General features: G+C 62.8%; 97 protein-coding genes and 1 riboswitch (2 of these 98 only partly in view). Of the genes, 56 read left to right on the top strand and 41 right to left on the bottom strand.

What is annotated here, in order from left to right; all coding sequences use genetic code 11:
* Nucleotides 1-22, top strand: the final stretch of a protein-coding gene (trxA, locus tag S4A8_RS04170; RefSeq protein ID WP_348766524.1) for a thioredoxin TrxA. It extends 305 nt beyond the left edge of the window; only the last 22 of its 327 coding nucleotides appear in the window; its start codon lies beyond the left edge, outside the window; the stop codon is at nt 20-22.
* 376 nt (nt 23-398) lie between these two features.
* The gene (gene rho, locus S4A8_RS04165; protein ID WP_353179560.1) at nt 399-1,655 is read left to right on the top strand and encodes a transcription termination factor Rho; all 1,257 of its coding nucleotides are present in this window, start codon (nt 399-401) and stop codon (nt 1,653-1,655) included.
* A 290-nt stretch (nt 1,656-1,945) separates the two neighbouring features.
* Here rho and S4A8_RS04160 read toward each other — a convergent pair whose 3' ends face one another.
* The 9 genes from S4A8_RS04160 to rph form a co-directional block, all read right to left on the bottom strand.
* A complete protein-coding gene (locus tag S4A8_RS04160; protein WP_353219154.1) occupies nt 1,946-2,542 on the bottom strand; it encodes a PqiC family protein in 597 nt (198 codons plus the stop codon).
* Nucleotides 2,539-4,185 (bottom strand): intermembrane transport protein PqiB, encoded by a 1,647-nt coding sequence (gene pqiB, locus S4A8_RS04155; RefSeq protein WP_353219153.1) that lies wholly within the window; start codon nt 4,183-4,185, stop codon nt 2,539-2,541. The genes S4A8_RS04160 and pqiB overlap by 4 nt, the downstream gene beginning before the upstream one ends.
* On the bottom strand, nt 4,182-5,441 hold the full coding sequence (locus S4A8_RS04150; RefSeq protein ID WP_353219152.1) for a PqiA/YebS family transporter subunit: 1,260 nt from the start codon (nt 5,439-5,441) through the stop codon (nt 4,182-4,184). The genes pqiB and S4A8_RS04150 overlap by 4 nt, the downstream gene beginning before the upstream one ends.
* 550 nt (nt 5,442-5,991) lie before the next feature.
* Complete coding sequence (locus tag S4A8_RS04145; protein ID WP_353176646.1) at nt 5,992-7,284, bottom strand: citrate synthase; 1,293 nt, start codon at nt 7,282-7,284, stop codon at nt 5,992-5,994.
* Nucleotides 7,285-7,321: 37 nt separating this feature from the next.
* On the bottom strand, nt 7,322-8,593 hold the full coding sequence (locus S4A8_RS04140; RefSeq protein WP_353176647.1) for a malic enzyme-like NAD(P)-binding protein: 1,272 nt from the start codon (nt 8,591-8,593) through the stop codon (nt 7,322-7,324).
* 279 nt (nt 8,594-8,872) lie between these two features.
* Nucleotides 8,873-9,061, bottom strand: a complete 189-nt coding sequence (locus S4A8_RS04135; protein ID WP_353219151.1) for a CPXCG motif-containing cysteine-rich protein — start codon at nt 9,059-9,061, stop codon at nt 8,873-8,875.
* A gap of 14 nt (nt 9,062-9,075) precedes the next feature.
* Nucleotides 9,076-10,257: a radical SAM family heme chaperone HemW gene (hemW, locus tag S4A8_RS04130; protein ID WP_353219150.1), complete on the bottom strand. Its 1,182-nt coding sequence runs from the start codon at nt 10,255-10,257 to the stop codon at nt 9,076-9,078.
* Nucleotides 10,241-10,858: an RdgB/HAM1 family non-canonical purine NTP pyrophosphatase gene (rdgB, locus tag S4A8_RS04125; protein WP_353219149.1), complete on the bottom strand. Its 618-nt coding sequence runs from the start codon at nt 10,856-10,858 to the stop codon at nt 10,241-10,243. The genes hemW and rdgB overlap by 17 nt, the downstream gene beginning before the upstream one ends.
* A 6-nt stretch (nt 10,859-10,864) precedes the next feature.
* Nucleotides 10,865-11,587: a ribonuclease PH gene (gene rph, locus S4A8_RS04120; RefSeq protein WP_353176654.1), complete on the bottom strand. Its 723-nt coding sequence runs from the start codon at nt 11,585-11,587 to the stop codon at nt 10,865-10,867.
* Nucleotides 11,588-11,721: 134 nt separating this feature from the next.
* On the opposite strand from rph, the gene S4A8_RS04115 reads away from it, so the two are divergent.
* From S4A8_RS04115 to S4A8_RS04085, 7 genes are all read left to right on the top strand, one after another.
* Nucleotides 11,722-12,585: a YicC/YloC family endoribonuclease gene (locus S4A8_RS04115; RefSeq protein ID WP_353219148.1), complete on the top strand. Its 864-nt coding sequence runs from the start codon at nt 11,722-11,724 to the stop codon at nt 12,583-12,585.
* A 7-nt stretch (nt 12,586-12,592) separates the two neighbouring features.
* Nucleotides 12,593-13,198, top strand: coding sequence for a guanylate kinase (gmk, locus tag S4A8_RS04110; protein WP_353176658.1), 606 nt, complete (start codon nt 12,593-12,595; stop codon nt 13,196-13,198).
* 77 nt (nt 13,199-13,275) lie between these two features.
* Nucleotides 13,276-13,593, top strand: coding sequence for a DNA-directed RNA polymerase subunit omega (gene rpoZ / locus S4A8_RS04105; protein ID WP_353176659.1), 318 nt, complete (start codon nt 13,276-13,278; stop codon nt 13,591-13,593).
* Nucleotides 13,594-14,718: 1,125 nt separating this feature from the next.
* The gene (locus tag S4A8_RS04100; RefSeq protein ID WP_353176661.1) at nt 14,719-16,881 is read left to right on the top strand and encodes a RelA/SpoT family protein; all 2,163 of its coding nucleotides are present in this window, start codon (nt 14,719-14,721) and stop codon (nt 16,879-16,881) included.
* A gap of 86 nt (nt 16,882-16,967) precedes the next feature.
* Nucleotides 16,968-17,363 carry a RidA family protein gene (locus S4A8_RS04095; RefSeq protein ID WP_353219147.1) on the top strand — a complete coding sequence of 132 codons (396 nt, stop codon included), beginning with the start codon at nt 16,968-16,970 and terminating at the stop codon, nt 17,361-17,363.
* Nucleotides 17,356-19,473 (top strand): ATP-dependent DNA helicase RecG, encoded by a 2,118-nt coding sequence (gene recG / locus S4A8_RS04090; protein ID WP_353219146.1) that lies wholly within the window; start codon nt 17,356-17,358, stop codon nt 19,471-19,473. Before S4A8_RS04095 ends, recG begins: the two co-directional genes overlap by 8 nt.
* A 604-nt stretch (nt 19,474-20,077) precedes the next feature.
* Complete coding sequence (locus S4A8_RS04085) at nt 20,078-22,042, top strand: CASTOR/POLLUX-related putative ion channel (RefSeq protein ID WP_353219145.1); 1,965 nt, start codon at nt 20,078-20,080, stop codon at nt 22,040-22,042.
* Between the two features lie 9 nt (nt 22,043-22,051).
* On the opposite strand, the gene corA is transcribed toward S4A8_RS04085, so the two are convergent.
* Nucleotides 22,052-23,170, bottom strand: a complete 1,119-nt coding sequence (corA, locus tag S4A8_RS04080; RefSeq protein ID WP_353176667.1) for a magnesium/cobalt transporter CorA — start codon at nt 23,168-23,170, stop codon at nt 22,052-22,054.
* Between the two features lie 72 nt (nt 23,171-23,242).
* Nucleotides 23,243-23,947, bottom strand: a complete 705-nt coding sequence (locus S4A8_RS04075) for a double zinc ribbon domain-containing protein (protein WP_353219144.1) — start codon at nt 23,945-23,947, stop codon at nt 23,243-23,245.
* Nucleotides 23,948-24,015: 68 nt separating this feature from the next.
* Between S4A8_RS04075 and bioB the strand changes: the two genes are divergently transcribed.
* The 8 genes from bioB (at nt 24,016) to S4A8_RS04035 (ending at nt 32,516) form a co-directional block, all read left to right on the top strand.
* Nucleotides 24,016-25,077 (top strand): biotin synthase BioB, encoded by a 1,062-nt coding sequence (gene bioB, locus S4A8_RS04070; protein ID WP_353219143.1) that lies wholly within the window; start codon nt 24,016-24,018, stop codon nt 25,075-25,077.
* A complete protein-coding gene (gene bioF / locus S4A8_RS04065) occupies nt 25,074-26,264 on the top strand; it encodes an 8-amino-7-oxononanoate synthase (RefSeq protein WP_353219142.1) in 1,191 nt (396 codons plus the stop codon). Before bioB ends, bioF begins: the two co-directional genes overlap by 4 nt.
* A complete protein-coding gene (gene bioH / locus S4A8_RS04060; RefSeq protein ID WP_353219141.1) occupies nt 26,261-27,046 on the top strand; it encodes a pimeloyl-ACP methyl ester esterase BioH in 786 nt (261 codons plus the stop codon). Before bioF ends, bioH begins: the two co-directional genes overlap by 4 nt.
* Nucleotides 27,043-27,726 carry a dethiobiotin synthase gene (bioD, locus tag S4A8_RS04055; protein WP_353219140.1) on the top strand — a complete coding sequence of 228 codons (684 nt, stop codon included), beginning with the start codon at nt 27,043-27,045 and terminating at the stop codon, nt 27,724-27,726. Before bioH ends, bioD begins: the two co-directional genes overlap by 4 nt.
* Nucleotides 27,727-27,790: 64 nt before the next feature.
* Complete coding sequence (locus S4A8_RS04050; RefSeq protein ID WP_353176677.1) at nt 27,791-28,309, top strand: DUF2244 domain-containing protein; 519 nt, start codon at nt 27,791-27,793, stop codon at nt 28,307-28,309.
* A 9-nt stretch (nt 28,310-28,318) separates the two neighbouring features.
* Nucleotides 28,319-29,749, top strand: coding sequence for a cytochrome c oxidase subunit II (gene coxB, locus S4A8_RS04045; protein ID WP_353219139.1), 1,431 nt, complete (start codon nt 28,319-28,321; stop codon nt 29,747-29,749).
* A 34-nt stretch (nt 29,750-29,783) separates the two neighbouring features.
* Nucleotides 29,784-31,415, top strand: a complete 1,632-nt coding sequence (gene ctaD / locus S4A8_RS04040) for a cytochrome c oxidase subunit I (protein WP_353176680.1) — start codon at nt 29,784-29,786, stop codon at nt 31,413-31,415.
* A gap of 222 nt (nt 31,416-31,637) precedes the next feature.
* Complete coding sequence (locus S4A8_RS04035; protein ID WP_353219138.1) at nt 31,638-32,516, top strand: cytochrome c oxidase subunit 3; 879 nt, start codon at nt 31,638-31,640, stop codon at nt 32,514-32,516.
* Between the two features lie 282 nt (nt 32,517-32,798).
* On the opposite strand, the gene S4A8_RS04030 is transcribed toward S4A8_RS04035, so the two are convergent.
* Nucleotides 32,799-33,005, bottom strand: a complete 207-nt coding sequence (locus S4A8_RS04030; RefSeq protein ID WP_353176683.1) for a twin transmembrane helix small protein — start codon at nt 33,003-33,005, stop codon at nt 32,799-32,801.
* Between S4A8_RS04030 and S4A8_RS04025 the strand changes: the two genes are divergently transcribed.
* From S4A8_RS04025 to cyoE, 4 genes are read left to right on the top strand one after another with little or no spacing between them, the layout of a single operon-like run.
* Complete coding sequence (locus tag S4A8_RS04025; protein ID WP_353219137.1) at nt 33,006-33,746, top strand: SURF1 family protein; 741 nt, start codon at nt 33,006-33,008, stop codon at nt 33,744-33,746. It begins immediately after the preceding gene.
* Nucleotides 33,743-34,315, top strand: coding sequence for a redox-active disulfide-containing membrane protein (locus S4A8_RS04020; protein ID WP_353219136.1), 573 nt, complete (start codon nt 33,743-33,745; stop codon nt 34,313-34,315). Before S4A8_RS04025 ends, S4A8_RS04020 begins: the two co-directional genes overlap by 4 nt.
* Nucleotides 34,316-34,330: 15 nt before the next feature.
* Complete coding sequence (locus tag S4A8_RS04015) at nt 34,331-35,335, top strand: COX15/CtaA family protein (RefSeq protein ID WP_353219135.1); 1,005 nt, start codon at nt 34,331-34,333, stop codon at nt 35,333-35,335.
* Entirely contained in the window at nt 35,328-36,251 is a 924-nt protein-coding gene (gene cyoE / locus S4A8_RS04010; protein ID WP_353176691.1) for a heme o synthase, read from the top strand. Before S4A8_RS04015 ends, cyoE begins: the two co-directional genes overlap by 8 nt.
* Before the next feature lie 6 nt (nt 36,252-36,257).
* Here the strand turns inward: cyoE and S4A8_RS04005 are convergent, their stop codons facing one another.
* Both S4A8_RS04005 and S4A8_RS04000 read right to left on the bottom strand, forming a co-directional pair.
* Nucleotides 36,258-36,590, bottom strand: a complete 333-nt coding sequence (locus S4A8_RS04005; RefSeq protein WP_353176692.1) for a YqcC family protein — start codon at nt 36,588-36,590, stop codon at nt 36,258-36,260.
* A 27-nt stretch (nt 36,591-36,617) separates the two neighbouring features.
* Nucleotides 36,618-37,223, bottom strand: a complete 606-nt coding sequence (locus tag S4A8_RS04000; RefSeq protein WP_353219134.1) for a transglycosylase SLT domain-containing protein — start codon at nt 37,221-37,223, stop codon at nt 36,618-36,620.
* A gap of 344 nt (nt 37,224-37,567) precedes the next feature.
* Between S4A8_RS04000 and S4A8_RS03995 the strand changes: the two genes are divergently transcribed.
* Genes S4A8_RS03995 through S4A8_RS03985 form a run of 3 tightly spaced genes read left to right on the top strand, consistent with a single transcriptional unit; the run spans nt 37,568 to nt 41,759 of the window.
* Nucleotides 37,568-39,403 (top strand): assimilatory sulfite reductase (NADPH) flavoprotein subunit, encoded by a 1,836-nt coding sequence (locus S4A8_RS03995; RefSeq protein WP_353219133.1) that lies wholly within the window; start codon nt 37,568-37,570, stop codon nt 39,401-39,403.
* A gap of 60 nt (nt 39,404-39,463) precedes the next feature.
* Nucleotides 39,464-41,212: an assimilatory sulfite reductase (NADPH) hemoprotein subunit gene (cysI, locus tag S4A8_RS03990; RefSeq protein ID WP_353219132.1), complete on the top strand. Its 1,749-nt coding sequence runs from the start codon at nt 39,464-39,466 to the stop codon at nt 41,210-41,212.
* Nucleotides 41,181-41,759 (top strand): DUF2059 domain-containing protein, encoded by a 579-nt coding sequence (locus tag S4A8_RS03985; RefSeq protein WP_353219131.1) that lies wholly within the window; start codon nt 41,181-41,183, stop codon nt 41,757-41,759. Before cysI ends, S4A8_RS03985 begins: the two co-directional genes overlap by 32 nt.
* 19 nt (nt 41,760-41,778) lie before the next feature.
* Here the strand turns inward: S4A8_RS03985 and S4A8_RS03980 are convergent, their stop codons facing one another.
* Together S4A8_RS03980 and S4A8_RS03975 are read right to left on the bottom strand one after the other, a co-directional pair.
* On the bottom strand, nt 41,779-42,723 hold the full coding sequence (locus S4A8_RS03980) for a dihydrodipicolinate synthase family protein (RefSeq protein ID WP_353219130.1): 945 nt from the start codon (nt 42,721-42,723) through the stop codon (nt 41,779-41,781).
* 4 nt (nt 42,724-42,727) lie between these two features.
* On the bottom strand, nt 42,728-43,396 hold the full coding sequence (locus tag S4A8_RS03975; protein ID WP_353219129.1) for a TetR family transcriptional regulator: 669 nt from the start codon (nt 43,394-43,396) through the stop codon (nt 42,728-42,730).
* Between the two features lie 189 nt (nt 43,397-43,585).
* On the opposite strand from S4A8_RS03975, the gene S4A8_RS03970 reads away from it, so the two are divergent.
* The 4 genes from S4A8_RS03970 (at nt 43,586) to S4A8_RS03955 (ending at nt 49,752) form a co-directional block, all read left to right on the top strand.
* Nucleotides 43,586-44,647, top strand: a complete 1,062-nt coding sequence (locus S4A8_RS03970) for a ferredoxin reductase (protein ID WP_353219128.1) — start codon at nt 43,586-43,588, stop codon at nt 44,645-44,647.
* Nucleotides 44,648-44,713: 66 nt separating this feature from the next.
* Nucleotides 44,714-45,832 (top strand): fatty acid desaturase family protein, encoded by a 1,119-nt coding sequence (locus S4A8_RS03965; RefSeq protein WP_353219127.1) that lies wholly within the window; start codon nt 44,714-44,716, stop codon nt 45,830-45,832.
* The gene (locus S4A8_RS03960) at nt 45,816-46,160 is read left to right on the top strand and encodes a hypothetical protein (protein WP_353219126.1); all 345 of its coding nucleotides are present in this window, start codon (nt 45,816-45,818) and stop codon (nt 46,158-46,160) included. Before S4A8_RS03965 ends, S4A8_RS03960 begins: the two co-directional genes overlap by 17 nt.
* Before the next feature lie 142 nt (nt 46,161-46,302).
* Nucleotides 46,303-49,752 carry a mechanosensitive ion channel domain-containing protein gene (locus S4A8_RS03955; RefSeq protein WP_353219125.1) on the top strand — a complete coding sequence of 1,150 codons (3,450 nt, stop codon included), beginning with the start codon at nt 46,303-46,305 and terminating at the stop codon, nt 49,750-49,752.
* Between the two features lie 83 nt (nt 49,753-49,835).
* Here the strand turns inward: S4A8_RS03955 and S4A8_RS03950 are convergent, their stop codons facing one another.
* The 10 genes from S4A8_RS03950 to S4A8_RS03905 form a co-directional block, all read right to left on the bottom strand.
* Nucleotides 49,836-51,452, bottom strand: a complete 1,617-nt coding sequence (locus S4A8_RS03950) for an OpgD/OpgG family glucan biosynthesis protein (RefSeq protein ID WP_353219124.1) — start codon at nt 51,450-51,452, stop codon at nt 49,836-49,838.
* 54 nt (nt 51,453-51,506) lie between these two features.
* Nucleotides 51,507-52,385 (bottom strand): RNA polymerase sigma factor RpoH, encoded by an 879-nt coding sequence (rpoH, locus tag S4A8_RS03945; protein WP_353176711.1) that lies wholly within the window; start codon nt 52,383-52,385, stop codon nt 51,507-51,509.
* A 117-nt stretch (nt 52,386-52,502) separates the two neighbouring features.
* Nucleotides 52,503-53,498, bottom strand: a complete 996-nt coding sequence (gene ftsX, locus S4A8_RS03940) for a permease-like cell division protein FtsX (RefSeq protein ID WP_353219123.1) — start codon at nt 53,496-53,498, stop codon at nt 52,503-52,505.
* 4 nt (nt 53,499-53,502) lie between these two features.
* Nucleotides 53,503-54,168 (bottom strand): cell division ATP-binding protein FtsE, encoded by a 666-nt coding sequence (gene ftsE / locus S4A8_RS03935; protein ID WP_006914967.1) that lies wholly within the window; start codon nt 54,166-54,168, stop codon nt 53,503-53,505.
* Between the two features lie 18 nt (nt 54,169-54,186).
* Nucleotides 54,187-55,155, bottom strand: coding sequence for a signal recognition particle-docking protein FtsY (ftsY, locus tag S4A8_RS03930; RefSeq protein WP_353176714.1), 969 nt, complete (start codon nt 55,153-55,155; stop codon nt 54,187-54,189).
* A gap of 78 nt (nt 55,156-55,233) precedes the next feature.
* Nucleotides 55,234-57,285: a VTT domain-containing protein gene (locus S4A8_RS03925; protein ID WP_353219122.1), complete on the bottom strand. Its 2,052-nt coding sequence runs from the start codon at nt 57,283-57,285 to the stop codon at nt 55,234-55,236.
* Between the two features lie 33 nt (nt 57,286-57,318).
* On the bottom strand, nt 57,319-58,644 hold the full coding sequence (gene hemL / locus S4A8_RS03920; RefSeq protein ID WP_353219121.1) for a glutamate-1-semialdehyde 2,1-aminomutase: 1,326 nt from the start codon (nt 58,642-58,644) through the stop codon (nt 57,319-57,321).
* A gap of 49 nt (nt 58,645-58,693) precedes the next feature.
* A complete protein-coding gene (gene thiE / locus S4A8_RS03915) occupies nt 58,694-59,311 on the bottom strand; it encodes a thiamine phosphate synthase (protein ID WP_353176719.1) in 618 nt (205 codons plus the stop codon).
* The gene (thiD, locus tag S4A8_RS03910) at nt 59,308-60,087 is read right to left on the bottom strand and encodes a bifunctional hydroxymethylpyrimidine kinase/phosphomethylpyrimidine kinase (protein ID WP_353219120.1); all 780 of its coding nucleotides are present in this window, start codon (nt 60,085-60,087) and stop codon (nt 59,308-59,310) included. Before thiD ends, thiE begins: the two co-directional genes overlap by 4 nt.
* Nucleotides 60,088-60,595: 508 nt before the next feature.
* Nucleotides 60,596-61,366, bottom strand: coding sequence for a metallophosphoesterase (locus S4A8_RS03905; protein WP_353219119.1), 771 nt, complete (start codon nt 61,364-61,366; stop codon nt 60,596-60,598).
* A 66-nt stretch (nt 61,367-61,432) separates the two neighbouring features.
* Here S4A8_RS03905 and S4A8_RS03900 point away from each other — a divergent pair, with 66 nt between their 5' ends.
* On the top strand, nt 61,433-62,089 hold the full coding sequence (locus tag S4A8_RS03900) for an O-methyltransferase (protein ID WP_353219118.1): 657 nt from the start codon (nt 61,433-61,435) through the stop codon (nt 62,087-62,089).
* Nucleotides 62,086-62,688, top strand: a complete 603-nt coding sequence (locus S4A8_RS03895; protein ID WP_353219117.1) for a DUF938 domain-containing protein — start codon at nt 62,086-62,088, stop codon at nt 62,686-62,688. The genes S4A8_RS03900 and S4A8_RS03895 overlap by 4 nt, the downstream gene beginning before the upstream one ends.
* 121 nt (nt 62,689-62,809) lie before the next feature.
* Here the strand turns inward: S4A8_RS03895 and S4A8_RS03890 are convergent, their stop codons facing one another.
* A complete protein-coding gene (locus tag S4A8_RS03890; RefSeq protein WP_353219116.1) occupies nt 62,810-63,763 on the bottom strand; it encodes a 2-hydroxyacid dehydrogenase in 954 nt (317 codons plus the stop codon).
* Between the two features lie 203 nt (nt 63,764-63,966).
* Here S4A8_RS03890 and S4A8_RS03885 point away from each other — a divergent pair, with 203 nt between their 5' ends.
* Nucleotides 63,967-64,455, top strand: coding sequence for a MarR family winged helix-turn-helix transcriptional regulator (locus tag S4A8_RS03885; RefSeq protein WP_353219115.1), 489 nt, complete (start codon nt 63,967-63,969; stop codon nt 64,453-64,455).
* Between the two features lie 62 nt (nt 64,456-64,517).
* Here the strand turns inward: S4A8_RS03885 and metF are convergent, their stop codons facing one another.
* From metF to metK, 3 genes are all read right to left on the bottom strand, one after another.
* Complete coding sequence (gene metF, locus S4A8_RS03880) at nt 64,518-65,393, bottom strand: methylenetetrahydrofolate reductase [NAD(P)H] (protein WP_353219114.1); 876 nt, start codon at nt 65,391-65,393, stop codon at nt 64,518-64,520.
* Nucleotides 65,394-65,523: 130 nt separating this feature from the next.
* Nucleotides 65,524-66,945 (bottom strand): adenosylhomocysteinase, encoded by a 1,422-nt coding sequence (gene ahcY / locus S4A8_RS03875; protein ID WP_353219113.1) that lies wholly within the window; start codon nt 66,943-66,945, stop codon nt 65,524-65,526.
* 83 nt (nt 66,946-67,028) lie between these two features.
* The gene (gene metK, locus S4A8_RS03870; protein WP_353219112.1) at nt 67,029-68,204 is read right to left on the bottom strand and encodes a methionine adenosyltransferase; all 1,176 of its coding nucleotides are present in this window, start codon (nt 68,202-68,204) and stop codon (nt 67,029-67,031) included.
* Nucleotides 68,205-68,536: 332 nt separating this feature from the next.
* Between metK and S4A8_RS03865 the strand changes: the two genes are divergently transcribed.
* The 4 genes from S4A8_RS03865 to S4A8_RS03850 all read left to right on the top strand — a co-directional run bounded on the left by S4A8_RS03865 (nt 68,537) and on the right by S4A8_RS03850 (nt 74,019).
* Entirely contained in the window at nt 68,537-69,424 is an 888-nt protein-coding gene (locus tag S4A8_RS03865; protein WP_353219111.1) for an SDR family NAD(P)-dependent oxidoreductase, read from the top strand.
* Nucleotides 69,424-70,347, top strand: a complete 924-nt coding sequence (locus S4A8_RS03860; protein WP_353219110.1) for a ferritin-like domain-containing protein — start codon at nt 69,424-69,426, stop codon at nt 70,345-70,347. Before S4A8_RS03865 ends, S4A8_RS03860 begins: the two co-directional genes overlap by 1 nt.
* Complete coding sequence (locus S4A8_RS03855) at nt 70,344-71,903, top strand: flavin-containing monooxygenase (RefSeq protein WP_353219109.1); 1,560 nt, start codon at nt 70,344-70,346, stop codon at nt 71,901-71,903. The genes S4A8_RS03860 and S4A8_RS03855 overlap by 4 nt, the downstream gene beginning before the upstream one ends.
* A 556-nt stretch (nt 71,904-72,459) precedes the next feature.
* Entirely contained in the window at nt 72,460-74,019 is a 1,560-nt protein-coding gene (locus S4A8_RS03850) for a TIR domain-containing protein (protein WP_353219108.1), read from the top strand.
* A gap of 323 nt (nt 74,020-74,342) precedes the next feature.
* Here the strand turns inward: S4A8_RS03850 and S4A8_RS03845 are convergent, their stop codons facing one another.
* Entirely contained in the window at nt 74,343-74,957 is a 615-nt protein-coding gene (locus tag S4A8_RS03845) for a TetR/AcrR family transcriptional regulator (RefSeq protein ID WP_353219107.1), read from the bottom strand.
* Between the two features lie 179 nt (nt 74,958-75,136).
* Here S4A8_RS03845 and fadI point away from each other — a divergent pair, with 179 nt between their 5' ends.
* The 6 genes from fadI (at nt 75,137) to S4A8_RS03815 (ending at nt 85,372) form a co-directional block, all read left to right on the top strand.
* Nucleotides 75,137-76,498 (top strand): acetyl-CoA C-acyltransferase FadI, encoded by a 1,362-nt coding sequence (fadI, locus tag S4A8_RS03840; RefSeq protein WP_353219106.1) that lies wholly within the window; start codon nt 75,137-75,139, stop codon nt 76,496-76,498.
* 47 nt (nt 76,499-76,545) lie between these two features.
* Nucleotides 76,546-78,786 (top strand): fatty acid oxidation complex subunit alpha FadJ, encoded by a 2,241-nt coding sequence (gene fadJ, locus S4A8_RS03835; RefSeq protein WP_353219105.1) that lies wholly within the window; start codon nt 76,546-76,548, stop codon nt 78,784-78,786.
* Nucleotides 78,787-79,205: 419 nt separating this feature from the next.
* Nucleotides 79,206-81,452 carry an acyl-CoA dehydrogenase gene (locus S4A8_RS03830; RefSeq protein ID WP_353219104.1) on the top strand — a complete coding sequence of 749 codons (2,247 nt, stop codon included), beginning with the start codon at nt 79,206-79,208 and terminating at the stop codon, nt 81,450-81,452.
* A 463-nt stretch (nt 81,453-81,915) separates the two neighbouring features.
* Complete coding sequence (locus S4A8_RS03825) at nt 81,916-83,097, top strand: CaiB/BaiF CoA transferase family protein (RefSeq protein ID WP_353219103.1); 1,182 nt, start codon at nt 81,916-81,918, stop codon at nt 83,095-83,097.
* An 82-nt stretch (nt 83,098-83,179) separates the two neighbouring features.
* Nucleotides 83,180-83,743: a thioredoxin family protein gene (locus S4A8_RS03820; RefSeq protein WP_353219102.1), complete on the top strand. Its 564-nt coding sequence runs from the start codon at nt 83,180-83,182 to the stop codon at nt 83,741-83,743.
* 177 nt (nt 83,744-83,920) lie between these two features.
* Nucleotides 83,921-85,372: an NAD-dependent succinate-semialdehyde dehydrogenase gene (locus tag S4A8_RS03815; RefSeq protein ID WP_353219101.1), complete on the top strand. Its 1,452-nt coding sequence runs from the start codon at nt 83,921-83,923 to the stop codon at nt 85,370-85,372.
* A gap of 71 nt (nt 85,373-85,443) precedes the next feature.
* Here S4A8_RS03815 and S4A8_RS03810 read toward each other — a convergent pair whose 3' ends face one another.
* Complete coding sequence (locus S4A8_RS03810) at nt 85,444-86,256, bottom strand: SDR family NAD(P)-dependent oxidoreductase (RefSeq protein ID WP_353219100.1); 813 nt, start codon at nt 86,254-86,256, stop codon at nt 85,444-85,446.
* Between the two features lie 152 nt (nt 86,257-86,408).
* Between S4A8_RS03810 and S4A8_RS03805 the strand changes: the two genes are divergently transcribed.
* A complete protein-coding gene (locus S4A8_RS03805; protein WP_353219099.1) occupies nt 86,409-87,080 on the top strand; it encodes a TetR/AcrR family transcriptional regulator in 672 nt (223 codons plus the stop codon).
* A 66-nt stretch (nt 87,081-87,146) separates the two neighbouring features.
* Here the strand turns inward: S4A8_RS03805 and S4A8_RS03800 are convergent, their stop codons facing one another.
* The 5 genes from S4A8_RS03800 to ribB form a co-directional block, all read right to left on the bottom strand.
* Entirely contained in the window at nt 87,147-88,067 is a 921-nt protein-coding gene (locus S4A8_RS03800) for a metal-dependent hydrolase (RefSeq protein ID WP_353219098.1), read from the bottom strand.
* Between the two features lie 79 nt (nt 88,068-88,146).
* Nucleotides 88,147-89,043, bottom strand: a complete 897-nt coding sequence (locus S4A8_RS03795) for a metal-dependent hydrolase (protein ID WP_353219097.1) — start codon at nt 89,041-89,043, stop codon at nt 88,147-88,149.
* 10 nt (nt 89,044-89,053) lie between these two features.
* Nucleotides 89,054-90,010 (bottom strand): alpha/beta fold hydrolase, encoded by a 957-nt coding sequence (locus tag S4A8_RS03790; protein WP_353219096.1) that lies wholly within the window; start codon nt 90,008-90,010, stop codon nt 89,054-89,056.
* A 261-nt stretch (nt 90,011-90,271) separates the two neighbouring features.
* Nucleotides 90,272-91,063 (bottom strand): MerR family transcriptional regulator, encoded by a 792-nt coding sequence (locus tag S4A8_RS03785; protein WP_353219095.1) that lies wholly within the window; start codon nt 91,061-91,063, stop codon nt 90,272-90,274.
* Nucleotides 91,064-91,131: 68 nt separating this feature from the next.
* The gene (ribB, locus tag S4A8_RS03780) at nt 91,132-91,773 is read right to left on the bottom strand and encodes a 3,4-dihydroxy-2-butanone-4-phosphate synthase (RefSeq protein WP_353219094.1); all 642 of its coding nucleotides are present in this window, start codon (nt 91,771-91,773) and stop codon (nt 91,132-91,134) included.
* 74 nt (nt 91,774-91,847) lie between these two features.
* Nucleotides 91,848-91,993, bottom strand: a riboswitch (FMN riboswitch).
* A 98-nt stretch (nt 91,994-92,091) separates the two neighbouring features.
* Here ribB and S4A8_RS03775 point away from each other — a divergent pair.
* A complete protein-coding gene (locus tag S4A8_RS03775; RefSeq protein WP_353219302.1) occupies nt 92,092-93,249 on the top strand; it encodes a methionine aminotransferase in 1,158 nt (385 codons plus the stop codon).
* A gap of 78 nt (nt 93,250-93,327) precedes the next feature.
* Here S4A8_RS03775 and S4A8_RS03770 read toward each other — a convergent pair whose 3' ends face one another.
* Complete coding sequence (locus S4A8_RS03770) at nt 93,328-94,386, bottom strand: potassium channel family protein (protein WP_353219093.1); 1,059 nt, start codon at nt 94,384-94,386, stop codon at nt 93,328-93,330.
* A 183-nt stretch (nt 94,387-94,569) separates the two neighbouring features.
* Complete coding sequence (locus tag S4A8_RS03765; RefSeq protein WP_502950705.1) at nt 94,570-95,526, bottom strand: ferritin-like domain-containing protein; 957 nt, start codon at nt 95,524-95,526, stop codon at nt 94,570-94,572.
* A gap of 575 nt (nt 95,527-96,101) precedes the next feature.
* Here S4A8_RS03765 and tkt point away from each other — a divergent pair.
* The 6 genes from tkt to S4A8_RS03735 all read left to right on the top strand — a co-directional run bounded on the left by tkt (nt 96,102) and on the right by S4A8_RS03735 (nt 103,988).
* Nucleotides 96,102-98,102 (top strand): transketolase, encoded by a 2,001-nt coding sequence (tkt, locus tag S4A8_RS03760; protein WP_353219091.1) that lies wholly within the window; start codon nt 96,102-96,104, stop codon nt 98,100-98,102.
* Between the two features lie 72 nt (nt 98,103-98,174).
* Entirely contained in the window at nt 98,175-99,182 is a 1,008-nt protein-coding gene (gene gap, locus S4A8_RS03755) for a type I glyceraldehyde-3-phosphate dehydrogenase (protein ID WP_353219090.1), read from the top strand.
* 26 nt (nt 99,183-99,208) lie between these two features.
* The gene (locus tag S4A8_RS03750) at nt 99,209-100,390 is read left to right on the top strand and encodes a phosphoglycerate kinase (protein ID WP_353219089.1); all 1,182 of its coding nucleotides are present in this window, start codon (nt 99,209-99,211) and stop codon (nt 100,388-100,390) included.
* Between the two features lie 143 nt (nt 100,391-100,533).
* Nucleotides 100,534-101,376: an AAA family ATPase gene (locus S4A8_RS03745; RefSeq protein ID WP_353219088.1), complete on the top strand. Its 843-nt coding sequence runs from the start codon at nt 100,534-100,536 to the stop codon at nt 101,374-101,376.
* 431 nt (nt 101,377-101,807) lie between these two features.
* On the top strand, nt 101,808-102,986 hold the full coding sequence (locus S4A8_RS03740) for a vWA domain-containing protein (protein ID WP_353219087.1): 1,179 nt from the start codon (nt 101,808-101,810) through the stop codon (nt 102,984-102,986).
* A gap of 177 nt (nt 102,987-103,163) precedes the next feature.
* The gene (locus tag S4A8_RS03735) at nt 103,164-103,988 is read left to right on the top strand and encodes a SanA/YdcF family protein (RefSeq protein WP_353219086.1); all 825 of its coding nucleotides are present in this window, start codon (nt 103,164-103,166) and stop codon (nt 103,986-103,988) included.
* Between the two features lie 52 nt (nt 103,989-104,040).
* On the opposite strand, the gene S4A8_RS03730 is transcribed toward S4A8_RS03735, so the two are convergent.
* A complete protein-coding gene (locus S4A8_RS03730) occupies nt 104,041-104,736 on the bottom strand; it encodes a TetR family transcriptional regulator (RefSeq protein WP_353219085.1) in 696 nt (231 codons plus the stop codon).
* A gap of 127 nt (nt 104,737-104,863) precedes the next feature.
* Between S4A8_RS03730 and S4A8_RS03725 the strand changes: the two genes are divergently transcribed.
* Genes S4A8_RS03725 through S4A8_RS03695 form a run of 7 tightly spaced genes read left to right on the top strand, consistent with a single transcriptional unit; the run spans nt 104,864 to nt 114,516 of the window.
* On the top strand, nt 104,864-106,279 hold the full coding sequence (locus S4A8_RS03725; RefSeq protein ID WP_353219084.1) for an efflux RND transporter periplasmic adaptor subunit: 1,416 nt from the start codon (nt 104,864-104,866) through the stop codon (nt 106,277-106,279).
* A gap of 2 nt (nt 106,280-106,281) precedes the next feature.
* Nucleotides 106,282-109,437 (top strand): efflux RND transporter permease subunit, encoded by a 3,156-nt coding sequence (locus tag S4A8_RS03720; RefSeq protein ID WP_353219083.1) that lies wholly within the window; start codon nt 106,282-106,284, stop codon nt 109,435-109,437.
* Nucleotides 109,430-110,986 carry an efflux transporter outer membrane subunit gene (locus tag S4A8_RS03715; protein ID WP_353219082.1) on the top strand — a complete coding sequence of 519 codons (1,557 nt, stop codon included), beginning with the start codon at nt 109,430-109,432 and terminating at the stop codon, nt 110,984-110,986. The genes S4A8_RS03720 and S4A8_RS03715 overlap by 8 nt, the downstream gene beginning before the upstream one ends.
* Before the next feature lie 29 nt (nt 110,987-111,015).
* Nucleotides 111,016-112,158, top strand: coding sequence for an MlaE family ABC transporter permease (locus tag S4A8_RS03710; RefSeq protein ID WP_353219081.1), 1,143 nt, complete (start codon nt 111,016-111,018; stop codon nt 112,156-112,158).
* 3 nt (nt 112,159-112,161) lie between these two features.
* Nucleotides 112,162-112,959: an ABC transporter ATP-binding protein gene (locus tag S4A8_RS03705; protein ID WP_353219080.1), complete on the top strand. Its 798-nt coding sequence runs from the start codon at nt 112,162-112,164 to the stop codon at nt 112,957-112,959.
* 25 nt (nt 112,960-112,984) lie between these two features.
* The gene (locus S4A8_RS03700) at nt 112,985-113,968 is read left to right on the top strand and encodes an MlaD family protein (RefSeq protein WP_353219079.1); all 984 of its coding nucleotides are present in this window, start codon (nt 112,985-112,987) and stop codon (nt 113,966-113,968) included.
* Nucleotides 113,965-114,516 carry a PqiC family protein gene (locus tag S4A8_RS03695; protein ID WP_353219078.1) on the top strand — a complete coding sequence of 184 codons (552 nt, stop codon included), beginning with the start codon at nt 113,965-113,967 and terminating at the stop codon, nt 114,514-114,516. The genes S4A8_RS03700 and S4A8_RS03695 overlap by 4 nt, the downstream gene beginning before the upstream one ends.
* A 350-nt stretch (nt 114,517-114,866) precedes the next feature.
* Here S4A8_RS03695 and S4A8_RS03690 read toward each other — a convergent pair whose 3' ends face one another.
* Nucleotides 114,867-115,343, bottom strand: partial view of an OmpW/AlkL family protein gene (locus S4A8_RS03690; protein ID WP_353219077.1) — the 3' portion only. 456 nt of this gene lie beyond the right edge of the window; only the last 477 of its 933 coding nucleotides appear in the window; the start codon falls outside the window, past its right edge; its stop codon occupies nt 114,867-114,869.

Below are 115,343 nucleotides of genomic sequence, written 5' to 3'. Positions count from 1 at the left end.
ATTCGTCGATCAACACATTTGATCCGCTTTCGGCCGCCGACGGTCCTGTCGGCGGCCTTCGTTTGACTTGCAAGGAGTCGAACGCCTTCCCACCGCGAATAGGCGCGCACCGCGCACCGTTTTTTCGCTGCAACTCATAGATAGCCGTGTCTGAAGAAACAGTCGACGAACGCCAGTCCAAGGATTCGAACAACAGCAATAATGGCAATGGCGGCAACAACAACCGCCGTGGCCGTCGTCGCAAGAATCCGAATGGGCCCAACAAGCCTCGCAACAACAACGGCAACAACCGCGGCAAGGGCGGTGGGCCGAACAAGGGCGGCAACAACCCGCCCAACGAGGATATCGACGAGGCCGAGTTCGAAGCCTATGCCGGGGTCGCCGGCGACGGGCCGATCCTGAACCTGTCCGAGCTCAAGCAGAAGACCGCCTCCGAGCTCATGGACATGGCGCAGGAGATGCAGCTCGAAAACATCTCGCGCATGCGCAAGCAGGATCTGATCTTCGCCATGCTCAAGGGGCATGCGAAATCGGGCGAGCGTATCTACGGCGACGGTGTGCTGGAGATTCTCTCCGACGGTTTCGGCTTTCTGCGCTCGAACGAGTCGTCCTACATGGCCGGGCCGGACGATATCTATGTCTCGCCCAGTCAGATCCGGCGTTTTTCGTTGCGCACCGGCGATAACATCTCTGGCCGCATTCGCCCGCCGAAAGAGTCCGAGCGCTATTTCGCCCTGCTCAAGGTCGACGAGATCAACGGCGATCCGCCGGAGAAGTCGAAGGGCAAGGTCCTGTTTGAGAACCTCACCCCGCTGTTTCCGACCGAACGGCTGGTGATGGAACTGGGCAATGGTTCCACCGAGGACATCACCGCCCGCACCATCGATCTGGTCGCCCCGTTCGGCAAGGGTCAGCGCGGGCTGATCGTTTCGCCGCCCAAGGCCGGCAAGACGATGATGATGCAGAACATCGCCCAGTCGATCGCGCATAACTATCCCGAGTGTCATCTGATCGTGCTGCTCATCGACGAGCGGCCCGAGGAAGTCACCGAGATGGAACGCAGCGTGCGCGGTGAAGTCGTCTCCTCGACGTTCGACGAACCCGCCTCGCGCCATGTGCAGGTCGCCGACATGGTGATCGAAAAGGCCAAGCGCCTGGTCGAGCACAAGAAAGACGTGGTGATTCTGCTCGACTCGCTCACCCGTCTGGCCCGTGCCTACAACACCACCGCGCCGTCGTCGGGCAAGGTGCTTACCGGTGGTGTGGATGCCAATGCGCTGCAAAAGCCCAAGCGCTTCTTCGGTGCCGCGCGCAACGTCGAAGAGGGGGGCAGCCTGACCATTCTGGCGACCGCGCTCATCGAGACCGGCTCCAAGATGGACGAGGTCATCTACGAAGAGTTCAAGGGCACCGGCAATATGGAAGTCCATATGGACCGCCGCATTGCCGAGAAGCGTATTTACCCGGCCATCCACGTCAATCGCTCCGGTACACGCCGCGAAGAGAAACTGGTACCGCAGGACGAGCTCCAGCGGATGTGGGTACTGCGTAAGCTTCTCCACGGTATGGACGATCTGGCGGCCATGGAGCTGCTCATCGACCGCATGAAGCAGACCAAGACCAACGCCCAGTTCTTCGAATCCATGAAGCGCTAGCCTTCAGATTCGACTCGCATGTTAAAAAGCGGGCTGCGGCCCGCTTTTTATTTGCCCCGGTTGGTTGACGACGGCATCGGCGCATAAAGATAACGAGAGCCTCGGTCAGCAGGAATCAATCGTCCCGCCACCGTTTTGTTTTTTTGTTTTATGGGCGCGTCTTCGCGTTCACCTGCACAAGCAAGATGGCTAGTTAGGCGCCGGCGCCTGAGTCGCATGTATAACCGGCCGCGTGACTGACAACAGACGAGATGTCAGCCCGTACGCGTTGCGCGACGGGTTGCTGTCGTTCAGGGCGATGGCCTCACGGTATGCGCGATATCGTCAGCCAGCGCCTCGGCGCTGTCCTGCCAACCTGCGGCCAGGCTGTCGACCAGCGCGTCGTAGCCGTCTTCTTCCAGCGCAACGTCCCGGTTGAAGCGCCGCTCGATGAGTGTTTCGTCGTTAGCGCCGGCCAATCGCCAGGTGCCGGCAATACGGGCCTGCCCGTCGTAATGGCCCATGAAGCGGTCCACGCGGGTATGCAATGTCATCGTCGACGCCTGACCGGCCTGGGCGCGGCGCACAACCGTCACGCCCGGCAACGCCGCGCCGAGGTTGGCGATCAGCGCATCGCGCAGCTGGCTGTCGAGCGGCGCGGCCCAGCGATTGTGGTTGGCGATCACCACCCGATGCGGGGCTGTTTGATAGACGATGCCGCGCTCGTCGAGGATCGGCGCGATCTCGACCGGGGCGACGACCAGCTGCGCCTGCGAGGCTGCAGGCGATACCGGCAGTCGCGCTGCGGGCGCGCTGTCGAGCACGTACAGGGAGGGCGCCGAGGCGCTGCCGGCACAGCCGGCGAGCAGGGCAGTCGCGACAAGCCAGGTGAGATAGCGCATGGTCATCGGGCGGCCTTTGGCATGGGATCGCCGTCGTCGGGACGGCCGAAAATGAGGGCGTTGGGTCGGTCGTGCAGGGTGCGCGCCAGCGGCGCGACATCATCGAGTACGCGGTTGAGCCGGTCGAGCGAGCGGCTGAACTCGCCGTAGGCGGGCGCGCCCTGCTGGAAACCGTCGAGCGTCTGCTGCAGTTCGCCGAGGGTGACACGCAGCGTACGCGGCAGTTCACGCGTGTCTTTCGACTCCAGCAACCGGTTGATATTGCGGGTCGCGCGATGCAGTTCGTCGAGCGTGGCGTTGGAGGTTTCCAGCGTGTGTCGGAGATCGTTGGCGATCGGACGGATATCGATCGCGTTGAGCTTGTCCATCAGGTCGGAAAGTTGGCTCTGGATACTGGTAATGCTGCTGGGCACGCTCGGAAAGACGTCATAGGCGCCGATGGTGGTGGGCGTATAGTCGCTCGTCTTGTCCTCGAAGTGGACGTCGATGAAGGTCGAGCCGGTGAGCAGATTGCCCGACTTGATTGTCGCGCGCAGGCCATTGGCGAAGAAGCGACGGGTTTTCTCGCGCCACTGGGCATCGCTCCACTGGGTCCAGCTGTTGGCAGGGCGCTGGGGCTCGATTGCGATGAGCACCGGGATCTTGAAATCGGAGAGCTGGTCGTAATTGAAGTCATCTCGGAAGAAGGGCACTTCCACGACCGTGCCGATACGCAGGCCCCGATACTCCACCGGCGCGCCGGGGTTGAGTCCGCGCACCGAGTCGTCGAGCAGGATCACGTAGCGGATCTTGCGATCGAAACGATCCTGGTTGGCCGCGCTGCGCGTGGCATAGAGCTTGAACGCCTGGCCATCGCTGGCTTTTTCGCCGGCATCGACGCCATTGGCGCGGCCGAAGGTCACGCCGCCGGCCAGGATGCTCTGCAGGGAGCCGGTCTGTACGTCCACGCCGTCCGAGCCGAGATGAAAATCGATGCCCGACCGCAGCCAGAACTGGGTGGTATCGGTAATCAACTCGGCATAGGGGTCGCGTACGAAGACGCGGTATTCCATCCGCTTTTTCTCGAGTGAGAACTCACTGGCCTCGATCTGGCCCACCGTCTGGCCCTGATAGATGATCGGATCGCCCACCGCCAGCGAGTTGTCGCCATCGTTGGTCAGGCGTACGGAAACCCCGGGTTCGTCAGAGGACGTCGCCGGCGGCGTATCCTGGACCTTGAAGCGGCGTTGCGAGGTGTCTGCATTACCCGGTTGCAGCTGGATATAAGCACCGGAAAGAATCGTGCCCAGCCCGCTGATGCCCTGACGGCCCACCCTGGGTTTGACCACCCAGAAGCGGCTGTCGGCCACCAGCAGATCGGCGGTATCCGGGTTCATCTGTACGGTGGCGACCGCGCCTTCGTAATCGTCGGCCAGGCGCACCGATTCCAGATGCCCGACCTCGACGCTACGGACCTTGACCAGCGTCTTGCCGGCTTCGAGACCCTCGGCGGTATCCAGGGCCAGGGTGATTTCCGGGCCGCGCGACATGACGTTCTGGTAGATCAGCCACAGGCCGATGAGCGCCGCGCCCACGGGGATCAGCCAGACCGGCGAGATACGCCGGCGCCGTGCGTCGTGCGTCACGGCGGTGTTCGGATCATCGGTCATGGTGTTTCCGTTTCGAAAGTCTCGCCCCACAGCCGGCGCGTGTCGAAGGTCAGCGCTGCGACCATGGTAATGATCACGACCGCCGCGAAACATAGCGCCGCCGGGCCGGGTTCGATTGCCATCAGCGCGCCCGCGCGCACCAGCGCGACCAGCACGGCGACCACGAACACATCGATCATCGACCAGCGGCCGATTTTTTCGGTGATGCGATACAGGCGCATCTGCGCGCGCGAATCGTGGTGGTATCCATGACGGGCAGCCAGGCACAGCCAGGCCAGTGCGATGATCTTGCTGATCGGCACCACGATGCTCGCGATGAAGATCACGGCCGCGATCGGCCAGGAGCCGGTATGCACCAGATGCAGTACGCCGCCGATAATCGTCTGTGGATCGGTCGAACCCAGACTGGTCGTCGACATGATCGGATAGATATTGGCCGGAATATACAGGATCACGGCCGTAACCAGCAGCGCCCAGGTCAGCTGCAACCGGTCGGCGGCGTGGGCCACGCTACGCCGCCCACAACGAGGGCAGCGTTCGCCTTCGCGCGGGCGAAACATCATGTCGCAGCCGCGACACACGACCGCGCCCTGACTGGCGCCGGTTCGCCCGGGTTGCAGGCTGGGGGGCTCGACAGCATCCGGGGCCAGATCCCGCCATAGCGAGGGCCAATCGACGAGCGTGAAGCAGCGCAGCAGCAATACCGCATACACGCAGAACACCGCGAACGACGGGCCGATGGCGATATCGGCGAGCGTGACGATCTTGATCAGGCTGACCAGTACACCGACGATAAATACGTCGGCCATCATCCAGGGTTCGAGCGGGCGCAACTGGCGGGCGAGCAGGCGGGTGGCATTACCCGCGCTACCTCTGATGGCCTGGAGGCAAAGAAACACGACCGCGAGCAGATAGAGCCCCGGCAGGGCGACGGTGGTACACAGCAGCAACAGGCCCAGGCTTGGATAGTCATGGCCGGCCATCGCCCCTGCGGCATCCAGAAAGCTCATCGTGTGGGTCACGCCGCGGGTGGAAAAACTCAGAAAGTCGAAGGCGAAGACCAGCGCGAGCATGATCAGCGCGGCCAGTGCCCAGGCCAACGGGCGTTGATGGTCGGCCTGGGCCGGTGGTGCGACGTGATGGCCGCACCGCACACATTGCGCGGCTTCGCCCGGCGCGCGCGGCGGTACGCGCATTACCCAGTCGCATTCGCTGCATACGGCGATTGTTTGCGGTAGCGCGCGGCGCGAATTCATGCGGTCAAGATAGGGTTTTTATCCATGGTTGGATGCGCCGGTCGGGGTTGGACAGTCGTGCGGGTGTGCTACCCAGGCAGCTCCGCGAGTCAGGGCAAATATACGCGAACAAGTCCGGCTCGCGGGCAGGGCATCGACAGCCGAGCACGAGTCGAGACAGACGGCTATGCGGCAGTCGCCGGCACTTATGGCCGGTTCAGGTCCGCGAATGAACGCCAATACGCGCGAATATCGAAGGCGAGCAAACGCCTCGAGCCTTGTGGCGTGGGTGTAGAAAGTCGCAGTGTGCGGGCGACTGTGCGTATGAAAGCATGCATTATCTTGCGTAGGTACAAAGTTCAGCAAAAGGTATGAAGCGCCGATCGCCCGCTTTGAGTCGCTCTGCCTTTTCGCCTCATTCGCGTTTATTTGCGTTCATTCGCGGACGAGACTTTTCAACGATGAGCGCAGGTTGCGCCGCAGTTTGCATTGGCCGCGTCCTTGGCGTTGCGATACCCACAAAAAAAGCGGGCCGAAGCCCGCTTTTTTTCAATCGCAATACCGCTGTCGATCAGCGGTTGTCGATATCGACATAGTCGCGCAGCTGGTAGCCGGTGTAGACTTGGCGCGGACGTGCGATACGCATGCCCGGATCGGCCATCATTTCCGACCAGTGCGCGGCCCAGCCGACGGTGCGCGCGATCGCGAACATCGGCGTGAACATGTTGATCGGAATGCCCAGCGCCTGATAGATGATGCCGGAATAGAAATCCACGTTCGGATACAGCTTGCGCTCGACGAAGTAGTCGTCTTCGAGGGCGATGCGCTCGAGTTCGAGGGCCAGCTCGAAGAGCTTGTTGTTCTGCATGCCGTAGTGCTCGAGGATCTCGTGGCAGTAGCCGCGAATGATCTTGGCACGCGGATCGAAGTTCTTGTACACACGATGGCCAAAGCCCATCAGACGGAACGGGTCGTTCTTGTCCTTGGCCTTTTCCAGATACTTGGGTACCTGCGATACATCGCCGATCTGGCCAAGCATGTTCAGCACGGCTTCGTTGGCGCCGCCGTGTGCCGGTCCCCACAGGGCCGCAATGCCCGAGGAGATCGCCGCATAGGGGTTGGCGCCGGTGGAGCCGGCCATACGCACGGTCGAGGTCGAGGCGTTCTGCTCGTGGTCCGCGTGCAGAATGAACAGCACATCCAGCGCCTTGGCGGCGACCGGGTCCACTTCGTATTCTTCGGCCGGCACGGCAAAGCACATGCGCAGGAAGTTGGCCGCGTAGTCCAGATGATTCTTCGGCCCGATCTTGGGTTGGCCGATGGAATGCTTGTAGGCAGCCGCCGCGATCGTGGGCATCTTGGCGATCATGCGATGGGCGAAGATCGCGCGATGCTCGGGATCGCGAATATCGGTGGTGTCGTGATAGAAGGCCGACAGTGAACCAACGATGCCGGTCAGGATAGCCATCGGGTGGGCATCGTAGTGGAAGCCATCATAGAACTTCACCAGCGATTCGTTGAGCATCGTGTGATGCGTGATCGCGTGGCGGAAGTCTTCCATCTGTGTGGCATCGGGCAGTTCGCCGTTGAGCAGCAGATAACAGACTTCGAGATAGCTCGATTTCTCGGCCAGCTCCTGCACGGAGTAGCCGCGATACATGAGGATGCCGTTCTCACCGTCGATGAAGGTGATATCGGACTTGCAGCTACAGGTGGCTGTGAACGCCGGGTCGTAGGTGAATACGCCCTGTTTGGTGTTCAGGCCACGCACGTCCACACCGGGTGTGCCGAGGGTACCCTCGACGACCGGCAGTTCGGTGCTGCTGTCGTCCTGCGGATTGCTGATCTTGAAGGGTTGACTCATCTGCGATCTCCCGGGTTTTGTCCGCCTCGAAGTCGTATCAGCCCTGATCGGGCTCGACGACCGGCTGCGGATAATGCGAAGGATAGTCGGTGCGCGCAACGCCGGTGGCGATAGCGGCCTGTGCCACGGCGGGCGGAATGAAATCGATCAGGCGCGGATCGAACGGGCTCGGAATGATGTACTCCGGGCCGAACGACATCGAATCCTGGCTGTGGGCTTCGAGTACGCTGTTGGGCACCGGCTGGCGGGCGAGTTCGCCCATCGCCCGTGCCGCGGCCACGCACATGGTCATGTTGATTCGGCGTGCGCGCACATCCAGCGCGCCGCGAAAGATATATGGAAAGCCCAGTACGTTATTGACCTGGTTCGGGTAATCACTACGCCCGGTGGCCATGATCAGATCGTCGCGCACGCCCTTGGCTTCTTCCGGCGTGATCTCGGGCGTGGGGTTCGACAACGCGAACACCACCGGCTTGGCCGGCATCATGCCGATCTGTTCGGCCGAAACCGTGCCGGGGCCGGACAGGCCAACGAACACATCGGCCTGTTTCATGGCGTCGTCGACGCTGCGCAGATCGGTCTTGGTGGCGAACTGGGCTTTCTGCTCGGACAGGTCGTCGCGCTCGGAATGGATCACGCCCTTGCGATCGCACATGAACACGTTGTCCAGCTTGGCGCCCATTTCCAGCAGCAGGTTCATCGAAGCGACGCCCGCCGCGCCTGCGCCCATGCACACGATCTTGGCATCGGCCAGCTTCTTGCCCTGCAGTTCCAGCGCGTTGATCAGCCCGGCGGCGACGATGATCGCGGTGCCATGCTGGTCGTCGTGGAACACGGGAATATCGAGTCGCTCGATCAGCGTGTTTTCGATTTCGAAACAGTGCGGTGCGGCGATATCTTCGAGATTGATGCCACCAAACGTGGGTGCGATACGCTCGACGGTATCGATGAAATCCTTCGGGTTATCGGCGTTGACTTCGATATCGAAGACATTCACGTCGGCGAACTTCTTGAACAGTACCGCCTTGCCTTCCATGACCGGCTTGCTGGCGAGCGCGCCGGTGTTGCCCAGGCCCAGTACCGCGGTGCCGTTGGAAATCACGGCAACCAGATTGCCCTTCGAGGTATAGCGAAAGGCGGCCTCGGGATCGTCACGGATTGCCTTGACCGGTTCGGCCACGCCCGGCGTATACGCCAGCGACAGCTCTTCGTAGGTGGTGAAAGGCTTGGTGACCGATATCGCAAGTTTTCCCGGCTTGGGCTTTGCGTGATAGTCCAGAGCTTCCTGTTTGCGCGAGTAATCGGCCATGCAGTTTGGCTTTGCGTTGAAGCGTAAGGAGCCCGTTGGCGCGCGATATGCGGCGCCCAGGCAATGATCGACGAATGCCCGAGTATACCGGCGCACTTGCCGTGCGACTAGCGACGCGGTCGTTCAGCGTACGTAAATCACTGCCGTCAAAAAAATTTTTTATAAAAAATCGACTGCGACGAATGTCGAATACGGGCATTTTCGAGGCTGCCGGCCAGCCATCCAGGCGCTGTGTGCGCGCGTGAAGATCCAATCGAACGCGGCAGCGCGCCCGGGCCGCTAACCGTTTTCCTGGTCGGCTTGAATCGATGCGACCGTGCCGTCGGCGTCGAGCGCGACCTGGATATCGATCGGCTGGCAGCACACAAAGCAATCCTCGATATAGCGCTGATCGCCGGCCGAGCCGTCCACCACCACGACGATCGGCTCGCCGCAGTAGGGGCAGGTAATGGTGTGTTCTTCGAGCATCGGGTTGTTCGGCCTCAGGGCAGAAGTTCGGTCAGGATGCTGTCCAGAAAACGCCAGCCGTGGTCGGTGGCCCGCAGCGACCGAGCATCGAAAGATACCAGCTTGCGGTCGATCGGGTCGGCCAGCGCCGCGCCCAGTTCGTACCAGTCGAGGCCCGTGCGTTGTTCGTAGTCTTCGCGTGTAATACCCGCGCGTCGGCGCAGGCCATTGAGCAGACATTCGAAGCGGGCATCCTGTGCATCGAGCACGCGGGTTTCGGCGATCGAGGCCGGCTTGCCGGCCACGCTCATGTAGCCGGTCGGCCAGCGCTGGCGGGCACTGCGCTCGATGTGCCCGTCGGCGCGGGTGCGCTTGCCATGGGCGCCCGCGCCGATCCCCAGATAGTCGCCAAAACGCCAATAGTTCTCGTTGTGGCGACATGCGCGCTGCGGTTTGGCCCAGGCGGATACTTCATATTGCGCATAGCCGGCCGCGCTGAGCCGGGCGCTGGCCTGTTCGAAGATTTCTACCGCGCAGTCGTCATCCGGCAACGCCGGTGGCTGGCGGTAGAAGGGCGTATTCGGCTCCAGCGTGAGCTGGTAATAGGAGATATGGCCCGGATCGCGATCGATGATGGTTTCCACATCGGTCATCGCCTTGGCCAGCGTCTGGCCGGGCAGGCCGAACATCAGATCGCAATTGATCGCCTCGAAACCGCCCGCGCGGGCGTCGTCAATGGCCGCCAGGGCTTCGCCCGAGCCGTGGATACGCCCGAGTGCGCTCAGGCAGTCGTCGTCCAGGCTTTGAATACCCAGCGACAACCGGTTGACGCCGGCCGCACGCAAATCGGCAAAGCGGGCGTGTTCGGTGGTGCCGGGGTTGGCTTCGAGGGTGATCTCGCAGTCGCGGCTCAAGCCCAGGCGATCATCGAGGGCATCGAGTACCCGCCCGATCGCGGCCGCAGAGAACAGACTGGGTGTGCCGCCGCCGAAGAACACGCTCTCGATTGGACGGGTTTCCTCGGCCGCGGCCAGTTGCCAGTCGGCCAGCAGGGCCTCGATATAGGCGGTTTCCGGCAGTTGTGCGGGTGCGCGATGCGAATTGAAGTCGCAGTAAGGGCATTTGCGCACACACCAGGGCAGATGCACATAGACCGATAGCGCGATGGCATCACGCTGGGCGATCGCGTGCGTGTCGTGCTCAGCCGCCGCGCTCATGACCGCGCAGTTGTTCGACCAGCTGTTGCATGGCGCGGGCGCGGTGGCTGATCGCGTTCTTGCGTTCGGCCCCCATTTCGGCGGCGCTGGCGTTGTCTGCCTCGACCCAGAACAACGGGTCGTAGCCGAAGCCGTGATCGCCGCGTGGCGCGTCGAGTACGCGCCCGCGCCACACGCCATGGGCGATCACCGGCACCGGATCGTCTGCGGTCCGGGTGGCCACCAGACAACAATGAAACGCCGCACCACGCTCGTGCGGCGCGAGGCCTTCGAGGGCGGCCACCAGTTTGGCGTTATTGGCGGCGTCGTCGCCGTGGGTGCCGGCATAGCGGGCCGAATGAACGCCGGGCGCGCCGTCGAGCGCATCCACGGCCAGGCCGGAGTCGTCGGCGATCGCGGGCAGGCCGGTGTGGGCTGCCGCATGGCGGGCCTTGATCAGTGCGTTGTCGACGAAGGCGATACCGGTTTCCTCGGCATCGGGCACGTCGAATTCGCTTTGGCTGACCAGTTCGATGTCGAGCACGGCCAGCAGGCTGCGCATTTCGGCGAGCTTGCCGGCATTGCCCGAGGCCAATACCCAACGTTGCGGCGATCCGGACATGGCGGGCTAGTCCGTGCGTGCCGCGCGCTGGGCTTCGATGAGCTCGCCAATGCCCTTCTCGGCATGGCCGAGTAGGGCATCGAGCTCGCCGCGGGCAAAGGCATGGCCTTCGGCCGTGCCCTGGATTTCGACGAAGCCGCCGGCCTCGTTCATGACCACGTTCATATCGGTTTCGGCCTGGGAATCCTCGGCATAGTCGAGATCGAGCACCGGCATGCCGTTATAGATGCCCACTGACACGGCCGCGATCTGGCCATGAATGGGGCTGGTCTTGAGCTTGCCCGCAGCCACCAGCGAATCCATCGCATCGACGAGGGCGATATAGCCGCCGGTAATCGAGGCCGTACGCGTGCCGCCATCGGCCTGGATGACGTCGCAGTCGATCGTGACCGTACGGCTGCCGAGAGCGTTCATATCGACCACCGCGCGAAGGCTGCGCCCGATCAGGCGCTGGATTTCCACCGTGCGCCCGCCTTGCTTGCCACGCGCGGCCTCGCGCTGATTGCGGCTGCCGGTCGCGCCCGGCAGCATGCCGTATTCGGCGGTCAGCCAGCCGGTGTTCTGGCCGCGCAGCCACGGCGGCACGCGCTCTTCCACGCTGGCCGTACAGATCACTTTGGTATCGCCAAAGCTCACCAGCACGGCGCCGGCGGCATGTTTGGTGAAATGGCGTTCGAAGCGTACGTCGCGCAATTGGTCGGCAGCGCGTCCGCTGGGTCGCGTGGTCAAGATTCGTTGCCTTTGGTCGTCAATAAAGTCAGCCGCGCAGTGTAACAGCGCCAGGGTGGTTTCTTGCCCGTAAGCCGGCACGCCTATGCGATACTGCGCGGCTTGCTTGTATCGACGATGACCACGGACAGCCCATGACCCGGAGCATGACCGGTTTTGCACGCAGCCAGGCCCAGGGAGACTGGGGCGAGGTCGTCTGGGAACTGCGCAGCGTCAACCACCGCTATCTGGATATCCATCTGCGCCTGCCGGACGCGCTGCGCGCGCTCGAGCCGGCGATCCGCGAAGCCGTTTCGCGCGTGGTTTCGCGTGGCAAGGTGGATATCGGCGCCAAGCTCGTGACCACCGATGACACCCAGACCATCGAAATCGACGAGCAACGCCTGGCCGCGCTTGCCGAGGCCCTGTCGCAGGTGCGATCGACGGTCATTGATTGCCGCGCGCCGGACGCATTGCGTCTGTTGACTTACCCCGGTGTGCAGCGCGAGCGCGAACCCGATACCGACGCCATCCAGCGCGAGGCGCTCGCCGCCCTCGATGAGGCGCTTGCCCAGTTGCAATCCATGCGTGCGGACGAAGGCAGCCGCCTGGCGGATATGCTCATCGAACGCGCGCGCCAGATTCGCGAGCACGCCGATGCTGCCGCCGAACGGGTGCCGCAGGCGCGCGCGGCCTGGCATGACAAGCTGCGTGCGCGTCTGGCCGAGCTGGACACCGAGGCCGATCCGGCGCGGGTGGAGCAGGAGTTGATCGTCACCGCCCAGCGCATGGATGTGGCCGAGGAAATCGATCGTCTGCACAGTCACGTGGCCGCGCTGGAAAAAGCGCTCAAGAAGAAAGAGCCAATCGGCCGGCGGCTGGATTTTCTCATGCAGGAGTTCAACCGCGAGGCGAACACGCTGGGTTCGAAATCGCAGGACGCGCAGTTGACCGCCCATGCGGTGGAGATGAAAGTGCTCATCGAGCAGATGCGCGAACAGGTTCAGAACATCGAGTAGGGCGCGCGTGAACGATAGCCAAAGCCAACGCCGCGGGCAGCTGTACGTCATCTCCGCGCCTTCGGGCGCGGGCAAGACGAGCCTGACCCATGCCGTGATCGAACGACTGGCCGCGCGCGGGCGCAAGGCGCGTTTTTCGGTGTCCTACACCACGCGAAACGCCCGCCCGGGCGAGGTCGACGGCGAGGATTATCACTTCGTGTCGGTGCCCGATTTCGAAGCCATGATCGCCACCGGCGCGTTTTTAGAACATGCGCGCGTGTTTGATCGTTACTACGGCACGTCCGCCGCCGAAACCGAGCGCTGGCTCGCCCACGGCCAGGACGTGGTGCTGGATATCGACTGGCAGGGCGCACGCCAGGTACGTGAGCGCGCCGATAATGTGGTCAGCATCTTCATTCGCCCGCCCTCGCGAGACGAACTGGAGCGGCGTCTGCGATCGCGCGCTTCCGACGACGACGCCCAGATTCAGCGCCGGCTCGCCGAGGCCGACGACGAGCTCGCTCGCGCCGACGAATACGACTATCAACTGGTTAACGACGTCTTCGACGAGGCCATCGACAAGCTCGAACAGATCTTCTGGGACACCGATCCCGGGCGAAACACGCGGTAACGCGTCACAGGGCTGGCCGGGCGGCGCGCGCATGGTTATACTGCGCGGTTTGCCACCCTCGTTGCGAGAGTATCGTCATGGCCCGAGTTACCGTCGAAGATTGTCTTGAGCACGTCAACAACAAGTTCGAGCTGGCCACAATCGCGGCCAAGCGCGCGCGCCAGCTTGCCCGCGGCGCCAATGCCCGTCTGCCCTGGGAAGACGACAAGCCTACGGTGATGGCGCTGCGCGAAATCGCGGCCGGTGAAGTCACCATCGCGATTCTCGACGAGCCGGACCTGCCGCCGGTGAGCACTGGCATGGATGCGCCGCAGCCGGCCGAGCCCAGCGAAGACGAACTGGAAGCCGAAGGCGAAAAGAAAGCCGCCAAGCCCGCGGCCGACGCCGACGAATAAGTCAACGTGGCCGGCCGTTGCCGGCAAACGTGACGAAAAGCCGCTGTCTTCAGCGGCTTTTTTTATATGGAAAGTCAGGCCGTTGCTTGATCAAAGCCTGCCGTGTTTCATGCGTAGTGAAACAGCGTTTATCCGCAGATTACGCAGATTGCGCAGATTCTTGGTGTGGCCTTGCTGGGTGATCGACTGCGTTGGCGCCTCGGTCTTGGTGGCCGTGCGAAATGGAAAGCTCCGCAGATCGACGAAGATCAACGCAGATCGCACAGATCCAAGAAAAGCGATCGTGGCCGTTCGCTGTCGTCTAGCGTCTGGAATGCGCGCTTATCCATCTGTGTAATCTGCGAAATCTGCGGTTCCTCTTGAAGAACGGAGCCACCGCATAGACCGAACACCGAGAACTACACACATCGGTTCCCGTCCGCTGGCTGCGTTCAGGATACGGCGCGGACATCAGGGCTTCTGGTTTTCGCGCGCTTTTGTCTTTCGTCTTATTCGCGTGTCTTCGCGTTCATTGGCGGACAACCTGCCGGCTTGAGCCCCGCGAGCCGAGTTTTATCCATAATCAAGTAAGCGTTTATCCGCAGATTGCGCCGATTACGCAGATTCTTGGTGTGGCCTTGCTGGGTGATCGACTGCGTTGGCGCCTCGGTCTTGGTAGCCGTGCGAAATGGAAAGCTCCGCAGATCGACGAAGATCGCACAGATCCAACACGAGCGATCGTGGCGGTTCGCTGCCATCTTGCGCCTGGGATGCGCGCTTGTTCATCTGCGAAATCTGCGGTTCCTCTTGAAGAACGGAGCCGCCGCACAGGCCGAACACCGAAACCTACACACATCGGTTTCCGTCTGCGCACTGCCTTCAGCGTGAGGCACGAACAGCAGAGCAACGGCTTTCGCGCTTTTGTCTTTCGTCCTGTTCGCGTGTCTTCGCGTTCATTTGCGGACCTGTCTCGGCCTGCGCGGGGGCGCTTGACGGGCTCGGTCGCGTTGGCCTTGGTTCGTTCTGTGCGCGAAACGCGGGGTGGTAGCGCGCGGCGCGGGTCGATTTGCCCGGGGCCAGGGTTGCGGCGCAGGGCCCGTCGTATATCGAGTCGTCAAAACGGCGTTTTAGCAGTAGTCTTGGCGCATGGAATTGCCAAGCGGTATCAACCGGCTACAAACGCGTATCCGTACTTCGCGTATTTCGCGCGAGTTCGGTATCGATACGCTGGCCGAACATCTGGAAAGCTATCTCCCAGAGCCGGCAATCGCGCGCGTGCGCGCGGCGTATGAATTCGGCGAGCGCCAGCACCGCGGTCAGTTTCGCAAGACCGGCGAGCCGTATATCTACCATCCGCTGGCCGTGGCGCGGATTCTGGCCGAGATGCGCCTGGATGCGACCACGCTGATCGCGGCCATTCTCCACGACGTCATCGAGGATACCGACGCCGCGCGCGAGGAAGTCGCACAACGCTTCGGCAAGGAAGTGGCCGATCTGGTCGACGGCGTCAGCAAGCTCGACAAGGCCCAGTTCCATAGCCGCGAACAGGCCACGGCCGAGAGTTTCCGCAAGCTCATGCTGGCGATGACGCGCGATATCCGCGTGATTCTGGTCAAGCTCGCCGATCGGCTGCACAACATGCGCACCCTCGAGGGCATGACCGCGAAAAAGCGCGCCTCGATTGCCCGCGAAACGCTGGAAATCTATGCGCCGATCGCACGGCGGCTGGGTATCAACAGCATGCGCCAGGAGCTCGAGGAACTCGGCTTCAAGAATATGTACCCGCGCCGCTACGAAGTCTTGCGGCGGGCCAGCCAGTCGGTCACCGGGGATCGTCGCAGCCTGCTGCGCGAGATCGAGGAAACCCTGTCGCGCGCGTTGGCCGCCGAAGGCATCGGCGCGATCGTCAAGGGACGGCGCAAGAATCTGTACAGCATCTATCGCAAGATGCGCGAAAAGCATCGGCGTTTTCTGGATGTGTTCGATCTGTACGGCGTGCGCGTGATCGTCGACGCCGTGGACGAATGCTATCGCGCGCTGGGCATCGTGCATCATCGTTATCGGCCGATTACCGAACAGTTCAACGATTTCATCGCCAACCCCAAGCTCAACGGTTACCAGTCGCTGCATACGACGGTGATGGCGCGCGGCGGGATCAAGTTCGAGGTCCAGATTCGCACCCGCGAAATGGATCAGATCGCCGAATCCGGTATCGCGGCGCACTGGCAGTACAAGCTCGGCGAAAAGGCCGGCAAGCTCGGCAATCTCGATGCCGAGGAATGGCTGTCGCATCTGGCCGAAATGCATGAGGGCGAGCGCGATTCGTTGCGCTTTGTCGACAATCTGCGCATGGACCTGTTTCCCGACGAGGTCTATGTGTTCACGCCCAAGGGCCAGATCATCCGTCTGGCGAAGGGCGCGACCTGTGTCGATTTTGCCTATGCGGTGCATACCGAGCTCGGCCATCGCTGTGTCGCGGCCCGTATCGAAGGTCATCTCGCGCCGCTCAACAGCCAGCTGCAATCGGGCCAGACGGTCGAGATCATCACCGCCAAGCACGCGCGCCCGAACGCGGCGTGGCTGCATTTTCTCAAGACCGCGAAAGCGCGTACCGGCGTACGCAACTTCCTGAAGAATCAGCGCGAAGACAAGGCGCAGCGGCTCGGCGAGCGGCTGCTCGACAAGGCGCTGGGCGATCTGGGGCTGTCGTTGCGACGGCTGTCGCGCTCGGATATCGACCGCGGGCTGGCGGAAATGGACGAACCCAGCCTGCCGGCGCTGTATGCCGCCATCGGATTGGGGCGGCGGCTGGCGCCGCTGGTCGCCCGGCATTTTCTGGCCAGTGACGCGCCGGTGGCCAAGGGCCGGCGGGCCAAGCCGCTGGCCGTGGAGGGCACGGAAGGCTTGGTGGTCGAGTTCGCCAAATGCTGTCATCCGGTACCGGGCGATGCCATCCACGGCCAGGCCAGCCTTGGCCGTGGGCTGGTCGTGCATCGCTTTGGCTGTGCCTATTCCACCCGCAAGGGGGCCTCGGCCGATCGCGTCGAGCTTACATGGGCCGACAATGTCACCGGCGAATACGATGTCGAATTGCGCGTGACCGCATCGAACAAGCGCGGGCTGCTGGCCACATTGACCGCCAAGTTCGCCGATGCCGATTCGAACATCCAGAACATCGTATTCCCGGAAAGCAGTGGCGCACTGATCACCATCCGTTTTCTCATCGAAGTGCGCGATCGCCACCATCTGGCCAATATCATCCGCAGGCTGAGGCGGATCAACGCGGTCGAGCGGGTCGAACGGGCCTGAGCCTGCGCACGGTCGAACCGGGGCTGGGGCGTTCGGGCGCGCCTGTGTGACAATGCGGTCTTGGGTTTTCCACCAGGCGCAATTTCATGATTCAACCGGCCACACATCAGATCATCAAGACCGAAGAGGCGCCCGGCGCCATCGGCGCCTATTCGCAGGCCGTTCAGGCAGGCGACACTGTATATATCTCCGGTCAGATTCCGCTCGATCCGGCCACCGGCGAGCTCGTCGAGGGCGATATCGAAGCCCAGATCGAGCGTGTTTTCGACAATATCGATGCCGTGGCCCGCGCCGCGGGTGGCACGTTCGCGCATGTGGTGAAGTTCACGATCTACCTCACCGACATGGACAACTTCGGCGCCGTGAATACGGTCATGGAACGCAAGCTGGCCAAGCCCTATCCGGCACGCGCGGCCATGGGCGTCGCTGCGCTGCCCAAGGGCGCTGCCGTAGAGGCCGATGCCATCCTCGTGCTTGGCTGACAAGGCCCGAAAGACCCCAGGCCTGGCGGCCAGCGACCCCTGTCGGCGCTTGAGCGGGGTCGGCCCGAAACTGGCCGACAAGCTCGCCACACTCGGCATTGTCAGTATCGCCGATGTACTGCTGCACCGGCCGCTGCGCTACGAAGACCGTAGCCGGGTCACGCCGGTCGCCGAGATGATGCCCCACGCCGCGCCGGTGATCGCGGTGGTGCGTATCGAAGCCGCCGAAGTGCGTCACGGGCGTCGGCGCAGCCTGCTGGTGAGTACGACCGATGGCCAGGCGCGGCTGTGGCTGCGTTTCTTTCATTTCGCCCCGGCTCAGCAGGCACGGCTGGCGCCAGGGGTATGGCTGCGCGTATTTGGCGAGCCGCGTGCCGGCGTTTATGGCCTGGAGATCGTGCACCCGGAATACCAGATCGTCGACGATGCGAACGCCGGCCACGATTTCACCCCCGAGTTGCGGGCGGTCTACCCGGCCACGGCCGGGGTCACGCAGAACCGCCTGCGCGATATGGTCGGCCAGGCACTGGATCTGCTCGACCGGCCCGGTTTCTGGCCGGATGCGCTACCGGCCGACCTGGGCGCGGAGCTGGCGGCGGCCGGCGTAAAAATTGATGTTGCGGCTGCGCTGCGCTGTATTCATCGGCCGGCGCCGGGCGAGGATCTGGCCGCCCTTGTCGAGGGCAGCCATCCCGCGGTTACCCGGCTGGCCTTCGAGGAATTGCTGGGCCATCAGCTTGGCTTGCGCAGTCGACGGCGCCAGGTAAAGACCGAACGTGCGCCGGTGCTCGGCGATGCCGGGCGCGGTCTGGCGCCGTTGTTCGAACAGCTCGGCTTTTCGCCGACTAACGCCCAGCGGCGCGTGATCGGCGAGATACTCGCCGATATGGCGGTGGCCCATCCCATGCTGCGCCTGATTCAGGGCGATGTCGGTTCGGGCAAGACCGTGGTTGCGGCCGCAGCCGTGCTCACCGCGATAGAAAACGGCTGGCAGGCCGCCTTCATGGCGCCCACCGAACTGCTGGCCGAACAGCATTACACCAATCTGGCCGCCTGGCTGGAGCCTTTGGGTGTGAAGGTGCTGTTGGTAACCGGACGACGGCGGCGCGACGATGCGCTGCTCGCGCCGATTCGCGACGGCGAGCCGGTGGCCGTGGTCGGTACCCATGCCCTGTTTCAGGCGTCGCTGGATTTCGGGCGGCTCGGCCTGTGCGTGATCGACGAGCAACACCGTTTTGGCGTGGATCAGCGGCTGGCGCTGCGCAACAAGGCCGCCGCCGGCGGACTGACCGCGCATCAGCTGATCATGACCGCCACGCCGATTCCGCGCACCCTGGCGATGAGCGCCTATGCGGATCTGGATACGTCGGTAATCGACGAGTTGCCGCCCGGGCGCACGCCGGTCGTCACCGTCGCCGTGCCCAATACGCGTCGCGATGAAGTGGTCGAACGGATTGGCCGCGCGGTCGCCGACGGCCGACAGGTCTACTGGGTGTGTACGCTCATCGAGGCTTCCGACAAGCTCGAGGCGCAGGCGGCCGAAGCCGCGGCCGAGGCACTGTCCGTCGCATTGCCGGGTGTGCAGGTATCGCTGGCGCACGGGCGTATGAAGGCCGCGGCCAAGCAAAAGGCCATGCAGGCTTTCAAGGCGGGCGCGATCGATGTGCTCGTGGCTACGACCGTGATCGAGGTGGGTGTGGATGTGCCCAATGCCTCGCTCATGATCATCGAGAATGCCGAACGCCTCGGGCTGGCCCAGCTGCATCAGCTACGCGGGCGCGTGGGGCGCGGCTCGGTAGAAAGCCATTGCGTACTGCTCTATCAGCCGCCGCTATCGGAAACGGCGCGCAAGCGTTTGTCGGTGTTGCGTAATACCGGCGACGGATTCGCCATCGCACGTGCCGATCTGGAACTGCGCGGGCCGGGCGAGGTGCTGGGCACACGCCAGACCGGCGCGGCGAGTTTTCGTGTCGCCGATCTGGTACGCGACGGCGTCTGGGTGGAAAAGGCCCTGGCCGCGGCCGATGATGTGCTGGCTTATCACCCGCGCGAGGCGGCCACGCTCATCGAGCGCTGGGCCGGCGGGCGCGGCGGCTATGCCGGTGTCTGACAGTCTGCGGCGGAAGTGATGATGCATGAAATTCAGCCGGGCGCGTGCAAGCAACGGCTTGATTGAGAAAAGGCGGCTGCGTTTCATCCATACGCGAAAAACCGCTGATCCACAGATTACGCCGATTGATTGATCGCGCTGGCGTGGGGTGGGCGATCGACTGCGTTGGCGCCGTGGCTGGGGTGGTACTGGCGAAAAGGAACAGTCCGCAGATCGACGCAGATCACACAGACCAAAGGCAGGAAATCTTGATCGTTCGTCGTCGCCTGGCGCACGCGCCGGCGCTCTTCCTCATCTGCGAAATCTGTGGTTCCTCTTGGACAACGCAGCCGCCGGGCAGGTCAAACAACGAAGCCGACCCACATCGGTACCCCCTGCGGACTACCTATTAGTGCGGCGCAAACGTCAGAGCGGCCGGATTTCGCGCGCTTTGTCGTCCGCGCTGTTCGCGTATTTTCGCGGTCAGTGCCGGCCACACTGCTTGCTTGAGCACGGCCAAATGCGTTTCATACATAATCGAGGCGACAGATAGGCTGTCGCACGGGCACGCGGCGCCTGAAGCCGCTACTGAACTCCATCCATATCGAGACGGGAAAAGCCCGGCGTGAAACTGCTCGTACGTCTACGCAATCTGCTTCAGTTCCAGCTCGAACAGTTCATGCTGCGGGGCGTGCTCTCACGGCTGCTGGTGATCGCCTGTGCCATGGTGCTGATCGCGGTCAGTGCCGGGCTGCTTGTCTACAACCTGCCGCATGCCGGGCAGGCCGGTGAAGAGGGTGATCCGGGTTCGGCGATCTGGTGGGCGTTTCTGCGGCTGACCGATTCGGGCTATCTCGGCGACGATGAGGGCACGTTGCTGCGCACGGTTTCCACTACGTTAACCGTGCTGGGTGTCGTGCTGTTCGTGGGCGCGCTGATCGCGACCATGACGCAATGGCTCGACGACACCATCGAAACACTCGAAGCTGGCTACACGCCGATCGCCAAGAACAACCATATCCTCATTCTGGGCTGGAGCAGTCGCACCCCGGGCATGGTCCGCGATCTGGTGTATTCGCAGGCGCGGGTGAAGCGTTTTCTCGATCGCCATGGCGGCGGGCGTCTGCATATCGTGATTCTGGCCGAGCGGGTCAATACCGCCATGGCACAGGAACTCAAGGACCGCCTCGGCCGGCGCTACAACTCGCGCCACATCACCCTACGTTCGGGTACGCCACTGCGGGCCGATCATCTGCGCCGGGTGGATTTCGGCCATGCCGCCGCGGTAATTCTGGCCGGGCGCGAGTTCGAGGGCGACAACGCCACCGACGAGGCCACGATCAAGACGCTGATGAACGCCACCGGCAGCACCGAGGAACAACTGCCGTTGCTGGTGGCCGAAATCTTCGATGCCAATCATCTGCCGACCGCGCGTCGGGCCTATGCGGGAGAAGCCGAACTGATCGGCGCCGGGCGTATCGTGGCCCGGCTGCTGGCCCAGAACGCGCGTAATCGGGGGCTGTCATGGGTCTACGGCGAGCTGCTCAACGGTAGCGACGAGCAGATCTTCGTACGCGAATGCCCGAGCCTGGCCGATCAGCGGCTGGTGGATGTGGCTGGTTGTTTCGAGCGCGCGGTATTGCTGGGCATCGCCCGCGACGGTGCGCTGGTGCCCGTGCATCGCACCGATGACGAGCACATACGCGCCGGCGACCGGCTGGCGTTCATTGCCCGCAGTTACGAAGACTGCGTGCCCACGCGCGCGCCGGAAGCCGTGGTCACGGCCTCGCCATTACAACGGCAACAGCGTGCCAGCCACCGCGGTCACCGGCGTGTGCTCGTACTCGGCTGGAACCGCAAGCTACCCGCCTTGCTGGCCGAGTTCGAAGCCTATCAACGCGAAAGCGTGACCATTGATGTGTTCTCGTTGCGTCCGGTCAGCGAACGCGAAACATTGCTGGCGCGTCAGGGCGTGGCGTTTTCCCATGCCACGGTGCGCCAGATCGAAGGCGATTTCACTTCCTATCACGATCTTGCCCGCCTCGCGCTGGCCGATTACGACAACATCATCCTGCTGGCCAGTGACTGGCTGGGCTCGGCCGAGGCCGCGGATGCACGCATGGTGATGGGTTATCTGGTGCTCAGCGAGCAGTTCGAACACATCGACAACCCGCCGTTCACCCTGGTGGAGACGATGTCGGCGGATAATGCGGCCCTGTTCGAAGCCGCGCATGTAGAACGTCTGATCTCGCCGCAGATTCAGTCCAGCCTGCTCACCCAGGTGGCCCTGCGTCGCGAACTGCACTGGGTCATGGAAGAGCTGTTCGGTGCGGGCGGCGCAGAAGTGGTTTTTCGCGACGCACATACGCTGGTCATGACGGCCAGCGACGACAGCTTCGATACGCTGCGGCGCGCCCGTGCACGCGAAGACGAGATCCTGCTGGGCGTGCTGCGTGCGCCGCATGGCGCCCAGCCACGGCTGCAGCTCAATGTCGTCGACAAGCAGGCGCCATTGCGCCTGGCGGCAGGCGACGAATTGGTCGTGCTGGCCGTGCCGGCAGCGGTCGCCGGCGTGTCGGATAGCGGCTGACGGCAGGCCCTATAGCCAGCGCTTGCGACGAAAGAAAATGAGCATGACCGTCACCAGCGCGCCCATTACGCCGAGTACGATCGGATAGCCATAGCGCCAACCCAGTTCCGGCATGTTCCAGGGGCTGGCGGTGTTGAAGTTCATGCCATACAGACCGGCGATGAACGACAGCGGCATGAAGATCGTCGCAATCAGCGTGAGCATGCGCATGATCTCGTTCAGGCGCATCGAGGCCAGCGACAGATGGGTTTCCAGCAGGGCGCCCGTGGCGTCGTGATAGCTGTCGGCCAGATCGACCACGCGCCGGGCATGATCCTCCATGTCGCGGATATAGGGCCGGTTTTCGCTATGCACGACGGCGTGTTCGCTGACCAGCCAGCGTTGAATGGTTTCATGCTGAGCACGCAGTGTCTTGCGCAACGTACTCAGCGCGCAGCGCAGATCGTGGATCACGCTAATCAGGTTATGGGTACGCGCTTCGAATATTTCGTCTTCCAGACGCTCCAGGCGTTCGTCGTAGTCGGCCACCACGGCAAAACCGCTGTCCACCACCACGTCGGCCAGGGCATAGCCCAGATGATCGGCCTGGGCACGGCTACGCGCGGTGGCGATCGTATCGCCCATGGTTAACAGGCGTTCGCGTATCGGCGCGAAGATATCCTGGCCACCGGCATGAAAACTCAGTACGAATCCGGCGCCGATGAACAGGCTGATCTGCTGGATTTCCAGCGCCGCATCCAGATCCGTACGGGTGGGCGTGGCATGGGTGACGGGCAGCGCCAGGGTGATGAAGACCAGATCGGCATACGGGTCGAACTTGGGGCGCTGGCCGTGGTTGTGCACGTCTTCAAGCGCCAGCGGATGCAGATGGAATACCTCGCCCAGGCGGGCCAGGTCGGTGGTGCTGGGTTCGCCTTCGAAATGCAGCCAGCGCAGCGTAGCCGTTGGTTCGAGATGGGCGAGCGCGTTTTCAAGCGTGTCCGCGACATGCCCGCGGGCACCGTCCGGGCCACCGAAGGTCAGGGCATGAATGATCAGTGCCGGCGTTTCGACATCGCGCTTGCGCTCGATGAGCGCGCCGGGGCGGGTGCCCGGCTTGGGATGATGAATACGGATATGACGCAGCATGGCGCAAAGCGTTCAATGCGCGCGCGCCGGCGTCAAGTCGCCCGTGTTACTGACGGTAGCCATTCATGCCATTCAGGCCCGGGCGACGGCATAGAGATCGACTCGTAGTGCACCGGCGCGCCGCAGACAGGCCGCCAGCGCGCGCGCCGTATGACCCGTGGTGACCACGTCATCGACGATCGCCACGTGCGCACCGGTCAGATCCTGGTGGCATACAAAAGCATCGCGCACATTGGCCCGACGGGCGCTGGCGGCCAGCGTGCTCTGTCGCTGTGTGTTGCGGCCGCGTTGCACGGCGTGCACGGCCAGGGGCGTATCCAGCGGCCCGGCAATACGACGCGCGATGCGTTCGGCCTGATTGAAACCGCGCTCGCGCAAATTGCGCGCATGCAGCGGCACCGGTACCAGCCAATCGGGCCGGTCGAGATCGCTGGCGACGATACGCTCGGCCAGCAGATCTCCCAGTACACGGGCATGGGGCATACGGGCATTGAATTTCAAGCGCGTGATCAGCCAGTCTACGGGCGCTCGGTAGTGCAGCGCGGCCAGCGCCTGTTCGGCCAGCGGGCGGCGACGACAATCCCGGCAAACGCGCTCGGTCGCGGCCGTCGGCATGGCCAATGCACAGTGGTGACAGGCGGCATCGAGCCAGGGCAGATCGGCCTGGCAGTCGGCGCACAGATCGTGGGTCAGCGGTGCGGTGCCATGACAGAGCACGCAGGCTGGGCCGAACAGATGTGTTTGTACGGTTTTTGACCACCTGTAAAGGAAAGGCATTTTTCCACCTTGACAGTAGGCCCGACTTGGCCAAACCTTTCGTATCCCATTTGCTCGTCGATACTGCCATGACTCAAACCGCCGATGCCGCTGCTGTTCGCCACGATTGGCGTGCTGACGAGGTGCAAGCCTTGTTCGCACTGCCTTTCGCGGACCTGATCTATCGCGCCCAGAGCGCGCATCGGGCGCATTTCGATGCCAACGCGGTGCAGCTGTCGACACTCATGTCGATCAAAACGGGGGCCTGTCCGGAAGACTGTGCCTACTGTCCGCAGAGCGTACGCTTCGATACCGGCCTCGAGCGCGAGGCGTTGTTGCCGCTGGAACAGGTCCGCGACGCGGCCCAGCGCGCACGGGCAGCCGGGGCCACGCGCTTTTGCATGGGCGCGGCCTGGCGCAGCCCCAAGGATCGCGATCTGGAGAAAGTCATCGACATGGTGCAGGCGGTCAAGGACGAAGGCCTGGAAACCTGCGTGACGCTGGGCATGCTCAAGGCGCGCCAGGCCGAAAAACTCAAGGCCGCGGGGCTGGACTATTACAACCACAACCTCGATACCTCGCCGGAGTATTACCAGGACATCATCACTACACGCACCTACGAGGATCGCCTGGATACGCTCGGTCATGTGCGTGACGCGGGCATCAAGGTGTGTTGTGGCGGCATTGTCGGCATGGGCGAAACGCCGCTGGATCGCGCCCAGCTGCTCTGCCAGCTGGCGAACCTGCCCGAGCATCCGCAGAGCGTGCCGATCAACAATCTGGTGCAGGTCGAAGGCACGCCGCTACACGGCGTCGATCCGATCGACGAGCTGGATTTCGTGCGTACGATTGCCGTGGCCAAGATCATGATGCCGGCCTCCTATGTACGGCTTTCCGCCGGTCGCGAGCAGATGTCGGAGGCGACCCAGACGCTGTGTTTTCTGGCTGGCGCGAACTCGATTTTCTATGGCGATCAGCTACTGACCACGTCCAATCCCGCGCATCTCAAGGATCTGGCGCTGCTCGACAAGCTGGGTATGCAGCCCGAAGCCTCGCCCAAGTACAGCGATATCGACGCCGGCCAGGCGCCGAGCGCCGATGCCGCGCCGCAGGGCGCACGTCAGCCAAGCGCAGCCGCCCGCGCCTCGTGAGCGCGACGCTGGCTGCCTATTGTGGCGAGCGCGTGGCCGCGGTGCGCGCGGCCGAGCGCTTTCGCCGTCGACGCGTGATCGAAGGCGCGCATGCGCCAGTCGTGGTCGCCGACGGGCGCCGCTGTGTGAATTTCTGCAGCAACGATTATCTCGGCCTCGCCGCCGAGCCGGCGTTGGCACAGCGCATGGCCCGTGCCGGCGAGACGCTTGGCACGGGCAGCGCGGCTTCGCAGCTGGTTACCGGCCATAACGCCGAGCATGCCGCGCTGGAAGCCGAACTCGCGGACTGGGTGGGGCGCGAGCGCGCGCTGGTTTTTTCGACCGGCTATGCCGCCAACGTGGGTGTGCTCAGCGCGTTGATGACGCGCGGCGACGATATCGTGGCCGATGCGCTCAATCATGCCTCGTTGATCGATGGCGCACGCCTGTCGGGCGCGCACAAGCATGTCTATGCGCACGCCGATGCCGCCGATGCGGCCCGTAAACTGGATGACTGCTGTGCCGGCAATCGCCTGCTGGTCACCGATAGCGTGTTTTCGATGGATGGCGATACCGCGCCCTTAGCGGCGCTGGCTGACCATGCCGATAGCCACGGCGCCTGGCTAACCGTGGACGATGCCCACGGTCTGGGGGTGTTCGGCCGTGAGGGCGCAGGCCGGGTGGCCGAAGCCGGCCTGAACAGCCAGCGGGTTCCGCTGTTGCTGGCCACGCTCGGCAAATCGGTAGGCGCGGCCGGCGCATTCGTCGCCGGTGACGAGGTGGTTATCGAGGCAATCCTGCAAAGCGCGCGCTCGCTGATCTTTTCTACCGCGCCGCCGCCGGCACTCGCCGCCGCGGCCCGACAAGGCGTGGCGATGGCACGGGCCGGTGATGATCGTCGGGTGCATCTCATGGCGCTGATCGCGCGTTTTCGCGCCGGCGCGCGCGCGCTTGGTTTGCCGGTCAACGACTCGGACAGCCCCATCCAGCCGCTTATTCTCGGCGATGAAGCCCGGGCGCTGGCGGTCAGCGATGCGCTGTTGGCGCGCGGTTTTCTGGTCGGCGCCATTCGTCCGCCGACGGTCGCGCCGGGTAGCTCCCGGCTGCGTATCACCTTGACCGCCGGCCATGGCGAATCCCAGGTGGATGCGTTGTTGGACGCGCTCGCTGACGTGTTGGCCGCGGCTGAAAGCCGGCGCAGCGCATGAGCCTGCACATGCAAAGCGTGGGCACGCAGGGGCCCGATCTGGTGTTTCTGCACGGTTGGGGCCTGTCGGCACGGATCTGGGAATCCCTGGCGGCGCGGCTGAAGACGCGTTTTCGTTGTCATCTGGTGGATCTACCCGGTCACGGCGAAAGCCCGCCCGGGCCGACCGGGCTCAATAACTGGGTCGACGCGGTCATGGAAACCGTCGAGCGGCCCGCGGTGTTTGTGGGCTGGTCGCTGGGCGGGCTGATCGCGCTTGGCGCGGCCCGCCGGTATCCCGATCGGGTGCAGGGGCTGGTGCTGGTGGCCACGCTCGCGCGCTTCATACGCGAGTCGGGTAACGACTACGGTATGAAGCCGCAGGCCATCGAGGCGACGCGGCGCGGCCTGAGCGAGGATTTTTCCACCACCTTGAGCGAGTTTCTCATGCAGCAGGTGCTCGGCGAGCCGGGCGCGGCACGGGCAGTGCGCAGCCTGCGCAACGATCTCATGGACCAGCCGCCGGCGCGCGATGCGCTGGAGCGGGGCCTGGATATTCTCTTCGAGGCCGATTTTCGCGCGGTATTGGCCGATATCGCGCAGCCGGCGCTGGTGATTGCGGGCGCGCGCGATCGCATGGCGCACCCCGACGGCATGGCCGCGCTGGCCCATGCCTTGCCCAATGCGGCGTTCTGGCGCGTCGAGCGCGCGGCCCATGCACCGTTCATTTCTCATGAAAAGCCGTTTGCCGATCGTCTGGCTGCCTTTGCGAGCGATTGCGCGGACGATAGCGAGCGCGCATGAGTGCGACCACGCTATTCGTGACCGGTACCGATACAGGGATCGGCAAGACCCGGGTGGCGGTTGCCTTGCTGAACGGGCTGCGCGCGGCCGGTTTTCGCGCGGTGGGCTATAAACCGGTCGCCAGCGGCTGCGAGGCGACGGTCGAAGGTTTGCGTAATGAGGACGCGCTGGCGCTTCAGGCCGCGAGCACGCCCGGCTGGGACTACAGCGCCATCAATCCGATCGCGCTCGCCGAGCCGATCGCGCCGCATATCGCTGCGGCCGAGCAGGGCGTGACCATTGATACTGCAGTGCTGGATGCCGGCCACGCGCGTCTGGCCGCGGCCAGCGACTGGGTCGTGGTCGAGGGCGCGGGCGGTTGGCATGTGCCGCTCAACGACGAAACGGACTTTGCCCAGTGGGTGGGCGCGCATCGCTGGCCCACGCTGCTGGTGGTGGGGATGCGCCTGGGTTGCGTCAATCATGCGCTGCTCAGCGCGCATGCAATCGCGCGCACGAACGCGCTGGCCGGCTGGGTCGCCAACCTGCTGCCACCGCTACAGCCACGACTGGAAGCCAATATTGCTTGTCTGCAGCAGGCGATGCCGACGCCGCTGCGTGCACGTCTGGCTTGTCATGCGCCGGCGGATACGGCGATGAATCCCCAGCCGTGGCTCGCGCGTATAAGCAGGTGTGAATGAAGGCTGAATCGTTTGCCAGCACAATAGCGCTTCGCATAAACTCTCGGCCGGAGGACACGGCGGGATGTCGAGCCGATACGAAACCACCGAACCGATGCGCCGCTTGGTCATTGCCCCGAACGGGTCGTTGTCGGTAGCGCAGGCACAGTGGTTTTTCATCGGCATGTGTGGCGTGTCGTTCGGTATCGCGGCTGTGCTGACGGTGTTCGGTCTATGGCTGATCTGGCCATTCGCCGGGCTGGAAATGGCCGCGCTTGGGGCAGGTCTCTACCTGAGTCTGCGCGACAACGGTTACCGTGAGGTCATATCGGTTTACGAGGATCGTATCGAGGTCGAAGCCGGCCTCAACGAGCCCGAACGGCGCTGGGAGTTTCCGCGTTTGCTGACTCAGGTCCGGTTGAGTCCGGGCGTGTATCGGCATAGTCCGTCGCGCTTGCTGCTGACCCGCCACGGCCATGGCTGTGAGCTGGGGCGCTGCCTGAGCGAACAAGAACGGGAGAAGGTCGCCCGCCGGCTGAAAGCGTGGGTGACCGCGCCGCAACTATCGTCACAGCACGACGATGGTCGGCAACGTGTTTTATAGAGAGCGATTATGAATAAAATCAGCATTCTGTCTCGATCGGGCCTGGTCGCGCTTGGGGCGTTGGCCATGTCGCCGGCGCATGCCGCGTGGACGCTCAACATGAATGAGGGCGTCACCGACCTGACGAGCAAGGTCTTCGGCCTGCACATGCTGATTTTCTGGATCTGCGTGGTCATCGGTATCGGCGTATTCGGCGCGATGCTCTACTCGGTGATCGTGCACCGCAAGTCGCGCGGCTTCGAGGCCTCGCATTTCCACGAATCCACGGTCGTCGAAATCGCCTGGACGATCGTGCCCTTCATCATTCTCATCGCGGTGGCCATCCCGGCCGCCGGTACGCTGTTGCAGATCGAGGATTCCAGCAATCCCGACATGACCATTCGTGTGACCGGCTATCAATGGCTCTGGGAATACGATTATGTCGATAGCGACGTGCATTTCTTCAGCCGTCTCGATCGCGCCAGCGACGATGCGCGCCAGCTCAATTCCGGTATCGACCCGAATACGGTCGACAACTACCTGCGCAACGTCGATAACCCGATGGTCGTGCCGGTGGATACCAAGGTGCGCCTGCTGTTGACCTCGGGCGACGTAATTCATTCCTGGTGGGTGCCGGAGCTCGGCGGCAAGAAAGACGCGATCCCCGGTTATATCAACGACATGTGGTTCCAGGCCAACGAAACCGGTGTCTACCGCGGTCAGTGCGCGGAGCTGTGCGGGCGCGGTCATGCCTTCATGCCGATCGTCGTGAAAGTGGTTTCGCAGGACGATTACGACGCCTGGGTACGTGAGCAGGGCGGTAATCCGAACCCGCAATCCGATCTGGCCACGGGCCAGCCCAGCACCAACCAGGCCAACGCGCAGGCCCAGACTTCGGGCGACGAAAGCGCGACGGCCGGCACGGCCACCGAAGCGCGTACCGAAGACGGCAGTACCAACGATCCGCAGGCCGCCAAGGAAAGCATCGTGGGCGTCGGCGAGTCCGACGACCAGGGCGGCGACAGCGCCGAACAGAAAGAAGCCGAAGCCTCGTCCGATCGTGGTTCCCCCAAGGTGCCGGACCCCGATCAGGAAGATCAGTCGTCGGCTGACGGCAACGATCAGCAGGACGATGCCGCGGCCGCAGGCGACGAAATGTCGCGCGACGAGTTGATGAGCCAGGGCAAGCAGGTGTACGGCAATCTCTGTGCGGCCTGTCATCAGCCGGATGGCAGCGGCATGTCGGCAGCGGGTTTCCCGGCCATGAAGGGCAGCGCGGTTGCCACCGGCGACGTCGATGCGCATATCGGCCAGGTTCTCAATGGCAAGGGCGCGATGCCGCCGTACAAGGGGTCGCTCGACGATACGCAGATCGCGGCCGTCGTCACATACGAGCGCAACGCATTTGGTAACGATACCGGCGACGTGGTGCAGCCTTCCCAGGTTGCCGCGCAGCGATAAGTAGACCGTTTGCACGACGGTTCAGGAGTTTGCGATGAGCACTGTCAATCCGACTGATACCCACCACGATCATCACGATCACCACCACGGCCCGGTGACTTTGGCCGATGGCGTGTGGCCGTGGATGAAGCGCTGGATCGGTACCACCAACCATAAGGATCTGGGTACGCTGTACCTGATCTTTTCGTTCACCATGCTGTTCATCGGCGGGCTGATGTCGCTGGTGATTCGTGCCGAACTGTTCGCCCCCGGCATTCAGTTCGTCGACCCCGGCTTCTACAACGAAATGATCACCCTGCATGCGCTGGTGATGATTTTCGGTGGCGTCATGCCGGCGTTCGTGGGTCTGGCCAACTGGATGGTGCCGATGATGATCGGCTGTTCCGATCTGGCGCTGCCACGTGTGAACAACTGGGGCTTCTGGATTCTGCCCTTTGCGTTCACCATGCTGCTGGGCACGCTGTTCGTCTCCGGTGGCGCGCCGGCTTCGGGCTGGACGATGTATCCGCCCCTGGTCATGCAGACCGGTAATGCCTTGCCACTGATGGTGTTCGCCATCCATCTGGCCGGTATTTCGTCCATCACCGGTGCCATCAACATCGTGGTCACCATCCTGAACATGCGCGCGCCGGATATGCCGCTGCTCAAGATGCCGCTGTTCGTGTGGACCTGGCTGATTACCGCCTATCTGCTGATCGCGGTGATGCCGGTGCTCGCCGGCGCGGTCACCATGATCCTGACCGACCACTTCTTCGGCACCACCTTCTTCGATGCCACCGGCGGCGGCGACCCGGTCCTGTTCCAGCATATCTTCTGGTTCTTCGGGCACCCCGAGGTCTACATCATGATTCTGCCGGCCTTCGGCATTGTCTCCACGATCATCCCGGCCTTTGCGCGCAAGCCCCTGTTCGGGCATGACTCGATGGTCTATGCCGTGGCGTCGATCGCGTTCCTGTCGTTCATCGTCTGGGCGCACCACATGTTCACCGTGGGCATGCCGGTATCGGCCGAACTGTTCTTCATGTTCGCGACCATGCTCATCGCCGTGCCCACGGGCGTGAAGGTCTTCAACTGGGTCGCCACCATGTGGCGCGGCTCGATGACCTTCGAAACGCCGATGCTGTTTGCCCTGGGCTTCGTGGTGCTGTTCACCATCGGTGGCTTTTCGGGCCTGATGCTCGCGCTCACGCCGGTGGACTTCCAGTACCACGACTCCTACTTCGTGGTTGCGCACTTCCACTATGTGCTGGTGCCGGGCGCGATCTTCTCGATCATCGCCGCCATCTACTACTGGATTCCGAAGTGGACCGGCGTGATGTACAACGAAAAGCTCGGCCAGTTCCATTTCTGGTGGAGTGCGGTCTGGATCAACGTACTGTTCTTCCCGCAGCACTTCCTGGGTCTGGCCGGTATGCCGCGTCGTATTCCCGACTACGCCACCCAGTTCACCGATTTCAACGTGATCTCGTCGATCGGTGCGCTGATGTTCTTCCTCGGCCAGTTCGTGTTCATTTACAACATGATCATGTGCATGCGCGGCGCGGGTAAGAAAGCTACCGGCCGTGTCTGGGAAGGCGCGCGCGGCCTCGAATGGACGGTGCCGTCGCCGGCGCCGTACCACACCTTCGAGCAGCCGCCGAAGATCGACCCGCGTGAGCTGGCATAGCCGGACAGGGAGCGACAATGTCGCCTAAACGCAAGAATGCGGTGCTCGCGATTGCACTCGCGGGCATCGCCATCGGTGTTTATGTTGCCTTCTTCTTCGAGATGGCGGCACGCTAGCCGAGATAGTCAGGGGAGAGGGGGGCGTATGCGTTATACGCCCTGCAACGGCCGGGCCCGAGTGACGGGCCGATGGCAGCAAGGATAGAAGCAAGGACCGATCGTTATGGCCACGCATACCAGCGAACACCACAAATATTACGTACCGGAACCGTCGCCGTGGCCGTTCATGCTCACGGTTGCCTTGTTCCTGATGCTGGGCAGTGCCGGGTTCTGGCTCAATGGCCACACGGGCGTCGCGCCCTATATGGCGGCGATCGGCCTGGCGATGGTTCTGGTGATGGTGTTCATCTGGTTTCGTGATGTGGTGCACGAAAACCGTACTGGCGCCTATGGCGTGCAGGAAGACCGCACGTATCGCTATGCGATGATGTGGTTCATCTTCTCCGAGGTCATGTTCTTCGCCGCGTTTTTCGGCGCGTTGTTCTATACCCGCATGATCGCGCTGCCCTGGCTCAACGGCGAGGGCGAGAAGTTCTTCACCAACGTCTATCTGTGGCCGCAGTTCGAAGGCGCCTGGCCGAGCAACGGCCCCGGCAATATCGGTGGCGAGTTCGAAACGGTCAACGCCTGGCATCTGCCGCTGATCAATACGATTTTGCTTCTGACCTCGTCGCTGACCATCACCTGGGCGCACTGGGGACTCAAGGAAGACAATCGCTGGAAGCTGTGTCTGGGGCTGGCTGCGACTGCCGCACTGGGCGCTGCCTTCCTGTATTTCCAGGCGTTCGAGTACTACGAGGCCTATGAGCATCTGGGCCTGACCCTGGGCTCGGGCATCTATGGTTCGACGTTCTTTCTGTTGACCGGTTTTCACGGCATGCACGTGACGCTCGGCACGATCATGCTCATCGTCATTCTTCTGCGTTGCCTGAAGGGACATTTCAGTTCGCACGACCACTTCGGGTTCGAAGCCGTGGCCTGGTACTGGCACTTTGTCGACGTGGTCTGGCTGGGCCTGTTTATCTTCGTTTACATCCTTTAAACGAACACCCGAGCCGATGGCAGCGCAGCCAGCAACGGCTGCGCCTGCATACAGATCAAGTCTCGGTTTGCTATGAACCGCAGCGGCCACCCGCCGCCTGCCGGGTAGATCTCGTGAGCGCGGCTCCGCGGTCCGACAACGGCGATTGACCGTTGCGCCGCCCGCGCTGTGATTGCTTGACTGATCGTCAAGACCCGTAAGCAACGGCCGCGAGCGATTTGGTATCCGGCTAGTCGGGCACGTAGCGGGCTTGCGCCGAGCCGGCGTTGACGTTGAACGTTGCTACTGGCCGAGGTTATGCGGTTGTACGATACCGGTCAGATACCCGATGACGAGCAGGGTGATCAGCAGTATTGACAGGGCGATTCGCCAGGTCAGCGCCTTGACCGTGCGTCGAGTATCGCCGGTATCACGTACCAGAGACATCAGCCCGTAGCCCAGGGCCGCGACGATGGCGATCAGGAACATGATGATGACTATCTTGACCATATGCGCTTAGGGCGCTATCGGTTCGCGCCCCCCTGGTGGGGATGGGTGATCGTGTGTGTGGGCGTTGCGGCGCTGTCGAGCCTGGGTGTGTGGCAGATCGACCGCGGCGAGAGCAAGCAGGCGATGCTAGCGCAGCGTCAGGCTGCGGGCAAAAGCCCGGCCCGGGATTTTGCAAGCGCAAGCCCTGCATCGCAGGCTGCCCCGCCCGAATACGGTGTTCGTTACACGCTGCGAGGGCGTTTGGATGCGCAGCATCAGGTTTTGTTCGATAACCAGGTGCGCAACGAACGTATCGGCTATCACGTATGGACGCCGTTGATTCTGGCCGATGGCCGGCGTGTGATGATCGATCGAGGCTGGATACCGCTGGGCCCCGGCGGGCGTGCAAAGCCGCCCGAGCCGGATGCGCCCGCCGGCGTGCTGACCATGACGGGTATGTGGCGTGATCTGCCCGAGCCGGGGATGCGTCTGGGTGGCGATTCGGCGTGCCGTCAGCAGGGCTGGCCGCGGGTGCTCAACTATCCGAACATCAAGCAGCTGCGCTGTCAGTACGATGGCCCCGTGGTCGACGGGCTGTTGCTGCTCGACGAGGCGGACCCGCGCGGCTTTGCACGCGATTGGCAGGCCCAGTTCGATCAGATGCCGCCGATTCGGCACTTCGGCTACGCGTTGCAGTGGTTCGCCATGGCCTTCGCGGTGGTCGTGATTTTCGTGGTTCTCAATGTAAGGCGTATCCGATGACGACACAGACCCGCCAGCGTCTGAAGCTTCTGGGCGTGATCATGATCTTTGTAGGCCCGCTGGCGCTGGCCTATCTGCTCTATTACGGCCTGTCGTACGGTGGGCCGGGCACCAATGGCGGGACGTTGATCGACCCGGCCATGCGCGTTCCGGATGTCATGCTCACCGACAGCGAGGGTGCCCAGACGCCGAGCGGCCAGTTGTTGGAGCAGAAATGGACGATTCTGCAGGTCGCGCCCGGCGGCTGCGATACGGCCTGCGAGACCTCGCTCAAGGAAACGCGCCAGATCCGCGCGCTGCTGCATCGCCGCGCCACGCGCGTGCAACGCGTGCTGTTGACCGATGCCCAGCCGTTGCCGGCGATGCCCGAACAGCCGGACCTGAGTCTCTACCGCGCACCGCTGGAAGATTTTCGTGATCTGTTCGAAAGCCAGGATGCGATGACGCCCGGCACGGTTTATCTGATCGATCCCCTGGGTAACTGGATGCTTTACTATCCGCCCGGCGGCGATGGCTCGGCGTTGTTCAAAGACGTCAAGCACCTGCTCAAGCTCTCCCATATCGGCTAGACCCGGACCCGCGTCATGACCCGTTTTCGTCTGAACCTGATTACGATCTGTCTGGCCTTTGTGGTGATCACGCTGGGCGCGTTCGTGCGCCTGTCGGATGCCGGTCTGGGCTGTCCGGACTGGCCCGGCTGCTACGGCCATCTGGATGTGCCCACCGCCGAAGCGGATGTGGCCGCGGCCAACGAACGTTTTGCCCATCGCCCGGTCGAGGCGCCCAAGGCCTGGAAGGAGATGATCCATCGCTATGCGGCGGGCACGCTCGGTCTGCTGATTCTCGCGATGGCACTGTTCGCCCTCAAACGCAGCAGCAATCCCCACCAGCAACACGTTCTGCCCTGGGTGTTGCTGGTGCTGGTGGTGTTTCAGGCGCTGCTAGGCATGTGGACCGTCACCTTATTGCTCAAGCCGCTGATCGTGACTGCCCACCTGCTGGGGGGCATGGCCACCTTTGCCTTGCTTGGCTGGTGTCTGTTTCGCCAGGGCGCATTGTTCGAAGGCTTTCGTCTGCGTATGCGCCGCGGACTGCGGATCGCTGCCGGCGTGGCCCTGGCATTGTTGATCGGCCAGATCTTTCTCGGCGCCTGGACATCGACCAACTACGCGGCGATGGCCTGTCCCGATTTCCCGACCTGCCAGACCTACTGGTGGCCGCCGACGGACTGGTCGACTGCGTTTACGCTCTGGCATGGCTTGGGCATCAACTATGAATACGGCATTCTCGATAGCGTGCCCCGGGCGACCATCCACTGGGCGCATCGGCTGGGCGCGGTCGCGATTGCGCTAACCATGCTGGGGCTTGCCGCGCTGCTCTGGCGCGCTGGCCAGAGCGACCGGCGTTGGCGCGGTATGGCCCTGACGCTGCTCGCCGCGGTCGCTCTACAGATCGGTCTGGGCGTGTCGGTGGTGGTCTTTCACCTGCCGCTGCCGGTGGCGGTTGCCCACAACGGTGGGGCGGCCCTGTTATTATTGACGCTTATGGCCATTAACCACGCAGTCTGGAAAGCGCGCGATCATGTCTAGCTCGTCCAGCTCAAGCGCCGCCTTTGATCGTTCGTCGCTGTCTCAGCGGCTGACGGATTACTACGAGCTGTGCAAGCCGCGCGTGGTGTTGCTGATCGTGTTCACGGCCATGGTGGGCATGTTTCTGGCGACGCCCGGCATGGTGCCAATCGACGCGCTGCTGTTCGGTACGCTCGGCATCGGGCTGATGGCGGCTTCGGCGGCTGCGGTCAACCAGATGCTCGATCGCAAGGCCGACCAGCGTATGGCGCGTACCCGCGAACGTCCGCTGGTGACCGGCCATCTGGATATGGCGCAGTCGGCGCGTTTCGCCGCCGCCATCGGGCTGGCCGGCATGGCGATTCTGCTGTGGCTGGTGAATGCGCTCACCGCCTGGCTTACGCTGGTCACCCTGATCGGGTATGCCGGCATCTATACCGTCTATCTCAAACGCGCGACGCCGCAGAATATCGTCATCGGCGGCGCGGCCGGCGCGGCACCGCCGCTGCTGGGCTGGGTGGCGGTCACTGGCACGGTCGATGCACATGCATTGATTCTGTTTCTCATCATCTTCATCTGGACGCCGCCGCATTTCTGGGCGCTGGCCATCGAGCGCCATCGCGAATATGCCCAGGTGGATATTCCCATGCTGCCGGTCACGCACGGGTTGGAATACACCCGCACCCAGGTGCTGCTCTATACGGTGTTGTTGTTCATCGTATCGCTGCTTCCGTTTGTCACGGGTATGAGCGGGCCGTTGTATCTGGTCAGCGCGATCGGCCTGTCCGGCTGGTTCCTGGTGTATGCGATTCGGCTCAAATACGCGCCCAAGCCCGGGCTTGCGATGCGTACGTTCGGCTATTCGATTCTCTATCTGATGGCTCTGTTCAGCGCGCTGCTGGTCGATCACTACGTGCCGGTGGTATTCGGCAGCTGATTTGCGCTAGGCCCCGCTGATCGCCTGATCGAAAGCGCGCAGCCGATCGACTACCGCCTGTTTGCCCGGCTGTTCGGCCAGGGCTTCTTCGGCCAGCGGCGCGATCGCGCTGGCTTGTGGCATCGGCGCATTGTCTTCGATCAACGCCCGCATGCGCGGGATGAAGATGAATTGCAGCCATTCGCTGAATGCCAGCGTGTCGGCACAAAACGGCGTACGGCTCGCCATGGCGGCCGGCGAGGGCACATCGTCATGCCAGTAGTCGGCGCCGCGCATGGCCTGTTCGATCGCGAGCACCAGGTCGGCCAGCTCGTAGAGGCGTGAGAGTTCGTCGGTCATTTCGGATGATTTAATTAATGTCGGGCCCTAGAACGGCCACCACCAGGGACTGGAGTGCTCGAGATCCACGCGACAGCCCTGCAACTGGCGGGCATAGCGATCGGCACGCGCGTTGACCTTGCCAGCGGTACGCCGCAGCCACGGTTTGCGCCGGTAGCTGCCGCGTTTATACCCGGTCTGGCCTTCGTGATAGGCCAGATACTGGCTATAGGCATCCCATTTGGAAATACCCAGCATGGCGTGGCTTTTGGCCATATACCAGCCGACAAAATCGGTGGCATCGTCGAAATCGTCGCGATCGGCCCAGCCATTGCCGCTGTCGCGCTTGTACCAGTCCCAGGTGCTGTCCAGGGCCTGGGTATAGCCGTAGGCCGAGGTGATATGCGTCCACGGAATGAACCACAGCAGACGCTTGCGCGGCGGGCGTGCATCGCCCACGAAGCGCGACTCCTGATAGATGATGGCCATCTGGACATGAATCGGCGCGCCCCAGCGATCGAAGGCTGCATCAGCCGCATCGAACCAACCGCTCTTTTCGTAGAAGATGTCGCAGACATTGCCGGTCGCGCGCGGCGGGGCGGTCACGCAGCCGCCGAGAACGGCTGCAATGCAAATCAGAACAATACGGTGCATGGTGAAAGCGTAGCAGAGCCTGCGCGGATTGCGGCTGCTTGTCGCGCGCTCGATCGGTGCGACGGGCTATTTGGCGCGGCGATGAGCCCGCCGCGGCGTTCGCCATACAGGCCGGTGCGGTCTTGAGGCGGGCGGCGCGATAAGACCCGGCTGGCACCGACCGGTATAATGCGCGGCCCGACAAACGACGCGCCAGCGCAAGACATGGTCCGGCTGGACGCGGTTTGTATATGTGCAAAAGTTATAAGAAAAGAAAAATCCAGACGTTTTAATACAGGTCGTGGCCGGCTACCCTGCGCGGCGCAGGCGTTCGGCCTGATGAACCCACTATTTGCGGATTGTTGATGAAGGCCACTCCCATTCAAGAACACACCAGCCCGCTCGATGCCCAGCAGGCACAGCAGCTTTCGGCGCTGATCGAAACGCTCACGCCGATGCAGGTGACCTGGATCAGCGGCTATCTGGCTGGCATCAACGCCCATGCCACGACCGGCGAAGTCGCTTCGCCGCAGGCCGCGCCGGCTGCGCAGAGCCAAGCCAGCGAGCCATTGACGATTCTGTACGGCTCGCAGACCGGCAACGCCGAAGATATTGCCGAAACGCTGCGTGAGCGCGCCGAGGCTGCGGGTTTGAATGCCAGCGCCTACGACATGCTTGACTACAAGCCCAAGGATCTCAAGAAAGAGAAGAACCTCATCGTCTGTGTGTCCACGCACGGCGAGGGCGACCCGCCGGACAACGCCGAAGAACTGCATGCCTTCCTCTTCGGCAAGAAGGCGCCCAAGCTCGACGGGCTGAAATTTTCGGTGCTCGCCTTTGGCGACACCAGCTACGAGCATTTCTGCCAGACCGGCAAGGACTTCGACGCGCAGCTGGAGAAACTCGGCGGCCAGCGCCTGACCGACCGTGTCGACCTCGATGTGGATTTCGACGACGCCGCCGAAGCCTGGATGGAAACGGTCGTCGATACCTACAAACAGCAGCTCGGCGGTGGCGAGAGCGCACACCCGACCGTCACCACCATGCCCAGTGCGGGCGGCGCCGCGGCGTCGGCCGGCGAGACCTATTCGCGCAAGAACCCGTACCCGGCCGAAGTGCTGGAGAACATCGTGCTCAACGGGCGCGGCTCGGACAAGGAAGTCCACCATATCGAGATGGATACCGAAGACTCCGGGCTGGTCTGGGAGCCGGGCGATTCCCTGGGTGTGATTCCGGAGAACGACCCCGCCGTGGTCGAGGAACTCACCGCCGCGCTGAACCTCTCGCCCGAGGAAAAGGTGACCGGTATCGATGGCGAAGTGACGTTGCAGCACGCGCTCACGCACCAGTACGAAATCACCACGCTCACGCGCCCGCTGATCGAGAAATACGCCGTCCAGGCCCAGAACGAATCGCTGGATGCGCTGCTCGCCGAGGATCAGCGCGAAGCGCTGGCCGAATACATGCACGGGCGTTTTCTGGTCGATGTGGTCGAGGATTATCCCGTTCAGGGCATGACCGGTCAGGATTTCGTACGCCTGCTGCGCAAGCTCCCGCCACGGCTGTATTCCATTGCCTCCAGCCATGCCGCCAACCCGGACGAGATTCACCTGACCGTGGCCGCGGTGCGCTACGAAACCTTCGGCCGCGCGCGTACGGGCGTGGCGTCGATTCAGCTCGCGGATCGCAGCGAAGACGTGAAACTGCCGATCTATATCGACCACAACAAGAACTTCAAGCTACCGGCCGACGACGACGCCCCGATCATCATGATCGGGCCGGGCACCGGTGTGGCGCCGTTTCGTGCCTTTCTCGAAGAACGCGAGGAGCGCGGCGCGGGCGGCGACAACTGGCTGTTCTTCGGCGCCCAGCACTTTCTCACCGACTTCTACTACCAGACCGACTGGCTGCGCTGGCGCAAGGATGGCCTGCTTACGCGTATGGATGTGGCGTTCTCGCGTGATCAGGAACAAAAGATCTATGTCCAGGACAAGATCCGCGCCGCCGGCAAGGAGGTCTTCGACTGGATCGAGCGGGGCGCGACCGTCTACGTCTGTGGCGATGCCAATGCCATGGCCCACGACGTGCACGAAGCCTTGCTCGAACTCATCGGCGACAACGCCGGTCTCGACGCCGAAGGCGCGGCCGACTACCTGAAGAATCTGCAGAAAGAAAAGCGCTATCAGCGCGACGTCTACTAAACCGCTACGCCGCCTACGTCGCGTCCGGTTTTACCGACACCACCGAATTCGAGCCGCATCATGAGCGATAAAGAACTTTCCCCGGTCGAACACATCAAGATTGCCAGCAACTATCTACGTGGCACGATCGCCGACGGCCTGGCCGACGAACTCACCGGGTCGATCGCCGAGGACGACACCCAGCTGACCAAGTTCTACGGGTTCTATCAGCAGGACGATCGCGATCTGCGCTCCGAGCGCAAGGCCTCCAAGCTGGAGCCGCACTACCAGTTCATGCTGCGTCTGCGCCTGCCGGCCGGGGTGGTCACCGGTGAACAATGGCTCAAGATCGATGAACTGGCCCATCGCTACGCCAACGGCACGCTGCGCCTGACCACGCGCCAGACGTTCCAGTACCACGGCGTGCTCAAAAAACATCTGCGCCCGTTGCTCCAGGATGCCTACCAGGTGGGCGTGGACGCGCGCGGTGCCTGTGGTGATGTCAACCGCAATGTCATGGCCTCGGCCAACCCGGATCTATCGGCCTTGCATCGCGAAGTGCACGACTGGTCGGTGAAGATTTCCGAGCACCTGGCCTGGAAATCGCGCGCCTACGAAGAGATCTTTCTTCAGCAGCCGCCACAGGGCGAAGACCACGAACCCATCTATGGCAAGACCTATCTGCCGCGCAAGTTCAAGATCGCCATCGCCATTCCGCCGGAAAACGATGTCGATGTCTTCGCCAACGATATCGGCCTGATCGCGATCACGGAAAACGACCAGTTGCTTGGCTTCAATATCGCCATCGGCGGCGGCATGGGCTCGACCCATGGCGACGAAGCGACCTATCCGCGTCTGGGTAGCGTGATCGGCTTCGCCACCCCCGAGAACACGCTCGAGGTGGTCGAGGAACTGGTCAAGATTCAGCGCGACCACGGCGATCGGTCCAACCGCAAGCATGCGCGTTTCAAGTACACCATCGACGACCACGGCCTGGGCTGGATTCACGAACAGCTCGACGAACGTGCGGGTATCAAGCTCAAGCCGGCGCGTGAATACCAGTTCGCCCGCAATGGCGATCCGCTGGGTTGGGCCGAGGGCGACAACGGCAACTGGCATCTGACCCTGTTCATCGAAAACGGCCGCATCGCGGATTTCGATGCCAACGGCACGGCGCATTATGGCCAGTATCACGGCCCGGCCAACTACAAGCTGATGACCGGCCTGCGTGAACTGGCCAAGATCCATACCGGCGAGTTCCGTCTGACCGGCAATCACAACGTGATCGTCGCCAACGTCAAACCCGAGGAAAAGGCGGCCATCGAGGAACTGGTCGCGCATTACGGCCTCGACGACGGCCGCAAGTATTCCACGCTGCGTCATTCCGCGATGGCCTGTGTCGCGTTTCCGACCTGCGCGCTGGCCATGGCCGAATCCGAACGCTATCTGCCGACACTGGTCACCAAGATCGAGAAGATCGTCGAGGATGCCGGGATCTCCGATCAGCCGATCGTCATTCGCATGACCGGCTGCCCTAATGGCTGCGCGCGGCCGTTTCTCGGCGAGATCGGTTTCGTTGGCAAGGCCCCCGGCAAATACAACCTCTATCTCGGCGCCGGTCACGACGGGGCCCGCCTGAACAAGCTCTATCGCGAGAATATCGGCGAGGAAGAAATCCTGGCCGAGCTTACGCCGATCATCGAACAATATGCCGCCGAGCGCGAAGCTGGCGAACCGTTCGGGGATTTCGTCATTCGGGCCGGTATTATTGCCGAAACCACCGAAGGACGATTCTTCCATGAAAACGTCGGCTCCCCCGAAGCGGCCTGATCGCAATCGCTGGCGCGGCGCGGGCCGATGGCTCGCGCCCGCGCTGTTCCTACTGTTCTGTGCACCGCCTCTGCTGGCTCAGGGCGGCACATCAGCGACGACGCGTGCCGACTCGGCCGGCAGCCCGGCCGCGCAACAGGACAAGGAAGATGTCATCCGTGAGCTGATCGCGCTCACCGATGCCGAACAGCTGGAGGCGATATTCTCGCGCCAGTTCATCGACCGCGTGGCCAATGCTGTGGCGCTGTTTCGCCCGGATATGGACCCGGCCACCATGCGTGTGATTCGCCAGGAAGCCACGTCGGTGATCCGCGAACGTATCGAATCCGGCGATGCGCTGTATTCGGTGCTGTATCCGGTCTACGAAAAACACTTCAATATCTTCGAGCTCAACCAGCTGGTCGAGTTCTACCAGTCGCCGGTGGGCCAGAAGCTGGTACGTGTTTCCCCCGAATTGCTGACCGAAACGCTCGCCCTGGGGCGCGAATGGGGCCTGTCGCTGGTGCCCGAGATCATGGAACGCGTGCAGGCGCGTTTGGCGCATTAGCACGCCGGCGGGTACGAACTCAGATCAACTGGCTGGCGACAAGCGCACGGCGTACCGATTCACGTTCATGCGCCGAGAGTGGTTGTAGTGGGGCCGGCATCACGGGCGCGGCGCGTTCGATCAGTCGAATGGCCTCATGCGCGACGCGATAGCTCGCGTAGTCTCGGCAGACATCCCACAGTGGTTGCATGCGTGCATGACACGAGCGCGCGCTGGCATAATCCGCCTGCTCGATTGCCTGCATGATTTGGTGGAATGCGCCGGGGAAAACGCCCGCCATGACCGAATACCAGGCCCTCGCGCCGGCGACTAACGCGTTCAAGGCCAGCTCATCGCCGCTGTAACCGATCTGCAGGCGATCACCGATATGGTTGGCAAGGGCCTCGTGCCTGGCCGCGGCATCATGCGGCGGCGCAGGTTGCTTCAGTGCTGCGATATGCGGATGTTCGGCGAGCTGTGCGAGCAGGCTTTCGCTGAAGTCGAAGCCGGTAGTACCGGGATTGTTGTATATACAGATCGGGCGACCGACGCCATCGGCGACCGCTACGAACAGGCGCTCGACCTCGACTTCGCGCAGCGGAATATACGAAACCGGGGCCAGCAACAGACCGTCTGCGCCAAGCGCGCATGCCTTTTGTGCGTGATGTTGCACATCGGCCTGGGTCAGCGCGCCGACCCCGGCGATGACGGGGATGCGTCCCTTCGCCTGCGCCACGGCCGTTTCGATGACACGCCCGCGTTGTGCGGCATCCAGATAGGCGTAGGATCCAGTGCTGCCCAATACCCCGATGCCATCGACGCCTGCCTGAAGCAGCGGCTCGAGAATTGCAGCGAATGCGTCGGTATCAACCCGACCGGCATTATCGAGCGGCGTGATGGGGAACGCGATCAGACCTCGAAAGACCCGTGTAGCGCGACCGGTAGCATCTTGATCTGGCGTATTCAGGCGCCCGGTTCGGTTCATGTGCTCAGGCATGCGAACGCTCAGTCCGGCTGCTTTCCCAGCGCCCGACGCCCATGAAGATCAGGCGCAGCTGTTTTTCGGCGCGCAGCATCAGCGCGTCGTCTTCGGCGTTGTCGGGGTCGACATCGAGAATACGCTCGGACAGGGTGATTACGGTATTCACCACCAGATCCGCGATCGTGCGCAGATCGTCCTGCGAGATATGCGAAAACTCGTCAAAGCGCGCGAAGTCTGCGGCCAGGGCATTGGTCAGCAGCACGATCTCGTTGTGAATGGCTTCGCGCATGGCCACGGTGCCGGCAAAGCGTTCCTTGACCACGAACTGAAACAGCAGCCGGTTGTCGCGTACATAGTGGGCGAACAGTTCCACCGAATAGCGCACCAGGCCCTTGAGCGGCATGGACGACAGCGCCGCATCATTGAGGATATGACGCAAAGAACGAAACGTATCCTCGATCAGGGTCAGACCCAACGCGTCGAGATCCTCGAAGTGACGATAGAACGCGGTGGGCACCACGCCGGCCTGACGCGCGATCCGGCGCAGCGAGATCGCCGAGAAATTCGCCTCGGTGGCGACCAGTTCCAGTGCCGCCTGCATGAGCGCCTCGCGCGCTTCGCCGCGGCGCGGCGCGTTGCGCTGGCGCGCCGCCGGTTTTTTCGCATCGCGGCTCATGGCTGTCGGCGGTACGGACATAAAAGCGTCATCGGCATGGATAGCGACCTTAGCCGCTTGTGAGGCGATTGAAAACAGGGCACGGCGATCGCGGGCGTGAGATCGATAAATCGCTTGTGAACAAGTGTTGACTTACGCCCTGCGATCACCATAAAGTGTACACGTGTTCACATTCACGAGGAAGCGTCGATGAACCCGGTGATGAAGAAAGTTCTCGGTAGTTCCGTCGTCAGCGCGCTGACCAGCCCGCTGTCGGTCGACGACTATCTGGCCCTCATCGACGGCCGTCTGTCGCTCACCGAGCCGCGCGGGCGCGTCACGCATGCCGTGCGCCAGACGCCGGACAGCGTGACCCTGGTGATCGAGCCGAACGACAACTGGCGCGGGCATCGCCCCGGCCAGCATGTGCTGCTCGGCGTGGATCTCGACGGCGTGCGTCATAGTCGCTGTTTCTCGGTGGCCAGCGCGCCGGGCGAAAAGATGCTCGAGATTACGGTCAAGCGCAACGGCGACGGCCGCGTGAGCAACTATCTGGTGGATCATGCCACGCGTGGCCAACTGGTCTATCTGAGCCCGGCCGAAGGCGAATTCTATGCGCAGTCGCGCGCGCCGCAGCAGGCCTTGTTGTTGAGCGCGGGCAGTGGCATTACCCCGGTGATGGGCGTGTTGCGGCACTGGATTGCCCGTGGCGAGCTGCACGACGTGGTGTTCGTTCACTACGCCCGTACGCGCGCCGACATGATCTACGCCGAGGAGCTCGAAGCCCTGGCCGCGCGTCATTCCGGTCTGCGGGTGGAAAGCGTATTTACCGCTGATGGCGGCCAGCGTCTCGACGACGCCTCGCTCCAGAACATGGTGTCCGATCTGGCCGCGCGCGAAACCTGGATGTGTGGCCCGGCCGGTTTCATGGATGCCGCCGAGCCTTTGATCACCGCGCGTAGCGATGCGCCGCTGCATCGCGAGCATTTTGCGGCTACCCGCCGCGATGCCGCCCAGGGCGAGGGCGCGGTGCAGTTTCTCAAAAGCGACGTCGCGGCCTCGGGGGAAAGCGGTTCGTTGCTGGAAGTCGCCGAAGGCGCCGGACTCAAGCCCAACTACGGCTGTCGCATGGGCATCTGCCATGCCTGCAAGTGCCGAGTGGCCGAAGGCAGCGTGCGCGACCTGCGCACCAACCGCGTACGCCAGGTCCGCGATACCGATATCCAACTATGTATCCACGCCGCCGCCGGCGACGTGGCCGTCGAACTGTAGCACGCGGTTCGATCTGTTTTTAAAAGCTTCTCACGATCGACGCATAGCGCGTCATGGAGTAGAAACATGGGTAAACCGACACATCTGAGCAAAGCCGATATCGAAGCCTTCGGGCGCGAAATCGATGCCGTTCGCGATGAGGTCATGAACGACCTCGGCGAGCGTGATGCAAGCTATATCCGCAACATCCTCAAGACCCAGCGCTATAGCGAGGTTGCCGGCCGCGCGTTGTTGATGGCCGGGTTGCTGCCGCCGGCCTGGGTGGCCGGTGTCGGCCTGCTGTCGTTGTCCAAGATCCTGGAAAACATGGAGATCGGGCATAACGTCATGCATGGCCAGTGGGACTGGATGAACGATCCGGCCATCGATTCGGCCACCTACGACTGGGACAACACCTGCCCGGCGCATCAGTGGAAGCATTCCCACAACTACATGCACCACACCTTCACCAATATCGTCGATCTGGATCGCGATGTGGGCTACGGCATTCTGCGCATGAGCGAAGACCAGCCCTGGCGTGTGGCGCACCTGGCGCAGCCGCTCACGGCCGCGACGCTGGCGACCTTCTTCCAGTGGGGCGTGGCCCTGCACGATCTGGAAGTCGAGCGTCTGGGCAAGGACAAGACCTTCAAGGAGGCCGCGCTTCAGCTGCGCGAGATCTGGGGCAAGGCCCGCAAGCAGGTGCTCAAGGACTATCTGCTGTTCCCGGCCCTGGCGGGACCGATGTTCGCGCCGGTACTGGCGGGTAATGTCACCGCCAATCTCAACCGCAACCTGTGGTCGTTCCTGATCATCTTCTGCGGGCATTTCACCGATGAGGTGGAAATGTTCGATGTCGAGGAAACGCGCGACGAAACGCGCGGGCAATGGTATCTGCGCCAGCTGCTGGGCTCTTCGAATCTGACCGGCAGCGTGCCGTTTCATATTCTCACCGGCCACCTGAGCTATCAGATCGAACACCATCTGTTCCCGGACATGCCGTCGCATCGCTATCGCGAAGTCGCGCCCAAGATCCAGGAGATCTGTCAGCGCTACGGCCTGAACTACAACACCGGGCCGTTGACCAAGCAGTTCGGGGGCGTGGTCAAGCGCATTCTGCGCATGTCGTTGCCCCATCGGCGTAAACGCAATACGCTGGAGCCCAAGACATCCGCGGATGCGCCGGCCTATGCTCAAGCTGCTTGAAACCCTCAAGGACTCGGCCGAGTCGACCTTCGACTCGGCCGCGTCGCGTGTCGAGAACGTGCATCGGCTGATCAGTGGCTATGTCGGTGGGCAGACACGCCGCCTGCGCGGCGCACGCCGGCCGGAAGCCGACCCGCGCGATGGACAGTCGCCGCGTAGCAGCCAGCCGCGTGACGCGAGCATCTACGATGTCATTCGCGGCGTGAATCGCGAAATCGGGGAGTTCGGCACCGACGTGTTCGAAATCATCGACGATGCCCGTACGCGTCGGGCGATCGAAAAACGGGGTGCTACCAAGCCGGGCGAGGATAGCGAGCGCGATTCGTAGCGCGCGCATACACCTGCGCTCGACAATACGTTTGCGAGTACAACGTTCGGTTCGCCGCGCCGGTCGCGAACGCGTAAAATCGCCCCGCGAACGATAGCCGAGCGAGGGCCGAATGGCGGTACCGGTGTTGACACGTCGATGTATGGCCCAGCGGCTCGGTCGAGTAGCGCTGGGTTGTTTGATCGTGTGTCTGGTACTGCTGCAGCCCGCGCTGGCCCAAGTCGCGGGTGAGCAGAAAGGCCTCGATGAACGTATCGCCGATCTGCGCAGCCGGGCCGAGGCCGTGCCGGCGCGCGAGAATATGGATTCGGCGTTGCGCGATCAGATCGTGGAAACGTATCAGCGCGCGATCTCGTCGCTGGAAACCGCGCGTAACGCCCGCCAGGACACCGCCGAAATACGCCGCCAGGCCGAGCAGGCGCCGGAGCGTATTCGTGAACTCAAGGACGAGTTGCAACAGATCGAGGCGCCACCTTCGAGTCAGGCGCTCAGCGATCTGCCCGCGAGTACGCTCTCGAGTCGTGTCGAGGCCACCAGTTCGCGTATCGCCGATAATCAGGCCCGTCTGGCCGATCTGCGTGACCAGCTCAACCGTATCGCCCAACGGCCGGATGCAGCGCGCGCGGCCCTGGCCGATGCCCGCGAGTCGTTGCGATCGCTGGATAGCGACAGCAGCGCCATCGAGCGCGATCAGCCGAGTCTGCTGCTGGAAGCCAGAAACGCCGCGCTGGCTGCCCGGCGCGAAGCCCTGACCGCCGAAATCGAGCGCCTGCAGCAGGAACTCAGCAGTCAGGATGCGCGCCAGCGTGCACTCGAGGCGCAGCGTGCGCTCGCCGAAGCGCGCCAGGCCTACGACACGGAGCTGCTGGAGTCGTTGCAGCTGGCGCTGGGCCAGCGCCAGAACCAGAGCGCGATCGAGCTACGCATGGCCAGCGAGCAAAAACTCAGCGAATTGCGCACGGCTGCCGAGCCGATCAGCGATACCGCCCAGCGCAATGTGGAGTTGGCCGACCAGCTCACCCATATTACCGCCCAGACCGAGTCACTGGCCTCCGAACAGGTGCGCCAGCACAAGCGTGTCGATGATATTCAGCGGCGGCTGAGCCTGGTTCAGCGCCAGCTCGAGATTGGCGGTTCCTCGGTCGCGCTGGGGGATGTGCTGCGTGCCCAGCGTCGTGATCTGGCCCGCCCGGGCCTGTTGTCGACCGGGGGCGACCACGCGGCCGATACGAGCCAGCCGGAAATCGCCTCCGCCGAGTTGCAGCGCTTCCAGTTGCAGCAGCAACGCGCCGATCTCGAGGATATCGACCGCCGTGTCGCCGAAATCGCGGCCGACAATCCGGACCTCGACGAGGGCCAGAAGACGTCGCTCGAAGCGCTGCTCAGGCATCGCCGCGATATTCTCGATCTGCTGATCAGTGCCGAGGGGCGTTATATCGAGATCGGTCGCGATCTGCGCCGGCTGTCCTCGGAATACGGCCAGACTGTCGATTCCTTCAATCGCCTGCTCGACGAACGCCTGTTCTGGCTGCCGTCCTTTGCGCCCATGGGGCTGGGCTGGTTCGCCGAGGTCGGACAGGACCTGCCCTGGGCATTCAACTGGTCGTCGTGGACGCGGGCGCTCGAACGTCTGGTCGACGGCGTGCAGGCACGCCCGTTCGTGGCCGCGGCCGGCCTGGCGCTGATCGTGGCCCTGTTGCTGTTGCGCCGCCCGTTGCGCTCGCGCCTGCGCCGTCTGGCCGAGCCGGTGGGCAAGGTCCAGCACGATACCTTCTGGGTCACCCTGCGCGCCGCACTCGCGACCGTGCTGCTGTTCATCCCGCCGGTGGCCGCGTTGTTGCTGGCCGGTTATCTGGTGCGTACCCCGGCCGATTCCGACGTGTTTACCACGGCGGTGTCGGCGGTGTTCGTCCAGGTGGCGATTCTGGTGCTTTTCCTCGAGCCGTTTGCCCAGGTATGTCGCAAGTACGGCCTCGCCGAAAGCCATTTCCAGTGGCCGGAAGAGGCGCGCCACGGCCTGTATCGCATGCTGCGCTGGTTGCTGGCGATGTTGTTCATCCCGACCATGCTGGTCACCTTCACCGAAGCGTTCGACGACGACAGCAAGCGCGAAACGATCGGCCGCGGCGCCTTCATGGCGAGTTCTTTGATGATCGCGGCGTTTTCCTGGCGACTGCTGCATCCGACCCGCGGCGAACTCGCCGGTGTCGTCAATCCGGAGGCGGGTTCGGCCTGGCGGCTGGGGTATTTATGGCTGCCGGTGGCGGTGGGCGTGCCGTTGCTGTTGTTTGGTCTGGCCGGCATGGGCTATTACTACACCGCCTTGCAGCTGCAGAGCCGGTTCTTCTACTCGGCGGGGCTGCTGGGCGGCGGCTTCGTACTCTATTCGCTGATCGTACGCTGGTTGACGGTCGCCGAGCGCCGGCTCGCGCTCACGCGCGCCTTGCGCCGACGCGAGGAAGCCCGCGAGGCGCGTGCGACCCGCGATGCCGCCGCTGCCGCCGGTGAGAGTACGCCGGAAAATCTGGATACGCTGGAGATCGATCTCGTTCAGATCAGCGAACAGACTCGCGGTCTGATCAAGGTGGTGATCGCGCTGATTTCGCTGGCCGGGCTGTGGTTGATCTGGTCGGATACCTTGCCGGCGCTCCAGCTGCTGGACAACATCACCCTCTGGCAGTATGCCAGCGAGGTCGACGGGCGCACCCAGTTGACCCAGGTCACCCTTGGGGCCCTGCTGCTGGCACTGACTCTGGGTGTGGTTACGGCCCTGGCCGGACGCAACCTGCCGGGCTTTCTGGAAATTACCGTGCTGCGGCGGTTTTCCATGGATGCCGGCAGTCGCTATGCGATGGCGACCCTGTTTCAGTATGCGATCGTGATCATGGGCATGCTGGGCGCGGTTGCGTTGATCGGCTTTCGCTGGTCGTCGATTCAGTGGCTGGTCGCGGCCGTTGGTGTGGGCCTGGGTTTCGGCTTGCAGGAGATCTTTGCCAATTTCGTCTCCGGTATCGTCATTCTCTTCGAGCGCCCGGTACGCGTGGGCGACACGGTCACCGTGGGCACGCTCACCGGCACGGTGTCACGTATTCGTATTCGCGCGACCACGGTCACCGACTGGGACAACAAGGAAGTGGTGATTCCGAACAAGACGTTCATCACCGAAACCGTGATCAACTGGACGCTCACCGACGACATCACGCGTTTGATCCTGCGCGTGCATCTGGCGCTGGATACCGATACCGAACTGGCCGAAAAGCTGATCATGGATGTGATCAGGGACGAGCCGGTTGCGCTGGAAAATCCCGCGCCGACGGTGTTCTTCGTGGGCTATGACGATAGCGCGCTGATCTACGAAGCGCGTATCTTCTACCACGATCTTTACAATCTGCTGCCCTTGCAGCATGCGATCTACAAGGGCATGCACGCGGCCTTTCGCGCCAACGACGTGGTGGTGTCCTTCCCGCAGCAGGATCTGCATCTGCGCTCGGTCGATGACTCGTTCGCCAAGGTCTTTCGGGGCGCGCCCGGCAAAGCCCAGGCCGAGAGCGGGGAAACCGACGACTCGCGGAAACCGGTGGGCGACACCTGATCGACGCCCCGAATTGGGGCTTGGCACACCGTCGCGGCTCGGCCGGCGAGGGTTGTCCTGAGCGTCGGCCTCAGTGGCGCTGCTCAGGCGTTGTCGTCGCCGCTATAGAGTTGTCGGGGCAGGGCTTCCGGGTAGTAGGCATAGAGCCAGGTTTCGGTCACCTGGCGGGCGCCGTGGTATAGCGCGGCCTGCAGTTCGACCGGTGTGTCGTCGGGCGGCAGTTCGCCTTTCCAGTCGAAAAACACCCGCCAGCGCCCGCTTTGTTCGACATGCTGGACATACGGGTTGTCGATCTGGCCGTGGCTGGCGTGCACTCGCGGCTCGGGTGCGTTGTCGGCGTCGAGGCCGTCCAGGGGCTTGCCGGCGAAGTCGATCACGAACTTGCGTGCCAGTACCGACTGGTCCTGGTAGGTGCCCGGAGCGCCGGCACGGCCGGTACGGGTGGCCATTACCCGTGCCAACGCCGGGGGATCGGGCTGATCAGCGCCCCAGTACAGACGATAGTCGAAGCGCCAGGCACGTGCCGCGGTGGCTTTTTCGCTTGGCACCCAGAACACGTTGATGTTGTCGTACACCTCTTCGTCGGTGGGCAGTTCGAGCAGACCGACATGGCCGCTGCCCCAGTCGCCGCGCGGTTCGACCCAGAGGCTGGGTCGGTTTTCGAAACCCACGTCCGGGTCCTGATAGTGATCGAAGACCCGGTCGCGTTGCAGCAGTCCGAAGCCCTTGGGGTTTTTATCCTCAAAGACGCTGTACTGGGTACGCGGTGGATTGACCAGCGCCCGCCAGAGGCGTTCGCCCTGGCCGGTGGTCATGGCCAGACCGTCGCTGTCGTGTATTTCCGGGCGCCAGTCCACGCCGCGTCGTGCGTTGGTTTCGGAAAACCAGAACATGCTGGTTAGCGGGGCGATGCCCAGCCGCCGAATAGCGCGACGTTGAAACAGCCGGCTTTCGATATCCAGCACGATATCGTTGGGTCGGCTCAGGGTGATCCGGTAGGCGCCAGTCACATGTTCGCCCTCGAGCAGGGCGCACAGGGTCATGCGGGTTGCATCGGCCGCGGGCTTGATCAGCCAGTACTGGGTGAAATTCGGAAACGCCTCGTCGCTGCCGTAGCCGGTATCGACGGCCACGCCGCGCGCCGACAAACCGTACTGATCCAGCCCGCCCGGGCTGCGGAAATAACTCGCGCCCTTGAAGGCCAGCCATTCGTGGGCCGGCTCGGTGCGCCCGAGCACGCGTAAGCCGGAAAAACCCAGATCGGCCGGCAGGCGCTCGGCGAGCTTTGGGTCGTCATAGCGAAACAAGGCGCTGTCGTAGGGGATACGCCGTGTTCGCCCGTTTTCGACCACGTGAATCGCCACCGGCGAGCGGGCGTTTTGATCCAGGTGAAAGAATTCAACCGTGACCGGCGTGTCCGAGGCGGCCCAGAGGGCGGCCTGCTTGCGCGTATGAATGCCCATGAAGGCTTCATAACCGATCTCGTCCAGCAGCTTGTCGTAGCGTTGTTCGGGGGCCGTGTAAGGCCTTTGCGCCAGGGCACGGGCGTGGGCGATCACGCGATCGAAATCGAAGGCTTCGCCGTCGGCCGGCAAGGCGGGAATATCCGTGGCAGCGGCTGCCCAGGTGGGCAAAAGATAAACGCCCGCGAGTGCCGTGGTGGACACAAGCAGGCGTCGTCTGCCCAGATCGGTTGTCATGCGCAAATTGCTGGCGTTCAGCCCGGCAACAAGGCTAGATGGCCAATAGGCCGACTAGGCCGCGCTGACCATCGCGCCCCGCAGTTTCTTGATGGCGGCAACTTCGAGCTGGCGAATACGCTCGGCCGATACCTGATACTTGTCGCCGAGTTCCTGCAGGCCGATCTTGCCGTCTTCACGCAGCCAGCGGCTTTCCAGGATATCGCGGCTACGCTCGTCCAGCTGGGTCATCGCCCGCGACAGATTGGCGTGCTGATAGGTCTGCCAGTCGCCGTTCTCGATATCCGAGGCCGGGTCGTAGCCGTCGTCGGCCGACAGATAATCCTCGGGCGCGTAGCTGTCTTCGTCGTTGGCCGAGGGCAGGGCGTTATAGGAGGTATCGCCGCCCGACAGGCGACGCTCCATCTGCAGCACGGTTTCCGGCTTGACGCCCAGATCGCCGGCCACGGCCTGGACTTCCTTGTCGTTCATCCAGCCAAGACGCTTCTTGGAACTGCGCAGGTTGAAGAACAGCTTGCGCTGGGCTTTGGTGGTGGCCACTTTCACGATGCGCCAGTTGCGCAGGATGAACTCGTGAATCTCGGCACGAATCCAGTGCACGGCAAAGGAAATCAGGCGCACGCCCACATCCGGATCGAAGCGCTTGACGGCCTTCATCAGGCCGATATTGCCTTCCTGAACCAGATCCGCCAGCGGCAGGCCATAGCCCGAGTAACCGCGGGCGACATGCACCACGAAACGCAGATTGGAGAGAATGAGCTTCTGAGCCGCCTGGATATCGCCGTCGTCGCGCAGCTTGCGGGCAAGCTGCTGCTCGTCGTCGACTTCCAGCACGGGAATGTTCGATACCGCCTGCAGATACGAGTCGATGCTGCCCGAGGCAAGCGTCGGCAGGTTCATCTTGGCGGGGGATAGAGAAATATCGTTAGCCATGTGCAAAGCCTCCTTAAGACTTTTGCCTATTACAGCCATTCTAGCAAAAATTCACGCCGGCTGATGCCGTGAACATAGCAATGCCTTTAAGACCGCTGGCCCCAGGTTAGGTTCCCGCTATCGTGGTTCGATCGCGGCCAGACGGCGGTTGACCGTGAGCACACAGCCCAGCCAGCCGAGCGCGACGCCGATACCCAGCAGCATGAACACACCTTTCAGGCCGAGCCCGTGCATGGCCAGTGCCCCGTTATAGGAGCGCGTGAGCGCAGCCAGGGGTTCGGCAAGCGCAAGGAAACAGATACCCAGCAATATCAGCGCCAGCACTGCGCCGATCAGGCCATACCAGAAACCGCTGTAGAGAAACGGGCGCCGAATGAAGGCGTCGGAGGCACCGAGCAGCTTCATGACCTCGATTTCCTCGCGCCGGTTCTCGATATCCAGGCGGATGGTATTGCCCACGATGAACAGGACCGCGGCCGACAACAGCAGCCCGATCACCCAGGCCGAGCGCTCGATCACCGACAGAATCGCATACAGACGTTCCAGCCAGGCCTGATCGAGCTCGGCCCGCGCCACGCCGGGCTCGTCTTCCAGCGATACCAGCAAGGCCCCGATTTCGGCACGCGACATGTCTGCGCGTGGATTGATTGTGATCACCGCCGGTAGCGGATTGTCTTCCAGCGCATCGAGCGCGGCACCAAAGCCCGAGGACTTGCGAAATTCGGCCAGCCCGGCCGCTGCGGAAATATAGCGGCTGGTTGCGACCTCGTCGCGCTCGCCCAGGCGTTTGGCCAGGGCCTGGCCGTCGGACACCGACAGATCGTCGCGCAGGTACAACGAGGCCTGAACCGCGCGATGCCAGCTCTGCGAGAGCGTATCGAGATTGTTCATCAGCACGTACAAGCCGGCCGGCAGAGCCAGTGCGATGCCGATGACCGTGGCGGTGAGCAGGCTCGCCAGCCAGCGCCGATGCAGGCGGCCCAGGCTTTCGATCAGACAGCGTGCATGCGAGCTCACCCAACCCTGCGCGGGCGCGGCGAGCGTGCTCGGCATGCCGCGACGACGGGTATTGCCAACCGCGCTGGGGGCGGGTTTGCCGCTACTGCGTGCCATGGCGTCAGCCGTTCTCCAGGTGACCGTGATCCAGACGAATCCGGCGATGACCCATGCGTTCGACCAGATCGATGGCATGGGTGGCGATCATGATGCTCGTGCCAGCTTCGTTCAGGCGCATGAAAAGCCGCATGATATCGGCCGACAGCGCCGGGTCGAGGTTGCCGGTCGGCTCGTCGGCGAGCAACAGATAGGGGCGATCGACCACCGCCCGCGCGATGCCCACGCGCTGCTGTTCGCCGCCGGAGAGCGTGATCGGAAACTTGCGCTCGAGCGAGAGCAGGCCGACCGTATCGAGCGCCGCGCGCACGCGCCGGGCGATATCGGCATGACCGAGCCCGCGGATGACCAGCGGCAGGGCCACGTTGTCGAAGACGGTGCGGTCGAACAACAGATTGTAATTCTGAAAAATCAGGCCCAGGCGCTGACGATAGCGCGGTATCTGGCGGCGCTTGACCGCGGCCAGATTGGTGCCGTTGATGACCACCTGACCGCGGGTGGGGCGTTCGATCAGGCCGATGAGCTTCATCAGCGTCGACTTACCGGCACCGGAATGCCCCGTCAGAAAAGCCATCTCGCCGCGTTCGAGATGCAGCGACACGCCGTCGAGCGCGATCTTGCCGCCCGGGTAGCGTTTGATCACATTCTTGAAGGCGACGATATCGGTCATGGGCGAAAACGGGCCGCGTTACTTGCTGCGATCGAACAGCGCGTCCATGAAATGCTCGGATTCGAACACGCCCAGATCCTCGACTTTCTCGCCGATGCCGATAAAACGCAACGGCAGGCCGAGACGCTTGGCGATGGCGAACACGATACCCCCGGAGGCGGTGCCGTCGAGCTTGGTGATGGTGATACCGGTCAGGCCCACGGCTTCATTGAAGGCCACCGCCTGCTGCAATGCATTGCCGCCGGTGGTCGCATCCACCACCAGCATGACTTCATGCGGGGCGTGTTCATCCTGTTTGGCGAGCACGCGCTTGATCTTCTTGAGCTCATCCATGAGATGGCCCTGGGTGTGCAGGCGCCCAGCGGTATCGGCAATCAATACGTCGATACCGCGGGCCTTGGCGCGCGAGAAGGCATCGAAGACCACTGATGCCGAATCCGCGCCGCTGCCCTGGGCCACCACTGGTACATGGTTGCGTTCGCCCCAGCCCTGCAACTGCTCGACCGCTGCCGCACGAAAGGTATCGCCGGCGGCGAGCATCACCGACTGACCGGCGTCCTGGAATTTCTTGGCCAGCTTGCCGATGGTCGTGGTCTTGCCCACGCCGTTGACGCCGACCATGAGAATCACGAACGGACGCGTGTGCTCGGGAATGGTCAGCGGTTCCTCGCAGGGGGTGAGAATCGCGCCCAGATGTTCGCGCAGGGCCTTGCCCAGATCCTTGCCGGTACGCAGGCGCCCGCCGTCGAACATCACCTGCAGCCGATGCATGACCTGACCGGTGGCCTCGACACCGACATCGGCCAGCAGCAGCTGGGTTTCGAGTTCGTCGAGCGCATCCTGATCGACCGTTTCGCCCGGCAACAGATTGCGCAGGTCGTAGGTCAGCCACGAGTCGCCCTTGTTGAGGCTGGCTCGCATACGGGTGAAAAAACCCGGCTGTTTGAGTTTGGAGCTCTTGCGCGCCTTGGGATCGACGTTGGCCATGAAGAATGCGCTGCCTGCGGTTGAAACGTGAACGAGGGCGCGTGGCGCGAATCCGGCATGGTGGTGCCGGCGCGCACGTCACCGATCGGGCGCTACTTTAGCATCGCCGCCGGCCACGGGCGCAGCGATGAGTACGATCGGTCGTTGATCGTTTTCGACCAACCGGAAGGCCAGCCCTGCGCGTTCCAGGTCGGCTACCAGCGCACGGCGTGCGCTGGCATAGTCGCGTTGATCGGCAGCCGTGGCCAGCAGATGGAAACGATGCGCGACCTGCTGGGTATCGGTCATGCCCACCCACAATGGTCGATGATCGACTGCGCGCACGCGCCCGGTCGGCCATAGTCGCAATACGCGGCGCAGCCGTTCGGCTTCAGGGGCGGCGGCTGCATGCACCAGCGTCAACGCCGGCTGGCGCCCATCGTGAATGCGTGGCAATACCGCGAGCTGGCGGATATCGCTGTCACTGACCAGCCAGTGCAGCGGCTGGCTCATGCTCAGCGCGGGCGCGGCCTGCCAGCCGGCTTCGGCCAGCGCATGTTCGAGTTCGGCCGGCGTGGCCGCGGCCTGGACGTTCAACGGCGCACTGGCGCGCCCGGCGATATCGCGAATACGGCTATCGAGCTCGCGATAGCCGCCGCCGGCCCAGTCGCCGACAACGGTTTGGGTGCGCTTGGCCTGCGCCTGTGCCCAGGCGCGATAGGTGGTATCCGGCAGAATGCCGGCGACCACCGCGATCATCCCGAAACCGGCGAATACCGCCAGCACGGGCGCGCCCCGCACCCGGCCCGGGCGCTGACGCCGATAGCTGAGCACGAGCATGTTCAGCCACACGAACGCAATCGCCAGGCCGATGAGCAGATCGCTGGCCCAGTCCAGGCCCAGATACAGGCGCGCGAGCGCGATGAGCACCACGCCGGCGACGGTGATCGAATGATAGTAGGGGCGTGCGGTGGCGGGCTGGCCGGCCGCGATCATGAGCCCGGCCATGCCGTAGACGGTGGCACACAGAATCAGATCCTGACCGCCGCCCGCGAGAAACAATGGATCGCCGACATCGCCATGGAAGTAGCCGCTGGGCGCAGGAATGGCCAGCCACCAGCGCAGACCGAGTGTGACCAGCGCCGAAAACCCGAGCGCGGCCACCCAGTGGGTCGCGGCACGACCGTTGCCCATCACCGCGAGTACCGCTGCCAGCACCACCGCGAAGGGCAGATAGATCAACGGTGAACCCATCTGGGCGATGGCGAAGGCGATCTGATCCGAGATTGGCGTCTGCAGGCTTTGTACGATATAGAACGCCACGGCATCGAAATGCCCCGGATAGACCGGCCGTTGCCAGCCCCACATGAGCAGATAGGCCAGCGCTGTGGCCAGCATCAACAACACCGCGCCGATGGCCAGGGCCGGGATTTCGGGCTGGCGCGGATCAGCCAGGGCCGGGCCCAGCCGGCCCAGGCGCCGATGCCGCCGGCTCCAGGCCAGCAGTCGCCCGGCATAGCGATGCAGGGCGACGCGCCCGGCGACCAGTACGAAGCGCACGGCAATGGTCGTCAGCCAGACGATGGCCACGACCGCGACCAGCAGGATCGCCAGGCGGGTGGCCACCTGGGCGGCCAGATCCAGCGAGGCGCCGAATACCACGCCCGGCAGGATATAGCAGGGCGCCCAGATCGCGGTGGCGATCAGGTCCATGACCACGAAGCGTGTGACCGACAGTCCGGCCGCGCCGGCGACCGTGGGTATGATCGGACGCAGCGCGCCGATCAGGCGACCCATGACGATGGCCTTGCCGCCGTGCTCGGCCAGAAAACGCTCGCCTCGTGCCACCAGCGCGGGCGCCCGGGCAAAACCGGGCAATGACGATAGCCGGCCCCGATAGCGCCGCCCGAGCGCGTAGCTGGCGCCGTCGCCGATCAGCGTACCCACGATCGCCACCGCGAATGTCGCCCCCAGCGGCAACAGGTTGGCGCCGATCAGCGCGCCGAAGGCGAACATGAACAGCGCCCCGGGTACCAGCAGGCCGAACAGAAACAGCGATTCGCCGAGGGCGACCGCGAATACGAGCGCGAGCGCGGCTAGCGGATGGGTCTGAACCCAGGCCAGCAGGGCCGCGAACAGCTCGTGCCCCATCGTGTGCAGCCGTTACGTGCCCGCGCGGGGCGCTCAGCCGCGCGCGAGCAGTGCAAAGGCCGCGTCTGCGGCATCCAGGGTGCGCGCGATCGCGGTGTCGTCGTGGGCCTGGGAGATGAAGGCCGCTTCGAACGCCGAGGGCGCGAGATATACACTGTGATCGAGCATGGCATGGAAGAAGCGTGCAAAGGCCTGGGTATCGCAGGCCGCGACGTCGTCGAATCGGCTCACGCGCTCGGCATCGGTAAAGAACAGGCCGAACATCGCGCCCACGCGCTGGGTCAGCAACGGCACGCCGTGGCGAGCGGCACGCTCGTCGAGGCCGGCCAGCAGCGTATCCAGCTGCGGCGCGATGGCTTCATGTACACCGCCGGCCTTGATGCGCGACAGGGTGGCAATGCCTGCCGCCATGCCCAGCGGATGGCCGCTGAGCGTGCCGGCCTGATAAACCGGGCCGGTGGGGGCCAGGGTTTGCATCACCTCGGCGCGGCCACCGACCGCGCCGACCGGCATGCCGCCGCCCACGATCTTGCCGAGCGCAGTGATATCCGGTGTGATGCCGTAATAGGCTTGGGCACAGCCAGCGTGTACACGAAAGCCGGTCATTACTTCGTCGAAGATCAGTAGCGCGCCGTGGCTCTCGCACAGTTCGCGCAGCCCTTCGAGAAAGCCCTCGACCGGCGGCACGCAGTTCATGTTGCCGGCCACCGGTTCGACCATGACGCAGGCGATTTCCTGGCCGTGGGTTTCGAATGCCTGGACGACCGAATCCAGGTCGTTATAGGTCGCCGAGAGCGTATCCGCGACCACCGCTTCTGGTACGCCGGGCGAGCCGGGAATGCCGAGGGTGAGCGCGCCCGAGCCGGCGTCGACGAGCAGGGCATCCACATGGCCGTGGTAGTTGCCCTTGAACTTGAGAATCTTGTTGCGTCCGGTATAGCCACGCGCCAGACGCAGGGCGGTCATCGATGCTTCCGTGCCGGAGTTGACCATGCGTACCGATTCGATCGAATCGACCATGGAACACACCAGCTCGGCGAGTTCGGTTTCCAGACCCGTGGGCGCCCCGAAGGACAGGCCCTTGGCCGCCTGCTGCTGGACAGCCGAAACCACGTCCGGGTGGGCATGACCGAGAATCATGGGCCCGAACGAGCCGACATAGTCGACATATTCATTGCCGTCGACATCGTAGATATAGGCGCCTTCGGCGCGGTCGATGAACGCGGGCGTGCCGCCCACGCCCGCGAATGCACGCACGGGCGAATTCACGCCGCCCGGCGTGACGCGGGCCGCGCGTTCGAACCACTGTGCCGAACGCGGGCCGGGGCGCTGCCATTGTGGGTTCTCGGATGCGCTCATCGAAAAATACTCCTGCAAAAAGACAAAAAAGAATACCTGCGCCGGGGTGCTAGTCGGCGCGCTCGAACAGGGCCGACAGTTCGCGGGCTGCCGCGCCGCTGTCGGCTGCGTGAAACAGGGCCGCCGACACCGCGATCAGGTCGGCGCCGGCGGCGATGACCGTGGCCGCGTTATTGGCGTCGATGCCACCGATCGCTACCACCGGTACGCCCAGCGCGCGGGCCTGGCCGAGTACCCGGGTATCGGCCGCCGGCGCGTCGGGTTTGGTGCGCGAGGTGAAAAAACGCCCGAAGCTGACATAGCTCGCGCCCTGTTCGATACCGGTATAGGCATGGGCGAGCTCGCCGGAGCAGCTCACCCCGATCAGCGCGTCGTCGCCGAGGGCGGCCCGCGCATGGGCGATACTGCCGTCGCTCTGGCCCATATGCACGCCATCGGCCGCGACCGCCTGGGCCAGGCGCCAGTCGTCATTGACGATCAGTTTGCTGTCGTAGGCGCGGGTGAGGCTGCGCAGTTCGCCGAGCAACGCGGCATCGGCACCGCTTGTGCGCTTGTCGCGATACTGTAGCCAGCACGCGCCGCCTGCCAGTACGGCCTCGACCCGGTCCAGCGCATCGTGTTCGAGCGTGGTGCGATCGTAGATGGCATAGAGCCCGCGTGCGTTCACGAGGAAAAAGCCGTGGTACGTGCGGGCAGCCGCTGGCCGCGACCGGCCGCAAAGGCGCGATTGAGTGTCTGCCAAGTGTAATGCTGAGCTTGCTCAAAGGCGTCGCCGACATCGCGACCGAGCGCGATCTGTGCGGCGATCGCGCTGGCCAGCGTACAGCCCGAGCCATGAAATACCCCGTCCAGGCGCGGCCACTCGTAGCGCTGTCCCGGTTGCCCGTCGCTGTAGCGGCGGTTGATGACCTGCGGGCCCGCTTCGTCGCCGCCGGTGATCAGTACATGTTGCGTGCGCTGGCTCAGCGCCACGCCGCAACGCTCGAGATCGGAGTCACCGTCGCACAGCGCCCGGGCTTCGCGCGCATTGGGCGTGATCGCCGTCGCGCGCTCGAACAGCTGCGCGCGCAAAGCCTGGCCAACGCTATCGTCGGCCAGGGTGCCGCCGCCGGCGGCGACCAGAACCGGGTCGATGATCAAAGGCACGTCGGGCAGCTGCTTGAGCCGATCGGCAATGATTGCGACGTGCTCGCGACTGGCAATCACCCCCAGCTTGATGGCTGCGAACGACATGTCGGCGAGGGCGGCATCCAGACAGCGGGCAAAAAAGTCCGTGGTCACCGGCTCGACGCCGTACACGTTGGTCGTGTCCTGACAGGTGAGCAGGCTGATCACCGTGGCCGCATGTGCGCCCTGGGCAGCGACGGATTCGATGTCGGCCTGAATGCCGGCGCCGCCGCTCGGATCGTGCCCGGCAATCACCAGGATATTGGGTCGTCTCATGGCGCGGAGTCTAACATCTGCGATCCGGGCGCCGGTGTCTTATACACAGTGTTCGGGGGCCGGTTTTCGAGGGTTATCGAAATTTTTTTGTCCGTCGAACTACGAAATCGCGGGCTATGTATAAGTATCTGATTATAAATAACTGTTGCGGTATGGTTACAAAATCGCCGGTTTGGCGAAACCGTTGAGAACACGCCGCTTAAGCGCGGTTGTCGAAACAGTTTCCACAGAGTTATCCACAGCCGCTGTGTATTTCTGTGCTTTCGCGTTTTTGCTCAAGCGTTTAGCGAAAAAAGTTGAGAATCTGTCTGCTCGAGGAGGCGGGTTATGCACAGTGTCAACCCGGTTGTGGTTCGGGTAGCGGTTTGTTATGACGTACTGCGTCACGTTCGAATAATATCTAACGTTATGAATTTAAAAGATAAATTCGAAAAGTGCCAGAAAGGGTCGGGCTAGGCGCAACGGCTTTCGAGCCCGTGCGCTGCGGCCCCCCATTTTGTCCCCAGAGTTATCCACAGCCGTGGTCGCGCCACGGCACGCGTTCGACTGTGCTGGCAGCCCCCTGATTGGCCGAAAGCTGAATAGATCGGTAGCCGGGAGCGCGCCGGTCATCCTGCGCAAAACAACGCGCGCCGGGCGCAAACTGGCGCATCGTGCTGGGCGTGACCAGACAGGCGCGCCCGGCGAAATCGAGGGCGGCGGCCTGGTGCGCATGCCCGCACAGCAGCGCGTGTACCTGGGGGTGGCGTTCGATCACGCCAGCGAGCCGGTCGCGATCGCGCAGACCGATGGCATCGATCCAGGCGGCGCCCACATCGGCCGGGGGGTGGTGCAGGCATAACAGTGTCGGCGCATCGCTTTCGGCGAGCCAGCCATCCAGGCGCGCGATCTGGGTTTCCCCGAGTTCGCCCGCATCGCTGCCGGCAAGATGGCTATCGAGGGCGATCAGCTGCCACTCGCCGACCTGCAGGCGTTCGTGCACCACGGCGTGTACAAGCGTTTGTGCCATGCGGTGAGGGTCGTCGTGGTTACCGGCCATCGCCAGTACCGGGCAGGGCAGGCCGGCCAGCGTGGCATCGAGTCGTTGATAGCCGGCCAGGCTTCCATCGTCGACCAGATCGCCGCCGAGCACGATTGCATCCGGGGCGGGGGTGCGTTCCAGTGCTGCCGCCAATACGCGCTGGAACGCCTGCTCGACCGGCCAGCCATGCAGCAGCTGGCCGGCATCGGCGCATAGATGCAGATCGGTGATATGAAGGATTTGATAGGTTGCGCGCATACGCCAGCTCGGTGGGCTCGGCGTTATGCTGCCACGACCGGCTGTGAACACGACAATGACGATGCCATGGAAAAGTCCACGATCGATACCGAACTCCTCGCTTATCTGCGCCATGTGAGTCTGCGCGAAACCGAGATCATGCAGGCCAATCGGCGGACCACTGCGCAGCAGGCCGACGCCAACCTGCAGATCAACCCGGAACAGGGCCAGTTGATCGCCTTGTTGCTGCAACTCGCTGGCGTGCGTCGCGGTATCGAGATCGGCGTCTATGCCGGTTATTCGAGTCTGTGGATCGCCCAGAGCCTGCCGGCCGATGGACGCCTGCTGGCCTGCGATAAGGATCCCGAGATCACCGAGCGTGCTCGTCGCGACTGGGCAGCGGCCGGGCTTGCGGATCGCATCGAACTCAAGCTTGGCGATGCGCTGGCCACGCTGGACGCCGAGATCGCGGCCGGCATGGCGGGGGCCTACGACTTCGTTTTCATCGATGCCGACAAGGCCGGGTATATCGACTACTACGAGCGTGGTCTGGCGCTGGTGCAGGCCGGCGGGCTGATCATTGCCGATAACACGCTCTGGCATGGCCGTGTGATCGATGCCGACGACCACAGCACCGATACCCAGGCGATCCGCGCATTCAACCAGCATGTACATCGCGATGAGCGCGTGGATATGAGCCTGGTGCCCATCGGCGACGGGCTCACCCTGGCGCGCAAACGATGAACGCGCGTATTGGCGATAACAGCGCGGCCGAGCGCAACAAGCGCCCGATCTTCGATGCGCTGGTCGAACATCTGGCAGACGCACGTCATGTACTCGAGGTGGGCGCGGGCGATGCCACCCATGCCCGCCATGCGTTGGAGCGCCTGAGCGATTGCATATGGCAAACCAGCGAAGCGCCCGGACATTACCGGCGCCTGGTGGCAGCCCTGGCCGATCGGCCTGAACCGCGGCTGCCGCGACCGCTGAGCCTGGACGTACGCGGACAATGGCCGGCCGGGCCGTTCGATGCGGTCTTCGGTGCCAATGTCGCCCACATCATGGACTGGGCCGCGGTCGAGGCCCTGTTTGCGGGCGCGGCGCGTGTATTGCGTCGCGATGGCCGACTGTGTCTTTACGGGCCGTTTCTGCGCCGCGGCGAGCAGCCCGAGCCCGGCAACGCGGCCTTCGACTCGGCACTGCGTGATCGCGATCCGGGCATGGGCCTGCGCGAAATCGAAGCGCTCGATGGCCTAAGCGAACCGCTGGGGTTGATACGGGTCGCCGATATTGCCATGCCGCGCGACAACCGGCTTTTGATCTGGCAACAGCGGGGCCGCTAGGCCACAACTCGCGCGGGCGGCGTAAGGCGTAGCGCAGCGTGCAACCCGCACGCTACGCCCACCTGTGTTTGCCACGGGCAAAGCACACCGGCGCGATCACGACCGGTTGTGCAGAGATTTCCTAATTGACCTGATTGCGAATATCGCCCGCCAGGAAGGCCTCGATATTGTTGGCCACGCCGGCGAGCATGCGCTGGCGCGCGCCGCGGCTGCCCCAGGCGGTATGCGGGGTTACGATCAGATTGGGCACGCCCGGGTCGAGCAATGGATGGTCGGCCGGCGGTGGCTCCTGGTCGAGTACGTCCAGCGCCGCGCCGGCGATGTCCCCGGCCTCGAGCGCGGCAATCAGCGCCTGAGTGTCGACGATCGCCCCGCGGGCGGTATTGATCAGAAAGGCGCTGCTTTTCATGCACTTGAGCGCATCGGCATCGATGAGGTGGCGCGTATCGTCGGTCAGCGGGCAGTGCAGGCTGACCATGTCGGCGCGCTCGAGCAGTTCGTCGATGGTCACGCGTCCGGCGCGGATTTCGCGCGCGCCCGGGCGCTCGCCCACCAGCACGGTCATACCGAAGGCTTCGGCAAGGCGAGCCACGGCCTGCCCGAGTTCGCCGTGCCCGATCAGCCCCAGCGTCTGTCCGGCCAGCTCTTCGATCGGGTAGTCGAGCAGGCAGAAGAATTCGCCGGCTGCCCAGTCGCCCCGCTTCACGGCAGCATCGTAGCTTGCCCAACGGGTTGCATGGGCGAGCATCAGCGCCAGCACATGCTGAGAGACGGCTGGCGTGGCATAGCCGGTCACGTTGACCACCGGAATACCGCAGCGCGCAGCGGCCTGGGTATCGATATTATTGAAGCCGGTCGCGGCCACACAGATGAGTTTGAGATCGCTTGCCGCCTCAAGCGTTGCGGCGTCGAGTACCACCTTGTTGGTAATCACGATATCCATGCCGGCAATGCGGCTTCCGACCTCATCGCTGGTAGTGTTGTGATACCACTGCCAGTCGTCGATGACTGTGTTCAGTGGCTGCCAGTCGAGCCCATCACCCATCGAACCCGCGTCCAGAAAACAGCCGCGCATCGCAACTCCTTCATTCCGATATACAATGCGAAAGGGTAACCGAGGTGCGATACGCGTGTACGGCCGTAGCCGATTTTTCTCGGACAACGACGAACCGTTGTGAGTAAAATGCGGTTTTACATCTATCGTGTAAGATGCATATGTTCGCGCCAGCAAGCGCGATTGATTTCCATCGGGTTCTCAACCAAAGGCTGAAGAATCACATGATCCGCAGGACAGAACAGCAAGACGAAACGTTGGGTAATCATCTACCCACGGCCTGCCCATCCGTGGAAGCGCTGGAATATGAACTCGCCTTTCTGGTGCGTCGCCTGGAAGCCGCGCGGCGGCGTTTCAATTTCGGTCTCGAACGGGCCCACTATCTGCTTTTGATCCTGCTCGAGCGCAAGGATCGGCAATCGGTGGGTGCATTGGCCGAACAGGTGAATCTCGATGCCTCGACGGTCACTCGCCAGGTCGCGGCGATGAAACAGGCGGGCCTGGTCGACAAGCTGGACAACCCGGATGACCGGCGCGGCGGCTTCGTGACCATCACCGAAGCCGGACGGGATGCGGCCGCGCGAGTCCGCGATCGGCGTCTGGAACGGGTGGAAAAAGGCTTTCAGGACTGGAGCGAAGCCGAGCGCAAGGAGTTTGCGCGATTGACTGCCCGCTTCAACGACGCCATGCGCGACGAACTCAACGACGCATAACGCAAGAACGCGGCCGTTGTTGCCGCGTAGCGTATGCGATGCGCGATGTATGCCGGGCCGGGCTAACCGGCCTGGACGGCGTGACTTTCGGCTGTGGGCAGGCCCAGATCCTGCCATAGATCCATTGTCGGCTGTGCCTTGTTGAGGCTGTAGAAGTGCAACCCCGGCGCGCCGCCGGCGAGTAATTGTTCGCACATGCGTGCAACCACTTCGCGCCCGAAGGCCTGGATCGAGGCCAGATCGTCGCCATAGCCTTCCATCTTCTGGCGGATCCAACGCGGGATATCGGCACCGCACATCGCCGAAAAGCGCGAAACCTGACCGAAATCGGTGATCGGCATGATGCCGGGCACGATCGGGATATCCACGCCCTGGGCGCTCACTTCCTCGACGAAATTGAAGTAGGCACCGGCATTGTAGAAATACTGCGTCATCGCCGAATCCGCACCGGCGCGCACCTTGCGCACGAAGTTCTCGACGTCGGCCGCCGGCGAGGGCGCTTGCGGATGGTATTCCGGATAGCAGCCCACCTCGATATGAAAATCATCGCCGTGGCGCTGCTTGATATGGGCGACCAGTTCGTTGGCGTAGCTGAACACCCCGGGCTGATCCATGCCGTCGGGTAGATCGCCACGCAGCGCGACGATACGCTCGACACCGGCCGCCTTGTAGCTGTCCAGCAGTTCGTTGATCGAGGTATGCGTACCCTCGATACAGGACAAATGCGGTGCGGCCGGGATGCCGGTGGCCTGCATCGTACGTGTGACCGTTTCCAGCGTGCCGGATCGGGTCGTGCCACCCGCACCGAAGGTGACTGAAAAGAAATCCGGGGCCAGGGTGGCCAGTCGCGCACGTGCCTTGTCCAGCCGGGCGGCGCCTTTCGGGCCCTTGGGCGGGAAGAATTCGATGCTGAAGGAGTTCTGCGATACGTGCGTCATGCCGATACGTCCACTGTCGATGCGCGCTGCGTCAGCCGCGGCCTAAAAGGCGGGAACATGAAAAGACCCGGCCCGCGTGCAAAACGGGCCGGGTCTGTCGTTGGCCCGGGTCTGGCGGCTCGCGGGCGTTTTAGTAGCGGTAGTGATCCGGCTTGTACGGGCCGTCGACCGGTACGCCGAGATAGTCCGCCTGTTCCTTGGTGAGCTTGGTGAGCTTGGCGTTCACGCGGGCCAGATGCAGGCTCGCCACTTTTTCGTCCAGGTGCTTGGGCAGCACATAGACCTTGTTCTCGTAGCGATCGCGATGGTTCCAGAGCTCGATCTGGGCCAGCACCTGGTTGGTGAAGGAGTTCGACATCACGTAGCTCGGATGGCCGGTGGCACAGCCGAGGTTCACCAGCCGGCCTTCGGCCAGCAGGATGATCTTCTTGCCGTCGGGGAAGGTGATGTGATCGACCTGCGGCTTGATCTCTTCCCACTCGTACTGTTCGAGCGCGGCCACATCGATCTCGTTGTCGAAGTGACCGATATTGCACACGATCGCCTCGTTCTTCATGCGCTTCAAGTGATCGTGGTTGATCACGTGATAGTTGCCGGTGGCGGTCACGAAGATATCGGCCTGTTCGACCACGCCCGGGTCTTCCAGGTCCACCACGCGCAGGCCTTCCATGGCCGCCTGCAGGGCGTTGATCGGGTCGATTTCGGTCACGCACACCGTTGCACCCAAGCCGCGCAGCGACTGGACGCTGCCCTTGCCGACATCGCCGTAGCCGCAGACGATGGCGACCTTGCCGGCCACCATGACGTCGGTGGCACGCTTGATGCCGTCCACCAGCGATTCACGACAGCCGTAGAGGTTGTCGAACTTGGACTTGGTGACCGAGTCGTTGACGTTGATCGCCGGGAAGGTCAGGCCGCCTTCCTTGGCCAGATGATAGAGACGGTGCACGCCGGTGGTGGTTTCTTCGGATACGCCGGTGATCGCCTCGCCGAGCTTGGTGTAGAAATCCGGCTGTTCTTCCAGGCGCTTCTTCATCACCTTGAACAGCGCCTTTTCCTCGTTCGAGGTCGGGTTGTCGAGCAGCGACGGGTCCTGGGTGGCCTTCACGCCGAAAGTGGCCAGGGTGGTGGCATCGCCGCCATCGTCGAGGATCAGGTTGGGCAGGCCGCCGTCGTGCCAGTCCATGATCGCGTGGCAGTACTCCCAGTATTCCTCGGCCGACTCACCCTTGTAGGCATAGACCGGCACGCCGGATTCGGCAATCGCCGCCGCGGCATGATCCTGCGTGGAAAACACGTTGCAGGAGGCCCAGCGCACTTCCGCGCCGAGGGCGACCAGCGTTTCGATCAGCACCGCGGTCTGAATGGTCATATGCAGCGAGCCGGCGATACGCGCGCCCTTGAGCGGCTGCGATTCGCCGAATTCCTCACGCAGGGCCACCAGGCCCGGCATTTCGGTTTCGGCGATCTCGATTTCGCGGCGGCCCCAGGGGGCAAGCGAGATATCGGCGACGACGTAATCCTGGTCGATCTTTTCTGCGGGCGTGCTCATGTTCGTTTCCTATTCAAAGTCAGGGAGTCGTCGAGCCGGCGCGTGATCGCACGCGTTGCACGGCTCGACCGTGGATGTGTGCTTCAGGCGGCCTGCAGGCCGGCATCCTTGGCCAGCGCTTCGGCCTTGTCCGTGCGCTCCCAGGGCAGGTCGATGTCTTCGCGGCCAAAGTGGCCGTAGGCGGCGGTCGGCGCGTAGATCGGGCGCTGCAGGTCGAGCATGGTGAGAATGCCGTAGGGGCGCAGGTCGAAGTGTTCGCGAATCAGCTGGGTGAGGCGCTCGTCCTCGACCTTGCCGGTGCCGAAGGTTTCTACCCAGATCGAGGTGGGCTCGGCCACGCCGATGGCATAGGACACCGCCACTTCGCATTTGGAGGCCAGACCGGCCTTGACCACGTTCTTGGCGACATAGCGCGCCGCATAGGCCGCGCTGCGGTCGACCTTGGACGGGTCCTTGCCCGAAAACGCGCCGCCGCCATGACGAGCCATGCCGCCATAGGTATCGACGATGATCTTGCGCCCGGTCAGACCGGCATCGCCCAGCGGTCCGCCGACTTCGAACTTGCCGGTCGGGTTGATATGGATGGTCGGGTTGTCGGTCAGCCATCCGCCGATCACCGGTTTGATGATCTTTTCGTGGACCGCTTCCTTGAGATCGGCCTGCGAAATGCTCGGGTCGTGCTGGGTCGAGAGCACGACGGCGTTGATCGCCACCGGACGGCCATTTTCGTATTCGAAGGTGACCTGCGATTTCGCGTCCGGGCGCAGCCAGTCGAGTTCGCCGGATTTCATCAATTCGGACTGGCGCCGGGCCAGGCGATGCGCATAGGTAATCGGGGCCGGCATGAGCACGTCGGTTTCGTCACAGGCATAGCCGAACATCAGGCCCTGGTCGCCCGCGCCCTGTTCTCTGGGGTCGCCGCGATCCACGCCCTGATTGATATCGGCCGACTGTTCGCCGAGCACGTTCATCACCGCGCAGCTATCGGCATCGAAGCCCATTTCGGAGCTGGTATAGCCAATGCTGCGCACGGTGTCGCGCACGATCTTTTCGACCGGCACGTTCACGTTCTTCTTTTCGTCGGTCTTGATTTCGCCGAAGACCATGACGAGCCCGGTCTTGGTGGCGGTTTCGCAGGCCACGCGCGCGCTGGGATCCTGGGCCAGATAGGCGTCGAGAATCGCGTCGGAGACCTGATCGGCCAGCTTGTCGGGATGGCCGCCTGTGACGGACTCGGAAGTGAACAGGTGTCGGCTCATAAGACGTTATCTCTTTATCCGGATGAACGGATGGGAAGTATACGTAAGAGCCTTTTGAGTTTCCATCGTGATGATGCGCTGCGCACGGTTTTCGTGGCGCTTATTCGCCTGGCGAACGGGATGGCGATAGCGCACGTCTACGGCCTCCACGCCTGATCGTTTGGGTCCGGTTGCCCACACGGAGCGGGGTGTGGGCCGACATCGCAGCGGGTTCGATAGCGCAGGCGGCTTGTTTCGCATCGTTTTTCGTTTCGATTGCGATCTTTCCCGGCACTGTGTAACGTGACATCAAACAATGTCACAGTATAAAAAGGCAGATAGCCGAGGCCGTTATGTTTCGTTCCAATAGAGTTACCCGCAACGCCAACGCCGTCATCACCGGGGCCGGCAGCGGTATCGGTCGTGCGTTCGCGCTCGAGCTGGCCGCGCGCGGCGGTGCGATCGTGTGTTCCGATATCGACGAAGCCCAGGCGCAGGCTACCGTCGAGCGTATCGTAGCGGCGGGCGGTAAAGCGCTGGCTGTACGCTGCGACGTGACCCAGCTCGCGGATGTGCAGGCGCTGGCGCAAACCAGCGAAGACTGGTTCGGCGGCCCGGCCGATCTGGTGATCAACAACGCCGGTGTCGGCGCCGGCGGGCACCACATCGGCGATATGACCATGGCCGATTGGCGCTGGGTGCTCGACATCAATATGTGGGGCGTCATTCACGGCTGTCACGTGTTCGCGCCGCGGCTGCGCGCCGCCGGGCGCGGCGGGCTGATCAACGTTGCATCCACGGCCAGTTTTGCGGCGGCGCCGCGTATGGGCGCCTATAACGCCAGCAAGGCAGCGGTGCTGGCAGTCACCGAAACACTCGCGGCCGAACTGGCCGACACCTCGGTTCATGTGTGTGCGCTGTGCCCGACATTCGTACAGACCAACATTATGAAGGCCGGGCGTATCAGTCCGGCCTCTTCGAAATTCGCCGACAACCTCATGCGCTGGGCCGGGGTCTCGCCGGAGCGCGTCGTCAAGAGCGCGCTCGCCGGGCTGGATCGCCGCCAGCTCTATGTCTTGCCGCAGTTCGACGCCCGGCTGGTATGGCGGCTCAAGCGGCTGTTGCCGTCGAGCTATACCAAGGGCGCCGGTTTCATCGATCGGTTCGCGGCCAACGACATGCCCGAAACGAATCACGCCACGGATAGCGAATCCACGCGTTCGCGTACAGGAGCAATGTAATGGATATTGATCTCGTAAAGATGCTGGCCAACGTCAAGGCCAGCCAATGGGCGCTGGCCGATATCGACTGGGAGGCGCCCGGCGCGGAACTCATTACCGATGAACAATGGCCCAAGCTCAAGGCCTTCATGTCCGATCTGATGTGGATCGAGCACGTGGGTGCGCGCGGCTTTGCCGCCATGGCGCGCAAGGCCGAAGACCCGGTGCTAAAGGAAATGTATACCTACTTTCATGCCGAGGAGCAGCGCCACGCCAATGCCGAAATGGCGCTGATGCGCCGCTGGGGCATGCTCGAAGAAGACGAAATCCCGCTGCCGAATATCAATCTGCGGCTGGTGATCGACTGGCTCGATACCCAGTCCGACCGGATGCCGCTGGAAGTACTTGGTTCGGTCATTCCCATGCTGGAAGTCGCCCTCGACGGCGCGCTGTGTACCTTTTTGCTCGAACAGGTTGACGATCCGGTTTGTCACGATGCCTTCAAGCGCATTAACGACGATGAATCCCGTCACCTCGGCGTGGGCTTTCATGTGCTCGAGATGCAGGGTCACGGCAAGGCCTATCGCCTGGGTCTCAATTTCCTGGGCACCGTGCTCAATCCGCGCCTGATTGTCGGTATCGCCACCTATCTGCCGCTGCTGTCACGTATGCGCGACAACGTGGCGGCCATGGGCCTGCCCGAAGAAAAACTCTACAAGGCGATGAATAAATACGAGCGCATCGGCGGGCGCACCGAGGCCGGGCGCCGCAACCCCTGGTTTCAGCTGATCAGCCGTCATGGTCGGCTGGTGGTCGATCGTGGCAACAAGCTCTATCACGTGCCGGTCGATGCCATGGTGCGGCTCACCGACTTCTACCCGCGCGCGTTGCTGCGGCCGGTGCCGAGCTGGGTCAAGGAACTCACCTACAAGACCGCGGCATGAGTGCGGTCAACGGTCACGCGGCGCCGGGACAGGCCAAGGCCGCGCGCAAGATACCCGCGAAACGTAAAACGCCCGTGCTGGATGTCGCGATTATCGGCGCCGGTTTTTCCGGCCTGGGTACCGCGATCCGCCTGCGCGAGCAGGGCATTACCGATATCGCCATCCTCGAGCGCGGCGTCGAGGTCGGCGGCACCTGGCGGGACAACACCTATCCGGGTGCGGCCTGCGATATTCCGTCCAACCTGTATTCGTTCTCCTTCGCCCAGAATCCGAACTGGTCGCGCGGCTATTCGGGTAGCGCGGAAATACTCGACTATATCCACCACCTGGTCGAGCGCTTCGAGCTGCGCGCCTTGATGCGCTTCAAGCACAACGTTCAAGGGTTAACGTTCGACGAGGCCCGCGGCATCTGGACGATCCAGATCGCCGGCAAGAAGAACGTCTACGCCCGATGTGTGGTGTCGGCCCAGGGCCCGCTGGCCAACCCGGCGCTACCCGATATCCCCGGTATCGACACCTTCGGCGGCAAGACGATTCACAGCGCACGCTGGGATCATGACTACGATTTCGCCGGCAAGCGCGTCGCCGTCATCGGCACCGGCGCCAGTGCGATCCAGATCGTACCGGCGCTGGCCGAGCAGGTGGATTTCCTCAAGGTCTTCCAGCGCACGCTGGCCTGGATTCTGCCGCGGCCGGACTATGCTGCGCCGGACTGGAACAAGACACTGTTCGAAAAGCTGCCCGCCAGCCAGACCGTGTTTCGCAACGCGCTGTTCTATGCGCACGAAGCAATGGCCACCGGCGTGATCTGGAATACGCCGGTCACACGTGTGCTCGAAGGCGTGGCCAAGGCGTTTCTGCGTCATCAGGTGCCGGATGCCTGGGTGCGCCGCCAGCTCACGCCGCAATATCGGATTGGCTGCAAGCGTCTGCTCGTTTCCAACGACTACTACCCGGCGCTCATGCGCGACAACGTCAAGCTCTATACCTGGCCGATCGACAAGATCTGCGAGAAGGGCATTCGCACCGCCGAAGGCATCGAACACCAGGTGGATTGCATCGTCTTTGCCACGGGCTTTGCCGTGCCCAAGGCGGCCGCGCCGTTCCCGATTACCGGCGTGGGCGGCCGCCAGCTCAACGATGAATGGGCGCGTGGCGCCATGGCCTATAAAAGCGTGAATGTGGCGGGCTATCCGAACCTGTTCATGACGCTCGGCCCCAACTGCGGGCCCGGCCACAATTCGGCGCTGGCTTATATGGAGCCGCAGATCGACTACATCGTGCAAGGTATCCAGACGATTCTCGAATATGAACTACGCGCGCTCGATGTACGCGAAGACGCCCAGGCCAAACACAACGCCCAACTGCAAAAACGTCTGGCCAGGACCAACTGGAACTCGGGCTGTGCGAGCTGGTACCTCACCGAAGACGGCTTCAACGCCACCATGTATCCCGGCTTCGCCACCCAGTACAAAAAACAGATGGCCCGTTTCGTCAACGAGGATTATCGGGCGATTCGTTTCGAGCCGGAGTTTTCTCGAGCCGTGGATGCGTGATCAGTCGAGGCCGGCTTCGCAGCTACCGATGATGTCAGAAGGGATCGCGTCAGAACCGGCCATTCGATCAGCGCCGATATTTTTTACAATATTTTTAATTCGGAGCCGGCGGGAGGTTGCTACGGTAAGCATGTCGGTTTGCTACCGCAACACAAATCTATGCGTCGAAAGCGGGCGCTCTTCGTTAATACGGCTTGTAAGCAAAATTAGCATGCCACGCAAAGCTGATGTTTCGTTACAGCACCTGTCAGTTGCCGCGTTATTGCGGTAGCTTTGAGTCATAAGATAGAGGAAAAATTTGCCTCAATGGGGCGGCGCCTATTGTTCGGGCGCGGCCACTTGGCTATGTGGTCACGTGGTTTCTTAGAAGTCCATCGAAAAGGGAAGCCCTCTAAGCGCAGATTGCCGGCCCGTTGATAGTCGACACGCCATTATGGCCGGTCTGGCGCCAGAAATTTCCAATCGCGCTTTCTTAACCAAGGGCTATATCGACGACCGTATGCATGCTATACGTGAAATCTCCTCGAATTGGCGTTTGGCCTGAATAAGGAATGTTATGACGCAACCGCTAAAACAGCTTCAAGAAGTATTCGTGCTTTCCGGCGTGCCGCGGCACACGTTCGTAGAGCCCGTTGAATACTCTCGGCTCCTTGTCGCTCTTCGAACGGACGGTCGAAATATCGTGGTCGAAGGTCCCTCGGGAATTGGTAAAACTACTGCGGTGCTAAAAGCGATATCTGAGGCGGGGCTTGATGAAAGAGTGATTTCACTCTCTGCACGAAAAGTAGATGATGTGAGTTTTATTCGCGACTTACCTAATCAGCTTCCTGTGGGCACTGTGCTTATCGACGATTTTCATCGGCTACCTGACGACTCAAAAAAAGAAATCGCTGACTTGATGAAGACCCTTGCTGATGAAAGCGCTTCCGATAGCAAGCTCATCGTGCTAGGTATCACGAATGCAGGGCGATCTTTAGTTGCATTTGGGCGTGACTTGGCGAATCGAATCGAAGTTATCCCATTTGAGGCGAACCCAAAGTACAAAATTGAAGAGCTTTTAGGGCAGGCCGAGAAGTCATTAAATATAGGTATTAACATATTCGACGAAATTGCTGATGCTGCAAATGGAAGCTTCTATATTGCCCAAATGCTGGGTTATCACACTTGCTTAAGAAGTAATATTCTTGAAGAAAAGGAAAAGAAGTTTGTAACCGCCGAGAGCTATGAGGCCGTTAAGATACACGTGATGGAGTCGCTTGCGCGCAATTTCCACGAAACCGCGATATCGTTTGCACGCGGCACAAAATTGCGGCGCGCCGGGCGTGCGCCTTACCTACACCTTCTCTACTGGCTGAGCCAAAGTGCTTCTTGGTCGATCAACGTTCGTCGGGAAATAGACCGCCACCCGGAACAGAGAGGGAGTGTTACCCAGGTTACGACGAAAGGATTTCTCGATGATTTGATCGGGGGGGCGCCTGACATTCAAAGCGTCATTTACTACGACGCTGAAACTACTACGCTCGTAGTTCAGGATCCGCAATTTATTTTCTATATTCGAAATTTATCCTGGTCCCGATTTGCTGAAGAGATTGGTTATATTTCAATCGATTTTCCCTCACAATACGATTTCGCTCTTTCATTTGCGGGATCAGATCGAGATATTGCTGAAGCGATATTCGATGAACTATCCAGCAGTGAGCATGAGGTTTTCTACGATAAGAACGAACAGCACCGAATTCTGGCGGAAAATGTAGAGGAGTATCTCGGACCTATATATGAATCGGAAGCAGCGCTCGTCGTATGCATTCTCGGTCCGGACTATCCAAGGCGTATATGGACAAAATTTGAATCGGGCCAGTTCAGAAAGCGTTTCGGTCTTGGGGAAGTTATTCCTATTGTGCTAAATACCGCTCCGCTCGGAGTGTTCGACGACGCTGCAGCTGTTGGGTATGTAAGTTGGGATAGAGAGGTTGATACTAACGAACAAGCCAAGTCGGTCTGTGAATTGCTAGTAAAAAAGTGCGGAGAAATTCGAGCGCGAGACGCGCGAGATGCTGGACGAGACGTTGCAATTGCCGGCCCTGGCGCGGCGGCGACCGATGCTCGGCATCAGTGAGAAAGGTAGCAGTTAAATGTCCTGAACATAGACCAGGTGATCGGAGTGATCGAGGCATAGGGCGATAGTATAAGAAATTCGTAGTAAGTGCTAAAACGCCTTTTGCTAACCGCCTTGTGGAGGCCTAAGTTAAATTTTCTATCGGATCCGACGGGTGTGCGTTCATTCTCCGTCATTGCCAATTAAAGAGTCCGGTGTGGGTTATTGAAGAGGGCGGCTCTTGGTTTGCCGCCCATCCGGTCGGCCGCGGTCTACTGCCGTTTTCACGGAAGTAGCTCAGCGCTATCGTTAGCCGAAAAGGCGTTGTTCTCTACTAACGCCACTCAAGGCTTGGCGATCGCCCGCCAGAGCATGTCGAACAGCACGTTCACCTGATCGGTCAGTGGCGGTTCCTGCTGGCGCAGGCTCTGCATCTGGATCAGGCGGGCGAGCACGCCGTAGAAGTAGTCGAGCAGGATGGCTTCGCTGACCTGGTCGTTGAGAATGCCGCGTTCGCGGCCTTCGGCGAGCACTTCCAGAAACATGTTGGTGAGCTGGCGTTGCTGGTCGGTGACGTCGTAACGCATCGCACCCGGGTACACCGAGCCCAGGATCATGCGCGCGACCTTCGGGTTCTGTTCAAAGAAGTCGAGCACCACCCAGAACACCTTGCGCAGCCGATCCTTGTAGGTCTCGATGCCGGCCAGGTGGTCGGTCATACGCGCGGCCAGCGCGTTCGCCCATTTCAGCACGCAGGCATCGAGCAGCGCCTGCTTGTCGCCATAGTGGCGATAGATCGTCTGCAGCGACGCGCGCGCCGAGCGCGCGATTTCATCCAGGCGCACCTCGTGAAACGCGCGTTCGGCGAACAGATCCAGCGCAGCCTCCTCTATGCGTGCCCGGGCGGCCGTACCGGGTGCTCGACCATGGCTATTCGAACGGGGCAATGAATCGCGCATCAATCGAGGCCTTGGCAGGTGAACACGAAATTACACATATAAAAACAATCAGAGAATATTGACTTTAATTGTTGACATCGTGAAATGTAAACGACTATGAATAAGCGGACACGGGCGGAATCGGTCCGACGTCGAAAGTGTAATTAAGTTTACGGAACTTGTGTAACGAGTATAGAGCCATGGCAGAAAATCAAGCCCCCAGCGATGCCGCGCAAGGCCGCAAATCCTCCGGCCGGGCTGCAGCAGGACTGCGCGGTCCAAACGGTCGGATCGCCATCGTGGCGGGCGTGCGTACGCCCTTTGCGCGTATCGCAACCGCGTTTCGCGACTTGGACGCGGTGGATCTGGGCGCAATGGCGGCGGCCGAGGTGTTGGCCCGCGTCGGGCTGGCGGCCGACGAGATCGAACAGGCCATTTTCGGCATGACGGTGATGAAGCCCGAAGCGCCGTTCATCGCCCGCGAGATCGTGCTGGCCTCGGGCATGGACCCGCGAACCGATGCCTATTCGATCACCCGCGCCTGTGCGACCAGTTTCCAGACCGCAGCCAGTGGCGCCGACGCGATCGCCCTGGGGCAGGCCAACGTGGTGATGACCGGCGGTACCGATTCCACCTCCGATATTTCGGTGCCGCTGTCCAAGCGGCTGGCCGATGCCTTGCGTGATGCCTCCCAGGCCAAGACCAACGGCGACCGTGTGAAGATACTCGCGCGCCTGCGCCCGAAGGATCTGATCCCGCGCAAGCCGTCGATTACCGAGTATTCGACCGGCAAGACCATGGGCGAGTCGGCCGAACAGATGGCCAAGACCTGGGGCGTAACCCGGGCCGAGCAGGACGCTCTCGCCCATGCCTCGCATGCGAACGCGGCGGCGGCACTGGCCGACGGGCGCCTGGACGCACAGCGTATGGCCGCGTTCGTGAGCGCGAACGGCAAGACCGTGCCGGTCAGCGACGACAACCTGGTACGAAAGAACAGCGAGCGCTCGGGTTACGACCGGCTCAAGCCGATATTCGACCGGGCCAACGGCAGCGTGACCGCGGCCAACTCGAGCCCGCTGACCGATGGCGCAGCGGCGATGATTCTCATGAGCGAAGAACGGGCCAGGGCACTGGGCTACGAGCCGCTGGCCTATATCCGCAGCTATGCCTTTGCCGCGAAAACGCCCCAGCGCGATCTGCTGATGGGGCCGGTACTGGCCGCACCCCTGGCGCTTGAACGTGCCGAGCTGTCGCTATCCGACCTTACGTTGATCGACATGCACGAAGCGTTCGCTGCCCAGGTCGAGGCCAATATTCGCGGCATGGAATCCAGGACCTATCTCAAGGAGATGGTCGGGCGGGGCTCGCTGGGCACGATCGATCGCGACATTCTCAATGTCAACGGCGGCTCCATCGCCTTTGGGCACCCGTTTGGCGCCACCGGTGCACGCATCCTGATTCAGACCGCCCACGAGCTCAAACGCCGCGGCGGCGGTCTGGCAATGACCACCGCCTGTGCGGCCGGCGGCATTGGCGCGGCCATGATTCTGGAACGCGACTGAACCACGCCGGTTCGCCCCGACACGATTCGATGACGAGTACAGCCCTTATGAGCAACAGCGACACCACGGCCCGGCCGAGCGACGAACTCTTTACGATCGAAAAACGCGACGATGGTATCGCGATCCTGCGTTTTGGCGTGCCCGGCGCACGCCAGAACACGATCAAGGCCGAGTTTGCCGATGCCTTCGATCGCGTGCTGGAAACCCTGGAACACGACACGGAAGTCATCGGCATCGTGCTGATCTCCGACAAGCCGGGTTCGTTTCTGGCCGGTGCCGATATCGGCCTGTTCGATACGGTGACCAGCGCAGCCGAAGTACAGGCCCTGTCGAAACGCGGTCAGGCCGGCTTTACCCGGCTGTCGAAACTGCATGTGCCGGTGGTCGCCGCGATCGACGGCAGTTGTCTGGGCGGCGGTCTGGAAATGGCGCTGGCCTGTGACGTGCGTATTGCCGCCGACACGCCTGCCACTACGTTGGGGCTGCCCGAAGTCATGCTCGGGCTGTTGCCCGGGGCGGGTGGCACCCAGCGCCTGCCGCGGCTGGTAGGTATTGCTACCGCCCTCGATCTGATGCTCACCGGGCGCAAGCTGCGCCCCGCCCAGGCGAAAAAGATCGGCCTGGTCGATCGCGTGGTCGCGCCCGAAGCGCTGCTGCTGGAAGCCGTGCGCCAGGCCCGCGTGGCGGGCAAGCGCTCGTCGACCGCCTCGCCAGCGCTGATCGAGCGCGCACGCGGGCGCGTACGGGCCGGAGTGGCGGGATTGGCCAACGCCGCGCTGGAAGACAATCCGGCCGGGCGGCGGGTGCTGTTCGATCAGGCGCGCAAGACGTTGCGGGCGAAAACCCATGGCCATTATCCGGCGCCCGAACGCATTATCGATGTCGTGGCCACCGGCTATCGGCGGGGTATCAAGGCCGGCTATGCGGCCGAGGCCGAGGCCTTCGGCGAGCTGGCGATGGGGCCGGTATCGAAGGCGCTGCGTCATATCTATCACGCCACCGAATCCCTCAAGAAAGCCACCTTCGTCGCCCGCAACGTCAAGGCGCGCGAAGTGCATCACGTCGGTGTGCTTGGTGCCGGGCTGATGGGGGCCGGCATTGCGACGGTCACCGTCGACAAGGCGGCTCTGCCGGTGCGTATCAAGGACGTGAGCGACGAGGGTCTGGCCCGCGGCATGGCCCATGTGCGCGCCTTTTACGACAAGCGGGTGGCGAAAAAGGCGATGACGCGCGCCGCGGCCGATCGTTGCCTGCATCAGGTTACCGCGACCACCGACTACAGCGGTCTGGGTGCGGCGGATATCGTCATCGAGGCGGTGTTCGAGGATCTCGAGCTCAAGCAACGCATGCTCGCCGATGTGGAGGCCGCAGCCGATGCGCGCGCCAACACTGACTGCATCTTTGCGACCAATACGTCGTCGTTGCCCATTGCCGAGATCGCCGCTCAGGCAAAACGGCCCGAGAACGTGATCGGACTGCATTACTTCTCGCCGGTCGAGAAGATGCCGCTGCTCGAGATCATCGCCACCGACAAGACCGCGAAAAAGACCATCGCCACTGCCGTTGCCTTCGGCAAGGCCCAGGGCAAGACCGTGATCGTGGTTCGCGACGGGCCCGGTTTCTATACCACGCGCACGCTTTCGCCCTATCTCAACGAAGCGGCCCGGTTGCTGGCCGAGGGCGCGAGTGTGCGTGCGATCGACGAGGCGCTGGTGGACTACGGTTTTCCCGTCGGTCCGCTCACGCTACTCGACGAAGTGGGCGTGGATGTGGGCGTCAAGGTCGGTCCGATTCTGGAAGCCGCCTTCGGCGCGCGCATGGCTGCCCCTGAGGCCTCGGCGAAGATGATCGATGCCGGCTATCTCGGGCGCAAATCCGGCAAGGGGTTCTACGACTACACCGCGAAAAAGAAAAAAGGCGCCAAGCGGCCGGTTAATGCCGAACTGGCCACGCTACTCGCTGACGAGCGTCAGGACGGGCAGGCACCGAGCGCGGCCGAAATCGTCGAACGCTGCACGTTGTTGTTCGTCAACGAAGCCGCCCATTGCCTGTCCGAACGCATCATTGACGACCCGATGCAGGGCGATATCGGCGCGGTATTCGGGCTGGGCTTCTTGCCGTTTACAGGCGGGCCGTTTCGCTATGTCGACACGCAGGGTGTGGGTAATGTCGTCGATCGCCTACAGGCGCTTGCCGAGCGCCACGGCCCGCGTTTCCAGCCGGCGCCGATTCTTACCACCATGGCCAAGGCGAAGGCCGACTCGCACCGGCGCTTCTACAGCGTATAGCGCAGGCCGGTGATGACCGTAGTACGGCTTCGTTCGTCAAAGACTTCTATCCGCAGATTTCACAGATGACGCAGATTGAAGGCAAAGACGAAAAGTTGGTTGTCAGACAGATAGGGATTCATAGAGGTGATGCGCGTTTTTGTAGCCGCGCCCTTCGATCTGACGCCCGCTCGACAACCGACTGACCGACTGATTTTCAAATCCTTTCAATCAGCGAAATCTGTGGATAAATGGCTTGAAGAACGAAGCCGGATTAAGCGTTCGAGGTCATGGAATGGCCGCTGGCGCAGTTTGAAAGATCAGGAATGCCTTTGATCAGTGCGGGTCTGCGACTGATCGGGTGATTTATTGGCGTGCTCGGCGTAACCCGCGCCCAAACGCCCCAACGAGAAGCCCACAGCGGCTCGGGAGTGCGACCCATGTTCGAAAAACTGATGAAGTGGATGCAGGCGAATAATGTTTTGCCGCGTATCTCCGATACCGAACGCCAGGCTCTGGAGGCCGGCGATGTATGGATCGACGGCGAGTTCTTTTCGGGGCATCCGGATTTCAAACGCATGCTGGATTCGCGCTACGGCCACTTGAGCGCCGAGGAACAGGCGTTCATGGATGGGCCGGTCAACGAGCTGCTTTCGCGAGCCGACTGCAACGCGATCGCGCTGGGCCGACGTGTGCCCGACGACATCCTCGAATTCATGGCGGCCGAAGGCTTTTTCGGGCTGATCATTCCCAAGGCTTACGGCGGCAAGCAATTTTCCACGCTGGCCCGCTCGGCGATCATGGCCAAGGTCACGCCGCATTCGGGCATATTGTCGGCGTATGTGGTCATCCCCAATACGCTGGGCGCGGCCGAGTTGCTGGTGGAATACGGCACCGACGAGCAGAAGGAACACTATCTGCCACGGCTGGCGCGCGGCGAATACCTGCCATGTTTCGGTCTGACCGAACCGACCGCCGGTTCCGATGCGGCCTCGATCACCGCCGATGCCGAAGCGTTTCGTGATGACGCCGGCGATGTATCGCTGCGCCTGAATTTCGCCAAGCGCTATATCACCCTGGGGCCGGTCGCCAACCTGATCTCGCTGGCCTGCCGGCTACGCGACCCCGACAATCTGCTGGGCAAGGGCGAAGCCCCGGGTATTACCGTGGTGCTTATCCATGCGGGTACGCCGGGACTCAAGCAGGGCGATCGCCACGAGCCGATCGGCGAAGCCTTTCCGAACGGCCCGCTCATCGGCGAGAACGTGGTTGTGCCCGCCGACAATATTCTCGGCGGGCGTGAACAGGCCGGCGGTGGCTGGCGCATGCTCATGGAGAGCCTCGCCGGCGGGCGTATGGTGTCCTTGCCTGCCACCGCTGTGGGTGGCATGCGCACGGTGGCCGCGGCTACCGGCGCCTATTCGATGGTACGCCAGCAGTTCGGCCTGGCCATCGGTCGTATGGAAGGGGTGGCCACGCCGATCGGGCGCTTGAACGCGCTGGCCTATCTGGGCGAGGCCGCGCGTGTGCTGGGTTGCACGGCGGTGGACGACGGCATCGACCCGCCGGTGGTTTCAGGCGTGATGAAAGCCTATACCACCGAACTCGCGCGTGAATGTGCCACCGATGCCATGGATGTGTTTTCCGGCGCGGGCGTGATGCAGGGGCCGAACAACATCATCGGCCGCGGTTATTGCAGTGCGCCGGTGGCCATTACCGTGGAGGGCGCCAACATCATGACGCGCACGCTCATGGTATTCGGCCAGGGCGCAATTCGTTGCCACCCGCATGCGCTCAACGTGGTGCATGCGGTGGAAAACGACGATTCAGCCGCGTTTTCGAAAGGCATGCGTGGCTGGATCGGCCACTTTTTCGCCAATATGGGGCGTACCCTCGGCCATGGGCTCACGCGCGGTGCGTTCGTGCGGGTACCCGATGTCGACAAATCCATGCGCCGCTATTACAAGAAACTCGGCTGGGCTGCCTCGCGCTTTGCTCTGTTCACCGATCTGGCGCTGTTCTTCGTCGGCGGCAAGCTCAAGATGCGCGGCAATCTCACCGGCCGCTATGCGGACGCGCTGGCCTGGATGTTGATGGGGTTTGCCGCCCTCAAGCGTTTCGAGGCCGAAGGCCGCCAGCCGGCCGATCGTATTCTGGTGGACTATGCCCTGCGTCTGAGTCTGGCGCGGGTGCAGGCGGCCTTCGAAGGTATTTACGAAAATTTCGACGGCCCGCTCGGCAAAATGCTGCGTTGGGTCGCGCTGCCCATGCTGCGGGTGAATCGGCTGGCACGGCTGCCCGATGATCGACTGGCGGTGGCCTGTGCCGGCGTTTCGCAACGCATGGATGAACAAAGCCAGCGCCTGAATGCCGATATCTTCCTGCCGGCGAATACCGAATCCGGGGTGGGGCGCTTGTTCGAGGCATTTCGCCGGGTGCACGCAGCCGCGCCATTGGTGGAGCGGATCAAGGCCGCACAGAAGCAGGGGCGGTTGCCCGACGGCGATCCCGATGCGCTCGCGGCGGCGGCGCGCGACGCCGGCATTCTCGATACCGACGAAGCCGACCAGGTGGCGGCCGCTCGTACGGCGCGCCTGGCCGCGATCGATGTCGACGTGTTCAGTGAAGCCGAATTCTTTGCCCGGGCGGTCGATACGGCGGACGATGCGCGGCGCCAGGCGGCATAGCCCGAGCACTTTATTTGACCGCTAATGAACGCGAATAAACGCGAATGACGTGATGAACTCGGTATGGAAACAGCAGATTTCTTAGCTGGACAACGCGCGTACGCGCACGCTTATGCGCCGCGGCTAAGGGCCACGTTGAAGCGGTTGAGATCTGTAGTGACACGTCGGCCACACGAATTGCCAGATCTGGGGCTTTCGTTTTCAAACAATGAAAACGGTCGGCGAATGCACGCCGATAAACGCAAATGCAAGACAGCGTTTGATGAGGCAAAAAGGTGAGCGGGCGGCCCGAACAGCACAGCGACAGCCTTCGATCGACCTGCGTTTTGCCTTATTCGCGTGTATTCGCGTTCATTTGCGGACACGTTGCTTGCGCGAGCAAAGCCAAGCGTTGCAGACATAATCCACTGTGTTGTTACGTTCGATGGGCAGCTGAACGTATTCGACCAATCCGGGACAGACCATGACCAATCCGCTTCTGGCAGGCGTGCGCATACTCGATCTGACGCGATTGTTGCCTGGCCCGCATGCGACCCAGCTGCTGGCCCAGTTGGGCGCCGAGGTCATCAAGATCGAGGACCCGCAGGGCGGCGACTATGCGCGCACGCTCTCGCCGGCACTGTTCGAACAGGTCAATCGTGGCAAGGCGTCGGTGACCCTGGATTTGCGAAGCGCCGACGACGTGGCGGCGTTCAAGCGCCTGGTAGCTGACGCGGACGTGGTGATCGAATCCTTTCGTCCCGGCGTGATGGAACGGCTCGGCTGCGGCTACGACACGCTCAAGGCGATTAATCCAAAGCTGGTTTATGCCGCGCTGACCGGCTATGGCCAGAGCGGCCCACTGGCCGCGGCCGCCGGGCACGATCTCAATTATCTGTCGTTATCCGGCGTACTCGATCAGACCGGCCAGGCCGGCGGGCCGCCGGCGATGTCCAACGTTCAGATCGCGGATCTGGCTGGGGGCGCGTTGACCTGTGCGGTGGGCGTGTTGTCGGCGATTATCGGTGCCCGTGCCAGCGGCCAGGGCACGTTTGTGGATGCGGCCATGCTCGACGGGTCGCTGGCCCTGCAGCCGGTGGCCATGGCCACGCGCGCGCAGTTTGGCCAAACCCTGGCGCGCGGCAGCGATACGCTGACCGGTGCGCTGCCCAACTATCGGGTCTATAAATGTCGGGATGGGCGATATCTGGCCGTCGGCGCGCTCGAGCCGAAGTTTTTCGCCCGTCTGCTCGAACGGTTGAACCCGGTTAAAACAAGCAAGGCCGGGCGGCGCAAGGATCGATCCGATCGTGCGAAAACACCATCCGCCGGACGCGACCCGAGCGCGCGCGGCTGGGCCGAGCGAGTCACCGACGCCTTGTCCGATCCGCGCCGTGCCCGGCATCTCACCCGACCCGTGCACTGGAGCTTGGCCGCACTGTTTCGTACCCGCAGCCGCGATGCCTGGATACGGGTGCTTGGTGATACCGATGCCTGCACCACGCCGGTACTGACCCTCGAAGAAGCACTCGCCCATCCGCAGGTTCGGGCCCGCGACATGCAGCAGGGCGATGCACTGGGCTGCCCGCTGCAATTCGACGGCCAGCCCCGCGACGCGCTGTCGCCGAGCCCGGCCCTGGGTGCCGACAATACGCGCCTGCTTTAGCCAGGGCTCGACGCGCCCGGTTTTGGGTCGCCCGGCGACAGTGGCTAAACTGTCGGGCAATATTTATCAACAAGGATTGATCATGTCGCTGACCGATTCGACCATGATGCCGCTGGGCAAGAAAGCGCCCGATTTCTCGCTGCCGGATACGGTATCCGGCCAGACGATTTCGTTTGCCGATGTGGCAGGCGAGCAGGGCACGGTGGTGATGTTCATCTGCAACCACTGCCCCTATGTGCTGCATATCGTCGACGAGATCGTGGCGGTGGCCAATCATTACCAGCCGCAGGGCATCGGGTTCGTCGCGATTTCGTCCAACGATGTGGCCGAGCGCCCCGAAGACGGGCCCGAGCAGATGCAGGTATTCGCTGAAAGCCGCGAATTTGCGTTCCCGTATCTCTATGACGAAAGCCAGGCCGTGGCCAAGGCCTATGACGCTGTCTGCACCCCGGATTTCTTCGTGTTCGATAGCGACGGCAAATGCGCCTATCGCGGCCAGTTCGACGAGTCGCGCCCGAAAAACGGCGTGGCGGTGACCGGCGCGGAACTGCGTGCATCGCTGGATGCGCTGCTCGAAGGCGACATGATTCCCGAAGACGTGCAAGTACCCAGCCAGGGCTGCAGCATCAAGTGGAAAGCCGCCTGATGCCATAGAGGCAAAGCCGCGGAGCAAGCGACCCGCGCGGGTGGGCCGCTTCGTGATCGAAAACGCCGGTGCGCGCAAGCGACCGGCTTTTTTTTTGCACACGGTGCCCGTGAGCGACAACAACGGTTTACTCGGTATATGGTTTGCGGCGTTCGATAATGAGCAAGAGGAGGACTTATGTCTGATAACAAGAATCGCTATCCCGACGTGTCGCTGCTGATTAACGGCGAATGGCGCGCCGCCGCCGACGGACAAACGTTACCCGTGATCAACCCGGCCACGGGCGAGGTCATCGGCGAACACGCGCACGCGCGTCGGGCCGATCTGGACGCCGCGCTGGAAGCGGCAGACGCCGGCTTCAAGCACTGGCGCACGGTGCCCGCGGTCAAGCGCGCGGCCATTCTGAACAAGGCCGCCAATCTGTTGCGCGAGCGCGCCGACGATATCGCCCGCCTGATGACCATCGAGCAGGGCAAGCCGTTGGCCGAAGCGCGCGGCGAAACGCTGGGCGCGGCAGGAACGCTCGACTGGTTCGCCGAAGAGGCCAAGCGTATTTACGGCCGGGTGATTCCGGCGCGCGCCGAGAATGTGCAGCAGATTGCGGCCAAGCATCCGGTCGGGCCGGTCGCGGCCTTCACGCCGTGGAACTTTCCCTTGAATCAGGCCGTGCGCAAGGTGTCGATCGCGCTTGCCGCGGGTTGTTCGATCATCCTCAAGGGCCCGGAAGACACACCGGCGTCGGTGGCCGAGCTGTTGCGGTGCTATGTGGATGCCGGTGTTCCTGCGGGCGTGGTGAATCTGGTCTACGGCGTGCCGTCCGAAATCTCCGAATATCTGATCCCGCACCCGGTCATCCGCAAGATCTCGTTTACCGGCTCGACCGCCGTAGGCAAGCAACTGGCGGCACTCGCCGGCGCGCACATGAAGCGCAACACCATGGAGCTGGGTGGCCATGCGCCGACGCTTGTGTTCGACGATGCCGACATGAAAACGGCCGTAAAGATGTCGAGTATCGGCAAGTTCATGAATGCCGGCCAGGTCTGTATCTCGCCGACGCGTTTTCTGGTGCAGGAAGGGGTCTACGAACAGTTCGTCGAGCAGTTCGTGGCGGCGGCCAAGGCGGTCAAGATCGGCAACGGTCTGGAAGAAGACACACGCATGGGCCCGCTGGTCCACGACCGGCGCCCGAGGGCGGTGGGCGACATGATCGACGATGCCAGACAGCACGGCGCAGAAGTTCACCTGGGCGGCAGGCAAGCGGACCGACCGGGATATTTCTTCGAGCCCACCGTGTTGAGCGGTCTCACCCATGACATGAAGATCATGAACGAGGAGCCGTTCGGCCCGGTCGCCGTCATTAATACGTTCAGGGACACCGACGAGGCGATCGCCGAGGCCAATCGTCTGCCCTACGGCCTGGCCGCGTATGCATTTACCTCGTCGATGAAGACCGCGCATCGGGTTGGCCAGGAAATCGAGGCCGGCATGATCTCGATCAACCATCTTGGGCTGGCATTGCCGGAAACGCCGTTCGGCGGCGTCAAGGATTCCGGTTACGGTTCGGAAGGCGGCAGCGAGGCGATCGAGTCGTATCTGGAGACGCGCTTCGTGACCACGGCTGCCATCTGATCGAAGCCGATTCTGTGCACGAAAGGCCGCACAAGATCATTGTGCGGCCTTGTCATTCGCCTGCCCGGTGTTCAGCCGGGCATCAGGCGACCCATCACGCGCCAGTAGTTCACCGGTATCAGGCGCGAGATCGCGGAAATTACCTGGGCATCGATACCGATCAGGCAGCGGCCCTTGCCCTTGGCCAGATCGTCGAGGATCTTGCGCGCCGCCTGATCGGGGGTGGTGCGCGCCAGTTTGTTGACGAAATCACCAGCGACCTTGCTCTGGTCGTTATTGCCGTCAGGCCCGACATAGAAGCGCGCGGCGTGGGCGATGCCGGTCTTGATGCCGCCCGGATGCACGCACATGACGTGCAGGCCGCTGTCGGCGGTTTCGTGGCGCAGTGCTTCGGTAAAGCCGCGTACCGCGAACTTGGTGGCGTTATAGGTGCCCTGGGTCGGCACGCTGATCAGCCCGAATACGCTCGAGACGTTAACGAGCGCGCTGCCTTTGTGCTTTTTGAGTTCCGGCAGAAAGGCCTTGGTGCCGTGAACGACGCCCCAGAAGTTGATGCCCATGATCCATTCGAAATCCTCGTAGGTAGTGTTTTCGATGGTCTGGGAATGGGCCACGCCGGCATTGTTGACGACCAGATCGACCCGGCCGTAGGTGTTGACGACCTCGTCGCGAAAGGCTTCGACCGCGCTACGGTCGGAGACGTCGACCGTGGCGGTGAGCACGCGTGCCTGCCCGCACTCGCTGCGGGTTTGTTCCAGGGCGGTGGTGTTGACATCGCATAGCGCCAGATGCGCGCCGCGCTTGGCACAGGCGGTCGCCAGGCTACGCCCGATCCCGGACCCCGCGCCGGTAATGACGACCACCTTGTTGTTCAAGTCTTTCATGTGCTGTTCCTTTGGCTATACGGCAACCCGGGCCGTTGCGGCGGCTGACAGGCAAAGCTGTGGCCGATCGCGATGCGTGTCGATTGCGCGATCAAACTGACAACGACTAATGTCAAATTACGTTTGACAGGAATTAATGTCAATATGCACGCATGAGTACTGCATCCTCTTCACCGCGTTCTCGACGTAACGGGCGGGCGTATGGCGGGCGCACGCTGGACGAACGCCGTCGCCAACGCCGCGCACAACTCATTGCCGCTGGCATCACCGTCTATGGCCGCGAGGGCTTTCGCGGCGCCACGGTCAAGTCCGTGTGTCGCGAGGCCGGGCTGACCGAGCGCTATTTCTACGAGTCCTTTGCCAACAGCGAAGCGCTGTTCGCCACGGTTTACAAAACCCTGGTGGAGCGCCTTGAAACAGCGGTCGTTGCAGCCATCGATGAGGCGCCCAGCGACGCCGAGGCGATTGCGCGGGCGGGATTGCGGGTCTTTTTCGAGACCATGTATCACCAGCCGGGCACGGCGCGCATCCTGCTGATCGAGATTTTCGGCATCAGCGGAGATATCGACCGCCTCTATCGCGAAACCACCCAGAATTTCACCCGAACACTGCAGAGCCTGCTGGGCAGCGTTTTCGTGTTCGGCGAAGACAGCGGTACTGATGCGGGCGTGGTATCGACCGGCCTGGTGGGCTCGACCATTCATATCGCCATGTACTGGACGCTCAACCGCTACCATGAGCCGCTGGATACGGTGGTGGAGTCCAGCCTGGCGCTGTATGTGGCCATGGCCAGACAGGCCGCGCATGATCGCGGCCCGGCCTGAACGCTAAGCCGGCATGAAACGGTACGGCCGCAGCCGTACCGTTTGCTGCCAGTGCGCAGTTCGCCGTTAGTGGTGGGTGGCGTAGGCCGCTTCGGCGTTTTCGACCAGTTCGTCGAGCTCGGCCAGCAGGTCCGCGTTGTTCTGTTGCCACGGGTGGAAGCTGTACTGGAAATAGCTCAGCCACTCCGGAACCATCCGACGGATATAGCCGGGCTTGCCGAGTGCGAAGTTCAGAAGCTTGAGGTGCCCCCGTACGCCCGCCTTGCGACACTTTTCGTCGGCCCGGCTCATCTGCCAGTAGAAACTCGCCACGATCGGCCAGAACAGCGCGGTCGCGGCCGCCATGGCCGCCGAGCGTTCCACCCAGTTGCGCGGACCGCGCCCGATGCATTTTTCGTAGACGTCATAAGCCACGGCCTTGTGCTCGATTTCCTCGAGCGCGTGCCAGCGCCACATGCGTTCGAAGTCTTCCTGCGAGCCGTTCATCATCTCGGGATAGCGCAGCAGCATGTCGCCCATGAGCGCGGTGTAGTGCTCGAGCGCGATGGTTGCCGCCAGCGGGAAGGACTTGGGCGTCTTCGCCTTGATCCAGTCGAGCAGGCGCCAGGTGAACTGGTCGAGTTTGGCCGCGGGCAGGCCAGCGGCGTCCATTAGCGCGTTGTACTCGATATGCTCGCGCGAATGCATGGCTTCCTGGCCGATGAACGCGGTCGCGGCTTTCTTGAGATCCGGGTCGGGGATCTCGTCGCGATAGCTGCGTACGGCGTCGATGAACATGCGCTCGCCGGCCGGAAACAACAGGCTCAACGCATTCATGAACTGGGTGACGTTCGGTCCGGCCTGGTGCCAGTCGCTGATGCGATCGCCGGGCGGCAGAAAATGCAGATCGCGGCGTTCCGGCATGACGGCGACGTTGTCGCTGTGCGGAAATTCACGTTGTGTGGCACTGGCAGTGTGCTCGGCGATATCGGATGCGTTCTTGCTCATGTTGCCCTCCTTGATCAGGGTTCGGTTGGCCGTGTGACGGCGTGTTCGGGTCAATCGTTTATGTGTTTCGCGGCAGGCGCTAGGCGCTTTGGCCGGCATAGGCCGCTTCGGCGTCGTCGACCAGTTGGTCGATTTCAGCCAGCAGATGCGCGTTGTTCTGCTGCCACGGGTGGAAGCTGTATTTGAAATAGGCCAGATATTCCGGCAACAGCTTGCGCAGATAGCCGGGGCGGCCGAGCATGAAGTTGGCCAGCTTGAGATGGCCGCGCCAGCCGGCCTGGACACAGGCGGGATCGGCCGCGGCCAGGCGCCGATAGAACAGCATCACATGCGGCCAGAAGGTGACCGTGGTGGTGAGCATGATGGCGCTACGCATGGCATAGGCGCGCGGCCCGCGGCCGACGCATTTTTCGTAGACATCGTAGGCCACGGCCTTGTGCTCGACTTCCTCGAGCGCGTGCCAGCGCCACATGCGTTCGTAGTCGGGCTGCGAGCCGGCCATTTGCTCGCGGTGGCGCAGCAGAGTGTCGCCCATCAGTGCCGTGAAATGCTCCAGCGCGATGGTCATCAGCAAGGGGGTGACCTTCGAGCTGTGCGCCTTGACGTATTCGGTGTGCGCCCAGACCTGGGCATCGAGCTCGCTGGCGGGCAGCCCGGCCGCGTCCATGAGCTTGTTGTATTCAATATGCTCGCGCGAATGCATGGCCTCCTGGCCGATGAACGCGGTCGCGGCCTTGCGCAGATCCGGATCGGGGATTTCGTCGCGATAGGCACGCACGGCATCGATGAACATGCGCTCGCCGGCCGGGAAGAACAGGCTCAAGGCGTTCATGAACTGGGTGACGTTCGGTCCGGCCTGGTGCCAGTCGCAGATACGATCGCCCGGGGGCAGGAAATGCAGGTCACGCCGCTCGGGCATGACCGGGCCGCTGTAGCCGCTGAACTGCTGTTGTATTTCGGCTGTACTCTGGCTCATGACAGGCTCCTCAGGCGTGTTTTGCACGCGCGGGTTCGGGGTGCGACGCATCGGTTTGCAATGGTCGGCGGGCGCCGGGATCGTTGCGATCGACAAAGGCACGGCAGTCGGCCGCGATCGTCGCGGCTTCGCTCTGGATCGCCCAATGGGCGGCGTCGATGTGTTTGACCGTAAGGGTTTTCACCCAGCGATCGAGCCCGGCCACGAAGCCGGGGCCGACGAACGGATCGCGCTCGGGCACGATCACCTGAACCGGCATCGGGGCCCGTCGATCGCGCGGCGCCCGCAGGCGCGCCAATACATTGGCGCGATACAGGGCAATACCGGTCGCGCCGTCGCGGGCCTGGCTGGGGTTGTCATCCAGGGGCGCGCCTTCCATGCGCTCGGCGATGGCTGGCCAGCCCTTGCCCAGCGCGGTATGCCAGGCCAGTGCGGGCAGCACGGGTAGGTGAAAGGCCATGATGTACCAGGATTTCGCGAGCTGGCTGAGCAGGCTGGCGCGATTGTTGTGCCACTGCTGGCGCAGCCAGTGGCCGGCATGATCCAGGCACGGCCCGGAAATGGAGGTGAAACTGGCGATACGTGTCGCCAGCGCCGGGTCGGTGGCAGCGTCCCAGCCTTGTATCGAACCCCAGTCGTGGCCGATGAGGTGTACCGGCGCATTTGGGCTCGCCCAGTCGATGACCGCGGCGAGATCGGCCGTGAGATGGTCGAGACGGTAGGCACGGGTGCGCCGAGGGCGCTCGGAACGCCCGGCGCCGCGTACGTCGTAACGTACGCAACGAAAATCCGCTACCAGTTCGGCGACCACGCGATCCCACACGCCATGATTATCGGGATAGCCGTGCACGAACACGAGTACGGGCGCATCGCGAGGACCGTGCGCATAGCAGGCCAGATCCACGCCATCGCCACGCACCATGGTCGGTGTCTCGAGGGACTGCCCGTTGTTGTCGGAATCGGCCATTGGCGACGTTCGATGTAATCGTTACATCAAACGATGTCACAAAGAACCGGGCGGTGCAACTGGGTATGCTGCGATGCCGCAAAATGGTATGGAACGCCTTTCTGCGCGAGGTTTTGACGCGCGAATACGCCATTCACCAGGCGCGCATGGCGATTACGTCATCGCGATATACGAATGTTGTACGCGCGCACGCGCCAGCGCGGACCGTCGGTCAGCGCCCAGCGGGCTTTAAAAACGCAGGGTGAGAAGTCGGCCCGCGTACTAGCGTGCGTCGTGAAGATGCTCCATGAGCAGCGCCAGCCGATCGCCTAGATGGCGGTCGGCCGCCTGGCCCATGGCGCGCGCGACTTCCGGCAGCACGGCCATTTCCACCAGCGGGCGAAAACGCCAGACGATATCGGCGAGTTCGGGCATATGCTCCTTGGGCGGAAGCTGGCCTTCGCCGTAGCGGTCGAACACGTGCATGGCGACCAGACGCACCATTTCATCGGCGGCCTGTTCGACGTTACGCCGCAAATAGGCGACCACGTCGAGCATTTCCTCAAGCGGAATACCCACGGCGACCAGTTCCGCACCGGCATGCAGCATGCGCGGGCTGGGCACCCGATAGCGCATGCCTTCCGGGCGGATGACGTCCAGCTCGATCGCCTTTTTCAACGCGGTGCGCGAAAACTGGCCGCCGAATTTCTTGAGCAACTCCGGCATGGTGACGTAGTCGGGGACTTCGTCGGTCCAGGGGCTGGCGACCGCGGTTTCCAGGCCCAGCAGGCTGCCGATATCGTTGCCGCGCTCCCAGCTTTCGATCAGTTCGCCGATGTTGGCCAGGGTATAGCCGCGTTCGAGCAGGCGATTGATGATACGCAGCCGCGACAGATGCGCGTCGTTATAAATGCCCTTGCGCCCGCGTCGCTCGGGCGGCGGTAGCAGCCCGCGATCCTGATAGGCGCGGATATTGCGCACGGTGCTGCCGGTCGCGCGCGCCAGCGCATCGATCGAGAACTCCGGCGGCGTGCTCTCGGTGTCGTGATCGGCTGTCTTGGAAGCACTAGTCATACGCAAAGGATAGCCCGACGCGATGATGGCGTCATCCGGAAATGCCGTGCCATGGGCGCGTAAACGATCTAGGCGCAGCGCGCGGTACGCGTGGCCCGATAGGCTGCGATCTCCTCGATGGTGAGAACCGGCAGGTCGTGCGCCTCGGCGTAGCGCTGGATATCGGCATTGCCGGCCATGGTGCCGTCGTCGTTCATCAACTCGCAGAGCACCGATGCCGGGCGCAGCCCGGCCAGAATCGCCAGATCGAGCGAACCCTCGGTATGGCCGCGGCGTTCCAGTACGCCGCCGGCGCGTGCGCGCAGCGGAAACACATGGCCGGGGCTGACGATACGGCGCGGGCCCTCAACCGATTCCAGCGCGGCCGCGATCGTGCGTACGCGATCGATCGCGGATACGCCGGTGGTCACGCCGTCGGCAGCTTCGATCGACACCGTGAAACCGGTGCCGTGGCGGGCCTGGTTATCGCGCACCATGGGCTCGAGTTCGAGCGCGTCGGCGCTGGCCTGATCCAGGCACAGGCAGACGATGCCGCTGCCGTTGCGGATCATGCGGACCATGGTTTCGGTCTTGAGGTTTTCGGCGGCGGCGACGATATCGGCTTCGTTCTCGCGATCGGCATCGTCGAGCAACAACACCGGATCGCCGGCGCGAAAGGCGGCGATGGCCGCAGCCAGGCGGGGATGGTTGTGCAAATCATTGTGGGGCATGAAACGTCCTCTTGGCTGAGTCAACGTTTCAGGGCGACAGGCGCGAAAGGCGTGCCCCGTCGCAGGTGGCCGCCGTGCGTCTTCTTTCATCCGGACTATGACCGTCGGCTCTGGCATCGCACCAGATCTGCTGACCCTCGATCGAAAACCGAGGCGCTCGCGGGCTCGTCGATTACGACATACCGCCGGTGGGGAATTACACCCCGCCCTGAAGACGCCGGCGAGTATAGCCGATCGGCGCGCTGGCGTCAGATCGGGTCGCATGTGCGGGTTACAGGCCCTACTATTTCGCCTGCTTCCACCACCGCGATCATGCATATGCAATTGGCCAGCAAACTGCCGAGCGTGGGCACCACCATATTCAGCGTCATGAGCGATCTCGCTGCCGAATACAACGCCGTGAATCTGGGTCAGGGCTTTCCCGATTTCGAGCCGCCCGAACCGCTGCGCGAAGCGCTCGCCCGCGCGGTCGCCGAGGGCCGCAACCAGTATCCGCCGGGCATTGGCGTGGCTGCGCTGCGCGAACAGATTGCGGCCAAGACCGCCGCGCTGTACGGGCGCGACACCGACCCCGCGACTGAGGTCACTGTCACCTCCGGCGCGACCGAGGCGATTTTCGCGGCCATCGCGGCGACGGTGAGCGCGGGCGATGAAGTCATCGTGCTCGACCCGGCTTACGACTGCTATGTACCGGCGATCGCGCTGCAGAATGCCCGGGCGGTACGCGTGCCGCTTGCACAGCCGGATTTCGCCATCGACTGGCAACGCCTCACCGATGCTATTAGTGCGCGTACGCGCATGATCATCGTCAACTCGCCGCACAATCCGACCGGCGCGGTATTGCAGGCCGACGATCTCGCGCGTCTGGCCGAATTGCTGCGCGATACGTCGATCCTGGTGCTGGCCGACGAGGTCTACGAACACATGGTGTTCGACGGCCACGCGCACCAAAGCCTGGCGCGCCATGCGGAGCTGGCCGCGCGCGCCTTCGTGGTCAGCTCGTTCGGCAAGACCTATCATTGCACCGGCTGGAAGATCGGCTACTGCGTGGCGCCGCCCGCCCTGACAGCGGAGCTGCGCAAGGTGCATCAGTACCTGACTTTTGCCAGCTTTGCGCCGGCGCAGTGGGCACTGGCCGAAATGCTGGAGACCCAGCCCGACCATCATCGGCAGCTGGCCGATTTCTATCAGGCCAAGCGCGATCGTTTTCGCGCGCTGTTGGCCGATACGCCGCTCACCCTACGCGATGTACCGGGCGGCTATTTCCAGCTGGTCGACTACCGCGCGGTGCGCGATGTCGATGATGTAACGTTTTCCCAGTGGCTCGTGCGCGAGGCCGGTGTGGTCGGCGTACCGCTGAGCCCGTTTTTTGCAACTAAGCCGGATACGCGATTGCTGCGACTGTGCTTTGCCAAACGCGATGCCACGCTCGTGGCGGGCGCCGAACGCCTGGCGACGCTTCGCGGCGGGCACTGATCGCTTGCCGGTTCGGATCCGTGTCGGTCGCACGCGGGGCGCGCCGGCAGCGGGGCCGCGACGCAGCGCCTATAAGGCTTAGCGCTGGCGCTCTTCGGGATCGCCGGTATCGGCCTCGTCGGCGTTATCGGCATGCCATATCGCCTCCCAGCGCCAGCCGTCATCGCGTACATAGGCATGCAGCAGACGCTGGTGGTCGGTTTGATCGAGCTGCTGGCGAACGGTTTCGGGGGCTGCCGCAAAGAAATCGAAGGCACGGAAATCGTCGAGGGACGGAATCTCCGGCGTCTGGGCGCTGGGGCGGATGAACGCGCTTTCCAGCGTGCCCAGAAAATGGGCGATATTGCGCCGGGTGATCGCAATGCGCGCTCGCGTGTCCTGCGGCAAGTTGGTATGCGCGCAATCGATGAGGGTCAATGTCTGATCGAGGCGGGCCAGGGCGAGCGGGAGCGCGGTCATGGTATCGGCGCTATGAAAGTAATGCAGAATCGGATAGGCCAGATGTTTCTGGCCGGCATCGGCGATAGCCGAGCCGATCTGCTCGAGCTGCGAGGCGAGGGTCGCAAAATCGCCGCTACCGACGGTGGTGCGGCAGATATCGAACGGGCTCTCGCCCATGGCATTTATGCTCAGCGCGAGCCGGCGTTTTTCGGTCGCGGCCGAAATGATCGGGATCGCATAGGTAATCGACATGGTAAACAGCAGCAGCCCGTTGGCAGAGGCGAGCACGGTCAGCAGTCGAGCCCAGTTGTTGTTGGCCACGATATCGCCCACGCCGAGCGTCGTGAGCGTGAAGCCGGCGAAATAGATCCGTTCGATCACGCTGGCAGGCAGCTGGGTGGTGGAATGCACTATCGACATCGGGCTGGCACAAAACACCAGTGACCACCCCAGCCAGGCGATTGCGACCCAACTGAGGATCAGCCCGAGCGTGATCCAGGTGCCGGCGCGTTCGAGCATGCCATGGCGTGGCCGGATGCGATGCACGAACAGCAGCCCGCGCCAGAGCGCGCCGCTCAGGCGCCGGGTGAGCGGCCCGGACGTGGAGGCCGACAGGGTGGTGCGCGCACCGTCATAGGCAACGGCGAGCACAAGCAGGGCGCCGAGCAATGCGGCGATCGGGTGGGTTTCAATCATGGCGCGGGCACGTTCTTCGAATCGCAAGCGCGTGATCGTATCGATTTGCGCGGCGCCGGCTATCCGTATCCGCGCTGAGTCGCGCGAGCGCGACCTGGAACGCCCGAGCGCATACTGGCCGCGGTGCGCAAATAGAAAACCCCGGCTCGGGGCCGGGGTTTCGTGTGCGCCTGGTGAGGGCTTTTAGGTGCGGTTGCCGCTGTTATCGGCACTGGCGGTCAGGCTGCCGCGGGTGCCGTCGGGAAAGAAGCCGCCGCCATTGCCGCTGCCGATCGTACCGCCGCCGGGGCGCGCCGCCGGCGTGAGATAGACGATGTTGTGTACCTGCTGCGGCGTACGGCTGAAGGTGATGCCGTTATCGTCGGTGGGCACGATATTGGACGCCGAATACGTGCTGCCGTAGATCGACACGCTCGTCTGCGAATCGCCGATGCCCTGATCGAGGTCGTCGCTGCCGTCGAGGTTGTCACGTGCTCCGGAGATGGCGTTGACGACTTCGCCGACACTCAGGCCGGTGTCAGCATAGGGTTCGTCCTGGCGCTGGGTGAGGAGGGTGCGTACCAGCCCCGCGTGATAGCCCTCGACCGAGAGGATGCCGGCGGCCGCGGTGAGAAAATCCGGGTTGCTCAGAAAACGTGCACCGCCCTTGTAGGCCGTAACCCCGACATCCTCGAAAATGAACGCGCCGATAAGAAAGCTCAGCGGATCGGCAAAGGGGTCGAACGCACTCAGTCCGGCCGCCTGCGCGGCGGCATTGAAGGCATCGGTGAAGTTGATCGGTGGGCGCGCGATGACGCCGTCACCCAGGCCCGCGCGCAAAAACTGCACATGGTCGAGTTCGTCGGCGGCAATCTCGGCCGCGTAGCGGCCGATCAACGGCTCGGTGGTAAAGCTGACCGCGCGCCCGCCGGTCACCGTGCCCACGGCCATGTTCGCCCCGCCGGTATCGTCGTCCATCAGCCCGTTGCCGGTCACCGCGCGCAGATAATATTCGGCTTCCAGGTATTCGAGATTGAGCGCGAACTGCAGCACCGCGGCATCGCCGGGGCCGGCGTCGTTGCTGTCCTGGGCGACGGCCGAGCCGTCGTTGTCGCTACAGGCAGCGAGTAGCGAACTGCCGGCCAGACCGGCAGAAAACATACCGGCATTGGCAAGAAAGCGGCGCCGTGAACTGCTGATCGGCTTGCCGGTGCTGCCGTGGACGATGCCGAGCGAGCGGTTTGTCGTTTTTTGTTCGTTTTGATCTGCCATGACCTGATTCCTCCAGTGTGCTTGGTAACCGATCGGGCGACTGGCTGCGAACAGCCTTGTGCGATCGGTCTGGTGCGAGCGGGGCTCGCACCGAACGAGGCGGTAATCGAAATACCTCGTTGCTTGACGCTAGCACGGTCAAACGCAAAGGCCACGCCTCGACACGCTGCTTGATCGCTGTTTTCTCTGGAGATTCAGCTGTAATGGCTAATGATTAAATTGGGAATAAAAGACCAAATAGCTGATAACGCTGATTTTTATGGCGCCGCTCGATGGGCGCTGGCGTACCCGGTGACGGGTTGATGAAATTTGGATGACGGCGGCGGTAAGTGGGCGCGAGTGCGCGATCTGCGCGCGGCGGCGGGTGGCGGCGTCGGGTTTGCGAACCCCAATCGCGTGTTGCCCGTCTGGGCGCTTTAATAGACAATGCACGGCCTTTGTCAAGCCGCGTCATAGGATTGTCGATGCCTGCACGCCGTGATCTCGCCAACGCCATCCGTATTCTGTCGATGGACGCTGTCCAGCAGGCCAACTCCGGCCACCCCGGCATGCCGATGGGCATGGCCGATATTGCCGAAGTCCTGTTCAACGATTACATCAAGATCAATCCGGGCAACCCGGACTGGGTCGATCGTGATCGGTTCATTCTGTCCAACGGCCACGGCTCGATGCTGCAGTATGCGCTACTGCATCTGACCGGCTACGACCTGTCGCTCGACGACATCAAGAACTTTCGCCAGCTGCATTCGAAAACGCCGGGCCATCCGGAAAACTTCATGACGCCCGGTGTAGAAACCACCACCGGCCCGCTGGGCCAGGGGCTGGCCAATGCGGTGGGCATGGCGCTGGGCGAAGCCGCCCTTGCCGCGCGCTTCAATCATCCGGATGCCACGCTGGTCGATCACTACACCTGGTGTTTTGTCGGCGACGGCTGCCTGATGGAAGGCATCTCGCACGAAGCCTGTTCGCTGGCGGGCACGCTGGGTCTGGGCAAGCTGGTGGTGTTCTACGACGACAACGGGATTTCGATCGACGGCGAAACCCGCGGCTGGTTTACCGACGATACACCGGCGCGTTTCGAGGCCTATGGCTGGCAGGTCGTGCGTAACGTGGACGGTCACAACGCCGACGAGATCAAGACCGCGATCGAAACCGCGCGCCAGGAAACCGGCAAGCCGACCCTGATCTGTTGCAAGACCGTCATCGGCTGGGGGTCGCCCAACAAGCAGGGCACCGCGGGTGTACACGGCGCGGCGCTGGGCGACGAGGAAATCGCTGCGGCCCGCAAGCAGATCGGCTGGGCCGACGAAACGCGTTTCGCCGTGCCCGACGACATCTATGCCGCCTGGGACAAGCACGACCGCGGCGCGACCGCCGAGAAGAACTGGCAGGACGCGCGCGCGGCCTATGCGGCCAAGTACGCCGACGACATGGCCGAGTTCGAGCGTCGCATGGCCGGGCAGATGCCGCGCGACTGGCCGGCCCAGTGCCGGGCCTTCATCGAAAAGGTGCAGGCTGAAGGCAAGCGCACGGCCACGCGCAAGTCTTCCAAGGCCGCGATCGAGGCTTATGCCGCGCTGCTGCCCGAGCTGATCGGCGGCTCGGCCGATCTGTCCGGTTCCAACGGCACCGATTTCAAGGGTCATGTGCCCATCAGCGCCGACGATTACAGCGGCAACTACGTCTATTACGGCGTGCGCGAGTTCGCCATGACCGCGATCACCAACGGGCTGAGCCTGCACGGCGGCTTCACGCCCTTCGGCGCGACCTTCCTGACGTTCTCCGACTATGCGCGCAACGCCGTGCGTATGGCCGCGCTCATGCGTTCGCGCAATATTCTGGTCTATACCCACGACTCGATTGGCCTGGGCGAAGACGGCCCGACCCATCAGTCGGTCGAGCATATCGCCAGTCTGCGGCTGATTCCCAACCTGCATGTCTGGCGGCCCGGCGACGACGTGGAAACCGCCGTCGCCTGGCAGGCTGCCATCGAGCGCGAGAACGGGCCCACTGCGCTGGCGCTTTCGCGCCAGGACGTGGATCACCAGCCGCGTGATGCGTCTCAGGTGGCCGCGATCGCCCGTGGCGGTTATGTATTGCGCGAAGCCGAGGGTCAGGCCAAGGCCTTGATCATCGGTACCGGTTCCGAACTGGAGCTGGCGGTGGCCGCGGCCGATCGCCTGGCCGAAGAAGGCGTCGGCGTACGCGTGGTTTCCATGCCTTGCATGGAAGTCTTCGATGCCCAGAGCGCGGACTATCGCGAATCGGTGCTGCCGGCGGACATTACTGCCCGTGTGGCGGTCGAGGCCGGGGTCAGCGACAGCTGGTATCGCTTTGTCGGCGCGAACGGGCAGGTCGTGGGCGTGAACGATTTCGGCTCGTCGGCGCCGGCGGGCGATGTCTATGCCGAGATGGGTGTGACCGTCGACGGCGTGCTCGCGGCGCTGCGCGCTCAGCTGGGCTAGTCAGTCAACATATTCGAATTCATGTGTTTCCTGGCCGCGGCGAAGCGGCCAGATCGATAGAAAGAGGTAGCTATGGCAGTCAAAGTCGGCATCAACGGTTACGGTCGTATCGGGCGCAACGTACTGCGCGCGCTGTATGAAGCGGGTCGTAATGGCGAGATCGAGATCGTGGCCATCAACGATCTGGGTGACGCCGAGGCGAACGCCCATCTCACCCAGTACGATACGGCCCACGGGCGTTTCCCGGGCGAGGTCTCGATCGAAGGCGAGTACATGGTCGTCAACGGCGACAAGATCAAGGTGCTCGGTGAGCGCAATCCCGCGGATCTGCCCTGGGGTGAACTGGGCGTGGATATCGTCATGGAATGCACCGGCCTGTTCGCCAGCAAGGAGAAGGCCAGCGCGCATCTCGACGGCGGCGCCAAGAAAGTGCTGATCTCGGCACCCGCCGGCGATATCACCACCGTGGTCTACGGCGTGAATCACGACACGATCTCCGCCGACGACAAGGTCATCTCGAATGCTTCCTGCACGACCAACTGCCTGGCGCCGCTGGTCAAGCCGCTGCACGACGCCTTCGGTATCGAATACGGGCTGATGAACACCATCCACTCGTACACCAACGATCAGGTGCTCACCGACGTTTATCACAAGGACCTGCGTCGCGCGCGTAGTGCCACCCAGAGCATGATCCCGACCGCCACCGGCGCGGCCAAGGCCGTCGGCCTGGTGCTGCCCGAGCTCAACGGCAAGCTCGACGGTTTTGCCGTGCGCGTGCCCACGATCAATGTCTCGATGGTCGATCTGACCGCGCAGGTGTCCAAGGACACCACGGTCGAAGAAGTCAACGCCGTGCTCAAGCAGGCTGCCGAAGGCCCGCTCAAGGGCGTGCTCGCCTATAGCGAAGCGCCGCTGGTCTCCAGCGACTTCAACCACGATCCGTCTTCTTCGACGGTCGATGCACCGCTGACCAAGGTCGCCGGCGGCAAGCTGATCAAGGTCTGCTCCTGGTACGACAACGAGTGGGGCTTCTCCAACCGTATGCTCGATACCGCGCTGGCGCTGGCCAACGCCGGTTAAGCACGACGACGATCGAGGAGCGCGACATGACCGCCATGCTCAAGATGCAGGACGTGGATCTGGCCGGCAAGCGGGTGCTGATCCGCCAGGATCTGAACGTGCCGTTCGCCAACGGCGAGGTCAGTTCGGCCGGGCGCCTGAAAGCGTCGGTGCCGACCATCCAGGCAGCACTGGACGCCGGTGCCCGCGTTATGGTCATGTCGCACCTCGGCCGCCCCAAGGAAGGCCAGCCGGACAGCGAGCACAGCCTTGCGCCGGTGGCCCGCTATCTGGGCGAACTGCTTCGCCGCGATGTGCCGCTGGTCAGCGACTGGCTGGATGGCGTCGAGGTCGGCGAGGGCGAGATCGTGATGTGCGAGAACGTGCGCTTCAACGTCGGTGAAAAAGCCAACGACGAAACGCTGGCACGCAAGATGGCTGCCCTGTGCGATGTCTTCGTAATGGATGCCTTCGGTACGGCTCATCGTGCCCAGGCATCCACCGAAGGCGTGGCCCGTTTTGCGCCGGTGGCCTGTGCCGGACCGTTGCTGTCGGCCGAGGTGGAAGCACTCGAAGCCGCGCTGGGCGATCCGGCCCGTCCGCTGGTAGTGATCGTGGGCGGCTCCAAGGTGTCGACCAAGCTCGAGCTGCTGGAAAGCCTGGCCAATGTGGCTGACCAGCTGATCGTGGGCGGCGGTATCGCCAATACGTTCCTCGCTGCGGCAGGGCACAACGTGGGGGCATCCCTCTACGAGCCGGATCTGGTCGGCGCGGCCCGCATGGTCGATCGCGAAATCCGTCGTCGTGGCGGTGAGATTCCGTTGCCCACCGATGTGGTCACGGCGACGGAAGTCTCGCCCGAGGCACATCCGGAAGTACGTCCGGTCAGCGAAATCGAAGACGACGAAATGATCCTCGATTTCGGCCCGGAAAGCCGCGATCGCATTGCCGCGATCCTCAAGGACGCGGGCACCATCGTCTGGAATGGCCCGCTGGGCGTGTTCGAAATCGACCAGTTCGGCGGCGGTACCCATGTGCTGGCCCGAGCGATCGCCCGTAGCGAGGCGTTTTCGATCGCCGGCGGCGGCGATACCCTGGCTGCGATCGAGAAATACCGCATCGAGGATGATGTGTCCTATATCTCGACCGGCGGCGGGGCCTTTCTCGAGTTCCTCGAAGGCAAGACGCTGCCGGCGATTGCCGTGCTAGAGCAACGCGCCGGCGAGTAAACGGCGTCGAGCTGATCCCACGCCCGGTCTTCGCGCCGGGCGTTTTGATTCAGCGTCTTTATTGAAAAGGCGTTTCATTTCTACGACACTGACTGTTTGGTCGCCCCCGCGATCGATCCGAACTCCAACCGCGATTCACGTTTATGACCACGCAATTTACCGGTACCGAGCGCTATGTCGCCACCGACGATCTGAAACTCGCCGTGAATGCGGCTGCGACCCTGCAGCGGCCGTTGCTGATCAAGGGCGAGCCGGGTACCGGCAAGACCATGCTGGCCGAGGAAGTGGCGGTTGCGCTCGACAAGCCGTTCTTCCAGTGGCATATCAAATCGACCACCAAGGCCCAGCAGGGGCTCTATGAATACGATGCGGTATCGCGGCTGCGCGATTCGCAGCTCGGCGATGAGAAAGTGCACGATATCGCCAACTACATCGTGCCGGGCCCGCTGTGGGAATGCTTTACCTGCGATACCCAGCCGGTGCTGCTGATCGACGAGATCGACAAGGCGGATATCGAATTTCCGAACGATCTGCTGCGCGAAATCGATCGCATGGCCTTCGATGTCTATGAGACCCATCAGACCATCGAAGCACGCCATCGACCGATCATCATCATCACCTCGAACAACGAAAAGGAACTGCCGGACGCGTTTCTGCGCCGCTGCTTCTTCCACTTCATTTCGTTCCCGGACAAGGACACGATGCGCGAGATCGTCGATGTCCATTTCCCGAACATCAAGAAGAAGCTGCTTTCCGACGCCATGGATCTGTTCTTCGATGTACGCGATGTGCCGGGCATCAAGAAAAAGCCGTCGACCTCGGAACTGCTCGACTGGCTCAAGCTGCTGCTGGCCGAGGACATTCCGGCCGAGGCGCTGCATTCCAAGAATGCACGCGATGCGCTGCCGCCGCTGCACGGCGCGCTGCTCAAAAACGAGCAGGACGTGCATCTGTTCGAGCGTCTGGCGTTCATGACGCGGCGTTAGAACAAGGCACGGGTGTCCGCAAATAAACGCCAATGCGCGCAAATGAAAGCCAGACAGCGCGCGTATGTTTCGCTACGTTGAACGTTCGTCAGGCGTTTGGGTACGCGTATAGCGACAATCGCGTGTGCAGATGAACGTGGATGAATGCCTACGGTGGAGGTAAGACGTACCGGGGCGCTTTGTCTTATTTACGGCCATTTGTCTTTTCATTTGCGCACACGTGTTCTCTTGATTATGTACAAAGTTCAGCATGCGGCGTGAACAGCGGGCCCCCGGGCCTCGGCGCGATCGGTTTTTCGACTTATTCGCGTGTCTTCGCGTTCATTTGCGGACAATCTGCCTGCTTGAGTGCGCAACTGAGTTTCATACGTAACCAAGTGTCTTCGTGTCTTTGTGCTTACGCCACGCGGTCATCTACTGCCTGAATCAACATGCTGATCGAATTCTTCTACGAACTGCGCGACGCCGGCCTCAAGCCGTCGGTGACCGAATACCTGACGCTGCTCGAAGCGCTGGATCATCACGTCGGCGGCATGAGCGTGGAGAACTTCTACTATCTGTCGCGGGCGACGCTGATCAAGGACGAAACCAAGTTCGATCGCTTCGATCAGGTCTTCGGACATTATTTCGAGGGGATTCAGGCCGCCACCGAGGATTTGACCACCGATATTCCGGATGAGTGGCTGGAGCGATTGCAGCAGCTCGAACTCTCCGAGGAGCAGAAAGCTCAGATCGAGGCCATGGGCGGCTGGGACAAGCTCATGGAAACGCTCAAGAAGCGCCTCGAAGAGCAGGGTGAGCGCCACGAAGGCGGCAGCAAGTGGATCGGCACGGCGGGCACGTCGCCGTTTGGCGCCTATGGCTATAACCCGGAAGGTATCCGCATCGGCCAGGAGGGCTCGCGCCATCGTCGTGCGGTCAAGGTCTGGGACAAGCGCGAGTTCGCCAACCTCGACGGTTCCCAGGAGATCGGCACGCGCAATATCAAGATGGCGCTGCGCAAGCTGCGTCGCTTCGCCCGTGAAGGCGCGGACGAAGAACTGGATATGGAACGCACCATTCGTGCGACCGCCAAGAATGCCGGCCATCTAGATCTGCATATGCGGCCCGAACGGCGCAATGCGGTAAAACTGTTGATCTTTTTCGATGTCGGCGGCTCGATGGACGACCATGTCGCCACCGTGGAATCGCTGTTCTCGGCAGCGCGTGCCGAGTTCAAGCATCTCGAGTACTACTATTTTCACAATTTCCCCTACGAGGGCTTGTGGCGCGACAACCGCCGCCGGCGCACCCAGCAGCATGCGACCTGGGATGTCTGTCATACCTATACGTCGGACTACAAGGCCATTTTCGTGGGCGATGCGACCATGAGCCCGTACGAGATCGCCTATCCGGGCGGTTCGGTCGAGCACTGGAATGCCGAAGCCGGCGCGGTGTGGCTGCAACGGCTGCTGGAGAGTTTTCCGAACGCGGTCTGGCTCAATCCCGAGCCGCGCCAGCGCTGGGACTACACACCGTCGATCCAGATGACGCGTGAGCTCATGGACGATCGCATGTATACGATGACCCTCGACGGCCTCGAAGCGGCCATCGAACAACTGGCCGACTGATTGCTCCGGCGTTGGTGAAGGTCAGCGCACTAGCAAACGGGTAAAGACGAAATCGGCCCTCGTCGCCGATGTTTGGACAGCATTTCGACAAGGCGCGATACCATGCGCGTTTTCGCGCTATTCTGCCCAACGCCTGGGGCCGTAGTCGTCGTGATGACCGTTTTGTCTCAATCATCCTTGTTCAGCAGCGACCTGGTTCGCCGTATCGTCAAGCTCGCTCTGAGTGCGCTTGGCTGTGTGCTGTTGTTGATGATGGCGGCCAACGCCTGGGTTGTATCGGCCACGCGCGAGTTCATCGTCGACGATATGAGCCACCTGGACGTGCACGACGTCGGCGTCGTGCTCGGCACCAGTCCGTTCACCCGTTACGGCAACCAGAATCTGTTGTTCACGCATCGGATGATGGCGGCAGCCGAGCTCTATGCCGCCGGGCGCGTACGGCATCTGCTGTTGTCCGGCGCCAACCCGGATCGGACTTACAACGAGCCGCGCAAGATGTATCAGGCGTTGCGTCGGCTTGGCGTGCCCGATAGTGCGCTGACCTTCGATTTTGCCGGCTTTCGTACGCTCGACTCGATCGTGCGCGCCCAGCAGGTATTCGGACTCGATCGTTTCGTGATCATCTCGCAGCGGTATCACGACTACCGCGCGCTGTTCATCGCCCGCTACAACGGCGCCGATGCCGTGGCCTATATCCGCGCCCAGGAAGACCGGCGCCAGCCGTTGCGGGCCGAGGCACGTGAGTATCTGGCCCGTTTCAAGGCATTGATCGATCTGTTTTTGCTGGACACGGGGCCACGCTTTCTCGGCCCGCCGCGGCGTATCGAGATCATCGAGCGCGAGCCGGTATTCGATTTCGTGGTGACCGATCAGACGATCGCGCCGTTGTATGTCGTGCCGTTACGCCGGCCGAGCATTGCCGTGGCGCCGCGCCCGCCGTTGGCCTATCCGGATCAGCGGGCGGGCGCGCCGGCTTCTTCCGAGCGTCGCGATAAAGAGTAAGCCACCGCCTTCGGTAGCGACGAGCGCTCGGGTGGTCAGGGTCCGGCCCGGCCTAGTGATGATGCTGGGACAGCGCGGTGGCCTCGGGCGCACGGTTCGCCGCATGCTGGTCGAGCGAAGCCGCCGCGGCAGGGGTCACCAGCCCGCGTAGCGCGGCGTCGACCAGCACGCCCCAGTCCCGATCGGCGGCATAGGTATCGGGATGGCGCAGTACGCATTCATAATGGCCGCACATGAAGGCCATGAGCATATCGCTGGCGCTGGCGGCCGACAGCTGCGAATGCAGCTGATCCAGCTCGGCGATTTCCGAGCATAGCGAGACGAGCACTTCGCGCGCATCTTCGAACATCGCCTGAATTAGCGCATCCGCCGGGTGACCGTCTTCGGTGACTTCGCAGCGATGGAGTACGATATGGCATACCCGCTGATGGCGGGCATCGTGGCCGAGACGCTCGAGGCCGTGGCGCATCATTTCGCGAAGCAGCCAGAGGGGCTCGTTACCCGGGATATGCTGGCTCAGACACTGACGAAGATCGCGCAAGGGCAGATGGGTTCGTGCGACCATCGCCTCGAGCAGGGCGCGTTTATCGGCAAAATGCCAGTAGATGGCGCCGCGCGTGACCTCGGCACGGCGCGCGATACGGTCCAGCGAGGTTTGCGACACACCGCGTTTCTGCATCTCGATTTCGGCCGCGTCGAGTATCGTTTCGCGCGTTTGTGCAGACTCGTGTTTGGTGCGTCGTGCCATCGTGTGGTCATCCCATCGTGCTTACGTCGAAGAGCATACCGTAAAAAGTTTCTTACATACATACGCGAATGTATGTATAGTTAATGGTAGATTCATCTACTTGTTCCGGTTCCTCGGGAATAGTTCTATGCGTCACCCTTTTCCTGCGCTCGCGCGCGATGGCTCGTTTGGCCTGCGTGTTTGCTGTCTGGTTGTATTCGCATTCGTGCTTTCGGCCTGTAATGGCGAAGGCGGCGGTGGTGGCCCGCAAGCGGGCCAGCAGCAACAGCCGCCGATCCCGGTAGACGTGCATACGGTGATCCCCCATTCGGTGGATATCATGTCGGAATACCCGGGTCGCGCACGCGGGCGCCGTACCGTGGAAGTGCGCGCGCGGGTCGAGGGCATTCTGGAAAAACGCTTCTATAACGAAGGCGAGATCGTCGAGAAGGGCGATATGCTGTTCACCATCGATGCGCGCCCCTTCCAGGCGGTGGTCAATCAGCGCAAGGCCGAGCTGTCCAGCGCCAAGGCCACGCTCAACCAGGCCCAGCGCAACTGGGCCCGCGTACGGCGTCTCTACGAGGTGGACGCGGTCAGCGAGGCCGAACGTGACGATTCGCTATCGCAACTGGAAACCGCACAGGCATCGGTTCAGCAGGCGCAGGCCAATCTCGAAGCCGCGCAGATCGATCTCGGCTATACCAAGGTGCGGGCGCCGCTGACCGGTGTGACCAGCCTGCGCGATGTCGACGAGGGCGCGCTGGTGAGTAACGGCACCCAGCTGACCACCATTACTCAGCTCGATCCGGTTCAGGTGCTCTTTGCGCTGCCGGAGGACGACGCGATCGCGCGCAACAAGGCGCTGGCGGCGATGGGCGCGCAGCGCACCAGCGAACGCACGCGCGAAGCGACCATCATTCTGCCCAGCGGCGACGAGTTCCCGGCCAAAGGCGTGGTGGATTTCACCCAGAGCACGATCAATCCGGAAACCGGTACGGTACAGCTGCGCGCGGTGGTCGAGAACACGAACAACGGGTTGATGCCGGGCCGTTACGTGCGCGCGCGCATTCGCCTGGATACACGACATAACGCCGTCGTCGTGCCGAATGTGGCGGTGTCCGATGGTGAGCAGCAGACCCAGGTCTTCATCGTGGGTGACGACGGCAAGGCCAAGGCCGTGAAAGTGAAGCTAGGGCCCTCCGTCGAGGAAGGCCGGCTCGTGGAATCCGGTCTGTCCGGCGGCGAGCAGGTCATCGTCTCGGGCCTGGGACAGCTCAAGCCGGGTGCGGCGGTCAAGGTCAAGTCCGACCAGGGCAATGAAAGCGCGGGTGGCAAGAACGATGCCGGCGCCGATGGCAACAACGCGCCACAGGAACCGGTCGGCGAATCGGCCTCGACCCAGCCGTCCGACAAGGCGGTGGCCGGGGTCGAGGGGCGCGCACTGCGTCTGAGCCCGCGCGAGCCGTTGCAGCGGATCGACAACCCGCGTTCGCAGACCCGCACGCGCCCGACGTATCGCACCGATGACGCCTATGCCGCCAACGTCGGTCGGGGCAGCTAACCATGATTTCTCGTTTCTTTATCGAACGGCCGGTATTCGCGACCGTTCTCTCGATCGTGATCACGCTCGCGGGCCTGATGGCCATGCGCGGGCTGCCCATTGCCCAGTATCCGGACGTGGTGCCGCCGGAGGTGGTGGTCCAGGCGACCTACCCGGGCGCCAGCGCCGAGGATATTGCCGAAACCGTCGCCGCGCCGCTCGAGCAGGAGATCAACGGCGTCCAGGACATGCTCTACATGACGTCGACGGCGTCGGATGCGGGCACGCTGCAGATCTCGGTTTCGTTCGCGATCGGCACCGATCCCGATCAGAACACCATCAACGTCAACAACCGTGTGCAGGCGGCGCTGTCGCAGCTGCCGCAGACGGTGCGCAACACCGGCGTGCAGGTCGACAAGCGCTCGAGCAACATTCTCACCGTGCTCACGCTGTTCTCGCCCGATCAGACCTTCGATACCACGTATATCAGTAACTATGCGCTGGTTAACGTCATCGACGCACTCAAGCGTGTCGAAGGCGTGGGCGATGCGCGGCTGTTCGGTTCGCAGGATTATTCCATGCGCATCTGGCTCAATCCGAGCAAGATGGCGCGTTATCAGCTCACTCCGGCTGATGTGCAGGCAGCGCTTCAGGAGCAGAACTCGCAGTTTGCGGCGGGCAGCTTCGGTGCCATGCCCAACGACAACGAAATCGCGTTCACATACACCGCCAGTACCGAGGGGCGTTTCTCCAACGCGGAGCAGTTCAAGAACATCATCCTGCGGACCGAGGATAACGGCCAGGTGCTGCGCCTGGGTGATGTCTCACGCGTCGAACTGGGCGCGCAGAGTTATAGCACCAGTGGTTCGTTCTCGGGCAATCCGGCGGTTCCGTTCGCGGTGTATCTGGCGCCGGGCGCCAACTCGCTGGCGACCGTGGAGCGTATCCGCGCGCGGATGAAAGAGTTGGGCAAGGATCTGCCCAACGGCATGGAATACGAGATTCCATTCGATACGACCAAATTCGTCGATGCCTCGATTACCGACGTGGAACACACGTTCATCGAGGCGATCATTCTGGTCGTGCTCGTGGTGTTTTTGTTCCTGCAGAACGTACGCGCCACGCTGATTCCCTTGCTCGCAATTCCGGTGTCGGTGATCGGCACCTTCGCGGGCATGTATGCGCTCGGCTTTTCCATCAACCTGCTCACGCTGTTCGGCCTGATTCTCGCGATCGGTATTGTCGTGGACGACGCCATCATCGTGATCGAGAACGTCGAACGCATCATGGAGGAGGAGGGCAAGTCGCCCAAGGATGCGGCGATCAAGGCCATGGAGGAGGTCAGTGGCCCGGTGATCGCGGTGGTGCTGGTACTGGCGGCCGTATTCGTGCCGGTCGGCTTTCTGGGCGGTTTGTCTGGCCAGATGTATCGACAGTTCGCGATTACCATCGCGGTGTCGGTGGCCTTCTCGGGGCTGGTCGCACTCACGCTGACCCCGGCCCTGTGTGCGGTGTTTCTCAAGCCGCGCAAGAAAACGCCCAACTGGTTCTTTCGCAAGTTCAACCAGATGTTCAAAAAGGCGACCGGTGCCTATCTATGGGGCGTCGATCTGCTGCTGCGCCGGGCGATTCTCGGTCTGGTGCTGTTCGTGGGCGTGCTGGTAGCGACCTGGTTCATGTCCACCCAGGTGCCGGGCGGTCTGCTGCCGCAGGAGGATCAGGGCTATATCTTCACGACCTATACCCTGCCGCCGGCGGCTTCATTGCAACGTACCGAAGAAGTCCGCGATGAGGTGATTAGCAAAAGTCTCAAGGCCATGCCGGCGGTCGAGGATATCGTCGGTGTCGCCGGTTACGACTTTCTGGCTGGCGCTCAACGTACCTATGCCGGTATCGCCTTCCTGACGCTCAAGGACTGGGACGAGCGCGGTGGCCAAGGACAGGATTCATTTTCGCTCGTAGGCCAGACATTCGGCCTTGGCGCGCAGATCCCGGATGCCCAGATCATAGCCTTCAACCCGCCGCCCATCATCGGCTTGTCGACGACCGGTGGTTTTGAGGGCTACTTGCAGAGCAAATCCGGCGACAGCTTCAACGAAATTCGTGAGGCCGCCGGCAAGGTGGTGGCCGAGGCCAATAAACGCCCCGAGCTGTCGCAGGTGCGCACCACCCTCACGACCAACGTGCCGCGCTACCGACTGGATGTGGATCGCGAAAAAGCCAAGACGCTGGGCGTGCCGATCAACGATCTGTTTGCCACCCTCCAGGCGACTTTCGGTTCGCTGTACGTGAACCAGTTCACCTATCTGGGGCGGAACTGGCAGGTCAATATCCAGTCTGATGCGCCGTATCGCGAAAAGCCGGAGGATCTGGCCAAGGTATTCGTCCGTTCGGATACCACCGGCGACATGATTCCAGTGAGCTCGCTAGTGAGCCATGAACGCAGGCTTGCAGCCGACGTGGTAGAGCGTTTCAATATCTTCCCGGCGGCCAAGATCATGGGCTCGCCGGCGCCGGGCTATAGTTCGGGCCAGGCGAACGCGGCCATCCAGCAGGTCGTGGCCGATGTGCTCGGCGGCAACAATTACCAGCTGAGTTTCACGGGCACCGCCTATCAGGAAGAAACCGCAGCCGGATCGGGCGGGATCGCCGTGCTGTTCGGCATGATCATGGTGTTCCTGATTCTGGCGGCCCAGTACGAGAAATGGACGCTGCCGCTGGCGGTGATCACCGCGGTGCCATTCGCCGCACTGGGCGCCTTCGTGGCTGTCTGGTTTCGGGGTATCGATAACAACCTCTACTTCTCGGTGGGTTTGCTGGTGCTGATCGGTCTGGCCGCCAAGAACGCGATTCTGATCGTGGAGTTCGCGGTTATGTCGCGCGAAGAGGGCAAGTCGCCTGCGGCCGCTGCCTTTGAAGCAGCCAAATTGCGTTTTCGCCCAATCGTGATGACGTCGCTGGCCTTCATTCTCGGCTGTGTACCGCTGGCGCTGGCCACTGGCGCGTCGGCGAATAGCCGTAATGCCATCGGTACGGCTGTGGTTGGTGGCATGCTGGCGGCTACGTTCTTTGCCATTCTATTCGTGCCGCTGTTCTATGATCTGGTCGAGCGCGGCTCGGAACGGGTCGGACGTTTGATCAAAAAGAAACATGACGATGAAGGGAATTCCAATGCGTAAGGCCCTGCTGCTGCTCGCCGTGGCCGGCCTGTCGGCCTGTACGCTCGGCCCGGATTATCAGCGCCCTGATATCGACCTGCCGGATTCGGCGTTCGACTCGACGCTGCTGAGCAAGAGCCAGCGCCAGGAACTGGCGTACTGGTGGACGCGGTATCGCGATCCGGTGCTCAACGAGCTGATTGACGACGCGCTGGACGACAACCTCGACGTCGCCCTGCAGGCCGCACGTTTTCGTGAGGCACGTGCCCAGCTGGGGCTGACCAACGCCGACCTCTACCCGAGTATCTCGGCACAGGCCCAGGCTGCCCGTCAGAAAAGCAGCTATATCGGTCAGGGGGGCGCGGGTTCCGGCAGTAGCGGCGTCGGCGCGGGGGCCGGCGGCTCTTCGGGTACACCGAGCGCGGGTCGGCGCTCGGACTATTTCTCGGTCGCCGCGACGCTGAGCTATGAGCTCGACGTGTTCGGCGGCCTGCGTCGTGCCAGCGAGCAGGCCCGCGCCGCACTGCTCTCTTCGGCCTATACCCAGGACTCGATTCGTCTGGGCGTGGTCAGCGATGTGGTTACCAACTACATGTCGCTGCGCGCGGTCGAACGCCAGATTCGGGTGACCAAGGAAACCATCGCCACCCGCGAGCGCGGTCTCGAACTCGATCAGCAGCGTTATAAATATGGTGCCATCGACAAACTGACGCTATTGCAGACGCGTTCGTTGCTGGAAACCGCGCGCTCACAGCTGCCGCCGCTCGAACAGCAGGCCAGCGAGCTGCGATCTGCGCTGGCGATTCTCACCGGCCGGTCGCCGGCCGAGATTCTGGCTGGGGCCGAGATCGACGATGGGTCGTTCGAAGACCTGCATCTGCCCGATGATCTGCCGGTGGTGATTCCGTCGCTGCTGGTCGAACGCCGGCCCGATATTCGCGCCGCCGAGGCGCAGCTGATCGCGGCCAATGCGAGCGTAGGCGTGGCCAAGGCGCAGTTTTTCCCGACCTTCGATCTGACCGCGATGATCGGCACCGAAGCCATCGACGTGGACGATCTGTTCGAGCCGTATTCCGAAACCCAGAGTATCGCCGGCACGATCACTGCGCCGATTCTGGATTTCGGGCGTCGTCAGGCCAATTACGAAACCGCGATCGCGCAGAAGGAAGCGGCCGAAATCTCCTATCGCCAGACCTTGCGCCAGGCCTTCGCCGAAGTGCGTGACGCATTGGTCGCGGTCAACCTTACCGACGAGCGGGTGGAATCGGTTCAGCGCCAGGTCGATGCCTATCGCGAAACCGTGGAGCTCGCCCAGATCCGTTACGACGTGGGGCGCACGGCGTTTTTCGACGTGCTCGATGCCCAGCGTCAATTGTTCTCGGCGCAGCTGGATCTGGCCGAGGCGATTCGTGACCGCTTCACCGCAACGGCCGATCTGTTCAAGGCGCTCGGCGGCGGCTGGACCGAAAACAGCGATTCGCTGAACGATGGTCTGCAGGCGGTCAGCGACTCCTATGGCCCGCAATCGGACGATCGCACAGAACCTGAAGCGCGTGACGTGTCAGAATAGGAAACCCGTTCGTTTCCTATCGAGCCTTTGTGCCGCACGTCGCGTCGCCTACGTCGAATCTGTATCGCATCGAAGCGCGCTCTGACGGCGTCGCCCTGCTGCTGGCGGGCGACTGGGGCGCAGCACTTCATGTGCCGACCGTCCAGAGCCTGACCGCACAGCTGCTTGAGGCACGTCGCGACGCGGACATGCCGGTGCTCGTCGACGGCAGCGAACTCGCCAGTGCCCACCCGCGGGTTGCCGCAGTGGTCTATGGCGTCAACGCGCAACTGCGCGAGCAGGCGTGCGATGTGCGCTACCAGTCGCTGCCGCAAAGCGTCGATGCGCTGGTTACCCTCGCGCGCCCGGCCGACAGCGATCAGAATGCACGCGAGCGCAGTCACTGGCTCAACCGACTGGGCAAACGCGGCGGTCGGCGTGTGGCTTCGGTCGCCCATACCGCCGAGCTCATCGGTAATGCGTTCGCGGCCACCCCCAAGCTCGCAGTCGGCAAGGCGCAGGCGCGCTGGGTCGATTTCATGGCCCTCATTCGTGAAACCGGGGCCGCCTCGTTGCCGGTGGTTACGGTCGTCAACCTGCTGATCGGCGCGGTGCTGGGCTTCGTGGGCGCGGTTCAGCTGGCCGCTTTCGGCGCCGGACTGTATCTGGCCGATCTGGTCGGGATCGCGGTGGCCCGCGAAATGGCCGCGATCATGACCGCGTTCATCATGGCCGGGCGCATTGGCGCGACCTTTGCCGCGCATCTGGCGACCATGGAAGCCAACGAGGAAATCGATGCGCTACGCATGATCGGCGTGTCGCCGTTCGAATTTCTGGTGCTGCCGCGTCTGACCGCGATGACGCTGATGATGCCGCTGCTGTTTATCTATGCCGCCACACTCGGTATTGGCGGCGGCATGCTCGTGGCCGATGTCGTGCTCAATACCTCGCCGGCGAGTTTTCTCGGCCGTCTGCAGGACGCGGTGGCGATGCGCCACTTCGTGATCGGTTTCATCAAGGCGGTGTGTTTCGGCATCCTCATCGCCCTGGCCAGTTGTTATCTGGGCATGCGCGCCGGGCGTAACGCCGCCGAAGTGGGGCGCGCGGCCACCCGCACCGTGGTGGTGTCGATTATCGGTATTATCGTGATCGATGCGATCTTCGCGCTGTGCACGAACGCGTTGGGGGTCTAGGCCATGGCCGAGCTCGATGCCTCGCAGCCGCTGCCGGATACCGGCATCGCCGTGCGTGATCTCACCTTGGCCTATGGTGATACGGTAGTTCAGCAGGATCTGTCGTTTCAGGTGCGCCCGGCCAGTATCTTCGTGATCATGGGTGTCTCCGGCTGTGGCAAGAGCACGTTGCTACGCCACATGATCGATCTGGAACAGGCCGAGCAGGGCGATGTGGTCTTCGACGGCCAGCGGCTGTGGAGTGACGACAGCGCCCAGCGCCAGGCCCTGCAGCGGCGCATTGGCGTGCTCTTTCAGAGTACTGCGTTGTGGAGTTCCATGAGCGTGGGCGAGAACGTGGGTCTGCCGTTGCAGCTGCATACCCGGCTGAGCGCGGCGGAAATCCGCGACCAGGTGGCATTCAAGCTCGCGCTGGTGGGGCTGGCCGGTCAGGAGTCACGCATGCCCAGCGAGCTGTCGGGTGGTATGCAGAAAAGAGCCGGACTGGCGCGTGCGATCGCGTTGGACCCGGATTATCTGTTTCTCGACGAACCCAGCGCCGGGCTGGACCCGATCACCTCACAGCGCCTGGATGCGCTGATCATGAGTCTGCGTGATGCGCTGCAACTGAGCGTGGTCGCGGTCACCCACGAGTTGCCGAGCATCTTTACCATCGCCGACGACAGTATCTATCTCGACAACGAAAGCCGGCGTGCGATCGCGCATGGCGATCCGCGCGTGCTCGCCGAACGGGCCGAGCATGCACGGGTGCGCGCCTTTCTCAACCGGCAGCCGATCGCGGCCGAAGACGGCCCGTCGTGACGTCATCTCGACCCGAGGTTCTCTAATGGCAAGCAACCGCAGCTATACGGTGATCGGGCTGTTCATGCTCGGCGCGATCGTACTGACCGTGGTCGGTATTCTCGCGCTGGGCGGCAACCGGATCTTTTCCAACAGCCGCCAGGCAATCATCTTCTTCGACCAGTCGGTCCTCGGGCTGACCAATGGTTCCAAGGTGCTGTTTCGCGGCGTGCAGGTGGGCACGGTCAAGAATGTGCAACTGCGTCTGGACCCGAAAGCCGGCAAGTCCCGTATCGGCGTGACCATCGAAATGGCCGGCAACAATACGGTCATGATGAATGGCGCGCCGCCCAGTGCCCAGCTCAGTACCGAAGAACTGGTCGCGCGTGGCCTGCGTGCCCAGCTGGTCGTTTGGAGCTACGTCACCTCGCAGCTGGCGGTCAATCTGGATTTTCAGCCCGACAGCAAGCCGAAGTTCGCGGTCGATCGCGCCGATGTCGAGTTGCCCGAAATTCCGGCCGTGCCTTCGGAGATCGAGCAGCTCAAGGATACGGTTACCGGCCTGCCGTGGAGGGAAACGCTGCAAACCGTGAATGAAACCATGGAGTCGGTGGTCACGCTGGCCAACGATATGGATCAGTTGCTCAATCGTATGGGGCCGAATCTGGAAAAGACCACGGATACCACACGCGAAGCGATTGCGGCCGCACGCGACGCGGTCTATATGAACAGTCGCCAGTTCGAAAAGACGCTCGAGAGCGTGCGGGCATTGACCGACAATGTGAATACGCAGATCGAATCGCGCGACGAGCAGCTGTCCCGGCTGCTGGACAACGCCGAGGCGACCAGTGCGAATCTGCAACAGCTATCGGAAAATCTCGAAGACCTGACCGACCCGAATTCGGGTACGCGCCAGGATATGCAGAGCGCGATCCGGGATCTGGCGGCCGGCGCATCGTCCATGCGCCGGTTTGCCGAGACGCTTGAACGCGATCCCAACGCCTTGCTCTTCGGTGGAGGTCAGCGATGATGAAAACATTTCTACGTGGCGGTATCGCCGCGCTGTTCGTGGCCGCGAGTGCGGCCTGTAGTACGGTCGCACCCTTGCAGCAGGTCCTGCTTTCGCCGCCGCAAAGCGCGCGTGCCGAGACGCAGGCGAGCGATTGGCAGGTGCGGCGTGTGCGCGTGCCGGAGTATCTGGACAACTACGATATCCAGCTGCGCACCGACGAATACGTGCTCACCCGCATGCCCAACGCAAAATGGGCCGAGCGCCTGCCGGTGGCGATGACCCGCCTGTTACAACAGACCATCGACGAAAAACTGGTCGCCGAGCGCGACCGCGATTACGAGGTGGATGTGGTGGTCGACGCCTTCGAGCCCCAACCTTCGGGGCAGGTGGTACTCGCCGCGCGCTGGAAGGTCACCGACTCGAAAACCGAAACCGTGATCGCGCGCGACAATACCGTTATCCAGCAGGCCTTGCCGGCGCGACCGCGCGACGCGGCTGCGATTGGCGAAGCCATGTCGGATGCCGTGCGCGAACTGGCTTTCGAGATCGTCGCCAAGGCGGGGTAATCGTTTCAGCCGATCAAGGCCCGGTTCTGCGTCCAGTCGGGGTACGGCATCGACATCAAGGGCATTCGCCGAAACTGGCCGCGATGCGAATGAGGCGGCGTTGATCGCGTGGACGTACGGGCACGGACCGTGTTCGCAATGTTCGATATGGCGAGCGTTTGCTTTCAGTCGGTTTTAGCCGGGCATGCTGGGCAACAGTCAGACCCGAAGCCGCTAAGCCGGTAGTCACGCTGGATCGGCAGGGCGCGTCGCCGTCACCGTCGACGGCGCTGAATGATGCCCATAAAAAAAGGCCGCCCCTCGGGGCGGCCTTTTTTGCTACCCGGATACAAAGCCGGGCGTAGGATTTCCTAGAAATGCATGCCGAACGACAGCTGGTAGAGCACGGCCTTGAAGTCATTGGTCGAACTCACGGTGCCCACGTTGATCGGCCCGACTGTCGGGCTGAGGTTGGGCGAATTGACTACGATATTGTTCACCTTGGCTTCCACCTCGGCACAACCGACGTATTTCACATCGGCCGTCAGGAACATCTTCTCGGTCAGCTTCATGTCCATGCCGAGCTGGCCGACGCACGCTACCGGCTTGGTCAGGTTCAACGTCGGCTCGTTGCCATAGGCGTTGAGCACTTCGTTGTTCACGTCGGTGTCATAGGTGTAGAGATACATCGCGCCAGCACCGATATAGGGCTGGAACATCGTGTCCACCCACGGGCGGTAGACGATGGTCAGGTTGGGTGGCAGCGCCTTGAGGGTACCGATGGACTGACCCAGCGGCGGAATCCCCGTTTGCAGGCCGCCATTGGTTTCGGGCGCGAGCGATTCGTC

Source organism: Salinisphaera sp. S4-8 (assembly GCF_040361235.1).
Classification (GTDB): domain Bacteria; phylum Pseudomonadota; class Gammaproteobacteria; order Nevskiales; family Salinisphaeraceae; genus Salinisphaera.
The sequence above is the reverse complement of the archived record's forward strand: the minus strand, read 5'-3'. Positions and strand labels throughout refer to the sequence as shown.

Excerpts from the sequence above, each read along its gene's own strand:
- S4A8_RS04160 (WP_353219154.1), bottom strand. The coding sequence starts at position 2,542 with ATGACCATGCGCTATCTCACCTGGCTTGTCGCGACTGCCCTGCTCGCC.
- pqiB (WP_353219153.1), bottom strand. The coding sequence starts at position 4,185 with ATGACCGATGATCCGAACACCGCCGTGACGCACGACGCACGGCGCCGG.
- S4A8_RS04150 (WP_353219152.1), bottom strand. The coding sequence starts at position 5,441 with ATGAATTCGCGCCGCGCGCTACCGCAAACAATCGCCGTATGCAGCGAA.
- S4A8_RS04145 (WP_353176646.1), bottom strand. The coding sequence starts at position 7,284 with ATGAGTCAACCCTTCAAGATCAGCAATCCGCAGGACGACAGCAGCACC.
- S4A8_RS04140 (WP_353176647.1), bottom strand. The coding sequence starts at position 8,593 with ATGGCCGATTACTCGCGCAAACAGGAAGCTCTGGACTATCACGCAAAG.
- S4A8_RS04135 (WP_353219151.1), bottom strand. The coding sequence starts at position 9,061 with ATGCTCGAAGAACACACCATTACCTGCCCCTACTGCGGCGAGCCGATC.
- hemW (WP_353219150.1), bottom strand. The coding sequence starts at position 10,257 with ATGAGCGCGGCGGCTGAGCACGACACGCACGCGATCGCCCAGCGTGAT.
- rdgB (WP_353219149.1), bottom strand. The coding sequence starts at position 10,858 with ATGTCCGGATCGCCGCAACGTTGGGTATTGGCCTCGGGCAATGCCGGC.
- S4A8_RS04115 (WP_353219148.1), top strand. The coding sequence starts at position 11,722 with ATGACCCGGAGCATGACCGGTTTTGCACGCAGCCAGGCCCAGGGAGAC.
- rpoZ (WP_353176659.1), top strand. The coding sequence starts at position 13,276 with ATGGCCCGAGTTACCGTCGAAGATTGTCTTGAGCACGTCAACAACAAG.
- S4A8_RS04100 (WP_353176661.1), top strand. The coding sequence starts at position 14,719 with ATGGAATTGCCAAGCGGTATCAACCGGCTACAAACGCGTATCCGTACT.
- S4A8_RS04095 (WP_353219147.1), top strand. The coding sequence starts at position 16,968 with ATGATTCAACCGGCCACACATCAGATCATCAAGACCGAAGAGGCGCCC.
- corA (WP_353176667.1), bottom strand. The coding sequence starts at position 23,170 with ATGCTGCGTCATATCCGTATTCATCATCCCAAGCCGGGCACCCGCCCC.
- S4A8_RS04075 (WP_353219144.1), bottom strand. The coding sequence starts at position 23,947 with ATGCCTTTCCTTTACAGGTGGTCAAAAACCGTACAAACACATCTGTTC.
- bioB (WP_353219143.1), top strand. The coding sequence starts at position 24,016 with ATGACTCAAACCGCCGATGCCGCTGCTGTTCGCCACGATTGGCGTGCT.
- bioH (WP_353219141.1), top strand. The coding sequence starts at position 26,261 with ATGAGCCTGCACATGCAAAGCGTGGGCACGCAGGGGCCCGATCTGGTG.
- bioD (WP_353219140.1), top strand. The coding sequence starts at position 27,043 with ATGAGTGCGACCACGCTATTCGTGACCGGTACCGATACAGGGATCGGC.
- S4A8_RS04050 (WP_353176677.1), top strand. The coding sequence starts at position 27,791 with ATGTCGAGCCGATACGAAACCACCGAACCGATGCGCCGCTTGGTCATT.
- coxB (WP_353219139.1), top strand. The coding sequence starts at position 28,319 with ATGAATAAAATCAGCATTCTGTCTCGATCGGGCCTGGTCGCGCTTGGG.
- ctaD (WP_353176680.1), top strand. The coding sequence starts at position 29,784 with ATGAGCACTGTCAATCCGACTGATACCCACCACGATCATCACGATCAC.
- S4A8_RS04035 (WP_353219138.1), top strand. The coding sequence starts at position 31,638 with ATGGCCACGCATACCAGCGAACACCACAAATATTACGTACCGGAACCG.
- S4A8_RS04030 (WP_353176683.1), bottom strand. The coding sequence starts at position 33,005 with ATGGTCAAGATAGTCATCATCATGTTCCTGATCGCCATCGTCGCGGCC.
- S4A8_RS04025 (WP_353219137.1), top strand. The coding sequence starts at position 33,006 with ATGCGCTTAGGGCGCTATCGGTTCGCGCCCCCCTGGTGGGGATGGGTG.
- S4A8_RS04020 (WP_353219136.1), top strand. The coding sequence starts at position 33,743 with ATGACGACACAGACCCGCCAGCGTCTGAAGCTTCTGGGCGTGATCATG.
- S4A8_RS04015 (WP_353219135.1), top strand. The coding sequence starts at position 34,331 with ATGACCCGTTTTCGTCTGAACCTGATTACGATCTGTCTGGCCTTTGTG.
- cyoE (WP_353176691.1), top strand. The coding sequence starts at position 35,328 with ATGTCTAGCTCGTCCAGCTCAAGCGCCGCCTTTGATCGTTCGTCGCTG.
- S4A8_RS04005 (WP_353176692.1), bottom strand. The coding sequence starts at position 36,590 with ATGACCGACGAACTCTCACGCCTCTACGAGCTGGCCGACCTGGTGCTC.
- S4A8_RS04000 (WP_353219134.1), bottom strand. The coding sequence starts at position 37,223 with ATGCACCGTATTGTTCTGATTTGCATTGCAGCCGTTCTCGGCGGCTGC.
- S4A8_RS03995 (WP_353219133.1), top strand. The coding sequence starts at position 37,568 with ATGAAGGCCACTCCCATTCAAGAACACACCAGCCCGCTCGATGCCCAG.
- cysI (WP_353219132.1), top strand. The coding sequence starts at position 39,464 with ATGAGCGATAAAGAACTTTCCCCGGTCGAACACATCAAGATTGCCAGC.
- S4A8_RS03985 (WP_353219131.1), top strand. The coding sequence starts at position 41,181 with ATGAAAACGTCGGCTCCCCCGAAGCGGCCTGATCGCAATCGCTGGCGC.
- S4A8_RS03980 (WP_353219130.1), bottom strand. The coding sequence starts at position 42,723 with ATGAACCGAACCGGGCGCCTGAATACGCCAGATCAAGATGCTACCGGT.
- S4A8_RS03975 (WP_353219129.1), bottom strand. The coding sequence starts at position 43,396 with ATGAGCCGCGATGCGAAAAAACCGGCGGCGCGCCAGCGCAACGCGCCG.
- S4A8_RS03970 (WP_353219128.1), top strand. The coding sequence starts at position 43,586 with ATGAACCCGGTGATGAAGAAAGTTCTCGGTAGTTCCGTCGTCAGCGCG.
- S4A8_RS03965 (WP_353219127.1), top strand. The coding sequence starts at position 44,714 with ATGGGTAAACCGACACATCTGAGCAAAGCCGATATCGAAGCCTTCGGG.
- S4A8_RS03960 (WP_353219126.1), top strand. The coding sequence starts at position 45,816 with ATGCTCAAGCTGCTTGAAACCCTCAAGGACTCGGCCGAGTCGACCTTC.
- S4A8_RS03955 (WP_353219125.1), top strand. The coding sequence starts at position 46,303 with ATGGCCCAGCGGCTCGGTCGAGTAGCGCTGGGTTGTTTGATCGTGTGT.
- S4A8_RS03950 (WP_353219124.1), bottom strand. The coding sequence starts at position 51,452 with ATGACAACCGATCTGGGCAGACGACGCCTGCTTGTGTCCACCACGGCA.
- rpoH (WP_353176711.1), bottom strand. The coding sequence starts at position 52,385 with ATGGCTAACGATATTTCTCTATCCCCCGCCAAGATGAACCTGCCGACG.
- ftsX (WP_353219123.1), bottom strand. The coding sequence starts at position 53,498 with ATGGCACGCAGTAGCGGCAAACCCGCCCCCAGCGCGGTTGGCAATACC.
- ftsE (WP_006914967.1), bottom strand. The coding sequence starts at position 54,168 with ATGACCGATATCGTCGCCTTCAAGAATGTGATCAAACGCTACCCGGGC.
- ftsY (WP_353176714.1), bottom strand. The coding sequence starts at position 55,155 with ATGGCCAACGTCGATCCCAAGGCGCGCAAGAGCTCCAAACTCAAACAG.
- S4A8_RS03925 (WP_353219122.1), bottom strand. The coding sequence starts at position 57,285 with ATGGGGCACGAGCTGTTCGCGGCCCTGCTGGCCTGGGTTCAGACCCAT.
- hemL (WP_353219121.1), bottom strand. The coding sequence starts at position 58,644 with ATGAGCGCATCCGAGAACCCACAATGGCAGCGCCCCGGCCCGCGTTCG.
- thiD (WP_353219120.1), bottom strand. The coding sequence starts at position 60,087 with ATGAGACGACCCAATATCCTGGTGATTGCCGGGCACGATCCGAGCGGC.
- S4A8_RS03905 (WP_353219119.1), bottom strand. The coding sequence starts at position 61,366 with ATGCGCGCAACCTATCAAATCCTTCATATCACCGATCTGCATCTATGC.
- S4A8_RS03900 (WP_353219118.1), top strand. The coding sequence starts at position 61,433 with ATGGAAAAGTCCACGATCGATACCGAACTCCTCGCTTATCTGCGCCAT.
- S4A8_RS03895 (WP_353219117.1), top strand. The coding sequence starts at position 62,086 with ATGAACGCGCGTATTGGCGATAACAGCGCGGCCGAGCGCAACAAGCGC.
- S4A8_RS03890 (WP_353219116.1), bottom strand. The coding sequence starts at position 63,763 with ATGCGCGGCTGTTTTCTGGACGCGGGTTCGATGGGTGATGGGCTCGAC.
- S4A8_RS03885 (WP_353219115.1), top strand. The coding sequence starts at position 63,967 with ATGATCCGCAGGACAGAACAGCAAGACGAAACGTTGGGTAATCATCTA.
- metF (WP_353219114.1), bottom strand. The coding sequence starts at position 65,393 with ATGACGCACGTATCGCAGAACTCCTTCAGCATCGAATTCTTCCCGCCC.
- ahcY (WP_353219113.1), bottom strand. The coding sequence starts at position 66,945 with ATGAGCACGCCCGCAGAAAAGATCGACCAGGATTACGTCGTCGCCGAT.
- metK (WP_353219112.1), bottom strand. The coding sequence starts at position 68,204 with ATGAGCCGACACCTGTTCACTTCCGAGTCCGTCACAGGCGGCCATCCC.
- S4A8_RS03865 (WP_353219111.1), top strand. The coding sequence starts at position 68,537 with ATGTTTCGTTCCAATAGAGTTACCCGCAACGCCAACGCCGTCATCACC.
- S4A8_RS03860 (WP_353219110.1), top strand. The coding sequence starts at position 69,424 with ATGGATATTGATCTCGTAAAGATGCTGGCCAACGTCAAGGCCAGCCAA.
- S4A8_RS03855 (WP_353219109.1), top strand. The coding sequence starts at position 70,344 with ATGAGTGCGGTCAACGGTCACGCGGCGCCGGGACAGGCCAAGGCCGCG.
- S4A8_RS03850 (WP_353219108.1), top strand. The coding sequence starts at position 72,460 with ATGACGCAACCGCTAAAACAGCTTCAAGAAGTATTCGTGCTTTCCGGC.
- S4A8_RS03845 (WP_353219107.1), bottom strand. The coding sequence starts at position 74,957 with ATGCGCGATTCATTGCCCCGTTCGAATAGCCATGGTCGAGCACCCGGT.
- fadI (WP_353219106.1), top strand. The coding sequence starts at position 75,137 with ATGGCAGAAAATCAAGCCCCCAGCGATGCCGCGCAAGGCCGCAAATCC.
- fadJ (WP_353219105.1), top strand. The coding sequence starts at position 76,546 with ATGAGCAACAGCGACACCACGGCCCGGCCGAGCGACGAACTCTTTACG.
- S4A8_RS03830 (WP_353219104.1), top strand. The coding sequence starts at position 79,206 with ATGTTCGAAAAACTGATGAAGTGGATGCAGGCGAATAATGTTTTGCCG.
- S4A8_RS03825 (WP_353219103.1), top strand. The coding sequence starts at position 81,916 with ATGACCAATCCGCTTCTGGCAGGCGTGCGCATACTCGATCTGACGCGA.
- S4A8_RS03820 (WP_353219102.1), top strand. The coding sequence starts at position 83,180 with ATGTCGCTGACCGATTCGACCATGATGCCGCTGGGCAAGAAAGCGCCC.
- S4A8_RS03815 (WP_353219101.1), top strand. The coding sequence starts at position 83,921 with ATGTCTGATAACAAGAATCGCTATCCCGACGTGTCGCTGCTGATTAAC.
- S4A8_RS03810 (WP_353219100.1), bottom strand. The coding sequence starts at position 86,256 with ATGAAAGACTTGAACAACAAGGTGGTCGTCATTACCGGCGCGGGGTCC.
- S4A8_RS03805 (WP_353219099.1), top strand. The coding sequence starts at position 86,409 with ATGAGTACTGCATCCTCTTCACCGCGTTCTCGACGTAACGGGCGGGCG.
- S4A8_RS03800 (WP_353219098.1), bottom strand. The coding sequence starts at position 88,067 with ATGAGCAAGAACGCATCCGATATCGCCGAGCACACTGCCAGTGCCACA.
- S4A8_RS03795 (WP_353219097.1), bottom strand. The coding sequence starts at position 89,043 with ATGAGCCAGAGTACAGCCGAAATACAACAGCAGTTCAGCGGCTACAGC.
- S4A8_RS03790 (WP_353219096.1), bottom strand. The coding sequence starts at position 90,010 with ATGGCCGATTCCGACAACAACGGGCAGTCCCTCGAGACACCGACCATG.
- S4A8_RS03785 (WP_353219095.1), bottom strand. The coding sequence starts at position 91,063 with ATGACTAGTGCTTCCAAGACAGCCGATCACGACACCGAGAGCACGCCG.
- ribB (WP_353219094.1), bottom strand. The coding sequence starts at position 91,773 with ATGCCCCACAATGATTTGCACAACCATCCCCGCCTGGCTGCGGCCATC.
- S4A8_RS03775 (WP_353219302.1), top strand. The coding sequence starts at position 92,092 with ATGCAATTGGCCAGCAAACTGCCGAGCGTGGGCACCACCATATTCAGC.
- S4A8_RS03770 (WP_353219093.1), bottom strand. The coding sequence starts at position 94,386 with ATGATTGAAACCCACCCGATCGCCGCATTGCTCGGCGCCCTGCTTGTG.
- S4A8_RS03765 (WP_502950705.1), bottom strand. The coding sequence starts at position 95,526 with ATGTTTTCTGCCGGTCTGGCCGGCAGTTCGCTACTCGCTGCCTGTAGC.
- tkt (WP_353219091.1), top strand. The coding sequence starts at position 96,102 with ATGCCTGCACGCCGTGATCTCGCCAACGCCATCCGTATTCTGTCGATG.
- gap (WP_353219090.1), top strand. The coding sequence starts at position 98,175 with ATGGCAGTCAAAGTCGGCATCAACGGTTACGGTCGTATCGGGCGCAAC.
- S4A8_RS03750 (WP_353219089.1), top strand. The coding sequence starts at position 99,209 with ATGACCGCCATGCTCAAGATGCAGGACGTGGATCTGGCCGGCAAGCGG.
- S4A8_RS03745 (WP_353219088.1), top strand. The coding sequence starts at position 100,534 with ATGACCACGCAATTTACCGGTACCGAGCGCTATGTCGCCACCGACGAT.
- S4A8_RS03740 (WP_353219087.1), top strand. The coding sequence starts at position 101,808 with ATGCTGATCGAATTCTTCTACGAACTGCGCGACGCCGGCCTCAAGCCG.
- S4A8_RS03730 (WP_353219085.1), bottom strand. The coding sequence starts at position 104,736 with ATGGCACGACGCACCAAACACGAGTCTGCACAAACGCGCGAAACGATA.
- S4A8_RS03725 (WP_353219084.1), top strand. The coding sequence starts at position 104,864 with ATGCGTCACCCTTTTCCTGCGCTCGCGCGCGATGGCTCGTTTGGCCTG.
- S4A8_RS03720 (WP_353219083.1), top strand. The coding sequence starts at position 106,282 with ATGATTTCTCGTTTCTTTATCGAACGGCCGGTATTCGCGACCGTTCTC.
- S4A8_RS03715 (WP_353219082.1), top strand. The coding sequence starts at position 109,430 with ATGCGTAAGGCCCTGCTGCTGCTCGCCGTGGCCGGCCTGTCGGCCTGT.
- S4A8_RS03705 (WP_353219080.1), top strand. The coding sequence starts at position 112,162 with ATGGCCGAGCTCGATGCCTCGCAGCCGCTGCCGGATACCGGCATCGCC.
- S4A8_RS03700 (WP_353219079.1), top strand. The coding sequence starts at position 112,985 with ATGGCAAGCAACCGCAGCTATACGGTGATCGGGCTGTTCATGCTCGGC.
- S4A8_RS03695 (WP_353219078.1), top strand. The coding sequence starts at position 113,965 with ATGATGAAAACATTTCTACGTGGCGGTATCGCCGCGCTGTTCGTGGCC.